The sequence below is a fragment of the Marixanthomonas spongiae genome (assembly GCF_003095375.1).
Classification (GTDB): Bacteria; Bacteroidota; Bacteroidia; order Flavobacteriales; family Flavobacteriaceae; genus Marixanthomonas; species Marixanthomonas spongiae.
The window spans coordinates 230,686-346,028 of sequence record NZ_QEHR01000002.1 but is presented as its reverse complement, the minus strand read 5'-3'; the positions used below and the strand labels follow the sequence as shown (position 1 = coordinate 346,028).

Genomic DNA, 115,343 nt, shown 5'->3' with positions numbered 1-115,343 from the left:
TCCAAAACAATGAGCGGCATCATAAATGATCTTTACGTTGTGCTTTGTAGCAATGCTTTCAATTTCTTTTACCGCACAGGGATTACCAAATACATGGGTTGCCAATATTGCTGATGTTTTAGAGGTAATTGCGGCCTCTATTTTAGTTTCATCTATAGTTAAGTATTCAGGATGTATGTCCACAAAAACAGGGGTACATCCTTCCCATACAATGCTACTAGTTGTGGCAACATAACTAAACGGAGTGGTTATAATTTCTCCCTTTAACCCTAATGCTTTGATAGCCATTTGAAGCGGTAAAGTACCATTTGTTGTAGCCAATATATTAGAAACCCCCAAAAATTTTTTTAGCTTCGACTCTAATTCATGTACTAGACTTCCTCTGTTCGTAATCCATTCTTTTTCCCAGGCTTTTTCCAGAATAATAGTGTATTCATCTTGCGATGGTAAAAATGTTTTGGTTACGTTCACAGACATATTTATAATTTTACAATTAGGGATTAATTGTTGAAGCATATAATACTTCCATATCACTGACCATCTTTTCTACGGTATGCTGCCTCTCCACTTTTCGCCTTGCAGCAAGCGTAAGGTTATTTACCCGCTCCAAAGATAGGTTTTTGAAATGGATTGCGGCATCGGCAAGGGCGTGGGGATTTCCAGTGGGGACGAGCCATCCGTCTTTTTGGTGATCTATCAACTCAGGCATCCCACCGCAATCGGTGCTTATAACGGGCAAGCCCAAAGCCATGGCCTCTACGGCCACATTAGCAATACCTTCTTCAATACTCGGGAGCAACAATACATCGGCGGCTTGCATTTTTCTATACACTTGATCTTGTGTTATTTTACCTATTAAGGTTACGTTATTCTGTAATCCCAATTCGTTTATTAAAAACAACACCTCTTCATTATCTTTGCCACCTACTACTGTGTACATAAAATCAATATTTTTATTTTTTAACTCAGCACAGGCTTTTAATGCCGTGGGATAATCTTTTTTCCAATGCGGACGGCCAACGGACAACAATTGCAGGGGCTCCCCTTTGGACTGTTTTCGCTTGTAGGCAAGTGCATCCAGCGGCAAACCGGTATAGACCACGTGATCGATTTGGGTATGGGGTTGCCCTATTTTTTTTCCAACTACCGAAATGGCCTTGCTAACCGAATGCAGCCCGTCCAATTTAGGATACCATTGTTGTAAATACATAAAGTTGCCCTCGTCCACAAACGGGCGGACGTTGGTATGGTAGCCGCGCTGGCTCAATACCACTTTAAACTGGTCATTGGGCATATAGGGCTCCATCCACGAGAGCAAGGAAGGCCATTGGAGGTGAACCACATCGGGGTTTAGTTTTTTTAGGGCCAAGCGTAGGTTTTGCTGCTGTAGATGTTCCCGGTTGCCGTTTATTATTAATTTAAAAGTGGTCGCTATGGTACCTATATTTTTTGAACGCAATGCGAGTTGTATGCTGGTTAATACCAACTTTAATTTAGAGGCATTGCTGCCCAGCGCTTGGTAGGTTACATTAGGGACGGGGTTTGGGTTGTGCTCGTTAAAGCCGATGATGCTAATCCTATGGCCATGGGCAATTAACCCTTTTACCAGCCTGTTTATAAAAGGTGTGGTTTTAAAAGAGCCATCGAAGAGCGTGATATGTAATTTTTTTGTATTCAAATTAAATCTGATTGAATTGCCCATTTTTGCCACGCATAGATATGCCATACACCCCAACCGTTATTATGTTCAGCATTAATAAAGTTGTGTACATATTTTTTAAGCAGATGCTCTTTTTCTGTATCGATACCAAAAATTCTTTTGTTTATAACCACATTTAATAAGTCTTCTTTTAACTCATTTTTAAACCAAGATTCAATCGGTATTGAAAATCCTTTTTTTTCTTGCATCAAAAGCTGCTCGGGAATTTCTTGTTGCACTAATTTTTTTAGCGGTTGTTTTAATTGTGTTAATGTATCGATGGACTGGTGTAGCGTCCAAGCATAATCAATTACGTGTTTGTCTAAAAAAGGAACCCTAACCTCCAAACTGTTTTTCATACTGGTCCTATCTACTTTCACAAGCACCCGTTGCATGTGCCCATAAAATTCATTCCACCTTAAAAAATGTTGTAGTCGTTTTTTATTGGAACCTTTGCCCATTTGATACAAATTAAGCATTTCGTTTGAAAAGGGGGTAGAAAACACTTCATTCAATAATGCTTCAGGTAATTTGATATGTTTATGAAGCCAAAATGACTCCAAACTTTTATGAAAAGGAGCATACGTATTTGATAGGCCCAATTTATTGGTAATGCGCACGATATTTTTTCTTAAAAAAAACGGCATTTTAAACCACCAAGCCTTTTTCAATACATCGAACATGCGCGGATAGCCCCAAAATAGCTCATCGCCCCCATCGCCCGACAACATAGCGGTATGAAATTTCACTGCTTTTTTTGTAACCATATAGGTGGGAATGCTTGAGTAGTCTCCAAAAGGCTCTGAAAAGGATTTAAAATGTTCGTCAACTATATCGATTAACGCATCTTTATCGACAGCTACTATTTTATGCTTTAAATTTAAATGGTTGGCATAAGCTTTGGCATAGTCACTCTCATTGAGCTTTTTATCAGTAACCTCTAGGGTGAACCCTTCTAAGTTTTCTTTGTTTTTTTTTGCATAACTGGTAACTAAGGTACTGTCTATACCCCCACTTAAAAAAGCAGCCAAAGAACGGTCGCTGTTTAATTGTATGGTAACGGCCTTTTCAATTTTCTTTTGTAAAGTTTCTAATCTGAAATTAGCTTGTACTGCCACTTCTTTTTTAAAGTGAGCGATAATGGATGTCTCAAAATTACCATTTGAGTCAATTTGCAAACACTCCCCAGGGTTGACTTGAAAAATGGACTGGAATACTGTATTTGGAGCTTGCATATAACCAAAGGCGAAATATTCCCGAACAATCTCGGGTCTTAAGATAAGGTTATGGCAAAACCATTCGTGCTTGAAAATTTGATCGAATTGTGAAGCGAACACAATTCCATTTTCATTTTTGCCATAAAACAAGGGTTTAATCCCGGCAAAATCCCTACTTAAATACAACGTATTTGAAATAGTATCAATTACGGCAATGGCAAACATGCCGTTAAGTGCCTTTAAGGTATCAATGATGCCAATAGCATCAAATAAATGCAATAATACTTCGGTATCGGCTGTTGAGCGCAATCCTTCCAGCCCGTATTCTTTGATTAATTCTTTATAGTTGTATATTTCCCCATTAAAAACAAGATGGAATCTTTTTGAAGGACTTTTTTTAGGTTGTTCGCCAGCTGGGCTTAAATCTAATAATGCCAACCTATTAAACCCTAAACGATAATTCTCTTCACATTCTTCAATTTTTGTAGCATCGGGCCCTCGGTGTTTTGAAAGTGCTAATAAGTCTGAAAACTCATTAGTATTAGACAGAATGTTTTTAAAAGTATATTCTCCCAGAAAGCCACACATAGTCTTATTCTAAAAATTTATAACCGTACCCTGTTAATTTATAGATACATCCAATAAGAAAAAAGTTTATCAACGAAACCTTCAACCGTCCTTTGTAGTGATTTGACAAAGCTTTAAATAAAAAAGAAATAGCCAAATTTAATTTTTTGTTTTTCAAAAGATTTAAATATTGATTTCTAAATTGGTTATTTAGATAATCAATTGTTTGTTCTTTTAATTTCAATTGTTTTTTTTTCTTTATTAAATAAAGATTTACAGTTAGTTTAAAGGGCGACTTTACCCTATAATCATTTAACCTTTTAGGGTGCACTCTTAAAAAAGACAAGGTTTTTTTTATAATTATAGGCTTAAGGTCTTTCTCCAATGCCTGTATATGATATAGAAAATCATCCGCAGTCATTAGATTTTCATTAAACCTCAAACCGATAGCATTAAGCGATGATCTTTTCCAAAGTGAAGCGTTGACCCCCCAACCTATCTTCATTTTAATAAAATCGTTAATCGGATCGTCGCTCCAAAGTTGTTTGTTCCAATATTTTTTTTGGGGGGTTCCTGATTCAGAAAAAAACTGAGATTGACTGATGGTAAAGTCGTACTCACCAGATTGGATGTGTTTCAAATCGGTCTCCAGTTTTTCAGGGTGCATAATGTCATCGGAATCAAACCAATTGATATAACCGCCTTTGCTTTTTTTAAAACCATAGTTTCTGGCCGCCGAAGGACCTTTTGGAAAATTATTGGGTTTTTTATAATACTGAATTCGACTATCGGCTGCGCAGTATTCTGCAATAAGGCTTTCTGTGTGGTCTGTTGAGCCATCGTCAATAATTATACATTCCCAGTTTTTGTAGGTTTGATTTTGGATGGATTCTATGGTTTCACCAATTAAATGGGCTCTATTATGTGTGGGTATAATAATGGAAATCATCCATTTAATATTGATTAAGAAAATACTTACGTATTTTTTCAGAATGAAAATTTAATTTACTCAAAACAGGAAGTAAATACAGGTTTTTAACTCTAAAATTATATTCCGCAATCAAATCTCTAAACTTAATATAAAATATATTAAACTCACTTTTCATTGAGTTTTTTATAAAATCAAATAAAGTAGAAATGATCTTTTTATAAAATCGTATTATTAATTTCTCGTCTTTCAAAATAAAACTACGTTCAAAGTTATCTATAAAAAAAATTAATCTAGATGTCAAATATGCATTCTCATCTTTATTTGACTTAGAAGTTGAATTAATTCGATATTGAAATAATACTTTCTTTAAAATAATAAAGTTAATGTTGGGATTATGAAAAAATAATCTTGCAAAAAACTCACTCTCTTGACCCCGTGCTATAGTTTCATTAAATAAAACTTTATTTTCTAAAAATGTTTTTTTAAACAAAACGCACGGTGTCAATATCTCTGAATTATAAGTAACCATCTCGTTAAACAGTGAAAAAGGTTCTTTAAATTGAAACCTTAGCTCTCTTGTTTCAAGTGTTTGATTCATTACTTCTCCGGAAGTTAATATAATATCATTATTGTTTAAGTTATCTATTTTAAATTTCAAAAAGTAAGAGTACATCAAATCATCACTATCAAACCACTGTATATACTCCCCCCTGCTCTGCTCAAACCCATAATTGCGTGCCGCATTGCCCCCGGGCAACCGATCTTTTGGTCGGTGGTAATAGCGAAACCGGGAATCCTTGGCCATATATTCTGCCATAAGTGTATCCGTATCATCCGTACTGCCATCGTCAACCACAATACACTCCCAGTTTTGGTAGGTCTGCGCCAAGACCGAATCCAGCGTCTCGCCTATCAGGTGGGCGCGGTTGTAGGTGGGAATTATGATGGATACTAAAGGATTTTCTGTGGACACAGGACTGTTTGTTTTGGGTCAAAAATAGGGAAAAACAATGGAGTGTATTACAAATTTTAAATACCAAATTATTAAACCCGAATTTCGACTGCAAAATCCCATTCCGACCATGTAGAATTGGGCTTCCAATTTTAATTAGAGTAAAGTAAGAATAAAAAAAATATTTGTCAACTTTTATTTGTTGATAACTTTTTAAGGTATCTGACAATCAGCAAATTAACAATTCACTGTTCACATTTAGGAAAATAAATTCCTAACAAACAGCCAAAATTCTTAGTAAATTAGCATTGTCCAAAGGAATAGTCCCGAGGACCACCTGAATAAAAAGGGTGTCATTAATACCATAATGCCATGATAAGTATCAAGGCCATCCCGAGAGGGAACCCGCAGGACGTAACAGCGCCTGCCAAATTTTACGCCCACGCTATTGCAGATGGGGAAGTCAATCTGGAACGGTTGGCGTATTTAGTGTCCAACCAGTGTACCGTACGCGAAAGTGACTGCTATGCAGTGCTGCTCGCCCTTATGCACAATGTAGCCGATGAGCTTAGCCAAGGTCGTGTTGTAGATCTAGGGGCTTTAGGCCGCTTTCAAGTAGGAGTTCGATCTGAAGGTAAAGACCTTCAAGAAGATGTGAACACCCACACCGTAAAAAGCGCCCACCTAAATTTTAGGCCCGCTAAGCGGCTACGGGATATGTTGGCCACGCTTAAGTACAAACTGATAGACGGATAGTACCACGGTTTGTAGTATTTAAATTCCCGGATAGTTCCAGCTGTCCGGGTTTTTTTATGAAAACTAACCGATTCAATTGTACTAACTGCTAAGCAAATTGTACAAACTGCTAAGAAGTTTTAAAAAAGTGCTTAGCAAATCCAAAAATCCAACCCTACCGCTGTTCGAATATTTTTTATCGCCTAAAAAAGCACCATACTTTCAAATTTTTCTTACAATCCTTCAATAAAGAAAAAAATAGTTGCTATTTGTTTAAGCTATACGAGGTGCGGTACATCATGATTTATTAACAATTGGTTGATAACCAAGAAAAAAAGCTCAAAAAAAATGCGACGGATAGTACCACGTGCTTATTTTTGAGCTAGTTTGAAGTATTTAAATTCCCAATTAGTTCCAGCTAATCGAAAATATATGGTTAAAGTTACAAGGAATGAGGTAAGCTACAAAATTAAGATCTCTTTTTTTCGTCAAGACAAGAAAAATTTAACGTTTGTACCTAATGAAGAAATTGCTGTTTTGCTTATCTAGCAAAGTGGTTTTGAGTTTTTGATAAATCTTAAAATGGATTTATGCAGTTCAATCGGCATGTATATTTAAGCTAATTTTTCATAAAGATCAATATACCGCTGGGTAGTATATTGATGGTCAAAATTAGCCGCATGTTTCATAGCATTTTTGGACATGCTTTCGTAAACAATAGGATTATCTATTAAATACTTTACTTTCTCCGCCATTTCAGTACTATCCCTATCGGCTACAGCAAAACCCGTTTCCCCATCTTTCAAGGTATTGGGGAAGCCACCGGAGTTAAACCCTATTACCGGAAGGCCCGTGGCCTGTGCCTCTAAGGAAACCAAACCAAAGGCTTCCCGCCTGCCCGTAACTTCGTCGTAGGTAGAGGGCATTAAAAAGATATGGCTCTCTTGTAAGGCCTGTTTTACTTCTTCTTGACTGGCCTTGCCCTTAAAAAGGATCACATCGGTTAAGCCGAGTTCAGCCACTTGTTTTTGCAATGTATCCAAGGATTCTCCCGCACCCCAAATAGTATATTCCACGGGATAGCCCCCCTCCTTTAATTTCTTTACGGTTTCGAGGGCAAAGCGATGTCCTTTTAACGGTACCAACCTGCCAACGGTTATTAGCTTTGTGGGCTGATTGGGGTTTAGTTGTTTTTCAGTCCCTTTAAAATCGGTGATGTCTATGCCTATGGGAACAATATGGATTTTGTTTTCGGCAATTCCCAAAGTAAGCAATTGCCGCTTTAAGTATTGGGAGTTTACGGTAACCGCTTTTACATGCTTCCTATAAAAAAGACCATATTTTTTTTGAAAGCTTTCCCTGTTTTCCAAGAAAGCGTCAAAACCGTGGAAAGTGACAATTATCTTTGGACGTATATACCCCACTTTTGCCAGTTTGGGCAAAGGATGTAAGGCGTTGTTGAAATGTACATGACAGACCCCGTTTTGTTTAAAATGTCGGTATTGGTAGAGTTCTAAAAGAGGTTTGGTATTGCGTTTTGACTTGTTTTTATAATATGTAAACAAATAGGACAATATCCGTGGGTGGATTGCCATATAAGCCAATTGGCACCACCTAATCACCTTCTTTTTGGAAAGCGAAAAAGGTTTTTCTATTTTTTCCCCAATGTTATACTGGCGCAGGATGTCCGCTTGGGACGAATTGCTCACCCCCATATATTTATTTACATATAAACGTACCTTACACTTGTTTTTTAGCGCATAGACAACATTCGAGACAATAAAAGTTTCCGATACGTTGGGGAAAGATTTTAATTTATATGCAACAAATGGTCTCAAATAGTTTTTTTTAGAATTGTAAAGGATAGATATAAAAATCGGTACAATAGAGGCTTGAACAGTAAAGGATTATCTTCTTTTTTGGTTTATTCGAAACGATAAGATGCCTAATTCTTTTCATTCTTTATATTATAACTTCTACAGATTTATTGAAATATTTTAGTGAGAAGTTTTAACCAGTAATTATTCATTTTTTCGGCTCTGGGCTTTCCCTCCAAATTTGACAATAGCTTAAACCTTTTGGTTTTTAACATTGTTTCATTTCTCAGCAAACGTTCTGCATCGGCTGTAAACAATGGGAAGTTAGACTGTAAGCTCCGCTTTCTTTCACTGAGCAAGAGTGCTCTATATTCAGGATTACCTGATATTCCCGTGGTATCATATACCGTTACAAATTCATCGAAATGTTCATAACTGGCATTGTGTTTACAAACCGCACATACCAAAAAATCGTAATCTCCGACAATCTTAAACTCTTCCTTAAACTTGTAAACTCGTGAAAACAGATTCCGTTTTATAAAGGTTGCAGGATGTGGAAGATGGCCCCGATAATAAAAATAGCTGAATGAGAGACTTTCTGGATATTTGGCTTCAACAAAATTACCATTGCGATCTAGTAATAGATTTCCATAATATAAGTCCTTTCCTCCAAGTAACAGTTTTGAAACTTTTTCAATTATTTCGGTTTTATATAAGTAGTCCCCCCCATTCAAAAACAACAAATACTCCCCCCTAGCCTTATCAATACCTTTGTTCATGGCATTGTAGATACCACTATCGGGCTCGCTTATCCAATAGGCCAGTTGTTCTTTATGTTGCTCAATATATTCCTTGCTGCCATCGGTGGATCCACCGTCTATCACAATATATTCAATATAGGGATAGGTCTGACCCAAAACACTGGTCATGGTTTTTTTCAAGCCAGCTACATCGTTATAGTTGATTGTTATAATGGAAATCAGCACGGCTATCAATTTTAAAATTTATCCTTGTAAACGCTTTGTATCCCTTCCTCCAAGGCTATACTATGCCGCCACCCCAAACTATGTATCAAGGATACATCCAGCAGTTTCCGGGGCGTGCCGTCGGGTTTGTTGGTGTTCCAACGTATGTCGCCTTTGTAGCCTACGATTTCTTTTATCGTATTGGCCAACTCCTTTATGGTAAGGTCCGCTCCCGTCCCGATATTGACCGATACGTTGCCCTGGTATGTATTCATCAAGTGCATACAGGCCGTTGCCAGATCGTCCACGTGCAGGAATTCCCTTTTGGGCGTGCCAGTACCCCATACCTCCACAGTATCTTGTTTGTTTATCTTGGCTTCATGGAATTTTCGCAACAGGGCGGGCAAAACGTGCGCCGTCTGCAAATCGTAATTGTCATTGGGGCCGTACAGATTGGTAGGCATAACCGATATAAAATTGCACCCATACTGCCTATTGTAATTTTCACAGAGCTTCACCCCGGCTATCTTGGCAATGGCATAAGGCTCGTTGGTGGGCTCCAAAGGCCCCGTTAGCAAATATTCTTCTTTTATGGGCTGTGGGGCCAACTTGGGATAAATGCAGGAGGATGCCAAAAACAGCAGTTTTTTCACTCCCTGTTTATAGCTTTGGTGTATCACGTTGTTTTGCAGCTGTAGGTTATCGTACAGAAAATCGGCACGGTAGGTGTTGTTGGCTTCAATACCGCCCACCTTGGCCGCTGCCATAAAGACATACTCGGGCTGTGTTTCTTTAAAAAAATCTTCTACCTGTGCCTGGTCGCGCAAATCGAGCTCTACGGAAGTGCGGGTTATTAAATTGTCGTAGCCTTGCATTTTCAAAAGCCGCATCAAGGCCGAACCTACCATGCCCCGATGTCCCGCTACGTATATTTTGGCGTTTTTATTCATGGTAATTTAAAGTATCGTGCCCCCCGTCCCGTAGGTATTTTTCTTTTTTGAACAACCGTAGATCGGCTTCCATCATATCGGTTATCAATTCGTCCAGACTGTGTTGTGGAGCCCAGTTGAGTTTTTCCTTGCATTTGGTAGCATCACCTATCAACAAATCCACTTCGGTGGGTCGGTGGTAGGTTGGGTCTATCTGTACCACCGTGGTTCCCTCTGGGATATTGTAATCCGGATTTTTACAGGCTACGACCGTTGCTGTTTCTTCCGTTCCCTTTCCCGTAAATGAAAGCTCAACCCCCACATGACCAAAAGCCTTTATTACAAAATCACGGACAGTGGTGGTGGTGCCGGTGGCTATTACGTAATCGTCCGGTTTGTCCTGCTGCAACATGAGCCACATGGCTTCCACGTAATCTTTTGCGTGCCCCCAATCGCGTTGGGCATCTAAGTTTCCTAAGTATAACGTTTCTTGCATGCCCAAAGCAATTCTAGCAGTGGCACGGGTAATTTTTCGGGTAACAAAGGTTTCGCCCCGCAGTGGGGATTCGTGGTTAAACAGGATGCCGTTACAGGCAAACATATTGTAGGCCTCGCGATAATTAACGGTAATCCAATAGGCATAGAGCTTGGCCACCCCATATGGACTGCGGGGGTAAAAAGGCGTTTTTTCGGTCTGTGGCACTTCCTGAACCAAACCATATAACTCTGAGGTGGAAGCTTGATAGATTTTTGTTTTTTCGGTTAAACCCAACAAACGAACCGCTTCCAGAATACGGAGCGTCCCCAAGCCATCGACATTGGCGGTGTATTCGGGCGTATCGAAACTTACCTTTACGTGCGACATGGCACCGAGGTTGTATATTTCGTCAGGCTGTACTTCCTGGATAATGCGGGTAAGGTTTATGGCATCGCTCAAATCGCCATAGTGCAATTTAAATCGGATGTTTTTTTCATGCGGATCTTGGTAAAGGTGGTCTACCCTATCGGTATTAAACAGCGAACTTCTGCGCTTGATGCCATGCACGGTATATCCTTTTTCCAAAAGCAGCTCGGCAAGATAAGCACCATCCTGTCCTGTTATTCCTGTTATTAGGGCTTTTTTCATACGTTTAATTTTAAAAAGCTATTATTTTAAATAGACCGATTATAAATATATTCTTATTTCAAAAACATATTTATTAAAGTTTTAATTTCGATATAATTCAATAAAATCATCAATATTAAAAAGGTATTCTTCAACTATTTTTAATTTATCAATATTAAAATCCCACCATTGTATTTTAATTAATTTATCAATTATTTCTTTTTCAAATCTGTAGTTGATAATATTAATAGGACAACCAACTGCTATTGCATAAGGCGGTATATTTTTTGAAACTACAGCTCCAGCTCCAATAACTGCTCCATCACCAATTGTAACACCGTCTAATATTGTAACATTTGCTCCTATAAAAACATCATTCCCAATTATGATAGGAAGATGTTCTTTTATTTTATTTTCAGGACTTAATGACATTCCGTTTTGTTTTAAATTAGAATAAAACATAGGGCTGGTTGAAATTCCTTTTGTAGGATGAATACCCCAGCCACAAATTAAATTTGGGCCTATTGAACAAAATTTTCCAATTATTGTATTGTTTATTGTTGAATTCTCAGCTATGTATGAATAGTTTCCAATTATAGTATTATTTAATCTTGATTTAGCATAAACCTTACAATTAAAACCTAAATAACTGTTTTTTTTTGAAACAATATTACTGGTATTTTTTTGTTTTTTTAATTCAGGAATTAACTTTAATAATACTTTTCTTAAATTATAAATGACACTTTTTTTAACACTAAATCTAGTAGATTTTCGTTTTAAACTAACATTTCTGAGGTTTTTATAAAAAGTAGTTACTATCTTTTTTGCTTCATTATTTTCAATTATATCAATCTCTTCAATAATAATTTTACTAGCTAATTCTTCATTTTTGAATTGTATAAGTTTACCATTATGCACTCCACTATTATCAAATCCGATGTTGTCTACCAACGATACAGATGGAAACAATGTAAAACCTTTTTTCAATAAAACAGAAGCATGCCATTTTATAAACCAAGTATCTAATTTACCTGAAATATTATGCGCAAGTTGACTACTCAAATAATCTCCACCAAATTTATCTAATTGATTTAATAAATCTCCTTCTTGAAGAGTTTGCCATAAGTATAGAGGATCATTATTAAATTCTTGCCATGATTCTTTCCAAGTTGCCCAACCCCAACATAAAGGAACATTAAAAAAGAACGTCTCAGGTAATATGTTTTTATGAGGATACATAAATCCTGAAATATGCATTATTTTTTCATTATTATCGTAAAAATGAAGTGCATTATTCATATAATTTAAAAATCCTGTAGAAGTTACAATATCATCTTCCAAAACGATAATGCGGCCATGTGCTTCAACGACCTCAGTTACGCCTTTAATTACAGAATTTGCAAGCCCCAGGTTATTGTCTCTTTCCTTAATTATAACTTCTTTGCACCATTGTTTTTTTCTAATAATCGTGCGTACCTCATCTATTTTGGCCAAGTTCTCGGGTGTTGCATTTTCTTTTGGCCCATCGCAGTAGATATACAGCGTACTCTGGTCAGCCAGCTCATTTTGTGAAAGGGCTTCCAAGACCTGTTGGGTATGCCAAGGACGGTTATAGGTAAATAATATGATTGGGGCTAATTTCATTAAGTTCTATCACTAAAAAAAAGAGTGTTCCATGTTTTGGCCACCAATTGATAATTTTTTGTGGTCAAGAAATCATAAACAGCACTATTGGTTATTAAATCTGCCAAACCACGTTTTTTTAAATCTTCCACCAAGACCATATTAGGGCGATATACTTCCCAGTTATTTGATTGCAATACCTGGAGGTCCAATCCTTCTACATCAATGGTCATAAAGTCTATTCCTACATCTGTTGGAAGATGTGTATCTAAGATTGCATTTAAAGGTAAGGTTTGTATTTTTTTTTCAGCAATTATTTTAAAGTTCCTTAAGCCATCTTTTTTCTTTGCTTCTTTTTCAGAAAAAGTATTAAGGGCTGGCTCATTGAACATATAATAGGTTAATTCATCTTTTTCCATAGATACGCCTGTTTCTACATTTATATCGCGCGGGCGTTGTTCATTGAATCCCTTCATGCTTCCCGGCATTGCGTCTATATTAATACCACGCCATCCTTTTAGGTAAAAAACATAGGTGTTTGAAAATCGTTTGGGATGATGTGCGCCCACATCCACATAAAACCCATTGTCTTTTCCTTCAAAAAACCGCTTTAATATTAAATCCTCGCCTTCTTGGGAGTAGGATATATTTGAAAAATTAGAGGTTTTTTTGAATTTAGAGATAGCGTCTCTTTCAATTTTTTTTCTAACCTTTGAGGGTATAGCCTTAATTATGAGTTGTTTTATCTTTTTCAATATTCCTTAAATTAATAACCGCCTCCTATTGGTATTTTAGGTTGAAACGATAGTGGTTTTAATTCAACACTTCTTCGTAAGAATAAACTAGTAGTCCACGTATATTCATTAATTGGCCCAAAACCATGAAAATCAACTTCAATAAATCCAGTTTCACGAAACATGTCCGCAATTTCCGGATGGCGGTCGCAGTTATCTAAAATAATGAAACCATTTTTACTGAGCAATCTAAGTGCAGCTTTGGCACAATCTTCCCTCTTAATACCATCTATTAGAATAACATCAAATCTTTTCTGAAACTCTTCGGCTTTCTTTACATAATCTTCATCTGCATATATCAATTCATTATTTATAGGTTTATTTGTTTTCACTAAATCATACCATTCCTTATTATGCTCAATAGAAAATAGTTTTTTCACTTTTTTTGAAAAGAAAATGGAAGAGTTTCCTGCTCCCCACTCTAACATAATCAAATCTGATAAATCTAATTGGGATAAATACTCGATAGCTGGGTAGGTAAACCAAGGCACGGGTTCTTTATTCACACCAATTGAAGTCTTAGTTTTTTTGCTCTCAAGATGACCATATTCATATTCAAGGACTTTACTAGCTTTAGTTAAGTTCAAATTATTTTTTGAAGATTTTTTTTCAATTTTAAAACCAACTGAATCAAATATTTCCTTTATTACTTTCTTAATGAAATTCATGATGTACTAATATATTTCCTTGATTCTGCTGGATTGTTCTACCTGTATTAAAAAAATCTCCATGTTCTACCTCAAACGAACCTGCATTCATTACCCAATCTAAGACATCCTCCCCTTCGCTAGCAAAAAGTGTAAAATGATAGTTTCCTGCTTGAAACGGAACTTTGGGAATTAATATTTTAATTAAATCTATTTGTCTATTACTCAATTCAATTAGTTCATTTGTTAGGTCATTCCCTAAAACAGTTATTCTTCTTGCTTGATCATCATCAATACCTACTGATATCCTAACATTATTTAAGCTAAAGTCAGATACATTATTAACTTTTATAATCATATTAAAATGTCCCCCAGTTTGCATGGCGTTTACTTTTTTTCCGTCTACGGTTTCAATCCAATAATCCAAAAATTTTAATTTTCCATTTCCTTTTCTATCTTTTCGGGAAGCCAAATCTTGACTTACTTCTTCATTTCTATATTTATGCAGGTAATGATTAATCACATCTTCTGTATTACCAATTATATCTACCATTCCGTTATTCAAAAGCATTACTCTAGTACAGAGATTTTGAATAGACGCCATATTATGGCTAACAAATAAAACGGTTCTTCCTTCACCTGTGGAAATAGCTTTCATTTTGTCTATGGCTTTTTTCTGAAACTCGGCATCGCCCACGGCCAGCACCTCATCGACCACCAAAATATCGGGCTCGAGAAAGGCGGCCACGGCAAAGCCTAGGCGTACGCGCATCCCGCTGCTGTACCGCTTTACGGGGGTATCAATATACATAGCACAACCCGAGAAGTCGATGATCTCGTCTTCCTTGGCGGCGATTTCGGCTTTGGTCATCCCCAGAATGGCGCCATTCAAATAAATGTTTTCACGGCCGGTAAGTTCTGGATGGAAACCCGTGCCCACTTCCAACAAGGAGGCGATACGGCCTTTGGTTTTTATACTGCCGGTGGTGGGGCCCGTTACCCGGGAGAGTATTTTCAATAAAGTGGATTTCCCCGCGCCGTTCTTGCCAATAATGCCCAAGACCTCGCCTTGTTGCACTTCAAAATTAATGTCGCGCAGGGCCCATACATATTCTTCCTTGGCTTGGGTACTGCGGTCGTTTACCGCGCCTACCTTGCTGTACGGGTCTTCCTTGCCCCGAATGCGGTGCCAAAACCGGTTGACATCGTGCTTGAGCGTGCCCGTGCCCACCAGCCCAAGGCGGTATTGTTTGGAGATATTTTCGGCTTTTAAGATAGTCATTAGGTAGTAGTTTTTTAGTCGGTAGCTTGATAGCCGTTCGTTTGATAGACGGTAGTCGGTAGTAGTTTTTTAGTTGGTAGTCGTTAAATGGTAGTTGATAGTGGGCTTTTATTTAAGCAATTGTTTTCTATTGGATATTAGGGTCAAACTTACAAAAAACATGGTTTTTTGAGGGGTTTTGGTCTTTAAAACTTTTTAAAAAGCCAGCCACCAACTGACCACTGACTACTGACCACTGGCTGCGAGCTATTTCTTCAAGTATTTCTGGAGGCTTCCAATCATTTTTGACAGTTCAGCCAGTTTTGCCCTATTGAATTTATCTTGTTCTTGTGTGATATAATTTTGCCTTCTGGCAATGGTGGAACACACCACACATTCTTTTACAGAGTTCTTTGCAATTTGCAGAAATCTGTTGAATTGAGCATTGCTATCCCCATGGCCTTCTGCGGTATTTAAAGCAATGGACAAAGCGGCTCTTTTATATTGGGACGTTAAAATATACAATTCACTTTTAGGAAAAAGCTGGGCAGTTTCGTAAGCGAGATCAACAAAATCCAACGCTTTTTGATATACCTGTAAGTCTTCGAATTTAAAGTGGAAGGCCATAATTTGATATTTTGTATTTTTTTAGTCATTAGTCGTTAGATGGAGCTATTCAACATCAAACATACGGGAAACAACGTTTTCTTTTACGGCATCTTGTTTTTTAAACCATTTAAAAACCCAGACACCAACACTTCTGGCTTCCAAACTCCCGACTACCAACTATCGGCTACTGACTACTTAACTAAACGGTATCGATAAAATTCTTTTCCGTGCGGTTGAAAATCACCAGTCCTATTAAAAAAATGCTCACCGAAAACACCAGCGCATATATAAATCCGCCCCAGGTAAACGTACCGTAATCCAAGGTCATAAACCGGAACCCTTCAATAATTTGGGTAATGGGGTTATACTCAAATGCCCAAGCATATTTGGGCAGTTGTTCCACGGCCTTGCTCAATGGAAAAGGCACGGCCGAAATGTACATCAACAACGAAGTGGCAAAGCCTACCAAGACGGTTAAATCGCGGTATTTGGTAGTCACGGCCGAAATGGTCATCCCCATCCCGAGCCCCATCAATGCCATCATTACCACATACACGGGCATCAACATTAAATAAGCGTTGGGGCTTACGTCATGACCCAAAAAAACAAAATACAGGTAAAACCCAATAAAGATCAGCAATTGAATGCCAAATTTCAATAAATTGGAAATGGTAATGGACAGCGGCATAATGGCCCTGGGGAAATACACTTTGCCAAAAATACCGGCATTGCCCCTAAAAATATTGGAGGTGCCCGTAAAACAGGCTTTAAAATAATTCCAAGCCGTAATCCCCGCCAAGTTGAACAAAAACGAAGGCACGCCCCCCGTGCTCACCCCTGCCACATTGTTGAACACCAAGGTAAAAATAACCGAAGTGAACAACGGCTGGATAAAATACCACAACGGCCCTAAAACCGTCTGCTTGTAAACGGTAACAATATCGCGCTTCACAAAAAGAATCAACAGATCACGGTACCGCCATATTTCCTTTAGGTTCAGCGAAATAAGCTTCTTATGCGGCGTGATTTCGTATAACCAGTCGTTGTTGGTTTTTGCGCTCAATGGGGAATGGTGTTTTAATTTCAGGCGGCTAATATACTAATTCTGTTTTTTAGATGGGTAGGTTATTGTGTTTTTAGGTGAATCCTCCCTTGAGATACTGTGCTGAGCGAAGCCAAAGCAACAAACAAATTGCCTTACACCCCTAAAGTCCCCTCAAGGCGGTGTGCTGAGCCCGCCGAAGTAGGACAATACCACGGGATTCCCCCCTTGAGGGGGGCTACGGGGGGTGTCAAGGCAAAATAAATAAACAAATTGCCGAACACCCCTAAAGTCCCCTCAAGGCGGTGTGCTGAGCCTGCCGAAGTAGGACAATACATCGGGATTCCCCCCTTGAGAGCCTGTGCTGAGCGTAGCCGAAGTAGGGGTTACGGGGGTGTCCTATGACCATGATAATAAACATTTTGCCTTACACCCTCTAATATCCAACATCAGCAAAAACACAAATTTTAAAAAAAAAGCAATACCCCAGGTGGTTGAGTGATTCCGAAAGCGAAGCGATTCGGGATTGTATCGAAACAACTGGCAATTAAAAGCAAGAACACCCCTAAAGTCCCCTCAAGGGGACAATATAGTGGCATTCCCCCCTCGAGGGGGGTTAAGAGAGGTGTCCCATGACCATGATAATAAACCTGTTGCCCTACATCCCTAAAGTCCCCTCAAGGCGGTGTGCTGAGCCTAGCCTGCCCTGAGCGGAGCCGAAGGGAAGTAGGACAATACAACGGGATTCCCCCCTTGAGGGGAGCTACGGGGGGTGTCAAGGCAAAATAAATAAACAAATTGCCGAACACCCCTAAAGTCCCCTCGAGGGGACAATACAGTAGAATTCCCCCCTTGAGGCGGTGTGCTGAGCTCGTCGAAGTAGGGGCTACGGGGGGTGTCCTTATACACCAGCAAAATTTTCACTATATTACCAATTGTGAAAAACAAAATAATACCATATAACCCCAAGTTAAAAGAATACGCCCGGTACCTGAGAAAGAACAGCACCCTTTCTGAAGTCATCCTGTGGAAACTGATTAAAAACCGCTCTTTTGGCGTACAATTTCACAGGCAAGTGCCTTTACTGGAGTTCATTGTTGACTTTTATTGCCACGAATTGAAATTGGCCATTGAAGTTGACGGCGATAGCCACGATTATAAATACACCTACGACGCTTCCCGTCAAGGACTATTGGAATCCTACAAAATTACCTTTCTACGGTTTACTGACTTAGCGGTAAAAAAAGATATGTTTTCAGTGGAGTTGGCCATAAGGGAGAAAGTAATGGAGCTAAACAAAACATTGTGACAAACATATAAAATGTTCTTTTCAATAAACATTTTGCCCTACACCCCTAAAGTCCCCTCAAGGCGGTGTGCTGAGCCCGCCGAAGTAGGACAATACAACGGGATTCCCCCCTTGAGAGCCTGTGCTGAGCGTAGCCGAAGTAGGGGCTACGGGGGGGGTGTCCTATGACCATGATAATAAACATTTTGCCTTACACTCTCTAAGATACAACATCAGCAAAAGCACAATTTCAAAAAAAAAGCAATACCTCAGGTGGTTGAGCCCGCCTGCCAATTTTCGGGCAGGTGATCCCGAAAGCGAAGCGATTCGGGATCGTATCGAAACAACCGGCAATTAAAAGCGATGATATAAATACCCTAAGATCCACTTAATCAAGGTCTCGATACACCCGTTCGTCCCTCACGGCCACTCGACCTGACATGATGTAAGCAGGCATGCCAAAGTAAAACAATACAGAACACTATTCGACGTTCGCACCTCGCACCTCGTCCTTCGTCATTCGTCATTCGTCATTCGTCATTCGTCATTCGTCATTCAAAAAATCATTTCCGTCCAAAAACCCCCAATACCCGTTTCCAAAGCGATGGTTTTTGGGCGTTTACGTGGTAGCCATTTCCGTATTTGCCGTAGCCATAGCCGCCATAGCCGTAGCCATAACCGTAGCCGTATTTTGCCTTTTGCTGAAAAAAGTTCAGTACGATGCTAATGTTGCTGATCTCGCCAGTGCGGTATTTCTCGTTTACCATATCGAACATCCCTTTTTTGGTGTAGTTTTGGCGCGCCATATAGATGGTGGCATCGGCGTATTTCACCAGTTCCAGCGCATCGGCCACCAAGCCCAATGGCGGGGTGTCCAAAATAATGTAATCGTAGGTTTCTTTCAGCTCGGCTATAAGGCGTTCCATGTTTTCGCCCAACAGCAACTCCGATGGGTTTGGCGGAATGGGGCCCGAAGTGATCACGTCTAAGTGCGCGACCTTGGTTCTTTGGATGACCTCTTCCAAAGAAGCATCCTCAATCAGGTAATTCACCACCCCTACCTTGTTGTTGATCTCAAAATCGTCGAATATCTTGGGCCGCCGTAAATCCAAGCCCAGTAGCACGGTCTTCTTTTCGCTCAGGGCAAATACCGAGGCGATGTTGATGGAGGTAAAGGTCTTCCCCTCCCCGCTTACCGAAGAGGTTATCAGTACCGTCTTGGCGCCGGTCACCCCCTGCTTTTTGTACATAAACTGCAAACTGGAACGCAACGCCCTAAAGCTTTCCGCCACGGCCGACTTGGGCGTGGAAAGCACTGCTAAGTTGCCCTCCAACCGGCTTTTGCCAATAACCCCCAAAACAGGGATGTTGGTGTTTTGCTCCACATCTTTTATGGTGGTCACCTTGGTGCTGAAAAACATACGAATGAAAATAAACGCCAAAGGCACCAACAGCCCCAGCAACAGCGCCATCACATAGTTCATTTGCGTATTGGGGCCTATTTGCCCACCGCCCGTGTCTTTGGCCTTGTCGATGACCAGCACGTCGCTCACATTGGCCGCCTTTACCAATCCGGCTTCGCTGCGCTTGGACAAAAACAAATTGTACGACCCTTGGCTCAAACTGTAGCGGCGTTCAATTTTCAACAGTTCCTGCTGCTCCTTGGGCAAGCCCCGTATTTCGGATTCGTATCGTGCAATGTTCCTGTTGATGGAGCTGAGCTCTTCGGTAATCAGTTCTTTGGAAGAGCGGATGTTCTCCAGCAACACCCGTTTTACGGCATCGATCCGGCGGTCTATGTCGGCAAAAACCGGCGCCCCTTCCTTATACGAATATTGCAGCCTGTTGCGCTCTTCGGCCAGGCTAACGATGCGCCCTACCCCACTCACGATGCTCCCTTCCTGAATGCCCGCTACCGAAGGGGCCGGCACGTTTCGGTAATCGGTACGGTTTTCCAAGTAGTCTTCTAAGGTGTTGTAATAGCTTATCTTTCGTTCCACTTCTTCTTTCCGAAGGTCCAGGGAATTTAATTTGGTATTGATCTCCTGCCCTTCAGACTCCAAGTTGAAGATTTCATTTTTACTTCGGAAGGCATTGAGCTCGTCTTCCACATCGCCCAGTTCCTGTGATTTTTGTGCCAAACTGCTATCGATGAACCGAATGGTCTTGGTGGCAAAAAGGTTTTTACGCTCCAGCATATCTTCGCTCAACACTTCCACCGAAGCATTTAGGTAATCCACCAATTCGGCTTTATTGCCGCCAGTGAGCGAGAGGTTCAATACCGAAGAACCCCGCGTTTGGGCATTGACGTTTATTCTAGAAAACCGGTTCACCACCCCGTCAAAATTTGAAAAGCTGATATAATAGGGCACCCCGGGGACCACGTCCACTTTTTCGTAGGGCAATAAGGTGACCTTAAGAAACGGTAGGGATATCTTTTCGCCCAATCGGTATTCCTTGTTCAACTCTTGCGCCTCGATATAGCGGCTTTCCTTTTCTTTGGTATGGTAATGCTGAAGGGTATGGTTTTTAGCCTGAAACGAAGCGCTTAAGCTAAAGGTAACCGAATCTTTAAAGGTAATGGTGAATTGCTTGCCCAGCAGTTGTGCCGCGCTGGTATCGACATCCACTAAAAAAGGGGTCTTTTTATAAGCGTTTACCTGTTGGTACTCCCCGTCTTTTAAATAGGTAACGTAATACTGAAGCCGCTCCACCACTTTCTCGTTGTGCGACCGCGACCGCAGGTTGATAATGGCGGTGTTTACCTTATCGGTGGTACCACCCCAGTTAAAGGTAAGGCTGGTGTTGCTGGTAAAGAAAGGGTTTTGGTCGTCCTTGATGGAAACCAAGGTGTCCATTTTATAAACGGGCAGTTTCCTTACGTTAATGTAATACGCCACCCCAAAGGCAATGGCCAACGAGATTAAAAACAACGGCCAATAGGCCACGATCTTTATCAAAAGGCTTTTGATATCAAACGTAGCGGTGATTTCTTTTATGTCAAATTCTTCAGCCATTAGAGACGGGTTGCTAATAATAGGATGGTTGAAAATGCCGTGATCACCGACAAAACAGTGGTAAAGGTCTCTAAGCCAGTGGTCCCGGTACCCAGTGATTTTTGCGGCAAAGGATTGATTAAAATAAGGTCGTTGGGCTGCACATAATAATACGGCGAGTTCATGGCGTCGATGCTGGTAAGGTCTATGTGGTGTACTTTCTGCCCTAAGGGATATTGCCTTATAATTACCACATTCTCCCTATCGCCCGTAACGGTAATGTCGCCGCTGTTGGCAATGGCTTCCATAATGCTCACCTCGTCCCGGTAAATGATGTTCGACCCCGGGCTACCAATTTCGCCATTGATGGTATAACGGATCCCTGCCAGTTTTACGGTGACAAAGATATTGGCCTCGGCTTTAAAAAATTCTTCCAACAGGCGTTTTTCTATTCTTTCCCGCACTTCCTCTACCGTAAGGCCCAATACCTGTACTTCGCCCAAATTGGGAACCCGTATATTGCCGTGCCGGTCCACCACAAACCCATCGTAATACAACCGCTCTTCGCCCGTGGCATTGGGATTGGCATCGCTTATAGGGTTAAAGATGCCCACGGTCTCTTGGTCAATGGCCTTTACGCGGATGCTCAACAGGTCGTTCACGTGCAAACGGTAAGGTTCTTGTTCTTTCTTAATGGGGATTAAACTGTCCTCCACCACCCCATCCTCTTGCAGGTAGGTCAATTGTTTGGTAGAAACACAAGATGATATACATACGGCAAGGATCAATAACAGGATCGGGTACGTAGCTTTCATAAATTGTTGGCTTGTTGCTCGACAAATATAACGCAACGATTGTAATAATAAAATATATTTCACTGTATCTGGGAGAAATGGTATTCTAAATTATATAAAATAACGCCCTAATATCCTATTCTTTTTTGCGCGTCTAAAAAATCCTTCGACAAAATTAGAATAAAAGATTCCCCCCTTGAGGGGGGCTACGGGGGGGTGTTATCAACTTACCGAAGTAGAAAAACACATTACACATTTAAGGTGGTTGAGCCTGCCTGCCGTTTTAAGGTAGGTGAATTTGTAAGCACGAGAGGGATTACAAATTTGTATCGAAACAACCGCCTGTTAAAAGCAAAGATAAGAACACCCCTAAGGTCCCCTCAAGGCGGTGTGCTGAGCCCGCCGAAGTAGGACAATACAACATGATTCCCCCCTTGAGGGGGGCTACGGGGGGTGTCCCAGCAAAATAAACAAAAAAGCCGCCAGAAAAAAGCAATACCCCAGGTGGTTGAGCCTGCCTGCCAATTTTCGGGCAGGTAATCCCGAAAGCGAAGCGATTCGGGATTGTATCGAAACAACCGGCAATTAAAAGCAATAACCAAAGTCCCCCTTTGGGGGATTTAGGGGGACTATTTTTCCAGAGATCGAAAGGACATTGACCGAACCCCTTCCGCCCGCCGGAATAAAATGAAATAACCAAGATAGAAATACCCGCCGGCGGCCACCTTCCCCTGTAAGTCTATTGCGGTTATCCATCAAAATGTTTCATAGGGGAAGGAACCAATTTAGCTAATTTTTTGTGCTCGGAAATCCCCTCAAGGCAATGCGCTGAACTTAGCCTGCCCTGAGCGGAGCCAAAGGGAAGTAGGGGCTACGGGTGGTGTATCCACCTACCGAAGTAGGACAATACAGCGGGATTCCCCCCTTGAGAGCCTGTGCTGAGCTCGTCGAAGTAGGGGCTACGGGGGGTGTTCCTTCACAAAAAAAATTATATCCCATACATAAGGAAAAGAAAACCTTCAATTAGTAAACCATCTTACTAAAATCCCTTTATTTTGCAAAAAGCTATCACGTGAATTACCTTTCAGTAGAAAACATATCAAAATCGTATGGAGAGCGGGTGCTCTTTACCGATATTTCCTTCGGAATCAACCAAGGGCAAAAAATTGGGTTTGTCGCTAAAAACGGGACCGGAAAAACCTCCTTGTTGAATATCCTTTCTGGAGATGATGCCCCAGATACAGGCGAAGTGGTGTACCGCAAAAACCTGAAAGTATCGTTTTTGTCGCAAGAACCCAACTTGGACCCAAAACGCACTGTTGAAGAAGCCATATTGGCATCGGAAAACCCAATTTTAAAAACCATTGCGGCCTACGAACGCGCCTTGGAGAACCCCGAAGACACCGAAACCTACCAAGCGGCCTTCGATGCTATGGACGCCCAGAACGCTTGGGATTTTGAAACCCGATACAAACAGACGCTCTCCAAACTGAAATTGGACGACCTCAACCAGCAAGTCGCTTCGTTGAGCGGCGGACAGAAAAAACGCTTGGCCCTTGCCATGGCCCTGCTTACCAACCCCGACCTGCTGGTGATGGACGAACCCACCAACCACTTGGACCTGGAAATGATCGAATGGCTGGAAGACCTTTTTGCCAAAGAGAATTTCACCTTGTTTATGGTCACCCACGACCGCTATTTTTTGGAACGGGTGTGCAATGAAATCATCGAACTCGATCAAGGCAACCTATATACCTACAAAGGCAATTACAGCTATTATTTGGAGAAGCGCGATGCCCGCATAGAAAATCAGGCCACCGAAACCGAAAAAGCCAAACAGCTCTACAAAAAAGAACTGGACTGGATGCGCCGCCAGCCCAAAGCCCGCACCACCAAAAGCAAATCGCGCATCGAGGATTTCCACGAAATAAAAGCGCGCGCCAGCAAACGCCGTAACGACCACGAGATACAGTTGGAACTCAACATGGAACGCCTGGGCACCAAGGTGGTGGAGCTGCACAACATTTCAAAAGCGTATGACGACAAGGAGCTGTTTACTAACTTTGAGTACAATTTCCTTCGAGGGGAACGCGTGGGCATCATTGGCAAGAACGGCACGGGAAAATCTACCTTTTTAAATGTCATCACCGGCAAACAAGCGCCCGATACGGGTAAAGTGGTGATTGGCGAAACGGTAAAATTTGGCTACTACACCCAAAAAGGGATCCATATTAAACCCGCACAAAAAGTGATTGATGTGGTACGCGAATTTGGGGATTACATCCCGCTTAAAAAAGGGCGGCAGATTTCGGCACAACAACTCTTGGAACGTTTTCTGTTTGACCGAAAAAAACAATACGATTATGTGGAAAAACTAAGTGGTGGCGAGCGCAAACGGTTGTATTTGTGTACGGTGCTCATTAAAAACCCCAACTTTCTAATACTCGACGAGCCCACCAACGATTTGGACATCGTCACGCTCAACGTACTGGAAAGTTTTCTATTGGATTTCCCCGGCTGTTTGATCGTCGTCTCGCACGACCGGTATTTCATGGACAAGATTGTGGATCACTTATTTGTTTTTAAAGGAAAAGGCGAAATACAAGATTTTCCTGGAAATTACAGTGATTATAGAACGTATGAAGACAGCAAACCCAAAAACGAACCTAAAGCTAAACCCGAAACAGCTGAAACAACACAAACTAATTCAAATAAAGAAACGAACAAAGCCAAGTTAAGTTATCACGAACAAAAAGAACATAGAAACCTAGAAAAAGAAATTGCCAAACTAGAAAAGGAAAAAGAAGCGTTACAAAATAAATTCGCCACCGAAAATTGGACCGGAGAAGAAATTGACAAACAATCCTTAAAATTACAAGAACTCATCGACACCATTGAAGAAAAAGAAATGCGCTGGTTTGAGCTGTCGGAGAAAACAGAATGATGCTTGATGTTGGGTGACAGATGTGGGATGATGGCTTCGGGCCGGTTTATCATAACGCATCCCGTCTATCGCAAAGACATTTTGGCAACTTTTATAGCAACATAGAGGTGGTTGAGCCCGCCTGCCAATTTTCGGGCAGGTAATCCCGAAAGCGAAGCGATTCGGGATTGTATCGAAATCACCTATCATCCAGCATCAAGCGTCCAGCATCCAACATCTAGCATCTAAAACAATGAAACACCAAATACTATCATATCTTTCCTTCTTACTCCGTTCTACCAACCAACACGGAGTGCACTCCCCTTTTGTGTATCATTTGCTCACCCAATGTTTTTATGACAAAAAAAAACACAACGCCTATAAAACGTTGAACAACCATCGAAAAGCAGTGTTCGCCGATTCAGAAACCATCGAAGTATCCGATTTTGGTGCGGGTTCACGGGTGTTTAAAACCAATACCCGAACTGTCGCTGCGATTGCCAAACATGCAGGGATAACCCCCAAGAGGCAACGATTGTTGTTTCGGTTGGTGCAGTACCTTCAACCTGCCAAGATATTGGAATTGGGCACTTCCCTGGGGATGGCCACCACCGCTATGGCATTGGGCAACCCCAACGCATCGATTAAAACGGTGGAGGGCTGCCCAAACACTTTACAAAAAGCAACCGGCTATTTTACGGATTTCAAAATTCAAAATATCATATCACACAACCAATCATTTAACGCGTACTTTGAAGCACACCCTTCGGAACCGTTCGATTTGGTGTATATAGACGGCAATCACGATAAAGCAAGCACGTTAAAGTACTTTGAGTTTCTTCTGAAACAGGTAAACAACGATTCGGTTTTATTGTTTGACGATATTTATTGGAACAAAGAAATGACCGAAGCTTGGCAACAAATCATAGCGCACCAAAAAGTAATGGTAAGCATAGACACCTTTCAGTGGGGATTGGTTTTTTTCAGAAAAGAACAGCGAAAACAACATTTTTCCATCCGTTTGTAACATCTGTGCTACCTTTGCGTCTTATGGTATGGAGCAAAAGAAGTAGCACAACAGGATAGTGACCGCCGTTTTTTTAATGAATTTGAGAACAGTCAGTACTACTAAGTTATTGTGCGGTTTAATTCAAACCTCAACAACTCAAAAAGCTCAAAGCTGAATAACCGAGTAGTCCAAAAAACAGTGGCACCAAAATAAAAAACCTTCAACACCCGACCTTGACCAGAACAAACAACCATGGCTTCACTCATTAAAATACGAAACATCACACGCGACTTCCCCTTGGGGCAAGAAATCGTAAAAGTTTTAAAAGGAATTGATTTGGACATCAAAAAAGGCGAATACGTTGCCCTAATGGGGCCTTCCGGCTCTGGAAAATCCACCTTGATGAACCTCTTGGGCTGTTTAGACACCCCAACCTCGGGCAGCTACGAGCTGAACGGCGTCGATGTGAGCAACCTTACCGATGACGAACTGGCCGAAATACGCAACAAGGAAATCGGCTTTGTGTTCCAAACCTTTAACCTGTTGCCGCGCACCACGGCTTTGGACAATGTCGCCTTGCCCATGATCTACGCCGGCGCTTCCAAAACCGCACGGGAAGAACGCGCCACCGAAGTACTGAAAGACGTAGGCCTGGCCGACCGAATGGACCACAAGCCCAATCAGTTGTCTGGGGGGCAACGCCAACGGGTGGCGGTAGGCCGTGCCTTGGTAAACAAACCTTCCATTATTTTGGCCGATGAGCCCACCGGGAACTTAGATTCCAAAACTTCGGTGGAAATCATGAATTTGTTCGATGCCATCCACAAAGCCGGAAACACCGTGATCTTGGTCACCCACGAAGAAGACATTGCCGAACACGCCCACCGCATCATCCGCCTTCGCGACGGCATGGTGGAAAGCGACACAAGAAAAGAAATGGCGGACAATACATAGCTCCCCTCGAGAGCCAGTGCTGAGCCTAGCCTACCCTGAGCGGAGCCGATGGGAAGTAGGACAATGCCGCGGGATTCCCCCCTTGAGAGCCTGTGCTGAGCGTAGACGAAGTAGGGGCTACGGGGGGTGTCCTATGATCATAATAATAAACATTTTGCCTTACACCCCTAAGGTCCCCTCGAGGGGACAATACATTAGGATTCCCCCCTTGAGAGCCTGTGCTGAGCGTAGACGAAGTAGGGGCTACGGGAGGTGTCCCAGCAAAATAAACAAAAAAGCCGTCAGAAAAAAGCAATATCCCAGGTGGTTGAGCCCGCCTGCCAATTTTCGGACAGGTGATCCCGAAAGCGAAGCGATTCGGGATTGTACCAAAACCACCGGCAATTAAAAGCAAGAACCAAAGTCCCCCTTTGGGGGATATAGGGGGACAAGGCAGGTAAGATGAAATAAAAAACAATCACAATGCTGTTAAAAAACCTCGCTTTTCACAAAAAGCCCTATCTCAGGTGGTTGAGTGAATTTGTAAGCACGAGAGTGATTGCAAATTTGTATCGAAACAACCGGCTGTTAAAAGCAAAGATAAGAACATCCCTAAAGTCCTCTCAAGACAATGTGCTGAGCCCGCCAAAGTAGGACATTACAGCGGGATTCCCCCCTTGAGAGCCTGTGCTGAGCGTAGACGAAGTAGGGGCTACGGGGGGGGTGTCCCAGCAAAATAAACAAAAAAGCCACCAGAAAAAAGCCCTATCCCAGGTGGTTGAGTGATTCCGAAAGCGAAGCGATTCGGGATTGTACCGAAACCACCGGTCGCAATGATTTTAAAACACCTTACCACACTCAGATACTCCATAGATACTCCATAGATAGTTCATAGATAGGCCATTGTTTAATAACTTGTCTCCCATTCGCAAATCATACCCCGAAAATCGTATTCCGTATTTCGTATTTCGTACTTTGTATTTCGTACTTTGTATTTCGTACTTTGTATTATTTCGTATTTCATAAATTTTCCTTGGAATTTGCCTCCGGCCTCTGTATCTTCACACCTTATGGACACGTCTTTTTTTTCAAACCCTGTGGTACTGGCGGTAGGCGGTATTTTGTTGCTGCTCCTGCTCTATTTTTGGAACAAACGCAACACCAACACCTTGCGGAAACGACGGCGCAGGCGCTTTAGGGATGATTATTATGAGAAGAAAAGCGAACGAAAAAAAGAAGAACTTTAGAAATTATTCTTTTATCACTTTAACAGTGTAAGCCTCCTTTCCACTTACAAGGTTTAAAAAATACACACCTGTAGGCAAGATGGAGATATCTAGTTGCTCCAAGTTTTGACTCTTTTTGAAATATACTTTTTTTCCTAGGGCATCATATATTGTTGCTTCTTGAAATGTAATATTGAGCGCATCTACTATTAGCAAACCATTTGAAGGGTTAGGATGCACTCGAACGTTTTGTAATTTGTTTTCCTTTACATTTAATATGGTCAGGTTTTCGTACCATGCGATTTTATCTAAATTTTGAGAAGCTGCAATCACATCTATGTCACCGTCATTGTCTATGTCGGCAGCTTTAATATCTCTACCAGAAACGAAATCGGTAGAAATAAGACTAAGATCGCTGAACTGTCCTTGGCCGTCTATATTCTCGAACAACGCGATCTTGCCGTCGATTGATGATATGGACAAAATATCATTGTCACCATCATTGTCAAGATCAGCGGCAAAAACAGTCCGAACAAAATCTGTTTCTAATGTGAGGGTGTTTTTAGACCCGAAAGTTCCTTGTCCATCTATATTTTCATACCAAGCTACTTCATCATCTGCAGGCGAAGCGGTTACAAGATCTAAGTCATTATCATTATCAAGATCTGCCAAAAAAACGGAAGATGTTGCCCCACTCTGAGAATTGATAATATTCGGCGGGCCAAAACCTCCTTGTCCATCAGTATTTTCAAACCACGTAACTATTTCAGTACCAGATGAAGAAGCTACTACGTCCATATCACCATCGCCATCAATATCGCCAATATCAAAATGACGCCCATTATTAGCCTCATCAGCCACAGTCTGTGCATCGCCAAAGGTACCTTGACCATCCAAGTTTCTTCGGTAATAAATAATATTGGAATTTTCTGAAGCAAACATCACATCTTGATCCCCGTCGCCATCAATATCAACTGCTTTAACAGAGAAAGCACCATCGGCCGTGTTAGATATCACTTTTGGGGCACTAAAATCGCCTAATCCATCTAAATTTTCATACCAAACCACCGTATCTATAAATGGTGCCGCAGCCAAAACGTCCATATCATTGTCCCCATCAAGATCGGCTGCATGTACATGAATGGTTTCACTTAAGAAGGCTATGGTATTTTGCGGACCATAATTGCCCAAACCATCCAGATTTTTGAACCAAGTAATAGAACTGCCGAATTTATTAGCAGATATCACATCTTTATAACCATCTCCATCTATATCTGCAATAAAGATGGATTGTGTTCCATCTGCTTCTTCTGTAATTATTTTTTGAGGATTAAATTGCGATAAACCTTTGACATTCATTAAGAATACTACCACTATAATGATATATGCTTTCATATTTAGATATAAGTAAAGCCCCCAAAATTATGGGAGCCTTTAAATTTAAATAATCAATTTAGTTACTTCCTTTTTGGATGACAGTTTCCTCTTTGGAACCATCGTAATAGTTTTCTTCAATTTCGTAAAGTCCGGTTGGCAATTCATTTATCAAATTAGGATTGTTAATGCCCATAGAGTCTTTTTGCATAACGGTAACATTAGTATTAAACACTCCATCATTAAACCGGGTCACTTTACCCGAGCTAGGTGCTAAATTACCATTGTCGTAACATCTTCTAGGCTGTGGCCAGAATGCAGGATCAATATGTTTAATACCGATTGCCGAATGATTAGGGTGGACTATCTTGCTATAATCTGTTTCGTGTTTTCCTATGCTCAATACCACGTTTTGGGTATAGGTAAAAGAAGTATCTTCATAATCGGTCGGTTCTGGACAATCGCAATCACATTCCATAAAACGGTATTCAAAACCGGGTTGAAAGGTAGGCCGCGGCAACGAGTAGGATGGGCCTGAAACATAGTATTCTCCTTTATAAGGCTCGTATAAGGATGCTATATCGGTTTGTGCGGCGGTATAATTACCATTTGGGTCATTAGCAATTCGTTGTTGCATCCGTATGCCTTGTCCCGTACTAAAGATTTCCTTGCACCAAGAATAGCCCATCACGTTGCGAACATCTTGTTCTGAAATCTGATAGGGTTCATCTATGCAATCTGTATTATCACCAGTATAAGTGCAATTTACCTTATCTATATAATAATATCCATATTGATTATCATACCTGCATTGCGACGGAGCCAAATCGTTAAAATAGCAATATTCATTTAAAAAGTCAGGCATAGCTGCTGTATCAACAACCCTATCACCATGGGTGTCAGCATTGAAATCTGGATCATTTGTGTTACGGGTTACGTGCTCACAATAATTTCCATTATATCCAGAAAAAGTGTGCAGTAAATTAAAGTTATGTCCTAACTCATGAATTATGGTAGCATTATTTAAATTAACCGTTGGCATAATAGATACGGTATCACCAGATGCCGCCCCACCAAAATCATCTAAAGCATAGGGCACATAAACATTAAAAGCATTGGGATCATAATATCCATTGCTTTTTGCATAAGTTAATAGCTGCCCTCTTTGACACCGGCTTAAAATTCCATACCCATTTGGATCTGGCAATGGATTTCCATTTGCATCTGTTTGCACTTCGCAACCATTTTCACCATAGATTACCAAAGGCACAAAAGGGGGGCTGTCAAGAGAACCAAATCCTCTATATTTAAAAAATATGTTGAGTGGATTGAATTTAATGTTTAAGTGGGCTACAGACTCTAAAACCTTTGCTTCGGTCAAGGGATCGTTGTTGTTTCCGTTAGCTTCGTTAACTTGCCAATAGTAGATGTTAAACACTACGGGAGGAAAGTTTTTCAATACGTTCTCATCAGTAGAGGCTGTGTAAACCCCAATGGGGTCTGGAGTAGTATTTTCTTCGGTTGCACAAATAAAATAATCCTGTGCGTTCATAGCTATTGCATTTAACGTAAAAATACAAAAAAGTAATAATTTCCTCATAAGTGAAAGATTTTAATTAATTAGTTGAAATATCATTATAAATATAGTGATTTATATGTCACATACAAAATTATTTTCATTTTCACCTTTATTGGGTGGACAAAGGAGCTAATAAATATTTGATAAAATTTGGTGATAACCTAAGAAAGTATAGAGTCGAGCAGTCCATATCCCAAAAACAATTGGCTTTCGAGACTGGTCTGTCCAGAGAATATATCAATAGAATTGAAAATGGACGAGTAAATATATCATTAACAAATATAATGGAACTTGTTACAGCACTAAACATTCCTGTAAACAAACTATTGAATTTCACAGGATAATTTAGACCTCAATACTCATAAAGGTTTTTACAACTTTCCTACCTTTGCACAAAACCTTTTCCATGAAAATATACACCAAAACAGGCGACAAAGGCACCACGGCCCTCTTTGGCGGGACGCGCGTACCCAAATACCACATCCGTATCGATAGTTACGGCACCGTGGACGAACTCAACTCCAATATTGGCTTGATACGCTCCCAAGACATCGATCCTCGTTCCAAAGAAATACTGGTCCACATACAGGACCGCTTGTTTACCTTGGGCGCTATGCTGGCCACCGACCCCGAAAAGGCCAAATTAAAAAGCGGTAAGGATCGCCTCAACATCCCCAAAATAAAAGAAGAAGACGTAACCCGCTTAGAAACCGAAATGGATATGATGAACGAAGCCCTCCCGCCCGTAACCCACTTTGTGCTGCCCGGCGGCCACCCTACCGTGTCATATTGTCACATATCCCGCTGTGTGTGCCGCCGTGCCGAACGTTTGGCGACGCTCTTGCATCACGAAGAACCCATTGACGAGCTGGCACTGAAATATTTAAACCGCCTATCTGACTACCTGTTCGTACTGGCACGAAAATTGACTCATGACCTGCAAGCTGAGGAGATTAAATGGATTCCCGAGAAATTATGAGGTTTTTCCATAAAATTTAATATATTATAAATCAGCGATTTAAAAACGTTCTTTAAAATATAGCATAAATAATTGCGATTTTTCTTGACTTTTTAATCGAAAAAATTATTTTTGCAGAAATTATAAAACCCTAAGTGCTATGTACTGGACTTTAGAATTGGCATCCTATTTAAGCGATGCGCCCTGGCCGGCAACCAAAGACGAATTGATCGATTACGCCATTAGAACGGGAGCCCCATTAGAAGTAGTGGAAAACCTACAAGCGATTGAAGATGAAGGTGATTCGTACGATTCCATCGAAGAAATTTGGCCGGACTACCCCACAGACGAAGATTACCTGTGGAACGAAGACGAATATTAAAAACAGCATGACCAATGCTACCTTACAACAATAACTGAAATATTAATTAAAAAGTCTCTATACCCATAGAGGCTTTTTTTTTGCTCAACACAAAAAACACCATGCGCACAAATAAAACAAACCATCCTTTTGGTTACCTTATTTTTTTGCAGTTTTTTTGTACTTGCCAACCCAAGGCATCTTGCCTGCACCTTTTTGAGCATAAAACACACCAATAACCCATGGGAATATTAGACAATATCTTAAAAGTCTTTGTTGGGGACAAATCCAAGAAAGACATTAGTGAAATCCAACCGTACGTCGATAAAATAAAAGAACACGAGGCCGCCATGGCCAAGCTCTCCTTAGATGAACTTCGGGCCAAGTCCGATGCCTTCCGTACTAAAATCAAAGAAGACCAAAAAGAAGTACAACAACAGATAGACCAACTTAAAATCGATGCCGAAGCCGAAGAAGACATCGACAAAAAAGAGGAAATCTACAACCAAATAGATGCCTTGAAAGACGACCGCTACGAAGTGGAAAAAGCAACCTTGGACGAGATACTCCCCGAAGCCTTCGCCGTGGTAAAAGAAACCGCCAGACGCTTTGTGGACAACGAAACCCTTACCGTAACCGCCACGGCTTTTGACCGTGAACTTTCAGCAACCAAAGATTATGTGAACTTAGATGACGACAAAGCCATCTGGCAAAACTCTTGGGATGCCGCCGGGAAAGAAGTAACCTGGGACATGGTGCATTACGACGTACAGCTTATAGGCGGGGTGGCCATGCACCAAGGCAAAGTCGCCGAGATGCAAACAGGGGAAGGTAAGACATTGGTCGCGACCTTGCCGGTTTATTTAAACGCCCTGGCCGGAAACGGGGTGCACTTGGTAACCGTAAACGACTACCTGGCCAAACGGGACAGTGCATGGATGGCGCCTATTTTTGAATTTCACGGGCTAAGCGTGGATTGCATCGATTACCACCGCCCCAACAGTGAAGAGCGCCGAAAAGCCTACAATGCAGACATTACCTACGGAACCAACAACGAATTCGGTTTCGATTACCTGCGCGACAACATGGCGCATGATCCCAAAGACTTGGTGCAGCGCCCACACCATTACGCCATTGTGGATGAGGTGGATTCGGTATTGATCGATGACGCCCGTACGCCTTTGATCATTTCTGGGCCCGTACCCGAAGGCGACCGCCACGAATTCAACGAACTGAAACCAAAGGTCCAGGACATCGTGAACGTACAGCGCAAGTACTTGACCGGGGTGTTGGCCGAAGCCAAAAAGCTCATTAAAGAAGGCGACACCAAAGAAGGTGGTTTCCAATTGCTGCGGGTCTATCGCGGTTTGCCAAAAAATAAGGCATTGATCAAGTTTTTATCTGAAGACGGCGTACGCCAAATCCTTCAGAAAACCGAAAACCATTACATGCAGGACAACAACCGCGAAATGCCGAAAGTTGATGAAGAACTGTATTTTGTAATTGACGAAAAGAACAACCAAATAGAATTGAGCGATAAAGGGGTGGAATACCTTTCGGGCGAAGACAACCCAGATTTCTTCGTGATGCCCGAAATGGGGACCGAAATCGCAAAGATAGAAGCGCAGGAACTTCCAAAAGAAGAAGAAGCCGAACTGAAAGAAGAGCTCTTCCGCGACTTTGGGGTTAAAAGCGAGCGTATCCATACCCTCAACCAATTGCTGAAAGCTTATGCCCTGTTTGAAAAAGACACCCAATACGTGGTGATGGACAACAAAGTGATGATCGTGGACGAGCAAACGGGCCGTATTATGGACGGGCGCCGCTACAGCGATGGCCTGCACCAAGCCATTGAAGCCAAGGAAGACGTAAAAATCGAGGCCGCCACCCAAACCTTTGCCACTATTACGCTTCAAAACTACTTCCGTATGTACCGGAAACTATCGGGAATGACGGGTACTGCCGTTACCGAAGCCGGCGAGCTATGGGAAATCTACGAACTGGACGTGGTGGAAATCCCCACCAACCGCCCCATTGCCCGTAACGACAAAGAAGACAAGATTTACAAGACCAAGCGCGAAAAATACAATGCAGTGATCGACGAAGTGACCGACCTCTCGAAAGCCGGGCGGCCGGTGTTGATTGGTACGACCTCGGTAGAGATTTCCGAATTGCTGAGCCGTATGTTGAGCATACGCAACATTCCGCATAATGTATTGAACGCCAAACTGCACAAAAAAGAAGCCGATATTGTTGCCGAAGCCGGTAAAAGCGGCATGGTGACCATCGCGACCAACATGGCTGGCCGTGGTACGGACATTAAACTGAGCAAAGAAGTTAAAGAAGCCGGCGGCCTTGCCATTATTGGTACCGAGCGCCACGACAGCCGCCGGGTGGACCGGCAGTTGCGCGGACGTAGTGGACGACAGGGTGACCCGGGAAGCTCGCAGTTTTACGTATCGCTGGAAGATAATTTAATGCGCCTTTTTGGTAGCGAGCGCATTGCCAAAATGATGGACCGTATGGGACTGGAAGAAGGCGAAGTGATCCAACATTCCATGATTTCAAAGTCCATTGAGCGGGCACAGAAAAAAGTGGAAGAAAACAACTTCGGAATCAGGAAGCGCCTGTTGGAATATGACGATGTGATGAACGCCCAACGGGAGGTGATTTACAAACGCCGCTACCACGCCTTGTTTGGCGAACGCCTTCGCGTGGATATTGCGAATATGATTTTTGAAACTTCCGAAGCTATTTCTGAAACCAACAAACTGGCGCAGGATTACAAAAACTTCGAGTTTGAACTGATCCGTTACTTCTCGATGAGCTCGCCTATTTCTGAAAAGGAGTTCGAGAAAATGAACACTTTGGAAATTGCCGGGAAAGTGTATAAGGCCGCTTACCAACATTACCACGACAAAATGTTGCGCAATGCCGAAATGGCCTACCCAGTGATCAAGAACGTGTATGAAAACCACAAGGACCAGTACAAACGTATTTTGGTACCGTTTACCGATGGCGTAAAAACCCTCAACGTAGCGACCGATCTTGAAAAAGCATACGAGACCGAAGGGAAACAACTGGTACAGGATTTTGAGAAAAACATCACCCTTGCCATTATCGACGACTCTTGGAAAACCCACTTGCGCAAAATGGACGAGTTGAAACAATCGGTACAGTTGGCCGTGCACGAACAAAAAGACCCCTTATTGATCTATAAGTTTGAAGCGTTCGAACTTTTCAAGGTTATGATAGACAAGGTAAACCGAGAGGTGATTTCCTTCCTGTTTAAAGGAGAGTTACCACAGGAAAACCAACAGCAGATTACCGAGGCCAAACAAGTGCGCAAAAAGGAAAAACTCAACGAAGAAAAAGAGGAAATCCAAAACATGGACGAGCGTGCTGCACAATCACGTGCTGCCGGCAATACCCAACAGCAACAACAACAGGTTACCGAAACCATTGTACGCGAACGTCCAAAAATAGGCCGCAACGAGAAAGTGACCATTAAAAACGTGATGAGCGGAGAAAATAAAACCTTGAAATACAAACAAGCCATCCCATTATTGGATAAAGGGGAATGGGTGCTGGTAGATTAAGAATGTTTATTATAACTATTTAATAAGGTCCCGAGGGTGTAACTTCGGGACCTTTTTTTATTCGGTTTATCCTAAACCCATAATCGATGTTGAACAATTTTATAATTTCCTTATCTTTGAATATGCCAAAACTATATGAATATTTCGGGCTGATTGTCCTATTTTATTCCAATGAACATGAACCGATTCACGTTCACGGAAAATTTCAAAATTTAGAGAGCAAAGCTGAAATTATTTTTGAGGATGGCAAATTTGTTGAAATTCGAATAAGTAAAGTAAAAGGAAAAAAACCTTTAAGCGACAAACATCAAAAACAATTAAAGATCCTTGTTGAAAAATATAGGGACGACATTGTTAATAAATGGATCGATTTTTTTGTTTACAATAAACCTGTTAAATCTGAAAAAATCACAAAAAAAATAAAATAATGGTTATTTCTATAGAAAATGCAGTGTACATAGATGGATATAAAATAGCTTTTCGATTTTCTGACGGAGTGAATAAAACCGTGGACTTCGAACCATTTTTGAAATCTTCTTCAAATCCCATGATCACTAAATTTTTAGATATAAAAAGGTTTAGGGATTTTAAAATAGTCCATGGCGATTTAATGTGGAACGATTATGAAATGTGCTTCCCGATTTGGGATTTGTACAAAGGAAATATTTAAAAAATCTTCTATAGGAAATTTTATTCGAAATCCATAAAAAACAAATAAGCCTTCTCTTTGATTGAATAAAGACGAATGATCGCTTACCGATGAGTTGGAAAATGAAAGATGGAAATTGGAGGATGGAAGTATAATTTTAAAGAAGTTTAATTTGCCAGAAACCTTGAAATAAAAATTGTTTTGGGGTTCCTTTTTTTGGGTATCTTTGGTTGCTTCAAAAACCTAAGATGAAAAAACTGTATATCGAACTCAAATGGGCTGTCATTTTTATGGTTACCCTCCTTTGTTGGATGCTGCTCGAAAAAACCTTGGGCTGGCACGGAGAAAACATTGCAGACCATTGGTGGATGACCATGCTCTTTGCTCCTTTTGCCGTTTTATTTATCTATTGGCCATACGGGAAAAAAGAAGAAGGGCGTACCAGAAAAAAATGACGTGGTTGCAAGGGTTTGTATCAGGTATTATTTTATCGCTTTTTGTGGCGTTGCTTTCCCCCATTGGTCAATACATAACCCACAACTACATTACTCCAGAATATTTTAACACGGTCATTGAATATTCGGTCACCAACGATATAATGACGCGTACCAAGGCCAACGACTATTTCAATATAAACAATTATATGTGGCAATCAGCTTTTGGCGCATTGGGCTTCGGGGTGGTTACTGCAGCCATCGTTGCTTTTTTTACAAGGAAAAAGTAATTGAGAAGTATTGTTTTATAGGTTGTTTCAATTTATTGTTAAAAATATTCTGCTTTAAAACCTTCTTATCTACACCAAAAAAAAGACGGGGCAGCTTATTAAAATAGTAACTTTGCAAAAGTCTTTAACAAGGCTGGATATCTAAATAAGTTATGCGACTTGTATTCTATTTTTGTTTGGTTTCACTCCTATTGCCCTTGGTCTTTTACGCTCAAGAACATACAGCTATAGACGATCTTTTGATGGAAGCCAAAAGCAAACGCTACTCCCAGCCCGAAGAAGCAGGTAAAATAGCTACATATATTATAAACCAAGATAAAGATCCTACCATAACTGCCCAAGCCACCTTGCTTTTGGCTACCAGCTATTATGTAAGGGGAAATTATAATGACGCGGTAATAAATGCTCTCCAAGCAAAAAAGATTGCGGATGCTTCCAATGCTATTGAAATAAAACTGAAATCCAACCTCTTTGCCATAAAACTTTTACGAGAGTTGGGGTTAGAAACCGTTGCGACAAACTATCTAGAAGAATTACATATTTTAGAAGATAACGTAACCGATAAAAAGCTGTCCATGTGGCTATCGGGAAAACTGAAACAAGATCGGGCATACACCTATTCTATAACTGGAAACACTTCTGAAGCAACAAAGCTTTTATATCAGGCACATCAAAATTTCGTAACAATAAAAGATACGCTTTCCGCAACTGGAACCACACTTCTTTTATCTGAAGTTTTTGAAAAAACCGGCCGTCTTGATTCTGCTAAAGTTCATTTAAAGAAAACCTTGGAAACCCTTCAGCAAATGGATCATACCGAAATGAAGGCATTACAGCAATTGGCGCATATTTATTTTTCTGAAAAAAATTATAGCAAATCGATACAGGTATTCAAAGAAGCTTTTACCATTTCAGAACAGATAACCAACCCCTATTTTAAAAACAAATGTGTGGAAGGGCTGGCCATGAATTACCTGGCCCTGGAAGACGCGCAAAACTTTTACGCCCTTAAACAACAAGCCAATATCCTTTCAACCGAAATGGAAACCGATACAGACAAGGCTGTAAATTCGGTTTATAATTTTATTAATGAGCGCCAAATAGAACGTTCTGAAGCAAAAATAAACGAAGCAAAAATTTGGATATATAGTTTATTAGGACTGTTCCTTTTGCTATTGGCATCGGGCATTATTATAAATTATTTCTATAATTCGAAAACAAAACAATATGCAGCCATTAGCAAATATATTTTACCAAAAGAACCCGTTAAAGTACACAAGCTTGAAAAAATAGTTCTTGAAAAAAGTGCAATCGTCCCTGAAGAAACCGAACGTTTGTTATTAAAAAAACTGGATGCTTTTGAATCTGGAAAAAAATATACCAATCAGGATATGAGCATCGCTTGGTTGGCCTCAGAATTTGAGACCAACACAAAATACATTTCCGAAGTAATCAATCGTCATAAAGGAAAAAACTTCAACAGTTACATCAACGAATTGCGAATAGACTATATTATTGAAAAGTTAAGAACCGACCCGGTTTATTTAAATTACAAAATAAGCTATCTGGCCGAAGAAAGCGGTTTTTCTTCACATAGCAGCTTTACAACGGTTTTTAAGTCGGTGACAGGTGTTTCACCCACTAAGTTTATGGAGGTTTTCAAAAAAAGTAAAGAAACGGCATGAAAGCAAAAAGCCTTATTCCGTCCATACTAATCGTGCTGTGCTCTTTATGCAGTGCAGCCGGTTTGGCACAAAAACACTTAGACAGCCTTGTTGATGTTACTACTAATAAAGTCTTTGAAGATCCCGAGGCAGCCATCAGGATTGGGGAAGATGTGTTGACCAAAGCAACCAAACCCAAAACTAAAACCTATGCATTGATGTTGATTAGCAATGCATACCTTTCTAAAAGGGAGAACACAAAATCTTTGGAATATGCCCTTAAAACACGCCAGTACTTAGACAAGATAAGCAGTGAGAAAACCCGTATAAACGTGTTGAACACTATTGGAATGCAATATCAACAATTGGGCATTTACGATAAAGCTATTGATTATTTGGATGAAGCCTTACAGCGTTCTAAAAAAATAACAGATCCAGAAAAATTACCGTCTCTTTTAGGGTTCAACTATACCATTAGGGGGTTTATTTATAGGGAGCAAATGAGTTGCCAAATAGCCTTAAATTATTTTAACAAAGCCATATTTCACTTTAAAAAAATAAGCGCCGATAACTCCATGACCGCAAACCTGAGCACTTTGTGTTATAACAAAGGCAATTGTTTTTTACAAATATCGCAAATAGATTCGGCACGCGTCAATTTTAAAAAATCAATAGCGTATGCACAATCCATTGGTGCCAATAGCCTCTATGCCTTTGCCAAAAAAGGGTTAAGCGAGGTTTATACCGTAGAAGGAAACTATAACCAAGCGATAACAGCGTTAGAAGAAGCCGAAAAAGCATCGCAACAAGTAGGCGATTTAATTTTAAACCAAGGTATTTACAAAAACTTTTCAGATAATTATTTGGCGTTGAACAACCACGACTTGTATAAAATTTACTTCGATAAATATAAAAACGTTCAAAAACAGATACATATTAAAGAAGAAAAAACGATTAATAATTCCATAAAAGACACCATAGAAGAAAACCAGTTGCACACTGAAAAAACACTTTTAAAACTGCAAACCGTTCAATGGATATTACTTGGATTAATTATCGCTCTATTTGTTATTTTGACAATTTTGACTCTAAAAAATCATAAAAAGCTTAAAAAAGCACAAGCAAAGCTGGAAAGCCTAACACAATAACAATCTTATTCTAAAACTCAGTAATAATCTCATTTTTAGTGACTTAAAAATATTTTATGCTTTTAAAATTCACGAATTTCAAAAGGTAAGTCCTTTTATTATAGTAAAAGGTTTTCTACTTTCGGCCTCATAATTACCACTAATACATTTAAATAATTTATGATGAAAAAAATTACCTTTTTAGTAAAAAGCATGGTCATGGCCTGCTTAGTAATGGGTGCTTCGCAACTGCAAGCCCAAGTAGAACTTAACGTGCTTACCCAACCCGAAACCCGCTTTAACGATATAAACGATAACGGTTTTGGCATTACCGTTTTTGAATATTACGATTTTGGCTCCAACCAATTAACGCCTTCTGAAGAAGAAGCCTTTACCTTGGCCGCTACAAACAATAATGAAGATATTGCCGGCACCATGATGTATGATGAGACCAACTTCATTCTACAAGCTGCATACCGAAAAGACGGTACGTGGAACCCTATAGGCTTTTTGCCCGAACAAGACCCACAAAACTTTGACGAAAACACCCCTTACGACATTTCGCCCAACAGTAAGTATATAACTGGACAAACAAACATAGGGAACGACTATGGCGGGTTTTTGTTCGATACCGAAACCGAAGAACTCATGGGCGTTTTTGACCCTCAAGGCGAAGCAGGTGCCTTTTACGCTGTGAACGACAACGGAATTATGGTAGGATGGGTAGATCGTCCTGATACCGGTGGTACGTTACGGGTTCCCGCTTACCGTACCTTAGACGGTGAATACCACCTTATTCCTGAAGGCCAATTGCCAACAGTAACTGGCATAAACACCATTGGCAACATCAACAACAACGATGTCATGGTAGGCGATTTTGACCTACAGCCCTTCATTTACGATCTGGCTACCGATACTTTTACACAATACGACCTCCCCGAAGGTGCCGATGCTGCTGCGTTTACAAGTATCTCTGAAAACGGTGTTGCCGTAGGCTATGCTGAAGTTGGCTTTCAAGTTCGCGATGCCATTATCTACCACCCCACCTTTGGCGAACAACCTGTATATTTAAAAGACGTGTTGCAAGCCAATGGCGTAACCATCGATACCGATGATGGCCTTTTGGGAACTGCAATAGCTATATCGCCCGACGGAAAATACGTATCGGGTTGGGTAAACGGTCCACCACCATTTGTAGAAGGATGGGCAGCGTACCTTGACGATTTGGTATTGGGCACAAACGATGTGGCACAATCCACAGTGTCTTTTTATCCTAACCCCGTTAACGACGTATTGCACTTAAACACTACAGAGACCATCGACTCGGTGGCGATCTACACCATCACCGGACAAGAAGTTTTCAATGTTGATTTTAACGACAACAACACCCAAGTGAACGTTTCAAGTTTATCAAGTGGCGTTTATTTGGTAAAAGTAAACAGCAACAACACAGTTGAAACCTTAAAGGTAGTGAAGCAATAAGCTTCTCTTTCACATAACTTAAATAAACTTTTATCGCCCCTTTCCATTGCTTTTGGAAAGGGGTTTTTTATATAGATACAAACAGGCAGGCTTATTTCAGAAGAACGCCTAGACTTTTTTAGGGTGGTTCAATTTTGCGGTAAAAAACATAGGTAACCCCTTGTTTTTAGTTTTTAAAAGAGAGGATAAAATGGTTTCGTAACCGTTCCGAAGTAATCTTATCGCCAATTTCCAATAAAGCCGGTGATTTTTTTTAAAAATTTCAATGGCTTACCGAAAGAAAGTTTTATTTTTCCGAAAGGAAACCGCTGCCCGTTGCTTCGTGATTGACCAATGTCGCATAGGGAGGCTTAAAAAACACCATTAATTAAACCGACAACACTTTATGGCTTCAGGATTTTTTGCATTGCTCGACGACATTGCCACCCTTATGGACGATGTTTCGGTAATGAGCAAAGTGGCCGCAAAAAAAACGGCCGGCATCTTGGGGGACGACCTGGCGGTAAATGCCGAGAAAGCCTCGGGGTTTATGTCCGATAGGGAACTGCCCGTGCTTTGGGCCATTACCAAGGGCTCGTTTTTAAACAAACTCATTATCCTTCCCATTGCTTTTTTGTTGAGTGCCTTTTTACCCGTGGCCATTACCGTGATCTTACTGCTTGGCGGGTTGTATTTGGCGTATGAGGGCGCAGAGAAAATCTATGAATTTATTGTGCCCCACGCCCACGGAAAAAAAGATGAACACCCACAAAACCTTTCTGAAGCAGAACGGATGAGTTTGGAAAAAGAACGTATAAAATCGGCTATACTGACTGATTTTATTCTTTCCATCGAAATTGTGATCATCGCCCTAGGCACGGTAACGAAGGAACCATTAACCAACCAAATACTGGTGGTTTCCATCATTGCCTTGATTGCTACCATAGGCGTTTACGGTATTGTTGCCTTGTTGGTACGTATGGACGAGTTTGGCCTTAAGTTGATCGATTTAAACGAGCAAGATGACAGCTTTTCAGATAAAGTAGGAAAGTTTTTGGTAGCCGCCCTTCCAAAGGTAATTAAAAGCCTGAGCGTAATCGGAACCATTGCGTTGCTGCTTGTTTCTGGAGGGATTTTTGTGCACAACATCGATTTTGTACACCACTTGGTTGCAGGATTCCCCTTTGTGCTTGGAGAGCTGGTTGTTGGCCTCGTGGTAGGAGTTGTGGTTTTGCTCGTGATTCTGGGATTAAAAAAAGGCTGGCAGGCCGTAAGGCAGCCGCAGTAGTTTCTGTAAAATTTTATAATGTTTGTGCATAGAGAGCAAAGGGTTGGCTTTATTTTAGGTTATCTTCTTCTTTTTATTAGCAACTGCATTTTAAATGATTCCGATATTTAAAAACCGCCCGTGGTTAATAGTTAAATTATTTCATTTTTTATACTTTTGAGCCTTTAATTATTTATGCCCTACTTATACGCCTTCATTTTATTTTTTTTGGTCAGTAGTTCTGTAAGTTCTCAAACAACGGAGTTGCAAAAATTGGAGCTACAAGCCAGTAAAATGCTTTTCAGAAAACCTGATTCAGCCAAGATAAGTTTATTAAAATTACTGGAGTATTCTAATCAACGTCACGATACGGCAGTAGCCAAGACCTATAGCAACCTTGGCATAACGTACAATCAGTTGGCCAAATACGATTCGGCCACGCAGTACTTCAAAAAGGCAATTGAGCTTACCAAGGATTATCCTTTACAGCAAGCCGGTATTTACTCGAACCTTGCCATTAACTATCGCATTACGAGTGACTATGAAAAATCATTAGCCAGCTTAGACACCGCAATGCAAATCTATCGTCAAGAAAACGATTTAAATGGGAAGGGGTTGGTCTATGGCGAAATGGCCTCCAACTATAGCTACATGCAAAAAAAGGAAAAAGCTATTGTGTACTTGAAAAAGGCCATCAAAATTTTTAAGGAGACCGAGGATCCCAGGCTATATATCTTGCAACAGAAATTGGCCAATGCGTATTACAATAATGAAGAATATGTTTTTGCCGTCGATTTATACGAACAAATACTTCCCACCTTTGCCAAAAAGAAAGAGGCTTCCTATTACTTTACGTTGCTTGCTTATGCCGAAAGTTTAATGCACTTGGGAAAACCCGAAGCAGCCGAAAAGCGTTTGCAAGAGGCCAAAGAAGGTTTTGAACAGATTAACAACCGAGAGTACAAGTATGTGGCAATGGGGAAACTGGGAAAGATTTATAACGCCACAGGCCGGCCGGCCCTTGGACTAAAAGCGTTACGGGAAGCTTACCAATACCTGTTAAAAGTAGATTCTACGCGTTTTTTGGAAATTGCGAGTGCCTATCTAGACGCATTGAACAACACAGAGGATTTTACCACTGCCTTGGAGGTAATACGGCAAGTAAAAGAAGAAACAAAGGACTTTAAGCATAAAATGAACGCTCAAGATGAACTGAAGTTTCTCCTTTACGCTCGTGAAACCTATAGGAAAACACAACGTTACCCACAGGCCCTCAAAGTCTATGACCGGGTTGACTTTCTAAAAGACTCTATAAGAAACGCGGTAGATGCCGTAAAAATAAAACAATTGGAAGCCGCTTACCAAAACGACATACAGCGCGAGAAGAATATCGTTTTGGAAGAAAACAACACCCTTTTGCAACAAAACAGTGAGAAACAAAAAAAACTGACCATTCTCAGCTTGGTGTTTATTATTGTATTAATAGGGCTTCTTGTCGTTATATATAGATACCATCGAAAACAACTTTCACTGCATAGGGAGTCTATGGCCAATTTAGAAAGGTCCAATGTCATATTAAAAGAAAAACAAGACTTAGAACACGCATTGTTGGCCGAAAAAGAAGAAAACCTAGGCGATAAGGAGCGCGAATTAGTAGCCATCACCCTAGAAGCAGCGGACACCCAAAATAAAATCGTAAACTTATTGGAGTCCAGTAAGACCGATGAAATCTCGAACGAACTTTCCGCTAAGATCATGGGGATTCTGAACCGTAAGAATTATTGGAAGCATTTTAAAACAAAGTTTGTGGAAGTCCATCCCGAGTTTGGCCAGAAGCTTTCCAACACCTTTCCCAATTTATCGGAAAACGACATTGCCTTCTGTTCTTTACTGAAACTTCAATTAACCAATAAAGAAATTGCATCTTTATTGGGTATCAGTCATCAAAGTGTTATTTCAAAAAAGTACCGCATCAAGAAAAAAATGAAACTTGACAAAGAAGACCAAAATTTTGAACAAATCATCCGTGATTTATAGCGCATAAAATATCATTTTATCGATGTTTTTCGCCTTACCTTATTTGCATCTCCTTTTTAAAATACATTCAGGAAAAATAGCAACTTAAAGTTGATACGCCAGCTATCTATTTTCTTTCGCAACATCCCCTTTATTTCGTAATCAAATATTAATCAGCTGTTTAGACACAAAAAGAACATTTTATGTCTATACTCTATCTATATGTATGTCTATATTTCATCTATATCTTTTTCTTCTGCATTTGGTATAGAATCATTTTATTTGTCCTAACCAAATGTTAAAAATGAATTTATTTTTAACCGAGCTTTAACCTTTAAATTTTAATTATGCAAAAAGTATTACTCGTGCTGTCCATGGCACTAATTTCGTATGGCTCCTATTCTCAAGATTCATGGAAATCTTATTATGAAGACAGTAAAGTAAAAATTGAATACCAACTTGCTGACTGTAATGATGCAGCAAACGGTTTTAATTTTAAGTATTATTTGTTGAGAGTAGCGAACAAAACACAAGAGTCTCTGGTGGTGCAGTATGTTCTTGAACCTTCAAAACATGTTTCAACTACCGCAGAACACTCCAACCGATTTATTTTGGCTCCTTCCGAAGTACGTAAAGGAAACTGTACAGCTAAAAATAAAAGCCTTACCTATTTTGCTAAAGACAATAAAGATGTAGCAAAAACACCCAAACCAATTATAATTTCTAAAATACATGCTTATGCCCTGTAAATTACCCCGCTTATTTATGTTGATAACCGTACTGTTTAGTTCGGTTTTATGCGCACAAACCACAGATTTCACTACCAATTTGGCCAGCGGATCTTGTGGAAACACCACTGTTGAATTTAACGGTACTGCCAGCAGCTCTACCACTGCTACCGCTTACACCTTTAATGGAGGGACCCTCCCCAGTGGTTGGTCGGCTTCGCCTTTTACCGTGAGCTCAAACACCTGCCCTGGACAAAATACCCCCGACAACAGCCCGTATTTCTGGGCGACCGATTTAGCCACCTCCGGCCCTAATTCCGGCAAGCGCTTTGTTCAAACAAATGCCGTAGATGTGAGTTTAGGCGGATCTATAGAGTTTTACATTCGGTATGGCAACAACGAAGGCTCAGGCTGTGAGCAACCTGATGCCGCCAATGAAGAAGTGTACTTGCAATACAGTATTGACAATGGTGCAACTTGGGTTGAAATATATGGTGGATGGGACACCACCGGTTCCGGCAACTATGCTTGGTATAACTGGTACTGGAACGATATCGCCATCCCCCCAGCAGCACAAACGTCCAACACGTTGTTTAGATGGTATCAGCCTACAAATTCTGGCACCGCTTTCGACAACTGGGGCTTGGAAGATGTTTCCATTAGTGCCACTGTAGCCGTAACGGTTACCGATTGGGATTGGGATTTTGGAGATGGCAATACTTCCACTGCTCAAAACCCTACCCATACCTTCGCTTCCACGCCTGGGACAACAGATTATACTGTATCGTTAACCGCTACTTTCAGTGATGGTACCACCAATACCGAAACAAAAACGTACACGGTATATGTAGACGACACGGCCCCTACGGCAACGTGTTCGACCACAACACAGGTTATTGCTACCGATGCCAACAATTGTACGGCAACATTACCCGATTTATCGGGATTGATTTCGGCTACCGATGATTGTTCCACTGTTACGATCGTGCAGAACCCTGTTCCCGGCACTGTTTTAGGTGCAGGCACGCAACAAGTAAACTTTACAATTACTGATGATAATGGCAATACCACCACCGTCTGCCCTATCACGGTTACCATAGAAGATACCACCAATCCCGCAGTGTCGGTACAAGACATCACTGTTCCTTTAAACAGCAGTGGTCAAGCAACTATAGCTGTTTCAGATATTGAACTAAGCAGCAGTGATAACTGTGCGATTGACACGAAAGTTTTAAGTAAAACCTCTTTTGATTGTTCAAACTTAGGAACCAACAGTATTAATTATACCGTAACCGATACGAATGGGAACAGCACCACGACCCCTGTTACCGTTACCATAATCGATGATGAGGCACCTACCGCGCGTACGCAGAACCTTGTGCTTCAATTAAATGATCCGAACGGCCTTACCATAACCCCTGCTATGGTGGACAACGGCTCTACCGATAACTGTAACCTTACTTTATCGCTAAGCCAATCCACATTTGATTGCAGCGACATAGGCACCCAAAATGTGGTACTGACCGCGACAGATAGTGATGGCAATACCCATTCAGAAAATGCAGCTATCACGATTACAGCACCCGATCCGTATGTAGTTACTTCTGCTGGGACAACTCAAGTGGCAAACCCCACCACTTTCACTACTGTTGACCCATCCATTGCGATAACGTACAATGGCAACGCCGACGGAGCGCTCATTTCTGTAGAGTCTAATTTTTCATCTGGAGATGAGTTAGCTTTGGCTTCAGGATACACTTTGCCCTCTGGAGTGAGTGCCAACTACAACGGAAATACCGGAACGTTAACCATAACGGGCACACTTACCGAAAACCAAGTAGAATCCATATTTCAAAACGTTCAGTTTAGAAGCAGCAGCTCCAATACTTCCGATCGCTCCATTCAGTTTACTGTAGGAAGCAGTCTTTCAAATCCGAATAACGATCACTATTATGAATATGTAAGCGGTAGTTTTACGTGGACGCAAGCGAAAGCCGATGCTGCCACCCGCACGTTATACGGACTCCAAGGATATTTAGCGACTGCCACTTCGGTTGAGGAAAATGACTTTATAACCACCAAATTAACAAATGATGGCTGGCTGGGAGGCTCAGACGATTTTAATCAAATCAATCAGGCAGTTGGAAGCCCAATATACGCCAATCAAAATGAGGCAGAATCCAATTGGTACTGGGTTACGGGACCTGAGGCTGGAACACAAATGTCCGTTGACAGTACTCCCTTGCCGCAACAATATGTAAATTGGAATGCTGGCGAGCCCAATAACTCCAACGGTAACGAACATTATATGCAAATTTATTTTACCAATAATGGCCGTTGGAACGATCTGAGCAACAGCAACGCATTGGGTTATATTGTTGAATATGGAGGGATTGCCGGAGATCAAGACTGTTTTTCATTTTCAAATGCAAAAACCGTAGTACTTAACCAAGCCCCGGTTATTAAAGCCATACCGGATGTTTCTGGATGCCCAAGTGCTGTTTTTACGCAACCGATAACCGTAACGGACGTAGAGGATGCTCCAGCAGATCTTACGGTAGTTGCCACCTCTAATAATCAAGCACTTGTAAGCGACAGCAACTTATCGGTTTCGTATGACGGTACTGAATTTATAGTAACCGGAACCCCAAACCCAAGTGTGCAAGGAGATGCTATTATTACGGTTACAGCAACCGATACGGCTGGGGTCTCTTCAAACGAAAGTTTTACTTTTACAGCAGAAGATATCACGGCACCCGTTGCCAATTGCGTGGCACCGTTCACCGTGCAGCTCGATGCCAATGGTGAAGCTTCTATTTCAGCTACCGATATCGACAATGGTTCTACCGACGCCTGTGGGATCGCCAGTACGACCATCGATGTTACCGAATTTGACTGCTCGAACGTAGGCGACAACACCGTTACCCTAACTGTAACCGATGTGAACGGAAACAGCAGTACGTGCACTACCGTCGTTACCGTGGAGGACAATGTGGCGCCTATTGCAAATTGCGTGGCACCGTTCACCGTGCAGCTTGATGCCAATGGTGAAGCTTCTATTTCGGCTACCGATATCGACAACGGTTCCACCGATGCCTGTGGGATCGCCAGCACGACCATAGACGTTACCGAGTTTGATTGCTCCAACGTAGGCGACAATACCGTTACTTTGACCATAACCGATGTGAACGGAAATTCCTCAACTTGTACCACTACCGTTACCGTGGAGGACAATGTGGCACCCGTTGCCAATTGCGTAGCGCCGTTCACCGTGCAGCTCGATGCTAACGGTGAAGCCACTATTTCAGCTACCGATATCGACAATGGTTCCAGCGATGCCTGTGGGATCGCCAGCACGACCATCGACGTTACCGAGTTTGATTGCTCGAACGTAGGCGACAACACCGTTACCCTCACCGTAACCGATATGAACGGAAACAGCAGTACGTGCACTACCGTCGTTACCGTAGAAGACAATGTGGCGCCTATTGCAAATTGCGTAGCGCCGTTCACCGTGCAGCTTGATGCCAACGGTGAAGCTTCTATTTCGGCTACCGACATCGACAATGGTTCCACCGATGCCTGTGGGATCGCCAGTACGACCATAGACGTAACCGAGTTCGATTGCTCGAACGTAGGCGACAACACCGTTACACTCACCGTAACCGATGTGAACGGAAATTCTTCAACTTGTACCACTACCGTTACCGTGGAGGACAACGTAGCACCCGTTGCCAATTGCGTAGCACCGTTCACCGTGCAGCTCGATGCCAATGGTGAAGCTTCTATTTCGGCTACCGATATTGACAACGGTTCTACCGATGCCTGTGGGATCGCCAGTACGACCATCGACGTAACCGAGTTCGACTGCTCGAACGTAGGCGACAATACCGTTACTTTGACCGTAACCGATGTGAACGGAAATTCCTCAACTTGTACCACTACCGTTACCGTGGAGGACAATGTGGCGCCTATTGCCAACTGCGTGGCACCGTTCACCGTGCAGCTCGATGCTAATGGTGAAGCCACTATTTCGGCTACCGATATCGACAACGGCTCTACCGATGCCTGTGGGATCGCCAGCACGACCATAGACGTAACCGAGTTTGATTGTTCGAACGTAGGCGACAATACCGTTACTCTCACCGTAACCGATGTGAACGGAAACAGCAGTACGTGTACTACCGTCGTTACCGTGGAGGACAATGTGGCGCCCGTTATTGCTTGTCCTGCTGATGTGTATGCGGAAACCGACCTTGGCGACTGTTTTGCCACGGTATATTTCCCTACAAACGTTTTGGCCATGGACAACTGTGCAATAGACACGATAACCCAAACCGGTGGTTTATCCGCTGGGAGTCAGTTCCCCGTAGGTACATCAACTATCGAGTTTACGGCAGTAGATGTCAATGGAAACAGCACCGTTTGTACTTTTGACATTATAGTTGAAGACCAAGAAGCACCACTTGCAGTATGTGAAAACATTACTGTTCAGTTGGATGAATTTGGTTCGGCTTCCATTACGGCTGCCGATATAGACGGTGGTTCTAATGACGCTTGCGGTATTGATACAATTGAAATTGATCAAGATACTTTCGATTGCAGCAACGTTGGCGATAATACGGTAACCTTATCTGTTACTGATGTAAACGGAAACGAATCTACATGTACTGCTATCGTAACCGTAGAAGATATCACCGCTCCAGAAGTGGTTTGCCAAGACATTACCGTTCAATTAGATGCTACCGGAACGGTGAGCATTACAGGAATGGATGTAGATGGCGGTTCTACCGATGCGTGTGGCATTGCCAGTTACGACTTGGATGTGGACACTTTTGATTGTTCAAATATAGGCGTTAACCCTGTGGAATTAACCGTTACCGATACCAATGGCAACACAGCTACCTGTACGGCTATGGTTACTGTTGAAGATACCATCGCTCCAGATTTAGTGTGTACTGATGTTACGCTTGAATTGGGTGAAGATGGTACCGCTACCCTATTGCCGGGAGATGTGATTGCAACCAATGACGAGGCTTGTGGCATTGATACGGTTGCCGTAGATATCACTGAGTTTGACTGTACAGATATCGGCACGCCGGTTACCGTTCAAGTATTTGTAAGCGACGTAAATGGAAACACCAGTACCTGTACCGCTTTGGTAACTGTCGTAGATGCTATGGCACCTGTAGTTAGCTGTCCGGCCGACCAAACCGTGGATCCGGGAGAAAACAACTTGTTTTACGTGGTTCCCGATTATTTTGCCTTGGGCGAGGCGTCGGCTACCGACAATTGTACGAATGCCGTAACCATTACCTCACAAGAGCCAGCTGCGGGCGTACTGCTCAGTGATGGGGTGCACACCATAACCTTAACGGCCGAAGACGACTACGGAAACATTGGTACCTGTTCCTTTGAACTGACCGTGGAAAGTGTATTGGGCGTTAACGGAATGGAGCACCTTGATAGCGTACATTTATATCCGAACCCAGCAAGCAACCACGTAATCCTTGAAAACCCTTCTGGAATTAATTTACAAGAAGCGGTGATCTACGACCTTACTGGGCGCGTAATACGCACCATTGACCTTAACGGGATGGGCGCGCAAAAAACAATTGATGTGACCAACTTGGCCAGTGCTGCTTATTTAATACGCATAAGCAGTGAAAACGGCTCTGTTACAAAACAGTTAATCAAAGAGTAAGCGTAATAGTTCTAAATTGAAATTGGTTTGTCAATTGAAGTCCGAAGTTGCTTATGCGCTTCGGACTTTTTTTTTTGGAATTCTATTTCCCACTTGGGATTGGAAGATTGTATTTCAAAATAGGTTAGGGCATTCATTGCTGTTCGGTATATGTTTTAAAGTTATCTACAATTGCTTGCCACCCATCGCGCTGCACGGCAATCGGGTTCTGGTCTTCCGCTTCAAACGTTTCAATTAGCCGCACGCTATCCCCTTCTTCTTTAAAATCTAGGGTTACTTTCCTATCATCATCCAAGGTATATGCAATTCGCTTATGCGGAATCACTTCCGTATAGACCCCTCCAAAATCGAAACCAGTACTGCCGTCTTTGGCTTCCATTCTTGAGGTAAACCTACCACCTTCCCTTAGGTCGTTTGCTGCTTTTGGGGTATGCCAATCTTTTGACCCACTGTTCCATTTAACAATGTGTTCTGGTTTGGTCCACGTATTCCAAACGGTTTCTATGTTTGCATCGATAGTGGCCTGTACGGTAATTTGTTCTTTGTTTTTCATGGTTCTTAAGTAATTAAAAGTTGTTTTTTTAAATTATTGAACCGTAGGAAAATCTTTTCTTCGGTTTTCAATAAGCTCCCAAATATTGGGATTGACTTTTACAGTCAAGCTCAAAGTCTCTTGATAGAAGGTTTCTGCTTTTCTGAAATCGTTCACTAAAAATCCGCTAAAGGCTTTGGGTTTTTGTAACGTCAGTATTCTTTTTCATTGGTGTCCTATTAAAGGTTTTTAAAATTTCAAAACTTCAACAACCACAGGTGTTTCGAACGTTTTTTCTTTGGACACCTTGCTATTTGGTTTTTTGTAGTCTATTTTAACAACGAATTAATTAACTAAAAACGGTCAACACTAATCAGGGACGTACAACGTCTCACATCTCACGTCTCACGTCTCACATCTCAAATCTCACATCTCACATCTCACATCTTACCTCTTAGTCGGTCACGACCCATTCTTTTCTAAAAGTCTTCATTATAATTCACCATCCAGCATACGCCGAACTTATCCACAAAACTCCCAAAATAATCGCCCCAAAACTGATCTTCCATAGGCATTTCAATTTCCCCTCCTTTTGATAGCCCATTGAACAGCCGGTCTGCTTCTTCCCTGCTGTCGGGATGCAGTGAGATGTAGGCATTATTACCTTGTTTAAACGGTGCGCCCATCCCTTCAATAGTGTCCGATGCCATTAAAATGGTATCCTTCCCTATCAGAAGCGAAATGTGCATGGTTCTATTTTGTATCTCTTTAGGGAATTTGTCGCTGTTTGGGGCGTCGCTCATTTTCATATTGGCAGTGAAGTCGCCTCCAAAAACCGACTTGTAAAACGTGAATGCTTCTTCGGCCTGGCCGTCAAAGTTTAAATACGGATGTACTTTCATACTATTGAATTTTAAATGTTAACTGGTTTCTTCTGATAATTCTTTTACTTTTTGAAGGGCCTGAAGAAATGCTTTTTCAAAACTGTCAAGATAGGCTTCAGCTATATCTACATGAACAGTAAGTTTAGTTTTTCCGTTTATTTCTTCTAAGGTATAATTTTCCATGGCTCCAGCCCAATCTTTTACTTCATCACTGCTGGTATCTTCTTTTCCATCTATAATAATCCCTAGATGCTCAATTGACATATACGTAGGCTCATTCCTGGTTTTAATGCGACTGATCATCCCATTTCCGTTAGGGCCCAAAAACAAGACTTTACTGCCTTCTTTCCAATCGGTTTCAGCATAAGATCCTTCTGAAAAAGGCGCCGTCCATTTGGGATAGGTTTCGTCACTCCATAGCACTAGCCATACTTTTTCTTTGGAAGCATCAATGGTCGTTTCAAATTCTTTTCGTTTCATAACTTGATTGTTTTTAAAAGCAATTCTATTGTCTTAACTTACATATTGTCATTGAATAAAAGATTAAACTTGTGTCCGTCTGGGTCGGCAAATACACAAACGTGGTATCCATTTTCATCATAAAATTGTTTCCTATCTGTATTAGAGTCGAAAAAAATTGTTCCACCTGCTTTTATTATTTCTGCTACCCAAGTATCATATTCCTCTTTACTAGCTGCGGATAGGCTAAACATAACTTCATTTCCTTCATCTAAATTTGATAGTTCCCCTTCAAGACTCGTTTTCAATTTTTTCTTTTTAAAAAAATGAATCACAAAATCATCATCGCTAAACAAGAAGCTCACTAATTCTGTAGTGGGGTTGCCATTAAGCTTAAAGCCTAATACTTGATAAAACTCTTGTGTCCTTTCAAGGTTTTCTACCCCTAAGTTTGCCCATATTTTTTTTGGCTTCATACTATTGTTAATTTTTATTTATTGCTTTGGCATTTTATCCATATCCATATACAACACGCTCCATCGGTGGCCGTCCAGGTCTTTAAAGCCCATCCCGTACATCCACCCTTCACTTTCCGAAGGTTCAACATAGAGGGTTCCGCCTGCTTTTTGTACCGTTTTGGCCAGGGCATCTACTTCCGCTTTACTTTGGGCATCGATGTTCAATAAAACTTCGGTCGCTTTTGCTGTATTGACCAAGCCGTTTTGGGTAAAGCCTGTAAACGTGGCTTCAGGAAAAAGCATCAGCACCACTTCTTTTTCCCCTATAAGAAAACTGGCCAAATGCTCCGCTCCTTCATGCATCGGGTTCGGTTTAAAACCAATCGCTTTAAAAAATGCTTTTGATTTCTGAATGTTTGCCACAGGTAAATTCAACCAAAATGATTTCATATCAAAAAATTATTAGTTTATTGACTTAAAAGGTGTTACCCAAAGATAAAGAGGATTTTTTAATTCCAGACGGTGCATATACGCCAATCGTACGGGTTGATTGCGACAGTAAATTGCAGTATATTTGGTAGGGTTAAAATAATGGAATAGCCTTAATTTAATAGTATGAAACACGTATCTATATTGGTCCCTAAAGGGCATACAAGTGTCGTAAACATTGGCGGCACCCACCAAATGTTCTCGTGGGTCAATGAGTTTTTTCAGCAAACGGGAAGGGACCCGCTGTTCACCATTCAATTGGTAGGCCTTGAAACAGAAACCACGCAAAGCCACGGCCTCTTTACGGTGAACCCGGAAGTGCTTATTGACCAGGTAACCAAAACCGACCTCATCATCATCCCGGCCATTCACGGGGACTTTCAGCAAAACTTAAAAAACAATACCGAGTTCCTTCCTTGGATTGTGAAGCAGTACAAGCAAGGGGCAGAAGTGGTTAGTCTCTGCGTGGCTTCGTTTTTTTTGGCCTCCACCGGACTGCTCGACGGAAAAAGCTGTTCTACACATTGGCAATTTGCGAACGAATTCAGGGAACAATTCCCCAAAGCCAATTTGATGGACGACCGCATTCTAACCGAAGCCGATGGCATCTACACCAGTGGTGGCGCGTATTCGTTTACCAACCTGATAATCTATTTAATTGAAAAGCATGCTGGGCGCGATACCGCGGTCATGGCCGCCAAAGGGTTTATGGTCGATATTGACCGCAGCAGCCAATCGCCCTTTATGATTTTCTCTGGGCAAAAAGCACACGACGATGCGATGGTATTAAAAGCACAAGAACAGATAGAACAACACTATCAAGATAAAATAACCGTTGATGAGCTATGCGACCAACTGGCCATAAGCCGTCGCACCTTCGAAAGGCGTTTTAAAAAAGCAACCGCCAATACCGTGGTGGAATACATGCAACGCGTAAAAGTGGAAGCCGCCAAAAAAGAACTGGAAATGGGACGAAAGACCGTAAATGAAGTCATGTACCATGTAGGCTACGCAGACCCTAAGGCCTTTCGTGATGTTTTTAGAAAAGTCACGGCCATGACCCCCGCAGCGTACCTGCACAAATACCGCAAACAGACTGCTTAAAAGGCACGACCACCCTCGATGCCCACCGCCTAAAATAAAAGCCCGCTCCACTAACGGAACAGGCTTTTATGCGACTAATTCAAATAATCGAGTTAGTTAGTACATGGTTTGCAACGCTTTTATGTCATTGCTGTTAAACTCCCCGTCTTCACTGGAACTAAAACAGGCCAGCATAATGGACGTAGGGTCGTAACCCGTTGGGGTGCCCGCAATGTGGTTGGCACCTACGCCAGCAGTACCTTCGTTGGAATTTTGCCCACAGCTCTGGCGGCTGAACCAATCGGTATGGCGGAACCCGACCGAATGCCCAATCTCATGGGTGATCACGTGTTCGTTTACGTTGGTGCTGTATCCGGACAAGCCATATATTTGCACATACTTGTACGGATAGCCACCACTTGGGAAGCCAGCGCTGCCGCCCGCCCCATACGGATTGTTTACGGTATTGTTGTACACCACCATATCTTTGTTCTGGTAGTTGGTGCCAAAGGTCAACGTAAAGCTAATGGAAACCCCGCTCAAGCGGTTGTAATTGTTCACGGCCCATCGCAGGGCAGTGCGTTCCTTGCTGGAAAGGGCTTGGCTGCCACCGGTGTACCCGATAATCGAAATATTACGGCCTTGGCTCACCAAGTTGTCGGTGCTGTACTGCCGGCCATCCCCGTCTTCGGCGGCTTCGGCCATGGCGAACAGCTGTTCTTCTGAAAGGACCAAATCCTTTTCAATATAGAGGCGTTCTTCGGTCGTGCCATCGGGAAAATGGAACGTATCGTACTTAATGTAGTCGCTGTTTAGGTTCAGTTTAATAACGGCGTCCCGCACTTCTTTGGGGATTTTCTTTTGGGAAACGGGGATCGTTAAATCGGTTTGATCTGTGGTTGGGGCTTCGTTTTCATCCTGGGTACAGGACACGAATACCAGGCTCAGGGCAAAGATGCCCACGAGACCCATTTTAAATGTTCTCATAGTTTAAGGTTTGTATTAGTGATTATGTTTGTTAGGTTAACCTGAAGTGAAATTATAAAATAATTAACAAATTAAAAAGTTAAAGTTATATTTTTTAACAAATTATATGGCTTAAAACCGCTTTTTACACATAAAATCAAGCGAGTCCTAAACCGATGGTACGGCAAGGATACCCTGTATTTACAGAAGATGGATAGTTGTATTTTCCTACAAAATTGATAGGTTAAGGGCTATTAAAAAAATGGTGTGCTTTGGAGGGGTGTTTTTGAGCTTTTGGGAATAGATCTTCAATTCTTTCTGGTTTAGGCCAGTTGAACGATGCTCAACACATTATAAAATGAAAACCTTTTTCCTTTTTACAGCACCTATTTTTTTAGTCCTGTCCATTTAGTACATCATGAAATCATGTGCTGTTTATTTAAACGTGATTCTTCATTTTGAATGATTTAAAAGGCATCATACTTATAGTTATTACATTATAAATACGCTATAAATACGCTATAAATACGCTATAAACACGCTATAGATATGTCATAACTTCGTTACATATACACTTTATAATCCCTTGTTATTTGGATATTGTGAAGATTGGAGCTATATTAGCTGTGTACAATCATCTTTTTATGGCACGACAAACGGGGATCATCAAAATATCGGGAACGATTGATGGTGTTAATTTTTACAAGACGAAGGCAGGGCATCTTTCCCGCAAAGCGGGCGGAGGATTTACGAGCCACGCTATTAAAACGAAACCCAACATGCGGCGGGTACGGGAGAACGGCACCGAATTTGGCCGTTGTTCGAAGAGCAAAAAACATTTTAACCAAGCCTTGCGGCCGTTTTTATGTATCCATAAAGATGGAACGCTCCACGGGCGGATGATGCGGCGGTTTACGGGTTTAAAAAAATTAGACACCGTGAGCGCACGAGGCGAACGGCACGTAGGACAAGGCATACAAACCGAGGAGGGCAAACGGCTTTTACGGGATTTTAACTTTACCCCGTCGTGCGCTGTTGCTTCTTTTTTGTCTGGCACTACCCATTATGATGCCTCCAACCACACGTTTACCGTTACCGATTTTGATGTAAAGCAAATTTCGTTCCCGACTGGCGCCACGCATATAGCCGTTACGTTGGGCGTATTGCATTTTGATTTTGACACCAATAGGTATGAATTACAACAGAGTCCCCCAACATACATAGACGCGCAGTTTACTGCTGACACGTTTAGTTTACAGGCACCTGCCCCTACCCTGCCCGGAACAGCCATTGCAGTTATAGGGGTGAAGTTTTACCAAGAAGTTGGTGGGCAGTTTGTTGTTTTGAGGGGGAAGGATACTGTGGGGCTATTGGTTGTTTCTGTAATGGATTGAGCTGTGTTTTATTGAAATTTAAAACCTTATTTCTTTGAACCGACTTTGTTAGGCGACAAAATACTGCCTTTGTAATTACACGCGACACCCTAAATAACCTCTGTTATACTGAGGTGAAACTCAGTGACGAAGCCGTTTTACACCGAAATTGTGTTATATGTGTTGGAGTAAGCAACTTGGAACAACTTGGCTAATATAGTTTCAGCTTTCCTTCCCGTGCACAAGGATCCAGTTAGATAGGTGGTTTATGGGCACGTCGTTTGATTCTTGTCTCTTCGCTAATCCAAATTATCAGCATTGGTAATGGCAAAAGAAGGTTATAATAGTTTGGAAGTATACTTACATTCGTTTTCTTAAAACACAAATTATTCAAAATAAATTCCAAAAATTAAATCCTCGAATTACAGAAAGCTATCTCTAAATTTTATTTTTAAAGTTCAGCAGTAATTATTTGTTGATTTTCTTTGAAAAGTTCTTTAAAAAATTTTACAAAACACCTTTCAAATATATTAAATTTGAAGTATGACGGAAATTAAACTTAAAAAGGCTGAGTTGATTATTAATGAATTAATAGATCAATATGCCTACGCAGATAAATCAGATAGACCTTGGATTATTGGTTTTAGCGGCGGTAAAGATTCTACTGTATTACTCACTTTGGTGTGGATTGCGCTTAAACGTTTTAAAGAAAAACATCCTTACCCGTTTCAGTTGAGAAGACCAGTTTATGTTGTTTGTAATGATACAATGGTCGAAAACCCTGTAATTGCTAGTTATGTCGATGAGGTTTTAGCTAAAATACAAGTTGCTGCTAGAGAACAAGATCTCCCTATATTTACAAAGAAAACAACACCCAAATTAGATGAGTCTTTCTTTGTTAATGTAATAGGAAGAGGTTATCCTGTTCCTAACAATACGTTTAGATGGTGTACTGATCGATTAAAGATTAGACCTACCTCCAGTTTCTTGCATGATCAAATTGACGAAAAAGGCGAAGCCATAGTTTTACTGGGAACCAGATATGAAGAGAGTAAAACGCGCGAACGTTCTATGAAAAAATATGAACAATCTGGCAGTAGACTATCTAAACATCCTACAAGTTCAAATACTTTTGTATTCTCTCCAATTAAAGAGTTGGTGCTTGAAGAAATCTGGTACATCATAAACGCTGTTGATTCTCCTTGGGGGTTTGACAATTCAATTTTATTTCAAATTTATTCTGACGCCAGTGCAGATGATTATGAATGTCCAACTGTCGTTACTAACAAAAAGCATAGCTCTTGTGGACAAAGTCGATTTGGTTGTTGGACTTGCACAGTTGTAAAGGAAGACAAATCTATGTCGGCCTTAATTGACAATGGAAAAGAATGGATGATTCCTCTTTTAAATTTTAGAAATGAATTAGTAAAAGATAGGAATAAGAGTGAAAACAGGTCTAGCACTAGAAGAAATGGTATGCCGGCAGTTACTGAAGATGGACATAATCAAGGTAATTATAACCATGGTTACATGACGAAGTTACTAGGAAGACTTTTAGAAGTTCAAAGAGACGTTCAAGAAATAAAGCCTGAAATTACATTGATAACTAACCAAGAACTTATTGCTATTCAAGTTATTTGGAACAGGGATGGTTTTTTTGACCAAACGGTGAGTGACATTTATAGAAAGGTATTTAACAAAGAGCTGACAACAAGCAATCTAAAGACATTAAATCAAACAGAACGAAGATTACTAAGTGATGTTTGCGAAGATGAACCAGAATATTATGAACTAATAGATAATTTGATTGCATTACAAGAGTCTAAAACACTCTTAGTTTCTAAATACGGTATTCATAATGATGTTGAAAAAAGAATTGAGGATTTTGTAAAAGTGAAATAATATGAGAATTGATCGTATTAGGTTAAACAACTTTAGAGGATATGGCTCAAGTGAAATTAAATTCACGAAAAGCCAAGACAAAAATGTATCAATAATCGCTGGTAAAAATGGATTTGGTAAAACTACTTTTTTAACCTCACTAATATGGGCAATGTATGGGCCTTTAATGCGAGAAGTTGAAAAGAAATACAAACGAGATATTCAAAATCACGGAGGTTATGAAAATTATTTAAAAGAAAGTGTAAATTACACAGCTGTAAATAAATTTGATAGGAAAGAAGTTCCAGATGTAGAAATGAGCGTTGAAGTAGAACTCGCCGATGTAATGATACCTTCTGTACCTTGTGATAAGGTTGTAATTAAAAGAACATACAGTCTAAAAATTAATAAAGAAAATCTTTCTATATTGATAGATGGCCAAGAAAGTGAATTGACAAAAGAGGTAGGGTATGATCTTTTTATCAATGATTTTATACTTCCACGTGAAATTGCTAAATTTTTCTTTTTTGATGCCGAAAAAATAGTTTCTCTGGCAGAAGCTAAAACTAAAAGTGAATTAAGGAGTTTAAGTCGGGCATATTCTGAAGTTTTAGGAATCAAAAAATATGAAGATTTAAAATATAATCTAAAAACACTTTTAACTAAGCTTAAAAGAAATGGAGTTACGGGAGTAAATAAAGAAAAGCTCAATGAGCTAATCCGGAAAGAGGAGGAATTAAAAAAGCTAATAGAATTAAAGGAAAGTAAACTTCAAGAGATAAAGCAAGATATTGAATCAGATGGAAGTAAGATTGACTTAATCGAAGAGAAGCTGATACGAGAGGGGAATTCTATTACCATGGAAGAACTTAAAGAGTTTAAAACATTACGAACTAATCTTCAAAAAGATTTAGTTGAGGCGAAAGGTCAGCTTAAAGATGTGATGGATCTTGTTCCTCTAGCGGTTGCTGAAAAACAATTTAAAAAATTAGTCGATCAATTAAAAAAAGAAGCAGAAGCTAAAAAAATTAATGCAAACAGTGATTTTGTACTGAATGAGGTTAAATCTTTTTCTGAGTTATTGAAAAAGAAACTTTCTAAACTCCCTAATTTTAAAAATAATCAAAAAGAAGTAGAACAAGCAATACTTGAGATTGAGAAAGAACGGACGAAGAGTGCTAACTCTACCAATACTTCTATCCTCTTAGACTATTCCGATGAAGAAACAAGGGGAATTATTGCAACTTATCAATATGTAACAACTTCATTCAAGCAACAATTTGAATTAATTATTAAAAATGAAAGAGATATTCGTCAGCATATTGGTAGATTAAACAGAAAAATTAAACAAGCTGTATCTAAAAAGGGAAATCCTATTGCACAACAGTTAAGAACAGATAAAGAAGAGCTTAAATCTTCTATAAAAGTAGCTGAAGAGAAAAAAGAAAAGTTGCTTCAAGAACTTGGAAAACTAAAAGCGGAATTAACCTCTAATGCAAAGGTGCTTTCAGAATACGAAAAGAAATTCAATCTAATAGAAACAGATGAAAAGAAATATAAAGCCACCCAAAATTTACTTGACAAAATAAATACCTTAACCGCAAGAATCAAAGAAGAAAAGAAGTACGCTCTCGAAAAAGCCATATTGCTAGGTTTACAAAGGTTAATGCACAAAAAAGACTTTATCTCTAAGGTAAACATCTTAATTGACGATGATATAATGGATATTGAATTAATTAAGTCAGATGGAAAAGTGCGTGATAAAGATTCTATGTCTAAAGGGGAGCAACAATTATATGCTACCGCTTTATTAAAAGCATTGGTCGATGAATCTAAAATTGAATTTCCAATATTTATTGACAGTCCGTTACAGAAATTTGATTTTGAGCATTCTGGAAATATTCTAGAGCAATTTTACCCTACTATTTCCGAACAAGTGGTATTATTCCCATTGTTAGAGAAAGAACTATCTGAAAAAGAATATACTTTCTTATTACCGAATGTGAACAATACATTTCTGATTCAGAACCATCAAGGTATTTCGCAAATTGAAAATGTTAAACCTAAAGAACTTTTTAAAAAATTTAATCTTCAGTCTCATGATTTCGCATATTAGAACGAGTAAAAAAAACAAAGAGTTAGTTACTGAACTTACCCGAAAACATAGTCTAGGAGCAGAAAATGTTATTGCACGGTTAGCCATTGCTCACTCTTTAAAAGAAGGAAAAAAATTAAATTTAAAAAATCTAGCGGATTCAGGTGGTAAAGAATATTCACGAAAAGTACTATTTGGTGAATACGAGAATATTTACCTTGGCATGATTTGTAATTTATATGGCATTCATAGAAGAGATAAAAGCTTAGGAAAGTTAGTAAAGTTGCATTTAGATGAGGGGTTGAAACAAATACATAATAAAAAGAATAATGTGGAAATAATGATATAATGGAAAAGAAAGAAGATAAATTTAGAAAAATAAACTATTCCAAAATTAAATTAGATCCTGAAAACCCAAGACTCCCAGGTTCCTTTAGAAAGGGGAGTAAAAATGAAAGAGATCTTATTAACTGGATGCTGCTAGAGGCAGCTACAGTTGAACTGATGTACGCTATTGGACAAAATGGTTACTTTGTTGGAGAACAACTTTTAGTTATTGAAGATGAGGAGAAATCTGGGAATTATATTGTAATTGAGGGAAACAGAAGATTAACGGCGGTAAAGCTACTTAACGAACCTGAATTAGCAACTGTTAAGAAAGCAGCTATTAGTGAGGTTATTAAAAACACTGACGAAAGACCGCAAGATATCCCGTGTCTTATTTTTGATGAAAAAAGTGAAATTTTAAAATATCTAGGTTTTAGACATATTACGGGGATTAAGTCTTGGAAACTTTTACAAAAAGCTAGTTATCTTAATGATGTTTATCATAATGAATTTGATGATAAAAACTTTCTTACCAAATGTAGAGATATTGCAAAAAATATTGGAAGTTCATCAAACTATGTAAGAAGATTAATAACCGCATTTAAAATTTTCAAAAAAGTAGAAGATGAAGGCTTTTATTCAATATCAGGTTTAGATGACACCAAATTTCATCTTAACTATCTGGTAGATGCACTTAATAAGAAAAACATAAAAAACTTTATCGGTGTTAATATCAATTCCAACAAACCATTAGAAGAATTAAATCAGGATAATTTAAAGGAATTAATTTTTTGGTGGTTTGAAAAAACTGAAGGAGTTCCTAGAATAATTGGAGATAGTAAAGGATTAAAAAAATTGGATTTAATTTTAGGAAGTGAAAAAGCAAAAGAAGCTTTTAGGGACGGTAAAAGTATAGATGATGCTGTTGAACTAACTAAGGATATAGATTCAATATTCAGGACGGAAATAATAAAATCACTTGAAAGACTTGAAAGTGCTGATAAGCTAACTCATAAGGTAGAAGATTTTTATTCGAATCTTTATGAAGATTTAAAAATGATAAGGAAGTTAGCACTTAAAATAAAGGAATATAAAGATCAAATTGAAGATTCAGAAGATGAGTTTTAAAGATAAAGTTAATGATGTATACTCCAACTATAAGGATATTGATAAACCAGACTACAAAAAATACGACTTAACTGCTTATGCTGATTTTTTAGAGCTTATGTCTCTTTTTTCTAATTCCGATGGCGTTACAAGAGGAGATTTTCAAGATAGATTGTTTGGAACAGATGATTACGATAAAGCCGAAAATAGAGATAAGGATGAAAATTTTGTCAATAGTATTTTTGAGAAGACTATTCAGAGATCTATATTATACTCTGATAATTACCCATTCTATATTGAAAAAAATCAATCAGAAATATTGAAGTTAAAAACAGAGTTTAATGATTCATCAAAGCTTTATCTTTTATTACTAGCCTGCTCGAACTTGAATATATTTGACTCAGTTCAACCTCTTCTTACAAGAGAGTTTGAGAAAGTATCTGCAATAACTTTAAAAGATTTCTTACCAAAGAATGCAGTTGTAAAAGAATTTGGAGAAAACTCTGACTACAAGGGCAATACAATTTCCAAAATAAAAGACCTTGCAAAGGATGCAGGGTTAAAACTAAATGAGGAAGAAATAAACGAAATTAGCCCGTATAATTCGAAAGAAAAAGGTTGTGATATTTTTTCATGGGTAAATTTTGGTGATTCTAATAAAAATAAATTGATCTTTATTGCACAATGTACCTGCCAAAAAAAATTCGAATCAAAGCTTTCGGAAGTTAATAGATTCACGGAATATTTTATATTTTACAAAAAACTGCCGATTCAATTATTTTTTATACCCTTTAGTTACATAAACCAAGAAAATAAATTTGAAAATTCTGATAAATTCATAAGCGACTATCTGTATTTCGAAAGGTTAAGAATAGTAACAACTTGTAAAAGCATGGTTTTCTCTGATTTCCAAGCTTCCGAATTGGTAGATGGACTGATTGCATATCAAGAAAATTATATTGATTAGATAGTCCCTTTATTATTCATTCATCAAATCCACAAACAAATAACTCGAATTAATCAAGTTATCATTTTCCCATTCTTCTTGAAGATATTGTAAACCGCCATTGGCGTAGCTTTCAATAAACTCAATAATATTACTAACCACTTGATTTATCTCTTTATCTTCCATATCTTCCAAGTCATTCCAATCAAAGCCAATTTCATCAGCATGACTAAAAATAATCATCAACAAAAAATCAACTAGACTAGAATCTCTTTTCCATTTTCCAATTTCCAAAAAGTCTTGTGTCAAATTTCGTGGAGGTAGAGACAGCTTTAATCCCTTTTTCAAGCCTAGTCGAAAACCGTATATATATAATTCATATAAAGGTCCAAATTGGCTGTACTCTGATTTTGACTGACCCTTATTGGCAAAAGCCTCCATTACTGGAATACGACTTTTTGCGTAACGTGGTCTTTTGGATAATATTAAACTTTTAAATTCTTGTGCGTTCATTTTAATTTTGTTTGAGAGGTTACTAACTCTATTTGCTCTGCATTTTCCGGAACATGGTTAACATACATTGTTTTTACTTTTCCGTCTTTAAGTAGTCTTTTACCAAGCTCATTAATTTTCATTTCATCCTCTCTTTTGTAAAGCTCTTTTACTAATACTATACTTTGAGGAAACACATCACTTATGGCTTCAAAAAAGCCTTCCGTAAAGCCTTCACCAAATGCTGAAATAGGAGCGTCTGCTAAAAGTGGATAATTATACACACTATTATTAGCCGAAATGATTGCCATGACAACAGAAAACTTTTTCATGCGTTGGAAACCTTCTGAACTTCCATGAACTGTATTTCCATTACTATCAATATAATTGAAATTTATGGAGCCATTCGGATTCTTTTCAAATTTTAAAATACCTCCAGTTAAATCATTATTTTTAATTAAATTTTTGAAGTGAATGTTTGCATGTTTTTCTAACAATTGAATCATAGCATCAAACACTCTGTCTTTTGCTTTTTGTGAAGCTTCTTCAAGATCATTGAGAACTTCGTAATTCTGATTATATCCAGTTGGAATATTATTTGACTTATTCAAGTCTTTGATTTCTTGTTCAATTGCTTTGATTTGCTTTTTGAAAGTATTGATTTTTGGGATAATTATGTCATTAATTTTACCATTGGCTTTTTCTCTCCTCCTGATAGCTCCGTTATAATTACTAATTATTTCTTTAGCTGAAAGCTCTGCATCATACCCAGCAATCATTATAGAATTACGATCATCCTCAATTGATTTAATTTGTTTTTTGAGTTTGTCAATACTTTCTTTAAGCTCAACTTCTTTTTCCTTCGTTTTAATAACTGAATCTCTAATACTATCAAACTTGTTGTAAAATGGTTGTGCATTGATTTGTAAATCACCAAAAAAATTATTTAGATCATTTTTCACAAATGGCTTTTCGGTTTGTTTATCCTTGGGACGATTTTTTAATTTAACAATGTTATTATGTTCAGCTGTTCCTTTTTTTGCCTCTCTATTACATACATAGCAATGCTCATCATCTATCATATTCTGCAATGAAACTGAATCTGGTGAATTCTCTGGTAAGAAATGAAAATATTCATTAGGATTCTCCTCAACATTTTGAAGCGCTCTCTTTTCATATCGCCTTTCAACAAACTGTTCCTTTAAATTACGGTATTTTTGAACTTCATCCTCAAATCCCATTGCGATCCAGGCAAAATTACCATCAAAAAATCGATTATTTATTCGATCCAGAAATGTTTCGAACTCTTCTTTTTTTTCTCGTAGTTTTTTTCTAATAGGCTTTAATTTATCATCAAGTTCTTTCCGCTTTTCAGCACTGGCATATTGCTTATCTAATTCATTCTTTTCTTCTTCAGCTGTATCGTAGGTAGCCTGCCATTCTTTTAATTTTTGGTTCTCATGATCAAGTTGTTCCTCAATATTTTCTTTTTCTTTAACGGCTTCGTCAAACCTTTCATTCTCAGCATTATTGGCTTTTAGCTGTTTCTGGAGATCTTTAAATGCTTTCTCTTTAAACTCTGATAGTAAATCATGAATCTTTTCGTACTTTTTAATATCCGTTAAATTTTCTACAGCCTCTTCAATGCTTTCTCTTTTTCCAAAGTCTATAATATCATCAACTTCTTCACCTTGAAGGAAAGAATATTTTCTGAAAGCAGGCATAATAAGATGATCAATTATTTGTCGTTTCTCAGATTCATCATATACTGGTTTATATTTATGTAAAACCAATTCAGTTTTATTGACTTCTACATCATTAATTAAAAACTGCCAACTTCTTTCATCACTTATTGAATCATTGATTTTAGTTGCGGAAAAAGATTTTATAATTTGATACTTATAACGTGTTCCACGGGTATATTCTAACATAACACCACATTCCACCCTGTCATTAATAACGGTTTCGTTTTTAGCTTTATCTGATAATATTTTGACTCCAGAATTTCTGACATTTACCCTTTGCTTAGTATCAGAATCGAGAATCTGATCATAGAACAACCATAAGAACGCATTAAAAAACTTAGATTTCCCCGCACCATTATCAGCGACGATAATATTTACCCCCTCCTCTAAGTCGTATGTATTCTCTTCATAATCACCATAATAATTAAAGAAATTCTTGAAAGCTATTTTATTTAAAATTGAAGCCATAACTATATCTTATGAATGTTTTTTAATATAGGATATATTTGTCTTGATGTTCTATTATTATCATTTTCATTGATAACCGTTGCTAAAATCTCTACCGCATTATTAAAATATGGAGGATTTGTTGTTAATTTTTCAACCTCTGAAGCCTTCAAATTATATTTTGACAATATATCAGGCTCTGAAAGTATTTCTCTTAATATTTCATCTCTTTTACTCATAATTCATCTATTATTTCATCTATATTTAATTCGTATTTTGAACACAACGATTGCAACTCATCTCGTGTATCGTAAAAATTCATGGATAAGCTCGAAAAATAAGCTACTCTTCTAAGTTCGGCTTTTACTTGACTTTTTTCCATCCTAAATGTATTAGTATTATTTGCATTCATAGACGGCACTACAACCATATCATAAATTGTTGCAAAGGATTTTTCATCGTGCTTTCGCAGTAATCGTCCACGGCGTTGAATAAATTGTCTAGGATTACCCGTACTTGAACAGAAAACACCCACTTCAGCTCTTGGAACGTCAACTCCTTCGTCTAACATTTTCATTGCAAAGAGCATCTCAATTTTACCTTCAGAAAAACCAGTTAGTATTCCTTTTAAATCATCATCTTCAGCCGTGTAAGAATTAATCTTTAAACCTGGTTTTATACCTATAGCAGCTTTCATAAAGTGATTTAGCATTCTTTCACCATCTCCTTGATCGTCATACACATAACCTTCAGGAACATAAGTGAAAACATATTTTAGTTTTTCTTGTTTCTCTAAATCAGAAATAATGTTTTTAAAACAATTAATTTTATTATGTGCTTTGTGAATAATGTTTTTCCTAATTAAAAGAAGTTTCTCTACTATAGGATCTTTTTTAAACACACCTTTATCAAAATCAAAATATCTAAGTAGTTTTTTAGATAATTCAATGTATCTCTCTAACTCTTCATCTTGAAGCTCTACAATTTTTGGAAAATATTTGTATTCTGTTAGACGTTCTTCCTTTAGCGCTCGCTCCATTGAAAACGAATAAATATAAGGAGGTGAATCATTGAAAAAGGCATCTATTGCATCAGTTCCTTCTGGGTCATAAATACGCTTAGGAGTTGCTGATAATCCAATTTTACTATTTACTTTAACAGTAGGTAATCGTTTTTTAATTTGACTTGCACCCATATTATGTGCTTCATCTGCAATAAGAAGGAAATTCTCTTGTACTTTATTGAAATATTTTTGAAACCTATCGGTCACAAAACTTCCGTAAGTCGAAATAATAATTAAGTCTTTCTTAATCCCCCATGAATAATTACTGACATAATTCGCTAAGTCTTTCTCCCAATTATTTCCACCTCCTACTTTTAATATATTTTGAAAATTAAATTCTCCAACTTCTTCTTCCCATTGGTTTAAAAGTGCAATTGAAGGTACTAATATAATAGCATTATACTTTTTTTCTTGTTTATACCCTTGAAGTAAGCAATTTAAAGAGGTAATTGTCTTCCCTGTACCTGTAGCCATTGCAAAAACACCAGAAAAATCATTTTCGTACCATCGTTCATAAGCTTCTTGTTGATAATCTCTAGGACCTTGAGGAAATGGAAAATTCGGTTCATTCTCAATTTTATCAATGATTTCCTCAAACTTTTTTTTTCGTTTCTCTTTGAGTTTTTTTACGCGGCTTATGTATTCATTATTCTCTGCATCCATATCAATTGTATCGATAAGTAGATCTTTTAATTCTTTCTCATTTCCTATTTTGTCAATAACAGCCTCTAAATCATCACTTTTTAAATAACGATACCCTTTGTGTTCTTGATTAAAAACTTTTTCAAAGTGTTCTTTTTCCTTTTTAATACGTTCACGGCTAACTTCACCATTCCAGGGTACTTCTATTTGAAAACTTTCACCATTTTTTGCGATTCCTGCTGGGGTAAAATTCATGCTACCCTGCGTTAAAATACTCATTTCTCCATCATAAAATATCATTTTCTTATGGTGAGCCATATCTTGTTTTCCGAAAAATACTGGTTGTAATTTTAATCGTTTTTGTTTTTTTAAATATTTCAGACAATCAAAAAATAACTGGCCTCTAGTATCCAATGCATTTTTTAATTTTAGCAAGTCTGTAACAATATTTTCTACCTTATTATAATTTTCAGTATTCTCTTCTTCTCTAATCAAATTATTAAAATCATCTGAGGTATAATAATGATTAGTGATAATTCTAATATTTCCTCCGTAATATATAAATTCGGCAAAAGATTCAGAAAGTACACTAAAAGTATAGGAATTAAAATAACCTAAAAACATGTCTACAGTTTTGGAAACAGGAAAAACCTCATTATAAAATTCTAAGGGAATATATTTAGAATCTGAACTATAGGAGTAAGTACTTGGGAAGTCGATGACTTTAAATCTCATGCTCTATTAAAAACATTAAAAAAGAAGTTTATAAAAAATAGCGGAAGTAATTCGCTAATATAACAAAGTTTAATAAATCCTTAAAAAAAAACACTGAGTTGTGATAGCGGATTATTAAAATCAAAAGCATCAAAAAAGCAACAACTACTGAATCTCCGCACTCAGCCCAGCTTCCAACAGTTTGGTGCAACGGGGCTCCAAATCGGCATACGAACCCGATTTCACGGTGCATTTGCCTTTGTAGTGCACAATAATAGAGCATTGCTCGGCCTGTTCCGGCGTGTGGTCGCAGGCCGCGATAAGCATATTGATTACGTGATCGAAGGTGTTCACCTCATCGTTAAACAGCACGATCTGGTTTTCTTTGGCTTCGTCCTCAGCGAGTAGAACGTCTTCTAATTGTTTTTCTTGGGTACTCATACTATGTTATTTTAGACTTGAGATTTGAGATTTGAGACTTGAGATTTGAGATTTGAGATTTTAGATTTTAGACTTGAGACTTGAGATTTGAGACATAGGACATAGGACATAGGACATAGGACGAAATTAATAAACGCTTCAAGATACTCAAAATAAGAAGTTTAGGGTTGCTTTAAATCAATTATACCTTAAATATTAACCTGTTCCCTTTTACCATTCCTGCCTGCCGGCGAGGCAGGGATGAAAAAACCTTCGGCAAACTCAGGATAAACCCAGTTAAAACCCAGGCTTAGGGTTTTCGATACCTCCCGTTGTTATTTCGGGATACGAATGCTGCTCATCCATTTTTTATACTTCCCGATATAACTTATTTTATCCTTTTGATGCTCATTATAGCCTACTAATTTACAAATTTTGCGGCAATCCAACGGTGGCGTTCTTTATTTTCAACGAAGGTAAGCCCCAATTTAGTACAACAATCCTGTATAAGTGGCAGGTCTTCTTTATAAAATCCGCTTAAATAGAGTTCTCCCTTTGGCTTCAGGCAACGGTGATAGGTGGCCATATCGTCCAGCAAGATGTTGCGGTTAATGTTGGCGATAATAGTGTCATACGTAGGTTGGGCAGGTAAGTTGCCCGCATCGCCCAGGGCCACCGAGATATGGCTACATCCATTGCGTTCCACATTTTCTTGGGAGTTCTCTACACACCAGGTATCAATATCAATGGCATCCAGTTGGGCAGCGCCCCGTTTCTCGGCCAAAATAGCCAGCACGGCCGTGCCACAGCCCATATCGAGCACGGTTTTACCGTCCCAGTCGTTTTCCAAAATAAACTGCAACATCATAAAGGTGGTTTCATGATGGCCGGTACCAAACGACATTTTGGGCTCGATAACAATCTCGTAAGGCACGCCATGGGCTTTATGAAAAGGCGCCCGCACCACACAGGTATCGCCTACGGCAATGGGCGTAAAGTTGTTTTCCCACTCGGCGTTCCAGTTGGTCTGGGCAATTTCTTTTTTGGTATAGTCAATCGCAAACAAATCGGAAGACAGAATGCCCACCGCATCCAATATAGGTTCCTGCCACTCCCCTTTTTGAATATAGGCCAGCACCCCCGTTTCGGTCTCCACAAAACTCTCAAACCCGGCCTCCCCCAGCTGCGCGATCAAAATATCCGTCCCCGGTTGTACCGGCGTAACGGTAAAAGCAAACTCTAAATAGCTATTTAGCATGTGATAATTTAATAAATAAAAATCAGTAATGTCCGATTAAAAAATTGTCCTTAAAATTAACAACAGTTATTTTCAATAAAATTTCTTTGTTCATTTTTTTCATTGACAAAAAAAGTGTGCATTACTCTCGTCGTGCCTCCTCGTCGTATGCAAGAAAAGTCTAGGCTTAACCGAACTTTGCTAAAAATTTCCCTCGTTACGGCGCAAACTAAAGGTATTCGCTGGTTTTTATAAATTTTTAAAGCTCAAAGTTTTGCTATTGTCTATTCAATTTTTTGCGGCTGGCGCTAGTTTGCTTAACCCTCCACTCACATCATTTTTTGTGCATTACTCTCGTCATTCTTCCTCGTCGTATGCAAGAACTTCGCTTAGGCCATTAAATAATAAAACCTTTAAAGCAAGGTATCATACTATAAAATCTCTCAAACCCTTTGCTATTATTGGCGTATCATTCGTTTTAATTAATTTAACCGGACACTAGTAAATAAAAATATTGGTTTATTAATAATTAAAATACGGCTTATGACTGTATACTGCTACTGCCTACTGCTACTGAAGGGAATTTGCAATCTCCATAAAGCTATCCACCTTCAGGGAAGCCCCGCCAACCAGGCCGCCGTCCACATCTTCTTGGCCAAATAGTTCCTTGGCATTGTCCGGTTTTACACTTCCGCCGTACAAGATGGACACGTTTTTGGCCGTACTATTTGAATAGGCATCGGCAATGGTTTTTCTGATAAAGGCGTGCATTTCCTGTGCTTGTTCGGGGCTTGCCGTTTCGCCCGTACCAATGGCCCAAACGGGTTCGTAGGCGATAATGATATTATTCCATTGCGCTTCGGAAAGGTGGAACAGCCCCTCTTCCAGTTGCTCAGCAATGACATTGAAATGGTCATCGGTTTCGCGTTGGCTCAATTCTTCTCCAATGCAAAAGATCACGGTCATGTTGTTCACCAAGGCGGTATTGACCTTTTCGGCCAAGAGCTCGTTGTCCTCCTTAAAAATGGAACGCCGTTCGCTATGCCCTAAAATCACGGTCTCTACTCCCACGCTTTTAAGCATGGCTGCGGAAACTTCGCCCGTAAAGGCCCCTTTGTCGCTTTGGTGCATATTCTGGGCCACCACCGTTACCGGATGCTCCCGCACCGACTGAAACGCGTGGTTTAAATTGGTAAAGGCCGGGGCGATCATTAGGGTGACCTCCTCGGGGATGACCTGCTTTTTCAATTGGACCAAAAACATCTCCGTCTCGGCCATATCGTTGTTCATTTTCCAGTTTCCTGCTACTATTTTTTTTCTCATGAGGTTGGTTGTTAGATGTTAGATGTTAGATGTTAGATGTTAGATGTTAGATGTTAGATGTTAGATGTTAGATGTTAGATGTTAGATGTTAGATGTTAGATGTTAGATGTTAGATGTTAGATGTTAGATGGAAAATAATATTCTTAAATCACATTTCCAATTAATATATTCAAATATCCCATTGAAACTCCATACTGCCTCTGTCACTGCTTACTAAATCGGTGCCTGAGTGCCCCGACGTTAGGAGGGGTGTATCGAAGGCCTGCTTACTACCTACTAAATCGGTGCCTGAGTGCCCCGACGTTAGGAGGGGTGTATCGAAGGCCTGCCTACCGCATACTGATTTTCGGGTCCAGCCAGCCGTATATGACATCGACCGCGATATTGATTATAATAAAAACAATGGCGATTACCAAAACCGCGCCCATGATCACGGGCAGGTCCAAGGTGTTCAACGCATCGACTATTTCTTTCCCCAGGCCGTTCCAGCCAAAAATATACTCCACGAACACCGCCCCCGCCAACATCGAGGCAAACCATCCTGAAATGGCGGTTACCACCGGGTTCAGGGAATTTTTCATGGCGTGTTTCCTTAAGATCCGTGCAAAGGACAACCCTTTGGCTTTGGCCGTGCGAATGTAATCTTGGTTGAGCACTTCCAACAAGGAGTTGCGCATAAGCTGCGACACCACCGCCAAGGGGCGGATGCCCAATACCACGGCTGGCAGGATCAGGTTTTTCCATTGTATGTGGCGCCCTTCGCCAAAATCGTCCACGTAGTACAGGCTTCCCGTCATATTCAAATGGGTGTATTTGTGCAAGACGAAGCCAAAGAGCCACGCAAAAAGTATAGCACTGAAAAAGGAAGGCACGCTCATGCCCAAGGTGCTTATCAATTGTATCAGTTTATCGATCCAGCCATCTTTAAACAGCACCGAGACAACGCCCAGCAAAATCCCCAAAACCAAGGCGATGGTGATGGCCGTTACCGCCAGTACCGCCGTATTGGGAAAGGTTTCGGCTATTACTTGGCTCACTTCCTTTCCGTTTTTCTGAAAAGACTCCCGAAGGTATGGGGTTTTTACCACCACGGTTGTCGTTCCTATTGTAAACAGGGGTGCTGCGTGGTACTTCCCTTCCGCAAGAAAGGTATAATCAGTCTCTTTAGTGCTGTGGAAAGACAGTGGCGACAAATCGTTTAAATAATACAGGTATTGCAGCCCCACCGGTTTATCGAACCCGTACTTTTTTTTCACGACTGCCAACTGTTCGGCACTTTCGTTTTGGCCCAGCATCATCCTAGCCGGATCGCCGGGCAGCACAGAGAACAGGAAGAAAATCACCGTCACCACGCCAAAGAGCGTCAAGAAAGCATATCCTAATTTTTGCAGTACGTACCCGGCCACTAGTCTATTGTTTTACGTCTTCCATCGTTTTTACTTCATACTCAAAGTCATCGCCAAACAACACCTTGGCATACGCTTCAATGGTTTGCTCAAAACCGGCCTCTTTACGGCGTTCGTTTACCGTTTCTGGGTCTTTAATGGGCCAGATAAAGCTGCCACGGCCATCGTTATAGGTCCTTCCCTGGGTGCCGTATAGTTGCGGTTTGTTTTGGTTCATCAAATAGCGGTCTTCCATCATGGCGACCAAATGGAACGGCAGCTCCCCTTTTTTTCCGGCTTCTTTTATAAGGGGCAAATACTGTGGAATTTTATCGGGGTTGTGCTGCAATACGTACCAAGCGGCGGTATTGGTAGGTTCGCCCACAACCGATTTACCGGGGTAGCCCCTATCGTTGAACACTTTTTCAACAAACAGCATGTTGCTGCTGTCCAATACGGTTTGCATGACCCAGAGGTCGCCATTGTATTCTTCGGGGGTGAGCCCCATTTCTTCGCCCAGTTGGGCACGTTCTTCGGCTGTTTTGGCGTGCATTAACTTGCGGTAGCGCTGGTCCAGCACGGCTATGCTGTCCAACCGTTGTTTTAAAATGAAATCCATATTGGGGGTTGCCGTTTCCAAAGCAGGCAACTGCAGTTCGTCCACGTCGTTCCAGTGCACTTTTTGTTTAATGGTGCCGTTTTGCAGGTGCAGTACGCCGGGATTGCTCCGTACAATGGTCTTTAAAGCGGTTTCATCACAAAAGTAGAATTTGAAGTTCAGTTTATACCGCTCTGCCACCGTTTCGGTGCGTTCGGTAGCCGAAGCCGACATCCCAATGACCTTATACCCTTTTTTCAGGGCTTCGTTGGTGATATCGCGTACGGGGAAGAAGCCGTCTGTTTCGGCTTTGTTCAAGTTATAGGCGACCACTACGATTAGGTTGTCTTCTTGCATAAATTCTTCAAAGTGGTTCTCACCGTCCCGTTCTATGGTAAAATCGTGTATGGGTGGCTCATAGCCCGCTTGGACCTCGGTGGTTTCCACGCCAATGAATTCGCCATCCACCTTGGGGTAATCGCCTTTAGTCAAGACTGTTTTTTCTTCTCCATTTACGTTGAATTTCCATTCGTAATCGTAAACGGGTTTTGGCGCCCCTTCGGGAATGGTCATTCCTTCTTCTATGTTGGCGCCTATCTTGTACGGCCTAAAATCGATGATGGGCAGGTGCATCAACACGTGGTAAGTGACCCATAGGCAGCCTACAAAACCTACAAATATCACCAAACTACGGATGTTTCTGGTAAAGAGCGGCGTGATGTATTTTCTTCCGAAGAACAAAATCAAAATGAGCAGCAGCAATATCACATCCTTGGTAAACGATTGCCATGGCGTTAACGGAATGGCATCGCCAAAGCAACCGCAATCGGTCACTTTATTGAAGTAAGCCGAATAAAAGGTAAGGAAGGTAAAGAAAACAATCATGAGCAACAGGCTCCATACCGTAAACTTGCGCAAGTATCCCAATAGCAACGCAAAACCCAGTAAGGTTTCAAAAATGACTACGAATATGGCAATTAGCAGTGCATACGGAACAAGGAACTCTAGGTTTAATACTTCGGGCGCAAAATAATCTTGCAGTTTAAAGGAAAACCCAATGGGGTCGTTCAATTTTACGAGGCCGCTGAAGATAAAAAGGATCCCTACCAATACTCTTGAAATGCTTACCAATATTTTCATAATGTCTGTTTTCTTTTAATCTTTTAATGAAATTAATTTCCTATTTTATAATAAATAATAACTCGCAAAATGTCAGTCTCAGTCTGTCGAAGACGTAATTATTAAGAACGCTTCGACAGACTCAGCGTGACAATTTAATATACTTTATCAGTAATGTCCGATTAAAAAAAATTGCCCTTAAAATTAACAATAGTTACTTTCAATAAAATTTGTTTGTTCATTTTTTTCATTGACAAAAAAAGTGTGCATTACTCTCGTCGTGCCTCCTCGTCGTATGCAAGTAAAGTCTAGGCTTAACCGAACTTTGCTAAAAATTTCCCTCGTTACGGCGCAAGCTAAAGGTATTCGCTGGTTTTTATAAATTTTTAAATCTCAAAGTTTTGCAATTGTCTATTTAATTTTTTGCGGCTGGCGCTAGTTTGCTTAACCCTCCACTCACATCATTTTTTGTGCATTACTCTCGTCATTCTTCCTCGTCGTATGCAAGAACTTCGCTTAGGCCATTAAAAAATAAAAAACCTTTAAAGCAAGGTGTCATACTATAAAATCTCTCAAACCCTTTGCTATTATTGGCGTGTCATTCGTTTTAATTAATTTAATCGGACACTAGTAATACTTTATAATGGTTAAACATACATCTAATGGATTTGTATTAATTTTTATGTACTTGCTCTAAATGAATCATGGCAAAGATTGAATAATTGATCATATCTTGATAATTGGCATCTATTCCTTCTGAAACCAAGGTTTTTCCTTTATTGTTTTCTATTTGCTTGACCCGCAACAGTTTTTGCAGGATCAAATCGGTCAACGATGATACCCGCATATCGCGCCACGCCTCGCCATAGTCGTGGTTTTTGTCGAGCATCAACTGGCGGGTCGTGGCCACTTGCTCGTCGTACAGTTTTTGGGCTTCGTCCAATGAAAGGTCCGGTTGCTCCACCACGCCTCTCTCCAACTGTATCAATGCCATTATGGAATAATTGATAATGCCAATGAACTCACTAACCTCATCGTCGGCCACTTTTTGTTCGGTATTTTGTTGCAAACCACGAATGCGCTGTGCCTTTATAAAAATCTGGTCGGTAAGCGAGGGCAACCGCAAAATGCGCCAAGCGCTGCCGTAATCTTTCATTTTATTGGTAAACAGTTCTTTGCACGTCGCAATTACGGCATCGTATTGTTTTAAGGTTTTGGTCATTGGGTTACTGGGATTTTCCGTAAATTTCGCTTAAATAATTCAAATTAGAAAATTGAACACGATCAATTGCAACGGAACGCTCGTCAACTTGAACAAAACCAAGGTCATGGGCATTATTAACGTCACCCCAGATTCGTTTTACGACGGCGGAAATACCATTAAAGAAGCCGATATTTTAAAACAAGCCGGACAGATGCTGGAAGAAGGCGCCACGTTTTTGGATGTGGGCGGGTACAGCTCCAGGCCGGATGCTTCGGATATTTCGGTGGACGAAGAAATAAACCGCGTGGTGCCGGCGATTGCAGTTATTTTGAAACACTACCCGCATACTTTTGTTTCCATAGACACCTTTAGGAGCGCGGTGGCCAAAAAAGCGGTACAAGCGGGAGCGTGCATGGTCAACGACATCAGCGGTGGAAACTTGGACCCCAAAATGCACCGTACGGTCGCCCAACTGAAGGTGCCCTATGTTTTGATGCATATGCGCGGTACGCCGCAGACCATGAAAAAGCTAACCGATTACAGCGACGTCACTTTTGAGGTGATTCAGTACTTTTCAAGGCAATTGGCCCTAGCACGCGAGGCTGGCATAAACGATGTGGTGATCGATCCCGGTTTCGGTTTTGCCAAAACCCGGCAACAAAGCTTTGAGCTGTTGCGGTACATGGAGCTTTTAAAACAGTTGGACGTCCCCATTTTAGCAGGCGTTTCCCGGAAATCGATGGTGTATAAAACGTTGAAAATTTCGGCCAAAGAAGCGTTGAACGGCACCACGGTGCTCCATACGGTTGCGTTGCAGAAAGGGGCTTCCATTTTGCGGGTTCATGACGTAAAAGAAGCCATGCAGTGCATTAAGTTGGTGGAAATGCTCTCGCCCTACCCATAAATTTTATATTTTTAACCATTAGACACAAAAAAGCCCACATCCTTTGGAATTTTTAGACCTGCGCATTATAGACATCATCGATATTTTACTGGTAGCCTTTTTGCTGTACTACCTCTACAAGCTGATAAAAGGGACGGTCGCCATCAATATTTTTATCGGGATTGTTATCATCATTGGTATTTCTGAATTGACCAAACTCCTGCAAATGGAACTGTTGAGCAAGATACTGGGCGGTTTTTTGGGCGTGGGGATGTTTGCCTTGATCGTGGTGTTTCAACAGGAAATACGAAAATTCCTATTGATGGTGGGCTCTACCAACCTCAACGCACGGAAACGGTTTTTTAAACAATTCAGGTTGCTATCCAAAGAAGCCGGCATCACCACCAACATACGAGCCTTGATAGACGCCTGCCGTTCTATGAGCGAAAAGAAAATGGGCGCTTTAATGGTGATACAGCGCAACAACAGCTTGGATTTTGTGAAAAACAGCGGCGACGAAATGAACATTGAAGTGAACAAACCCATCATAGAAAGTATTTTCTTTAAAAACAGCCCCTTGCATGACGGTGCCATTATCATAGAAAACAACACCATTACCGCTACCCGGGTTATTTTGCCGGTATCGAACGACCGAAACATCCCGTTGCGGTTTGGGCTGCGACACCGGGCTGCCGTGGGCATTTCGGAGAAAACCGATGCCGTTTGCTTGGTGGTTTCTGAAGAAAACGGACAGATATCCTACTTAAAAGACGGCGAGTTTGTGATGTACAATGAGCTGGAAGACCTCGCCAAGCAACTGGAAAACGATTTGACGTAGGTGTGGGGTGGTGGGTGCTGGGTGATGGATGCTCGATGCTGGGTGTGGGGTGATGGATGAAGGATGGTGGGTGATGGGTGATGGATGCTCGGTGCTGGGTGATGGGTGTTGGGTGATGGATGTTGGATGATGGGTGTGGGGTGATGGATGCGGAAAGTGCTATAGAGATAAAACGTTGTGAAAACTGCACCTTATGAAGTGTAAAAACTGTAGACAGACACTGGCTTTAGCCACTAATTATTGCAACGAATGTGGCGCCAAGGTCATCACGACCCGATTGACGCTCCGCTATCTTTTAACTGAAATGTACCGTTCTTTTTTCAGTATTGATTCCAATAAGCCTTTACGGACTTTTATTGATCTTTTTACAAAGCCAGAAGCGGTCATTGACGGGTACATCAATGGGGTACGGAAAAAGTACATTCATGCCTTCGGCTATTTTACGATTGCGGTTACGTTTTCCAGTGCATTTTATTTTATTTTCCTGAAGTTTTTCCCCGAAACGTTGGACGGCATGCTCATGTTCCAGCACAACGATGCGACCCAAATGGAACTGGGGCGCACTATTTTCCGAGGTGTTTTTGAGTACCAGACCTTCATGTTCTTTGCACTGGTACCGGTACTGGCACTGCTGTCTTGGATTGTTTTCTTAAACAAAAAGAAATACAACTATGCAGAACATTTAATTATAAACCTCTACTGCTATTCGCAAGCTTCCATTATAAGCATTGCCCTGTTTTTCCTTACATTCTGGCACCAAACGCTTTTCGGGCTGCTCTCCATGGTTTCCCTGCTTATTCAAATTGGTTACTTTGCGTATGCCCTTAAACGGATTTTTAACCTTTCAGCAGGACAGCTTTTTCTAAAAACCCTTTATTTCTTTGCCCTGTTGATTCCGCTTTATATCATTTTTTCGATCCTTGCTTTTGGCATTATGCTTGCCAGTGGAAGTTTTGACGGGGTGATAGAAGCCGAAAAAGCCCGTCAAGGCATTTCTTACACAGCCTCTTCGGCCATGAACTGGACTTCGTACAGGTTGCGGTAGTAGCCGTTTTCTTTTTTAAGCAGTTCTTCGTGGGTGCCCGTTTCCACGATTTTACCGGCGTCCATTACCAGTATTTTATCGGCTTTTTTAATGGTGGCCAAACGGTGTGCGATCACGATGGAGGTACGGCCTTTGGTAATTTTTTCGGTGGCGTTTTGAATGAGCTCTTCGGAATAGGTATCTACCGAAGACGTGGCTTCGTCCAATACCAATACCCCCGGTTTGCTCACGTAGGCCCGCAAAAAGGCGATGAGCTGCCGTTGTCCGGAAGAAAGCATCGAGCCCCGTTCCTTAACGTTGTAATGATACCCATTGGGAAGCGTTTGTATGAATTTATGCACCCCGATTTCCTTGGCAGCGGCAACGACCTCCGCTTCGGTAATGGACGGGTCGTTGAGGGTAATGTTGTTGAAAATGGTATCGGCAAACAGGAACACATCTTGCAGCACCACCGCAATTTGTTTCCGAAGCGATTCCAAGGTATATTCCTTGGCATTGACGCCATCGATTCTAATTTCGCCTTTCTGGATTTCGTAAAAACGGTTCAAGAGGTTGATGATGGTCGATTTTCCGGCACCTGTTGCCCCAACAATTGCCACCGTTTCGCCGGGCTGTACCGTAAACGAAATCCCCTTGATTACTTCTTCGTCTTCGTTATACCCAAAATGCACGTTCTTAAACACAATTTCACCTTTGCTCTGCGGCATTTGTATGGTTCCCGAGTCGTCTATATGTGACTTGGTGTCTAAAATACCGAACACCCGATTGGCCGCCACCATCCCCATTTGTAGGGTGTTGAACTTATCGGCAATTTGCCGCAAGGGACGGAACAACATCTGCGCCAATTGTATAAAGGCCGTGATTATACCCAAGGTAATTACCCCACCACCGGCTGCATTGAGTCCACCGTACCAGACAATAAGGCCAATGGCGATGGAAGAGGCCATTTCGGCTATGGGGAAAAAGATGGAGTTGTACCAAACGGTCTTGATCCATGCCTTTTTGTGTTTTTCGTTGATTTGTTTAAACCGTTTGTATTCGGTTTCTTCCCGGGTGAAGATCTGCACGATTTTCATCCCCGATATCCGTTCCTGAACAAAGGAGTTCAAGTCCGCCACTTGGTTGCGCACCTCTTCGAAGGCTACTTTCATGGCCCGTTGAAACAAGCGGGTGGCGTAGAGCAACAAGGGCAGCATAGCAAAAACAATCAAGGCCAACTGCCAGCTTTTGTAGAGCATAAACCCAGCGATGACGACCATTTTAAGCAGATCGCTCAAAATCATGAACAACCCTTGGCTAAAGATGCTGGAAATGGTTTCGATATCGTTCACAGCGCGGGTGGTCAACCGGCCTACGGCACTTTTATCGAAGTATTTCATCCGGAAGCCCATCATCAAATTAAAGAGTTTTACCCGCATATCGCGCACTACGCTTTGCCCCAGCCAATTGGCATAGAATATAAATGCAAACTGGAACAGCACTTCGACCACCAAGGCCGCGACCATCAATAAAATATAATATTGCAGTCCATCGCCGTCTTTGGGGATGATGGATTTGTCTATGGCCAGCTGTATCAACTCTGGGCGAACAATGGCCAGTAAGGACATAGCAATTGCTGCAAAGGCCACGAAGTAGAACACCAAACGGTAGCTATTGGTGAATTTCAATAACCGCTTGAAGAGTTTAAAATCGAATGCTTTTCCTGATTTTGCCATACCATTTCCCGCAACGGCGGAACTCTTTTTTTACTTTTTTTCTATCCACAAAATTACAGCCTGCTACACTACTACAATAACCTTGAACACTATTTTTTAGTTTCTTATTGTTTTGGGATAGGTCACTTTTGTCAAATACAATCCATGTGCCGGCGCCGAAGCACCCGCTTTGCTCCTGTCTTTGTCTGCTATTATTTGGTTAAATGCCTTTAGGGATGTTTTATTAAAACCGACATCCAAAAGTGTGCCCACGATGGCGCGGACCATATTGCGCAAAAAACGATCTGCCGAAATGGTAAAAACCAATTGGTCGCCCTGTTTGCGCCAAAACGCTTTTTTTATAGTGCAATAATACGTTTTTACATCTGTTTTGGTGCGCGAAAAGCATTGAAAATCGTTATGGCCCAATAGGGTTTCGGCCGCTTTGTTCATCATTTCTACATCGGGCATTTTATGTATTTGATAGGCAAACCCTTGTAGAAAGGGGTCTTTTTTCAGGGAAACCACATATTCATATTCCCGTTCCACAGCATCGAAACGGGCGTGTACCGCTTGATTCACCTTAAAGATGTCCGCCACGGCTATATCTTTTGGCAGAAACGAGTTCAACCGGAACAGCAGGGCTGGGAGGTCTTCAATTTCAGCTACATCAACATGAGCAAACAACTGTTTTGCGTGCACGCCGGCATCGGTACGGCCTGCACCGGTAAGCTTTACCGGTTCTTTGAGCAATATGGAAAGCTTGGTTTCCAGAACCTCCTGTACCGTAATGGCATTGGGCTGAATTTGCCAACCAAAATAATTGGCACCGTTATACGCTATTTCAATAAAATATCGCAATGAATCCTTTATTTTTGAAAAAACACAAAAGTACGAAGTTTAAGGAAACGAAGTAGGAATTACGAGGTACGAATTTCGAAGTGTGAAGATGCGGGGTGCTGGGTGATGGGTGCTGGGTGATGGGTGCTGGGTGAGGGATGATGGGTGACGGGTGCTGGGTGAGGGATGATGGGTGTTGGATGGAGGGTGGACTAATGACTAATGACTAATGACTAATGAAAAAAATACTACTTCTTAGCGATACGCACAGTTATATGGGCGATGATATTTTGAAGTATGCGCGACAGGCCGATGAAGTTTGGCATGCCGGGGATATTGGTGATTTAAAGGTTACCGACACCTTGCAACAAGTAAAACCCCTTCGGGCCGTTTACGGGAATATTGACGATGACGAAGCCCGCAAGGAATTTCCGTTGCACAACCGGTTCATGTGTGAGGGGGTCGATGTGTGGATAACGCATATCGGGGGCTATCCCGGCAGCTACGACAAGCGCGTGCGGGAGGAGCTGTACCGCAACCCCCCAAAACTTTTTATTTGTGGGCATTCGCACATTTTAAAAGTCATGCCCGATAAAAAAACCGGACTGTTGCACATGAACCCCGGCGCCATTGGCAAGCACGGGTTTCATACCGTACGGACGATGTTGCGGTTTGAGATTGATAACGGGGACATTCGAAATTTGGAAGTTATTGAGTTTAAGCGGTGACTTCGGCTACGCTCAGCCACCGGTTTGATAGATTAAAATCGGTGGTTTCGATACAATTTTGAGAACAACTTTGTTGTTTCAAAATCACTCAACCACCTTAAATTAATTAATACAATTTTTAGCAGAAATTAAGGTGGTTAGTGATTTTTACTACATCCTTAGTTTCATTAAAAATTATATCGGAACCACTAAATCATAAAAAAACCCCCAAAGATGGCATTCTTTGGGGGTTCGCACTAAAATATACTAAGATGTAATGGTTTATCGCAAACGGTCCACAGATTTTACAAGGTCTTCGTCCCTTTTAATGGCCTTATTGGCCAGCACTAAAAAAACGATAGAAATGATGGGAAGCAAGACCCCAATACCCTTCTCTGAAACCAATGTTTCTCCGGATATGGTTAGCGACCTGTACACGAAAACTCCCAGTAATACAAAGTTTATAAGGATGTTTAAACGGTTAAGGACAAACTGCCGTTGCCGTTTTTTAAAACTCAAAATTGAAATCACAGCAAAGGCAATCGAGCCAAAAATAAGACCAAACACCAAGGGTTCGCCACGGTGGATCACGATGGTACCCGCTTCATCTTGCACCACTGGAAACCATAGGTACAAGGCTCCCATAATGAGTGCCGAAATGATTAAATAAACGGTTTGAATGCGCTGTAACATAACTTTTTTGCTGTTAGGGGCAAAAATAGGATTTCTTTTTTAAAAAATTATAACCAAAATTTAAAATATTGTTGTATTATTGCAGTATCTATTCGTAACCACTTCAATAACGGTTACTTAATCTTCAAAAAAAATATATTCGATAATTACACCTTCTCAAAGGTCTTTGATTATTATAATTAAACACACTAAGATTTTTACATGTTTGAAATTTCAGAATTAAAAGCGAAAAAGCTACCTGAGCTTCAGGAATTGGCAAAAAAGCTGAATGTCCCCAAGTACCGCAGCTTCAAAAAACTGGATTTGGTCTATCAAATACTCGATTACCAAGCTGCCAACCCCAAAGCGGTAAAAGAAATCGCCAAAGACGATTCAAAAGACACTCCTACTTCAAAAAAGAAAGACGATAAGGGCAAAGATTCCCAGAGCAAGCCCCGTCAACCACGGAGCAAAAGCACCGATTCCCGAAACACTAAAAAAAGCCAGAACACTAAAAACGAACCTAAAAAACAGGATTCAAAGCAATCTGACGACAACGATAAACGCGGAAGAAGTTCCAACGACAACAAGAAAAGTTCGTCCAGTTCTTCAGACAACAAGAAAAGCGCTTCAAACTCTTCGGACAACCGGAAAAAACATTCCAAGTCCAAAAAGGACAACAACGGCAAAAGCCAGCAAAAAGACCACCGCAACAACGGCAATAAAGATAACCGCAACCGCTATAAGGAACCCGACTATGAGTTTGACGGGATTATAGAGAGCGAAGGCGTTTTGGACATTATGCAAGACGGCTACGGCTTTTTGCGCTCCAGCGACTACAATTACCTGTCTTCGCCCGATGATATTTATGTGTCGCAATCGCAAATCCGATTGTTTGGACTAAAAACGGGCGATACCGTTTTTGGTGAGGTACGCCCGCCAAAAGAAGGTGAAAAGTACTTCCCGCTTATTAAGATTTCAAAAATAAACGGTCTTAACCCTCATGTGGTGCGCGATCGGGTTGCTTTTGAGCACTTGACCCCGTTGTTCCCACAGGAAAAATTCAACATTGCCGAACGGCAGAGCACCATTTCCACCAGGATCATCGATATGTTTGCCCCTATCGGAAAAGGGCAGCGTGGAATGATCGTGTCGCAACCTAAAACCGGTAAGACCATGTTGTTAAAAGACATTGCCAACGCCATTGCGGCCAACCACCCGGAGGTGTACCAAATTATTTTATTGATCGATGAACGCCCCGAAGAAGTAACCGATATGCAACGGAACGTACAGGGCGAAGTTGTGGCTTCTACCTTTGACAAAGAAGCTACCGAGCACGTGCGGGTTGCCAACATTGTGATAGACAAAGCCAAGCGATTGGTAGAATGCGGCCATGACGTGGTAATCCTGTTGGATTCCATTACGCGTTTGGCCCGGGCTTACAACACCGTACAGCCCGCCAGTGGTAAAATATTGAGCGGGGGTGTAGATGCCAATGCCTTGCACAAACCAAAACGGTTTTTTGGTGCTGCCCGTAACATTGAAAATGGCGGATCGCTGAGCATCATTGCTACGGCCCTTACCGAAACCGGCTCTAAAATGGACGAGGTTATTTTTGAAGAATTTAAAGGAACCGGCAACATGGAGCTGCAACTGGATAGAAAAATATCCAACCGAAGGATTTTCCCTGCCATCGACCTTACCTCTTCCAGCACGCGTAGAGACGATTTATTGCTTGATGACAACGTGATACAACGTATGTGGGTATTGCGCAAGTACTTGGCCGACATGAACCCAATTGAAGCCATGGAATTCATTAACGATAAAGTGAAACAAACCCGAAACAACGAAGAGTTTCTAGTATCCATGAACGGATAGTTTCCCACAAACCGATACTTAACCAATATCCAAACAAAAACCGGATCTACCTACTGTGGATCCGGTTTTTTTATTGTTGCCCATTGGGTTTCGATGCGTTTTTCTCCCGACCGTTTTCACTTAAAAAAAGATGCAGTTAAGCGTTTATGATACAACGCAGTGGGCCATTCTTTTTTTGCCCGTGTTCACGTCTTTTGTTTTTTCTTTTTGGCTGCTGGGAAGAGTACGTTGTTCAAAATCAAACGGTAGCCTGGCGAATTGGGGTGCAGGGCCAGTTCGGTTTTGGCATCCCCTACCCGGTGCTGGTAATCTTCAGGATCGTGGCCGCCATAGAAGGTAAAAAACCCTTTTCCTTTAATGCCGTGAATGTAGCGGGCCTCGCCGTTGGTTTTGTTTTCGCCCATTACCAATACATTGGATTTTACTTGGTTGCGTTCATAGGCGGTGGTTTGCCCCATAAACCCTTTTACCAAAGCCGTATGGTTTTGCACCAACATGGTAGGGATTGGGTCCCACTTGGCTGAATAATCCATTAAACTGAAATAATCGGTTTCCTTTGGTATGCGGCGTTTCGAAGTCATATCGATAGATGAAAACTCATAGACCATTGGGCTTCGCTCCAAGATAAAATCGGTAAATGCGAACGTCTTGCTGTAATCAATTTTGCTTTGGTAGCCGGGTTCGCTGGGGTCGCCGTCGAACATGGGTTCGCAAATATCCACGCCTTCGGCCGACAGTGCGATATCAAAACTATCGGTGGCGCTGCACATGGCGAACATAAAACCGCCGCCCACCACATAATCGCGTATTTTCAAGGCTACGTCTCTTTTTTCTTCTGAAACTTTGTCGTAGCCCAGTTCGGCCGCCAAGGCCTCGGCTTTCCGTTTTTCTTCAATATACCACGGGGCGGCGCGGTACGCGCGGTAAAATTTTCCGTACTGGCCGGTAAAGTCTTCGTGGTGCAGGTGCAACCAATCGTACAATATAAGCTGGTCGCTCAATACTTCTTTATCGTAAACCACCTCGTAGGGTATTTCGGCATAGGTCAATACCATGGTTACTGCATCGTCCCACGGCGGGTTGCCTTTGGGGGAATACACGGCGATTTTGGGTGCTTTTTCCAGCACTACGGCTTCCATGTTTTGTGATGGACTGCTGATGGTGGTGAGGATTTCTTCGGTTTTGCTGTTGGAAATCACTTCGAAGGAGACGCCTCGAATTTGGCATTCTTTCCGTATTTCTTCGGAATCGGGCATCAAAAAAGAACCACCGCGGTAGTTGAGCAACCATTTTACCTTTACTTGTCTTTCAAGTGTCCAATACGTAATCCCGTAGGCTTTAAGGTGTTCCTTTTGGCTTTCGGCATCCATGGGGATCAATATATAGGAAGCTGAGGCGTTTAAGGAAAAGAAAAGCAACAATAAAAAAGCTATATGTTTCATTTTGATAAAATTTCGGCTGTGATTTACAAGATACCCGATTTCACGGGAATAGATAACGGCAAATTTTGAGCCATATTGGATATATGAAAGATTTTTTGGGAATTGATTATCCTTGGTTGCAACACTATTTGAACGATCCTTCTTTATTTATGGTCCCGTCTTAACATAGGTTAACTAAAAACTATCAATTACTTATGGAAACACCAAAGACGGGCACCTGCTAAAAAACACTACCCAAGTATACGTTTCGACTTGAAACTTTCGACTATTGACCAAATTGCAAACGGGCAGGTATCCGTCAACTACGCCTCAAGCAAATACAACCTATCTTGGAGCACGGTTGACTATTGAATTAAAAATTGGGTGATTTTAGCAATACAACCAAACCTGGGATACAGTGATGCCCACAGTCTTTATTTCAGTTATAATTTTTCATTTAAATCTTGTCTTCCAACAATGGCCATTATTTCAACAATATTTTCATTAATTCTGTAATAAATACTATCAACTCCACAAACACAACGTCTATATCCTTTTTTAATGTACTCAACAGATTCAAAAGAAAAAGGACGTTCAGCAATGATGTCAAAATATTCAAAAAAGGATTCGAAATAGCTATCAGCTTGATCCATTCCAAACTTTTCAACCTCAAAATGGTGAATCCGAATCAAATCATTTTTTGCTTCGTTGGTAAGTTTGTATTTAGCCATTCAACAATGACTTTGATTGCGCTAAAATACCTTCTTTACTTTCATTTGTAAATCCACTATTTTCGGCTCTTTCCAATTTAGCTCGAACCCAGTCTAATTGAACTTGTTGTTTTCGGGCTTGCCTAATCAAGTCGTTAACTAATTCACTTTTGCTTGAATATTCCTTATTATCCACTTGTGATTTCAACCATTCGTCGTTTGGTTTTGTAAACGATATACTTTGTCTTGACATAACTTACATTTTGGTGTAAATATACATCAAAAACGCATCTTTTCCGAATAGCTGCAAAATCGATATAAAAAAATCCCTAAAAAGGCACCTCATTATCATCATCCGGTGGCAGGTCGTTGTTCATGGAACTGCCGAAGGCTTCATCTGCCGAGGGCAGGCTGTCGGTCTTAAAGGTGTCGTCGTTGGCAGCGTCGTTCATACGGGAATGGATTTCGCTGGGGATATCAAACCGTTCCAGGTTTTCGAAGCGTCCTAAGTGCCCCACAAAACGCAGGCGTATTTCGTCCAGCCCACCGTTACGGTGCTTGGCCACGATAAACTCGGCCTGGCCTTCGGTTGGGGTGCGCTCCTCGTCGTCCCATTCGTCAATTTTGTAATATTCGGGGCGATAAATAAACGATACAATATCGGCATCCTGCTCAATGGCGCCCGATTCACGAAGGTCTGACAGCAAGGGACGTTTGCTTCCGCCGCGGGTTTCCACGGCACGCGATAATTGTGAGAGGGCTATTACCGGAACGTTCAGTTCTTTTGCCAATGCTTTCAGGTTTCGGGAAATGGTGGAGATTTCCTGCTCTCGGTTGCCACCTTTTTGGTTGCCACCGGCTGTCATTAATTGCAAGTAATCGACCATAATCAATTTAATGCCGTGCTGGGAGGAGAGCCGCCTGGCTTTTGCCCGCAGGTCGAAAATGGAAAGCGAAGGCGTGTCATCGATGAACAATGGTGCTTTTTCCAGGCCTTTTACCTTTACGTTCAACTGTTCCCATTCGTGTTTTTCGAGGTTTCCGGTTCGCAGTTTTTCAGAACTCAATTGTGTTTCCGAAGAAATCAAACGCGTAATCAACTGTACCGAAGACATTTCCAACGAAAAGAAGGCCACCGGAATGTTGTGATCTACTGCAATGTTTCGGGCCATAGACAAGGTAAGGGCTGTTTTCCCCATACCTGGGCGCGCCGCCACGATAATTAAATCGCTGGGTTGCCAGCCCGAAGTGAGCTTATCGATGTCCTCAAAACCAGAAGGGATACCGGACAGCCCTTCCCTATTGGCGATTTCCTCAATTTTTTTCTTTGCTTGGATGACCAATTGCTGGGCCGTTTCGGAAGACCGTTTAATATTGCCTTGGGTAATTTCGTACAGTTTTGATTCGGCGGTGTCCAAAAGGTCAAAAACATCGGTGGTTTCATCGTACGAATCTTCAATGATTTCGTTTGAAATTTTAATCAAGCTCCGCTGAATGAACTTCTGAAGGATGATGCGCGCGTGGAACTCAATGTGTGCCGAAGAAGACACCTTTTGGGTCAATTGCACCAAGTAAAACTCCCCTCCCGCGGCTTCTAAGGTGGCGTCTTTTTTTAATTGGGACGAAACGGTTAATAAGTCCACCGGTTCGCTGTTTTCAAAGAGGGTATGGATGGCGTCGAAGATGTGTTTGTGGGCATCTTTGTAAAACACATCGGCGTGTAGGATATCGATTACTTCGTCCACACCTTTTTTGTCAATCATCATGGCGCCAAGCACAACCTCCTCTAAATCAATTGCTTGTGGAGGCAGCTTTCCTTTCTCCAAGGAAATTACCTGCGAAGACTTTGATTGATATTTGGTTTGTTGTTGTACTTTTTCCATAAGGCGAATGTAAAGAAAATTGTGAGTTGAACGGCTTGGGTTTACCGTTTCGATGTTAACCAGTCATCAACATTTCAACTGTTGATAACTTAAAAATATTGTTAATAAGGTACAAAAAAATCCCGAGACGCACCTCCGGATTTTTGTAAGGGTTGTTATGGTTGAAGTTAGCCTTTAAAGACTCCCATCTCGGAATATTTTTCCATCCTTAGTTTCACCAAATCGGTTGGTGATAAGATTTTTAATTCGTCATATACTTTTACGATGGTCTTGGAAACGGTGGCAAACGTTTTTTCACGATCGCTGTGCGCACCTCCCAATGGTTCTTTTATGATGGTATCGATCACTTTCAGTTTTTTGGCATCTTTGGCCGTGAGGTTTAGGGCTTCGGCGGCCTGTTCTTTGTGGTCCCAACTTCTCCATAGGATGGACGAGCAGTTTTCTGGCGAAATTACCGAATACCAAGAGTTTTCGAGCATCATCACCCTATCGCCAACGCCTATTCCCAAAGCGCCACCACTGGCCCCTTCGCCAATAACGATCACGATGATTGGCACTTTAAGGCGGGTCATTTCCATAATGTTGCGGGCAATCGCCTCGCCTTGGCCTCGTTCTTCGGCTTCCAGGCCGGGATAGGCCCCTGGGGTATCGATAAAGGTGACCACGGGCAGCCCGAATTTTTCGGCAGATTTCATCAATCGCAAGGCTTTGCGGTACCCTTCGGGGTTTGCCATCCCGAAATTACGGAATTGCCGCGTTTTGGTATTGTAGCCTTTTTGCTGGCCAATGAACATATAACTTTGATCGCCAATTTTACCAAGCCCGCCCACCATGGCCTTATCGTCCTTAAAATTACGGTCGCCGTGCAGTTCTAAAAAAGAATCCCCACATATAGCTTTAATGTAATCCATAGTATAGGGACGGTTGGGGTGACGGGACAACTGTACGCGTTGCCATGGCGTTAGGTTTTTATATATTTCTTTTTTGGTTTCTTTCAGTTTTTTCTCAATCTGCTTGCAGGTATTGCTCACGTCCACTTCGCTGTCGGCACCAATTTGGCACGCCTTCTCGTACTGTTCCTGCAAGTCTTTTATCGGTAATTCAAATTCAAGATATTCCATAGTATCTTTAGATTGTAGTTTTTCTTAGCATGCAAAGATAAAATTTTGTTGTTAGGTATTGGGCAATCGCCTTTTTTTTCTTTTCAACCTGTTTTTAACCACGCCATTGGCGATGACGGTTGCAATGATTATTGCGGCGCCGTAATAAAATTCTGGATTCATATATTCGCTATCGCCCAGTATCAACAAGGCCAAGATGATTCCATATACCGGTTCCAGGTTTACGGTGAGCATTACGGTATAAGGGCTTATCCATTTCATGACATGCACCGAAGCCAGAAAAGCATACGCCGTGCACACCGATGCCAACAGCAACAACAGCAGCCAATCGTTTGTTGACAGCTGAAACAATCCTGAAGTGATTTCCCCCTGAAAAGCCAAATATGCGGTAATGCACAACCCACCGAAAAACAGTTCGTACAGCGAAATAACCGATGCTTTGTGTTTTATGACCAGTGCCCCGTTGATGATGGTAAAAATGGCGCCCAAGAAAGAAGCGGCCAATGCCAGGCCAATTCCCCAAACGTAATCGGTTTCCACATTAAAAATAAGGTACAGCCCTGCAATTACGGTGATTCCGAAGAACACTTCGTACCCTATTATTTTCCGTTTGAAGAAAAGCGGTTCCAGCAGCGAGGCAAAAAACGCCCCGGTGGACATAATCGCCAAGGTTACCGAAACATTCGATGCTTTTATCGCTCCAAAGAAACACAACCAATGCAAGGCAATGATAAAGCCTGCAAAGAAAAATTTTGAAAGGGTTTTAACCGAAAAACGCAATTTTTCTTTCTTCAGCAACACAAAGAGAAAGATAAACCCTGAAGCCAAGAGCATCCTGAACCACACCAACGGAATGGCATCGATGGAAATTAAAGCCCCCAGCACGGCCGTAAAGCCCCAAATAAAGACGATACCGTGCAAATGCAGGTAGTTGAACAGTTTAGCGTTTGGCATTTTTCAACAGGTAAATCGCTAAGATACCAAATACAATGTTAGGGAACCATGTGGCGATAAAGGGTGAAAAAGTACTTTGCTCTGCCATGGTACCAAAAATTTTATCGAAAAAGATAAAAACCATCCCAATGGCAATACCAATGGCAAGGTTAACCCCCATGCCGCCACGGCGTTTCACCGAAGATACTGCAACAGCAATAACGGTCAATATATAGGCAGAAACCGGCAGGCTCCACCGTTTGTACCGTACCACTTCGTACCTGTTTATATAAGAAGAGCCTTTTGCTTTCTCCCGTTGAATAAAATCGTTGAGCTCTGTAAAGTTCAAGGTTTCGGCAATGTATTCGACTGGGGTTAAATCCTCCATTTCAAAAGGAAAGACCGTGTCAAGTTTGGTTTCTTTTAAAAGCCGGTCATCGTTTTCGCCCACTATCCGTTTTTTGTAATTGTAGAGGGTGTAGGAGCTGTCTTTTTCGTTATACCTTATCCGGCTGGCCGAAAGCTTGTATTTCATTTCATTGCCTTCAAAATGTTCTAAGGTAAAATTGTTTCCGGTTTTTTCCTTTACATTGAAATAGCTCACATAAATATAATCGTTGTCGTTTATTTGCCGGTACATGTTAGATTGCGCCCGGTCCTGTTTCCCTTTCTTTAGGTATTTGTATTTAAATTCGTTAAACCCCTTGCTGGCCATGGGTGCGAGATACATGCCCAAAATCAAAGCGCCAACACATACAATGGTCGCCCCAATCATATACGGGCGTAAAAACCGATAGTAGGAAACGCCACTGCTTAAAAAGGCGATAACCTCGGTATTGTTGGCCAATTTTGAAGTAAACCAGATGACCGACAAAAACAAAAACAACGGAAACAAGAGGTTGGCAAAGTAGATGGTAAAATCTAAATAATACTTGGCCACTTCGATAAAAGGCACCTCGTTCTCCAAAATCTTATCGATTTTTTCGGCAAGGTTTACCGTGATACCGATAGGGATAAACAATAGGAGCAACAGCAAGAATGTGCCCAAGTATCGCTTCAGAATGTATTTATCGAGTATGCTTAACATTAAAGGCGTTTATCCATTTGTTTGACCATTTTGTTTTTCCACGAGGTGAAATCCCCCGCTAAGATATGTTTTCTCGCTTCACGAACCAACCATAAATAAAACCCTAAGTTATGGATGGTTGCAATTTGCATGCCCAAGAGTTCCTTTACCTTAAACAAATGGCGCACGTATGCTTTGCTATAAGCGGTATCCACCCAGGTGATATCCATCTCGTCAATGGGTGAGAAATCGGTTTCCCATTTTTTATTTTTTATGTTTATGGTGCCGTGCGCGGTAAAGAGCATGCCATTTCGGCCGTTTCGGGTGGGCATGACACAATCGAACATATCGATGCCCAAGGCAATGTTCTCCAATAGATTGATTGGGGTCCCCACACCCATTAAATAACGGGGTTTATCTTTGGGAAGTATTTCGGTGACCACCTCGGTCATGGCATACATTTCTTCGGCCGGTTCGCCAACCGAAAGTCCGCCAATGGCATTTCCTGCCGCCCCTACCGAAGCAATGTACTCTGCAGATTGCTTCCGCAGATCTTTATACGTGCTTCCTTGCACAATGGGAAAAAGTGTTTGGTTGTAGTCGTACTTTAAAGGTGTTTTCCCTAAATGCGCTACACAACGATCCAACCAACGGTGCGTCATGTGCATGGAACGTTTGGCATAGTTATAATCGCAGGGATAGGGCGTACATTCATCGAAGGCCATAATAATATCGGCGCCGATGGTCCGTTGTATTTCCATCACGTTTTCGGGCGTGAAAAAATGCATGCTCCCGTCAATATGCGACTTGAACTTCACCCCTTCTTCCTTGATTTTTCGGTTTGCCGAAAGCGAATACACTTGATAGCCCCCGCTATCGGTCAAGATATTTCGGTCCCAATTCATGAATTTATGGAGGCCACCAGCTTTTTCGAGCACTGTGGTTTGCGGCCGCAAATACAAATGGTAGGTGTTTCCCAAGATAATATCGGGATTGATGTCGTTGGAAAGTTCGCGTTGGTGTACGCCTTTAACTGAACCTACCGTCCCAACCGGCATAAAAATGGGGGTTTCAACGGGGCCATGGTCTAATGTGATGGTCCCGGCGCGGGCTTGGCTCTCGGGATCGGTGTTTTCTAATTTAAATTGCATGCATGTTTTTTTCTGAACGATGCCCAAACCGAAACTTCGGAAGGCAAACGGCTGCAAAGATAACAGGATTTGTTTAGATACTTGAGATATGAGACGTTAGATATGAGACGTTAGATATGAGATGTGAGATCTGGGATTTAAAATTCGCTTTGCTCTGGCTCGCCTTCCCCTTTAGCGAAGAAAGTAACCAAAAAAAGATCAACTCAATTTAGGGGACGTCACGATATTGTAGTTGTTCTTTTTAATAACTTCCCTTAAATCGTTGATAACTGAAGGAATTATCTTTTGCCCACGCCTTGGAAACCCGTATTTTTGATGCTGAAAAAACAAAATAACGCACATGGCAGATTTACAACACCTTGAGGATTTAGTGGTTCAGGTCCGCAGGGATATTTTAAGGCAAGTACACGCAGTAAACTCAGGGCATCCCGGAGGTTCTTTGGGCTGTACTGAATTTTTCGTCGCATTGTACCAAGAACTGATGGACCGCAAGGACGATTTTAATATGGACGGAATAGGCGAAGACCTTTTCTTCCTTTCAAACGGGCATATTTCCCCGGTTTTTTATAGCGTTTTAGCGCGGTCGGGTTATTTCCCGGTGGAGGAACTGAAAACCTTTCGCCACATCGATTCCCGTTTGCAAGGACATCCAACCACTCACGAAGGATTGCCCGGGGTTCGGGTGGCATCGGGATCGTTGGGACAGGGGATTTCGGTTTCCATTGGCGCTGCCGAAGCCAAAAAACTGAACAACGACAACCATTTAATATACACCCTCTGTGGTGATGGGGAATTACAAGAAGGCCAAAACTGGGAAGCCATTATGTATGCCGCAGGAAACCAAGTGGACAACCTCATCGTGACCATCGACTTGAACGGCCAGCAAATTGACGGTGCTACCCACAATGTACTTCCGTTAGGCAATGTAAAGGGCAAGTTTGAAGCCTTTGGCTGGGACGTATTGGAAATTGAAGAAGGCAACAAACTTTCGGCCGTATTGGAAGGCATGAAAAAAGCCAAGGCAAAAACCGGACACGGAAAGCCTGTTTGTGTGTTGTTACACACCGTGATGGGGAACGGGGTTGACTTTATGATGCACACCCACGCTTGGCACGGGAAAGCTCCCAATGATGAGCAATTGGAAAAGGCCTTGGCACAAAACCCGGAAACCCTACAAGACTATTAAGATGAACAAAACCACATATTTACTTTTAATCGCGCTTTGCTCTAGCTATTTTGCGTTTGCCCAAACCAAAAGCATTACGTTTGATTATAGTGTTACGTATGAAATTCCGAATAAACGGAAAAACACCACCGACACCATAACCGTAAGCTACAATAAGGAAGGAAGCTATATATATACCAGCGCTCCCATATTGGCCAGTCAGTTAGGTGCCCGTATGTTTAAGCAAACCCAGATGGATCTATCCTCCATGAACTCGCATATTATACTCGATACGCAGAAGGCTATCCTCTATATGGATTTGAGTTTCAATGAAAATATCTTTTTTTTCAAAATGGATATGAAGGATATGCTTCCTCCAATGAATAATCCATTAAACCAAGAGGTGGCGTTAATTTCTGAAAAAACATCGGAATCAGATGTACTGTTCGGCAAGGAACGGGATGTATATTCCATTTACCCAAGCACAGAACCCGATAAACCCATTACAGTGGTTTTTGATGCAGAGCATAAGGTGGACAACAATGCTATTTTCAAAGAATTTTTACAGCTCATGCTCTACAAAACCCAGAGCAAAGGGAGCATAGACTTTAATTTGCCACAAGGATTGCTATTAAAAGCAACCGTAAAAGATAAAGTGGTTTTAAAAGCAATTGCGATGGACACCAAACCCTTGGAAGTTAATTTCTCACATAATTTCAACATTTCAAAATGAAAAAATATACAGACAGCGGAAAAAAAGACACCCGGTCCGGTTTTGGAGCAGGATTGACCGAATTGGGAAAAACCAATAAAAACGTCGTGGCCTTGTGTGCCGACTTGACCGGTTCCTTAAAAATGGACGACTTTAAAGAGAACCATCCAGACCGCTTTTTTCAGGTGGGGATTGCCGAAGCCAACATGATGGGAATGGCCGCAGGCTTGACCATTGGCGGGAAGATCCCGTTTACCGGGACTTTTGCCAATTTTTCCACCGGGCGTGTTTATGATCAAATTCGCCAAAGCATTGCCTACAGCGGGAAAAACGTAAAAATCTGTGCTTCGCACGCCGGAGTTACTTTAGGGGAAGACGGAGCTACCCACCAAATTCTCGAAGATCTCGGCTTGATGAAAATGCTTCCGGGCATGACGGTTATCAACACCTGCGACTATAACCAGACCAAAGCCGCCACCTTGGCCATAGCCGAGCATCAAGGTCCTGTCTATCTCCGTTTTGGCCGGCCGAAGGTAGCCAATTTCACCCCTGAAGATCAAACATTTGAAATTGGGAAAGCTGTTCAGCTGCAAGAAGGAACCGATGTAACCCTTGTAGCCACAGGCCATTTGGTATGGGAAGCATTGCAGGCTGCCGAAAAACTGAACGAAGCAGGCATCAGTGCCGAAGTAATCAACATCCACACCATTAAACCTTTGGACAATAAAGCGATACTGGATAGCGTTGGTAAAACAGGGGGCATTGTCACTGCCGAAGAACACAATTATTTAGGTGGGCTTGGTGAGAGTGTCGCCCGTGTATTAGCCGAAAATGCCCCAGCGCCACAAGAGTTCGTGGCAACGCAAGATACTTTTGGCGAATCTGGAACCCCAGAACAACTCATGGAAAAATATGGCCTTAACGCCAATGCCATTGTAAAAGCTGCCAAAAAAGCGATCGCGCGAAAATAACCTTTTTTTGCTCCAGCCTGTCAAACGCAGGCTTTGATCAAAAAAGAAAGCCCCGCAAAATTTTGCGGGGCTTTCTCTTGTTCCGTACTTGCCATTAAGCCGTATCACGGGGTTGATGTTGTTCTTTTCGTTGTTTTACTTGTTGGTTTATTTCTTTTCCATCAGACTCTTTTTCCTTTTTATTAATGGCCTGTTCTTCAATGCTCTGTTTTTGCTTTTCCAATTCGCTTTTCTTGTCTTGTTCCATGGCTATTGTTTTTTATTGTTCATTTAAATATAAACAGCAAAAGCCTGAATATCAAATAAATTACAATTCATTAACATGCTTTGTTAAAGGCTTCTCAATTGGCAAAACACTAAGAAGCAACTTTAAAGATAGATTGTATTTTTAGGAGTGAATTCAAAAAACAATAAAAGCAGAAACTATGAAAACTACAAGGGAACAAGCAAAAGAAACCGTTCATAAGGACTTGGTGAACAACCTTCAAGGCCTTCTTGAAAAAAATTACGATGCCGAAAAAGGATTTACCAAGGCCATGGAAGATGCCAAGGACAGCAACTTAAAACGGTTTTTGAAAGAACAGGCACGAAAACGTAATAAATTTGCAACCGAATTGGACCGTGAAATACGATCGTTAAACGAAAAACCTAAAGAAGATGGCAGCACCACTGGCGATTTGCACCGAACTTGGATTGATGTAAAAACCGCCTTTACCGGAAAAGACGATGAAGCGGTATTGGAAGAATGCATCCGTGGCGAAAAAGCCAGTTTGGAGGAGTATGAAGAAACACTGAAAGAAAACCGATTTCCACCCAACTTGGAATCAATTTTAACCAGTCAACTCTCTGAAATAAAATCGACCGTAGCAAAAGTAAAAAACCTAGAAGACCTTGCTGAGAAGGATAATTAATGGCGAATGAAGATGTAACGCAAGAAGAAACCCTAAAGTCTCCTCCACTTTAGGGTTTTTTTTTAATAATTAGACGTAAGACTAAATCGGTAATAATTATAAATTCCTCTTTATGGTAAATTGAATTTCAGTTTATTTTTTACAAATTACTTGGTTATCTCGATTCCCGCTTCTTTTATGGCTTTAAATCCGCCGGCCACGTCGATCGCGTTGTGGATGCCGCGGCTTTTTAAAATGGAGGCCGCAATGACCGAACGGTACCCACCGGCACAATGGACATAAAAAGGTTCTTTGCTTGGATAGTCTTCTAAATGGTCATTGATCCGGCTCAAAGAGGTGTGTTTAGCAGCAAGAATATGTGCTGTTTCAAATTCACTGTCTTTTCTAACGTCGAAAACCGGTACTTGATTATTTAATTTTTCTTTTAACGTTTCCGCTGAAACGGATTGCATGCTGTCCACTCCTTTTCCAGCTTGTTGCCATGCTTGGATTCCACCTTTTAGATAGCCCAAGGTATTGTCGAACCCCACCCTGGACAACCGGGTAACGGCTTCTTCTTCCCGTCCTTCATCAACGATCAACAAAATAGGTTGTTTTACGTCGGCAATTAAATCGCCCACCCACGGAGCAAATCCGCCATCGAGACCAATAAATATTGAGTTTGGGATATGGCTTTTTATAAAATCTTTTTGGTGGCGCACATCCAACACCACCGCTGCAGTAGTATTTGCCAAGTTTTCGAATTCTCGGGGCGATAACGCTTTGGTACCGCGAGATACCACTTCGTCAATATTATCGTAGCCTTCTTTGTTCATCTTTACATTAAGGGGAAAGTAGCTTGGCGGTGGCAGCAGGCCGTCGGTTACTTCTTGTATAAACTCCTCCCGCGTCATATCATTTCGCAAGGCATAATTTATCTTCTTTTGGTTGCCCAAGGTGTCCACTGTTTCTTTCATCATATTTTTTCCGCAGGCAGAACCGGCTCCATGTGCGGGATACACCGTAACATCATCGGCTAATGGCATTATTTTTTCGCGGAGGCTGTCAAACAAAATACCGGCGAGTTCTTCTTGAGTCATACTCGCTGCTTTTTGAGCGAGATCGGGGCGGCCCACATCGCCCAAAAACAAGGTGTCGCCACTAAAAATAGCGTGGTCTTTACCGTTTTCGTCCCGAAGCAAATAGGTTGTGCTTTCCATAGTATGTCCTGGGGTGTGCAGGGCTACGATGGTCGCTTTTCCTACCTTAAACTCCTGTCCATCGGTGGCAATAACGGCATCGAAAGAAGGATCGGCATTGGGGCCATAAATGATGGGGGCGCCGGTTTTTTCGGAAAGCGAAAGGTGCCCGCTTACAAAATCGGCATGAAAATGGGTTTCAAAAATATATTTTATCTCGGCCTTGTCGCGTTTGGCGCGTTCGGTATAGGGTTGTGTTTCGCGCAATGGGTCTATAATGGCCGCTTCGCCGTCACTTTCAATGTAATAAGCCCCTTGCGACAAGCAACCCGTATATAGTTGTTCTATGTTCATTTTTAAATAATTTGCAACAAAGATACGGATTGTTGTGGTTCACATAGTATGATACTTGTAAGCGCTTTGTGTATTTTCACATAATTTTTAGAAAATAGGTGCTAACTTCAACTATCTTTATCGGCATCCAAACTATGTAATTATGAAACGATTTGCAATTTTATTATTTTCAACTTTATTGTTTGCCTGTGCAAGCGACACAGACGACACCCAGACCGTTCGTGATATGGCGGTAGCCGAAGTAAAGAAACAAATGGACCTTCCGGAAGGCACCACTTTCAACAAGGAAAACATTGAGGTTTCTAAAGAAGCTTCCAGCACCGAAAACGTGGAAACCATCTATGTGGTGAAAATCTCCATAAAATCGCAAGACCAGGACGGCAACGAAATAGTAAATACACATAGGCTAACGTATAAAAAAACAGACGAAAACACTTATGAACTCACGTCGTTTAAATAAGTGGTCCATCATCATTAATATTTAAAGCCAATTGGTTTTTGCCTTTGATCTTGATTGCTGCCCAGAAGGCTCGAACAGGCAAGGGAGACCACGATTTAAAAAATTCATTCTATCTTTTAATTTACCAATAAAACATACTTTTTAACAATCCATATTTTTTATCCATGAAATATCTTTTTCTTTCCCTGCTATCGTTACTTGTTATTTCGTGCAACACAGCACAAACAACTACTTCAACCAAAAAAACACGGGTGGATTATGCCAATGGCATTACCGCTGACGAATTAGAAACCATGCTCTATACCTTTGCCAGCGATGAGATGCAAGGCCGGATGACGGGCGAAAAAGGGCAAAAGTTGGCTGCGGAATACCTTCGGAATTTTTATCAAGACCACAACATTGCTTCTCCCATAGCACCCAACAATTATTACCAAAACATCCCCGCCGAATATTTTGACAGAATGGAAGATCCCAAATCTTCGGAAAACGTTGTCGCTTTTATTGAAGGCTCTGAGAAACCCGATGAAATATTGGTGCTTTCGGCCCATTACGACCATGTGGGCATGCGTGAAGACGGCACCATATATAACGGAGCCGATGATGACGGTAGCGGGACGGTCGCAATGCTGGAAATAGCCGAAGCGTTTCAACAAGCCGTGAAAGACGGAAACGGCCCCAAGCGCTCTATATTATTTTTACACGTTACCGGCGAAGAAATAGGGTTGTACGGCTCGCGCTACTATACCGAAAATCCGCTCTTTCCATTAAAAAACACGGTGGTCAACCTCAACACCGATATGATTGGCCGTATTGATCCCGATAAAAAGGACAACCCCAATTATGTTTATTTAATTGGTAGCGACCGGTTGAGCCAAGAACTGCACGATCTTTCGGAAAAAGTAAATGACCAATACACCAATTTGGAATTGGATTACACCTACAACGATGAAAACGATCCCAACCGTTTTTATTACCGCAGCGACCATTACAACTTTGCCAAGCACAACATCCCGATTATTTTTTACTTTAACGGCGTACACGAAGATTACCACAAACCCACCGACACACCCGATAAAATTGAATATGATTTATTGGCAAAACGAGCCCAACTCATTTTTCAGACGGCTTGGGAAATAGCCAACCGGGAAGACAGGATTATGGCTGATAAGCTTTGATGCTGGGTGATGGATGACGGGTGATGGATGCTGGATGATGGATGATGGGTGCTAGAGGCTGGATGCTGGGTGATGGATGACGGGTGATGGATGACGGGTGATGGGTGATGGATGCTGGATGATGGGTGCTAGAGGCTGGGTGATGGATGATGGGTGCTGGGTGATGGAGGCTGGGTGCTGAAAAAATAAAACCTAAAGTCTCCTCCCCTTTGGGGAGGCTGGGTGGGGACAGTTTGCCCGAAACAAAAAAAGCCCCTCGTTTCCGAGAGGCTTGGTCTTTTTGGGTGGAAGATCGGTTTCGAACCGACGACCTCCTGAACCACAATCAGGCGCTCTAACCAGCTGAGCTACAACCACCATAACATTTCGCTTTAAAAGCGAGCCCATCAATACTTGACAGGCGGGTGCAAAGATAAGGCATTTACAGCTTTTGCACAAGACAAAAATAACACAAATTTTTTATATCAAATCAAAAATAGAGTCCACGGCAACGTAACGCTCTGCCGTAAAGCCCTCGCCGTGTTCCACACCAATGAGTCTTCCCAAGTTTTGTGCCCGGTAGGTAATGCTTTCATTAAAATTCGCCGTGGCGATGGGCGTTATGGGTTCTTTGGAATTTTCATCAAAAAACTGACTTTTATATGCTGCGACCGATTCGAGTTTTTTATCCAGAAACCCGGTAATGTCCACCACAAAATCTGGTGTTAGGTCTTTCCATTGTATGTAATGGTACACGTGTTTAGGCCGCCATTCTTTTTGATGATTGTCTTCGTGAATGGTCTCTATTTTTCGTAAACCACTTAAAAAACAAGCATCACTGACCAATTTACTGCCTTTTCCGTGGTCAATATGGCGGTCGTCTATGGCGTTGCACAATACGATTTCGGGACGGTATTTCCGAATGATTTTAATGACCTCCAACTGGCTGGCAGCATTGTTCACAAAAAACCCATCGGAAAACTGTAAGTTGTGCCGTACCGCAACACCCAAAACTTCAGCCGCATCCCGTGCTTCTTTGTCCCGTATTTTGGCAGTGCCCCTTGTTCCCAGTTCGCCACGGGTTAAATCGAGGATTCCTACTTTTTTTCCGTTGGTCACTTCTTTTGCAATAGTTCCTGCGCAGCTCAATTCTACATCATCTGGGTGAGCGCCAATGGCCAATATATCTAACTTCATGCTTTATGCTTTTTGTATTTCTTTATTAGAAACCGCTTCAAATGCTTGTTCCAAATCGTATATTAAGTCGTTTTTTTCTTCAATCCCTACAGAAAAACGCAACAATCCATTGCTAATGCCCTGTCGTTCTCTTTCTTCAGAAGAAAGCAATGCGTGCGATGTTTTAGCAGGCGATAAAATGGTCGATTCCACGCCAGCCAAACTCATCGATTCTTTAATCAATTTCAGCGATTTCATAAACTTGGAAGCATCCAACTCTTCGATTAATTCAAACGAAAGCATGCCACTGTATCCCCGCATCTGTTTTTTTGCCAATTGATGGTCTGGATGGTTTTTTAAACCGGGGTAATACACTTTTTTCACCAATTCATGTGCCTCTAACCATTTGGCCAACTTCTTAGCGTTTTTATTTTGGGCCTTTACACGGAGTTTCATGGTTTTCATGCTGCGTTCCAACAGCCAAACGGTATAATCGCTCAGGCTACCGCCGAGGTTTTTGGCGATGTTCCAAATTTTGGTGATGTGCGCTTCGGAAGCGGCAACGGCTCCCGCACAAATATCGCTATGGCCGCCCATATATTTGGTTGCGCTGTGTATCATAACATCAATGCCGAAATCGGCCGGATTTTGATTAATAGGCGACGCAAAGGTGTTATCGATCATCGTAACGATATTTTGCTCTTTTGCTATTCGTGAAATCATTTCCAAATCGGTTATGAGCATCAACGGATTGGAAGGGGTTTCCACAAAAATGACTTTGGTATTTTCCTTTATTTTGGAAGTGAAATCGGCTTCAGAAAAACCATCGGTAAAATCATACTCAATCCCAAATTTATCAAATTCTTCCACCACAAAATTATAAGTCCCGCCATACAAAGCTTTTTGCAACACCACGTGATCGCCGGCGTGTAAAAAAGCCAACATTGTAGTACTGATGGCGGCCATCCCGCTTCCAAAGATCAAACCAGCTTCGGTTTTCTCGAGCATGGCAATTTTTTCGCAAAGCGCTTCTTGATTGGGAGTGTTAAAATACCGTGGATAGCGTTTTACATCCACGCCTTCATAGGCATAGGAACTTGATGGATAAATAGGGGAAACGGCTCCTTTAAACTGTTCGTCCTTTACTTCACCAACGTGTGTACAAATGGTATTTATTCCTAAATTTTTCTTTTTCATACTTCTGAAATTTTCTGAACGTCTAAGGTATAAATTCCTTGTCAAGTTTACTATCTTTATGGTATGAAATTACTACTCACAAACATAAAAACGCTGTTACAAACCCGTGAAAATCCGCCGAAGAAAGTCAGCGGAAAAGAAATGGGAAATTTACCCAAAATAGAGAATGCATGGTTACTGGTTGAAAACGGTAAGATTGCTGACTATGGCGACATGAAAAACCTTCCGGAAATTGAAGGTTTTAAACCCATAGACTGCACGGGTAAAATCGTGATGCCAGCTTGGTGCGATTCGCATACACATATTGTGTATGCCGGCAACCGCGAGCAGGAATTTGTTGACAGGATTAAAGGCTTATCGTATCAAGAAATTGCTGAAAAAGGCGGCGGAATTGTCAATAGCGCCAAGAAACTGCAAGAAACTTCAGAAAAAGAGCTCTACAGCCAATCGGCCAAACGGCTGGAAGAAGTGATGAAACTGGGAACGGCTGCCATTGAAATAAAAAGCGGCTACGGCCTCACCACCGAAGCAGAATCTAAAATGCTTCGCGTGGCCAAAAAACTGGAAAAACACTATCCAGTCACGGTGAAAACCACGTTTTTGGGTGCCCACGCCGTTCCCACGGAATACAAAGAAAACAAAACGGCGTACATTGATTTAATCTGTAACGACATGCTGCCGAAGATTGCCGCAGAAAAGCTGGCCGATTATGTAGATGTGTTTTGTGAAGTTGGGTATTTTTCGGTTGAAGAAACTGAACGAATTCTAGAAGAAGCCCAAAAACATAAGCTCATCCCTAAAATTCACGTGAACCAATTCAATGCCATAGGTGGGATCGCCACTGGGGTTAAATACAACGCATTAAGTGTAGATCACCTTGAAGTCATGACCGACAAAGACATTGAAGCTTTAAAAGGCAGCGAAACGATGCCGGTAGCGCTTCCCTCCTGCTCTTATTTTCTAAGCATTCCATACACACCGGGCCGAAAGTTAATTGATGCTGGGCTACCACTTGCCTTGGCCACCGATTACAATCCGGGTTCTACACCCAGCGGAAATATGAATTTTGTAGTCGCTACCGCCTGTATAAAGATGCGCTTAACACCAGAAGAGGCGATTAATGCAGCCACAATTAATGGAGCGTATGCCATGGGCATTAGCGACACCCACGGCAGTATTACCAAAGGGAAAACAGCGAGCCTTATCATTACGAAAGAAGTGCCATCGTATGGATATTTGCCGTATTCTTTCGGGAGCAACTTAATCGATTCGGTAATTATAAACGGGGAGCTGATATAATGGAAACAGTACGGTTTTATTCAAAAAAAGAACTTGAACAATTTATAAGCAAGCGGTTGGGCGAAGAAAAACTGGGCCAAGCAGTGACGACCGTTACCAATTGGGACGCATTGAAAAACAGCCCATCAAAATATGTCTTGCTCGGCATTCCCGAAGATATAGGCGTACGCGCCAACCACGGGAAACCCGGCGCGCGCGATGCATGGCTTACGGCTTTGCAGTCGTTTTGCAACATTCAGAACAATGCATTTACCCAAGCTGAAAATTTAATTGTTTTAGGCGAAATAGATTGTAAGACCCAAATGGAGCAAGCCGAAAATATTGGGCAAGACGATCCGCATTATTTTGAAAAACTGGGCGAATTGGTCACCCAAATTGACGATAAGGTTTCCAAAACCATCAAACAAATCGTTCAAGCAAACAAGATACCCATCATAATTGGCGGAGGTCATAATAATAGCTTCGGAAATTTAAAAGGGACCTCGCAAGCCATTGGAAAGCCTATTAATTGTGTGAATTTTGATGCCCATACCGATTTTAGGGCACTGGAACACCGCCATAGTGGCAATGGCTTTTCGTATGCTTTTGAAGATGGGTTTTTAAACAAATATTCTATATTCGGGATTCACCGCAATTATACTTCAAAAGCGGTTTTTGAAACGATGGACACCAATCCTAAACGCATTCAGTATTCTATTTTTGAAGAAATTGCCATTTCAAAAAAAATATCGTTTTCAAAAGCCCTTCAAAATGCTGAAGCATTTATAAATACTAAAACCGAATATTTTGGCGTGGAATTAGATTTAGACGCCATTGAACACATGGGCAGCAGCGCGATGACACCAAGCGGCTTTACCTTGACCGAAGCGCGGAAATTTATTCGCTATTTTTCAGAAAAAGAAAACTGCAAGTACATTCACATTTGTGAAGGCGCCCCAAGCTTTTCAGCAAACCCAAATCAATTAGGAAAAGCCATTTCATATTTAATTTCAGACTGTATCGCTTCATGAAAATAGTACCGTACGAACCACAGTATGCTCAAGACTTTTACGACCTCAACGTTGAATGGTTAGAAACCTACTTTTATGTGGAAGATTTTGACCGGGACGTGTTGAGCAATCCGGACAAGTACATTTTAAATCCTGGTGGGCATATCTTTTTTGCACTTGAAAATAACATCGTTTTAGGAACCGTTGCTCTTTTAAAGAAAGAAGAGGGTGCTTTCGAATTAACTAAAATGGCTGTTTTGCCCAACCAACGCGGCAAGAAAATAGGACAGAAATTGATGCAATATTGTATCGATTTTGCAAAACGGAATAACTTTAAGAAACTCTTTTTGTATTCCAATACCAAGCTGGAAAATGCTATTTATATTTATAGGAAATTCGGGTTTGTTGAAGTGGAGCAAGAAGCTGATGTGCCTTATGAGCGGAGTGATATAAAGATGGAGCTTAAATTTATAAAACGGTAACTTTTGTTTTAGTATATTACCAAGCTTAAATCCATACTTATGAAACAAACAATACTTTCTTTATTCATTTTTCTATCATCTTACACCATTACCTCGGCAAATGAACTTTTTAGTTTTTCATTAGGGGAAAACTATAAGTTCGAAAAAACACATTCGGTAAATATCGGCATACAGGCTACAATACATCTAGTGGTAGCAAAAAACAGGGACACCAGAAACTACGATTTGTTACCTTTTTATGTAAACGCCAACCAAGAAATAACACAATTGGAGACCACCTCTTACGATAAAATACCGGAGATTATTTCATACCATCACAACGCCAATACCGTTACGCTTTTAAATTATCAGGATGACCAATTGACCCTTGTTGATTTTGATATAGAAACAGGAAATGCGAGCAGTAAGCGAGTGGATGATTTTGAAAAACCGGAACATATTTTCCGTTTGCCCAACAAAACTATTTTCCTTGAAGTAGATCGCAGAGGAGAGCATATCACGGTCACCGAACTGGAAAGCGTCAATTCCATTCATTCTGAAAGTGTACCGATTCCTGAAGTTTCACAAAAAGAAGTGAGAAGACTTTTTAAAGAAGCTATAGAAGAAGTATTTACAGACGAATATGTAAAAAATGGTTCGATATCAGAATTTCAGGCTTATTATGAAAGTGATAAATTTATCATTGTTAAAAATGATGAAAGGAAAGACTTTATAGAAACTTTTGAAATAGACCCAAAAAACCCGAAAGTTCTTTCTATAAAAGAATTTAACCTTGACAAGCTTGATAAAGTTAAAGACAGGAATTCCTACTTAGTAAAGGACAGGCTATTTTCAGTAGTGATAGGAAAAAAGGACTTAAACCTAACTATCAACAATTTAACTACCGGTATGGAAGAAAAGAGTTTTCTTCTCAGTGAGGATTTAGGACAAGGTGGAATTTCTGATGATTATAAAGCATTTTTAAAGCAGGCCAAACGCAACAAGATTACATCCACCGTTGCAGTTAATCATACAAAAGAAGGCAACTATTCGGTAACCATAGATTATGTTGATGCGGTAAGCTACCATTACAACCACAACTGGTTTTTTATGCATCAAATGATGTGGCAACAACAGATGCTAATGCAACAGACAATGATGCCCGGTGGTTTTGGCCCCAATCCTGAATTATATAATGAAGTGGATGTTGTTTATTTTAAAGAAAAACCAGAAGCCATCACTTTTGTGCTTTCAAAGCAATTGGATGTTTTAGAAAACGTAAATCCAGAAACAACCTATACCTATGTAGATAAAGAAAAATATATGGAAGATCTGGATGAAAACAAAACCATACGAAACTACAGTGTTGGTTTTTTAGAACACGAGTACCGCTATATCTACACGGATAAAAAAGAGGAAATGATCTACATAAAAACGGAACCTATTGAATAGAAAACCTAGATGGGCAGAAAAAGCGACAGACACATCTTAGTGCGAAATGTTATAAAGATGGAGCTGTCTTTTTTATAGTTATAACGGATGACCTCACAGGTTTTTAAAACCTGCGAGGTCTAATCTAAGCCTGTTTGTTTTATCAACTTTTTCGTTAAAAACCTCAAATCAAAGGTCTTCCTCCTATGCTATAAAGCTTGTGCCTCCGCTAAAGCTTCGGCAACACGCGGACGGGGGACAAGTAGAGACGTTTGAGGTTTAGTTTTTCTGTTCTTCTCTTCAATCCATTTGGCCATAAACTTGGTGCTTTGGGCGGTGTGGTGCTGTAAAATTTGCCCAAAAAAGTGTTTGTTTCGATGTTGAAGTAGGTTACTTTTAATAGTTTCAATTCTTTCTAAAAAAGGTTTAATAAACAGCGTTTTATCAAATCGATTCACAAGGGTCTCAAAACCTTGATTTTGGTTTTCTAACCAAGCTTTTTCATCGGTATATAACGTGATGGCTGTATTTATAAAATCGCTCCAATTAGCTTCGTCGTTATTAATTTTTTCAGAAAAGTTATAAATTCCCTCCGCTCCTATTTTGGTAGTTACAAAAGGCGTCCCACATTGCATGGCATCGAACAACTTCCCTTTTAAACCAGCCCCAAACCGAATGGGCGCCAAGCATATCCTGGCCTGTTGCATCACGTCATGGCCATCTGCTGCCCAACCTTTGATTAAAAACCCTTCTTTCCCGTTGTGCAATTCCTTTATTTGTTGGGGAGCATACGCACCAAAAATATGCAGTTCAGCTTTTGGAAGTTTTACTTTAAGTTGTGGCCAGATTTCTTTTTTCAGGATTTTAACCGAATCCACATTGGGCGCATGCAACAAATTGCCAATGGTAATAAAATGCTCTCTTTCCTCAAAAACTGGGAGATTTTGACTTTCCTCTTCTGAAATGGGAGAAAGTAAAAAAGGAAGATAAAACAATATATCTTTCGGAATGGAAAAGGTCTTTTGTAACAGCGTCATTTCGGTTTCTGAAATAATGAGTGATAGATCGCAGCGCCACATACTGGCCAATTCCCGTTTGGCCGTTTCAGTGAACAAATTGGCTTGTTCAACAGGTTTGTCTTTTTTTATTGCTGTTTCGCGTGCTTTCCGAAGGAAATGCAAGTCTTCTGTATCCAAAATTTTTACAGCTTTGGGACAGGTTTCAGAAACGCTCCAGCCAAATTGCTCTTCGGTAATAAAGCGATCAAAAAGCACAATAGTTGGATTCAGCTTCAGAAGAAATTCATCAAAAGAACTGTTGTTGAGCTGGATTGTTTCCGAAGTAATTCCTAAGCTTTTTAAATCTGCAGAATTTTCACCTTGACTTGCCGTGCTGGCAAATGTTACTGCATACCCATCTTCTTGAAATAATCTAATTAGTTGCAGCATTCTTGATCCCGCGGCCGTTGTGTTAGGCTCAGGAAAGGTGTGGCCTATAATGAGCAGTTTCTTAGCCATTAATTAAAGACTAAATTATAGCTGATAAACTGCCATATAATCGAGGCCATCACGGTGGCACTTATAAAAAGGGTGGTCAAAATCACGATTTTTTTGTTCGAACGCCAGTTTATACCGTTCAAGACAAGCTGTATGACCAATGCTATTGCCTGCGTGAGTAAAAAGGCATCGCCAAACTGCCAATCGGGATTGTTTTGTTTAAGGATGAAGGTTACAATTATTAAAATGACAAGCAGCACCGTTATTGCAGTTACGGTCCATTTTGGGAATCTAAATCGATTTTTCATATCATAAAGATACGATTTGTAGATTTCCTTTCCAATTTTGAAAAGAGACTATTGCTGTAAGTTTTCGATATCCAATTTGGCTGTCTTAACTATTTTTGGACCGTTGGTTTCTGTCCAAGCAAAAAATAATTTATTGTTCATTTTTACCATCTGTGGAAATCCGCTAGCACGTTCGGCACTGATTTTTGTAACCAAAACTGGTTTTCCAGTACTACCCGAAGTACTCACTTTTCTAACTTTCACAACTTCATCTTCCCCTTGTGGTTCCATCCAAACGATAGCAGCATCTTTTTCTGAAAGCATCACCACTTCCACTCTTCCGGTGGCATTTTCAGTATCGATCCTAATAGGTTTTCCAAAATTAACTCCGTTATTTTCGGAAAATATTAGTTGTACCTTTCCTTCTCCTTTAACGGCAGTAAACCAACCTACCGCAACCGTATTTTTAATAGCAGCTATTGAAGGTCCGTTTACAGGACAACCGGGAATTTCCCAGTTATCGTCACCAATGGTTTGAGATGGCAGTGGTTTTCCGTCCTTAAAACGGATTACTGAAATATCCCTGATTTCATTTTCACTTCTATCACGATACGCAACAATAGGACCAGTATTGGTCATAGCCGACGAAGTTCCGCAGCAATCACAAACACGAGCATCCAATTCAATATCGTTTATAATTTTCCCTTCAAAATCAACTGAAGCACTTCGCAACGTCATGGCACCACTTTCCTTATGCGAATCGTGGTTCTCATGACCTGTACCAGCAGTATTTCGCCCATCAAGCCACGTTACAAAAAAACCGTTTTTGCTTGGTATCATCGAAACAAAACCGTGTTCGCTTTTTGTACCATCATTATGAAGAAGAAAATCATTCTTCCAGTTTTTTTCTTCGGAATTGTAAAGGTCTAATTTCACATCATACGTATAGGTCCCTTTTGCTGATTTTTGTAGGTGACTTGTTAAAACAACACCGTTATTTTCAGCTATTACCGGGAAATCTGCCCAATTTACAAACCAATCTGTCCCGGAGCTAACCGCAATAGGCTCCTGCCAATTTTTAGATTTATACTTTGAATAATATAAGGTTGAAAGGCTGTCCCGTTTCGTTACGTACGATAAGAAAAGAGACTCTCCATTACTGAACAATCTTGGCAATGAACTGTTTGGCCCAGTAGGATTGGATATTAATTGAACTTCTTTAGTTACTTCAGTAGAAGTGGTTTTATCCTCGTTTTTACATGAAATAAAAAGAAATAGGAATACTATAAAAGAAACTCTCATCATTTTATTAGCGTTTTACCACTTCTCCATAGAGATCAAAATCTTCAGCGGCGGTTATTTTTACGGTAAAAAACTCACCGGTCCTTAAATAACCTTCTTCTGCATTGATCAATACTTCGTTATCCACGTCTGGGCTGTCAAATTCGGTGCGGCCCACGTAATAGCTTCCTTCTTTTCTATCGATCAAAACACGGAATTCCTTACCAATTTTCTGCTGGTTCAGTTCCCATGAAATTTGTGACTGGATGGCCATTATCTCATTGGCGCGTTCCATTTTTACGTCTTCGGGCACATCGTCTTCTAAATTGAAAGCGTGTGTATTTTCTTCATGTGAATAGGTAAAACAGCCCAACCGTTCAAAGCGCATTTCTTCTACCCAGTTTTTAAGTAACTGGAAATCTTCTTCGGTTTCTCCCGGGTACCCAACAATAAGTGTGGTCCGAATGGCCATATTAGGGACGTATTTTCTGAAATCTTTTAAAAGATTGGTTGTCTTCTCATAGGTAGTTCCGCGACGCATCGATTTCAGGATATGGTCAGAAATGTGCTGCAACGGGATATCGATATAATCACAAACCTTTGGCTCTTCCCGCATGACATCCAACACATCCATTGGAAAGCCGGTGGGGAAGGCATAATGCAACCGAATCCACTCAATGCCTTCCACTTTTACTAGGTTTTTGAGCAGTTCGGCCAGGTTTCGTTTTTTATACAGGTCGAGCCCGTAATAGGTAAGGTCTTGGGCGATTAAGATTAGTTCCTTTACGCCGTTGGCGGCCAATTTTTCGGCTTCGGTCACCAAATCTTCAATGGGTGTACTCTTGTGTTTTCCGCGCATTAAGGGAATGGCGCAAAACGAACACGGGCGGTCACAACCTTCGGCGATTTTTAAATAGGCATAGTTTTTTGGCGTAGTAGTTAAGCGCTCACCAACCAATTCGTGTTTATAATCGGCACCCAATGCTTTTAATAAACCGGGCAGCTCAGTTGTTCCGAAGTATTGATCTACGTTTGGGATTTCTTTTTGCAGATCGGGTTTGTAGCGTTCAGAAAGGCAGCCGGTAACGAACACCTTATCTACAATGCCTTCTTCTTTTTTATTGACATACTCCAAAATGGTATTCACGCTTTCTTCTTTGGCATTCGCGATAAAACCACAGGTATTGATCACCACGATATTGCCTTCCTCTTCGTGAACCACCTCTTTTTTATTGGCACGCAATTGCCCCATGAGCACTTCGCTGTCGTATACATTTTTGGAGCAACCGAGGGTTACTACGTTTATTTTATTTTTCTTTAGGGTTTTGGTGCGCATTTCTTTTAATTATGAATTCAAAATTATGAATTATGAATTTTGGTTTACATTAACCTGCCAATTTTATCCTTTAAAAAGTGGGCAAAGATACCGTTAATTAATAAGAAAGCAATACGGGATGAAATCACAAATTCCAAATAAAAAAATCATAAATCACAACCTTATCTGTCTATCGGCAGATAAAAAATCACATTAGGATTGAGGGTTTACTTAAAAAACGAATCCACAAACTCGAATTTGTTGAAAACCTGCAGGTCTTCCACGCCTTCGCCTACGCCTATGTATTTTACGGGGATTTTAAATTGGTCGCTAATACCGATGACCACACCGCCTTTTGCGGTACCGTCCAGTTTGGTCACGGCCAGTGAGGTAACTTCGGTGGCATTGGTAAATTGTTTGGCTTGTTCAAAAGCATTTTGCCCGGTTGAACCGTCCAACACTAACAACACGTCGTGAGGTGCATCTGGAATTACCTTCTGCATGACGCGCTTAACCTTTGAAAGCTCATTCATTAAATTTACTTTGTTATGTAACCTTCCTGCAGTATCGATAAGAACGACATCGGCGTTTTGATTGACGGCACTTTGTAGGGTGTCAAAGGCCACGCTGGCGGGGTCGCTGCCCATGCTTTGTTTTATAATGGGCACATCGGTACGGTCTGCCCAGATTTGCAATTGGTCAATGGCCGCTGCCCTAAACGTATCGGCCGCGCCCAACACTACTTTTTTTCCGGCTTTCTTAAATTGATAGGCCAATTTGCCAATGGTCGTTGTTTTGCCTACGCCATTAACGCCCACGACCATAATTACGTGTGGTCCGGAACGTTCGGGGACTTCAAATTGGGTGGCATTGCCCGAATCAATCTCGCTTAAAAGACCAGCGATTTCTTCGCGAAGGATCTGGTTAAGCTCATCGGTACCCAAATATTTATCTTTCGCTACCCGCTGTTCAATACGTTCTATAATTTTTAGGGTAGTGTTTACGCCCACGTCACTGGTTACGAGCACTTCTTCCAAATCGTCAAGAACATCGTCATCTACTTTGCTTTTACCGGCAACGGCTTTGGATAGTTTATCGAAAAAAGAGGTTTTCGATTTTTCCAGCCCTTTATCCAGGGTTTCCTTTTTTTCTTTTGAGAATATTTTTTTAAAAAGGCTCATAGTTTTGTTAGTTAAGCTCGGTTTTGCGTGAGGCCTGCCTGCTGTTACCGCAAGGTAGGCAGGGATTGAGTACGCTATCCTGCCTGCGGCAGGCAGGCTTGTAGCGACGAAAGCCCGACCCGATTTAGGGGCACGCCCAAATATGATTTTGTAAAGATAATCGTTTAAAAATACAAAAAGCCACCTTCGTAAAAAAGTGGCTTTCTGTATATTATTTTATATTGGTTATTTTTTGTTTAACCAATCGTTTACTTGATCTGGTGCCATAATAGACTCCACAAAAGTATAGGCTCCTGTTTTTTCTGACTTCACCATTTTAATGGCTTTCGTAAGTCGCTTAGATCCTGTTTGTAATGATGCTACTGATTTCTTTGCCATAACTCAATTATTTTATCTCTTTGTGGACAGTCATCTTTTTAAGGATAGGGTTGAACTTTTTCAACTCTAACCTGTCCGGAGTGTTCTTTTTATTTTTGGTGGTAATGTACCGCGAGGTACCTGGTTTACCCGTGTTTTTGTGCTCTGTACATTCTAAGATTACCTGTACTCTGTTTCCTTTTTTAGCCATTGTTACCGACTTTATACGTTAGTGCAATTATTTGTTAAGGAAGCCTTTTGCGCGAGCTTCTTTAACAACTGCATAAATACCTTTTTTATTGATGTCTTTTAACACTGAAGTAGATACTTTAAGAGTTAACCACTTATCTTCTTCAGGAATGTAAAAGCGTTTTTTAACCAAATTCACATTAAACTTGCGCTTGGTTTTGTTCATCGCGTGGGACACGTTGTTCCCTACCATTGCTCTTTTGCCCGTAAGCTCACAAACTCTTGACATTACCTTATTGTTTATAGTTATTTTTAAACAGGGTGCAAATTTAAATAATTTTATTGGTATCCGCAATAAAAGAGATTTAGTTTTTTAAAATTTCTTTTAGAAGCAGTTCCAAGGCTTTGTTGGTTGCTTTTAGTATCACCCGTTCGCGGTGGTTGCCAAAGCTAAATTTTTGGCACTCCACCCTCATTGGTGACGCAATTGCAATGAACACCGTGCCCACTTCATCATCGCCATCACCTTTGGTAGGGCCTGCAATGCCAGTGGTTGCCACGGCATAATCGGTTTCAAAAAGTTTATTGGCCTGTTTGGCCATAGCTTGTGCCACAGGAGCACTTACCACGGTATGTTGTTCTATCAAAGTTTTATCGATGCCCAAAACCGAGACCTTTTTATGGGTTTCGTAAGGCACCACACTTCCCTTTAAATAGGCCGAAGCTCCAGGAATGGCCGTGATTTCTTTTACAATGGAACCTCCGGTGCAGCTTTCGGCCAGGCTGAGGGTTTGTTTTCGTTGCGTCAACAGTGAGGCTATGCGCTCCACAATATTTGTTTCATCTTCAAAGCCTACGGCAATATCGTCCAGCAGCTGGCGGAGTTCGTTCATTTTGGAGTTTACGGCTTCTTCCAGTTCATCTTTATCCTTGCCTGTGGATGACAGCCTCAACCGGACCCTGCCCAAAGAAGGCAGATAGGCCAGTTTTATGTTCTTTGGCAAATTGTCTTCCCATTCCTCGATGCGCTCGGCAACGGCACTTTCGCCCAAACCGTATGTCAATAGGGTTTTGTGGTAAATATAGGGACGGTTGTATTTTTTTATGATTCGTGGAAATACTTCATCGGTAAGCAGGTGTTTCATTTCATAGGGCACGCCGGGCAGGGAAACGAATACCGTATTGTCTTTTTCCATCCATATTCCGGGAGCGGTCCCGTTTGGATTCTGAAGCACCTGGGCTGTTGAAGGCACCATCGCCTGCCTTATATTGGCGGGCAAGGGTTTCTTTTTAATGTATTTTGAAAAAATGTTTTGGATGTTCTGAAGTACTTCGGGACTCTCGACCAAAGTGTCGTTAAAATACTCACAAAAGGTCTCTTTGGTGATGTCATCTTTGGTAGGGCCCAAACCGCCGGTTACAATAACGATGTCCGCGCGCTTCTTAGCATCTTCCAAAGCACGGAGTATGTGCTGGCGGTCATCTTGAATGGAGGTTATTTGATATACCTGAACCCCGATGCGGTTTAGCTCTTTACTGATGTAAGCAGAATTGGTATCTACAATTTGCCCAATGAGTATCTCATCGCCAATGGTGATTATCTCGGCTAACATTTATAAATCGAAATCTTCTTGAAGCTCTTTTAAAACAGTTTTTACGGTAGTGACCACATGCGCCAGTTTTTGTTCTATGGCACTGGGTTTTTTAGTTGTTTTGGTCCACGATTCAATGGCCAATACCTCTTTGGTAACCGCAACACCGAACATTTCGAAATTGGGCTTCATTTTATGTGCAAATTGATACGCCAACTCTTTGTTATCATTGCTCACCGCTTCTTCCAAGGCTGTTAAATCGGGCGGTATTTCTTCTAAAAAAGTTTGGGCCACCACAGCCATAAAATCCTCATCGCCACCGGCCACTTCTTTTATTTTTTCTTTGGAATAATGCTTGCTCATCTATTTAACTTTTATGGAGAATAGCTGTTTGCCTTCAATGTACCCATCCAAACGGTCTTCGGCCTGAACTTTTGCCACGCCCGAGGGGGTTCCGGTAAAGATAACATCTCCTATTTTTAATGTAAAATATTTTGAAATGTATTCTATCAGCTCGTCGATTTTCCACAACATCATTTTTGTGGACGCTTTTTGAACGGTTTCACCGTTTTTTTCTAAGCTGAAAGAAATATCATCTATATCTTTAAACGTTTCTTTTGGCAGAAAATTACCTATCACGGCGGCACCGTCAAAAGCCTTTGCTTTTTCCCAAGGCAATCCCTTTCCCTTTAGCTCAGCCTGAAGGTCCCGCGCTGTAAAATCAATGCCCAGACCTATTTCATCATAATATTTATGGGCGAATTTACGGTCTATGTGCTTTCCTATTTTATTGATCTTAACCAAAATTTCCACTTCGTGATGGACTTCTTCGGAAAAATGGGGGATAAAAAAAGGTTGTTTCTTCAACAAGATGGCCGTGTCGGGTTTTAAAAACAGGACGGGGTCTGTTGGTTTCTCGTTTTTTAATTCAGAAATATGATCGGTATAATTCCGGCCTACGCAAATTATTTTCATTATTGTCAAAGTCTCAAATACAGGAGCAAATATCTCCTTGACCCGCTTCGATTGCGCGCAATGCGGCGCTTCAAAAGGGGATTAACTACAATTTATTGTTTAATTGGC

General features: G+C 41.0%; 105 protein-coding genes and 1 tRNA gene (2 of these 106 only partly in view). 43 read left to right on the top strand and 63 right to left on the bottom strand.

The features are described 5' to 3' along the window. The 5 genes in view from DDV96_RS04135 to DDV96_RS04115 are tightly spaced (at most 16 nt apart) and all read right to left on the bottom strand, a layout consistent with a single transcriptional unit that may run on beyond the window. Nucleotides 1-477: the beginning of a DegT/DnrJ/EryC1/StrS family aminotransferase gene (locus DDV96_RS04135; protein WP_116693472.1), read on the bottom strand. It extends 603 nt beyond the left edge of the window; only the first 477 of its 1,080 coding nucleotides appear in the window; it begins with the start codon at nt 475-477; its stop codon lies off the left edge, out of view. 16 nt (nt 478-493) lie between these two features. Next, nucleotides 494-1,678, bottom strand: coding sequence for a glycosyltransferase family 4 protein (locus tag DDV96_RS04130; RefSeq protein ID WP_240607671.1), 1,185 nt, complete (start codon nt 1,676-1,678; stop codon nt 494-496). Continuing rightward, nucleotides 1,675-3,504, bottom strand: coding sequence for an asparagine synthase (glutamine-hydrolyzing) (asnB, locus tag DDV96_RS04125; protein ID WP_116693471.1), 1,830 nt, complete (start codon nt 3,502-3,504; stop codon nt 1,675-1,677). The genes DDV96_RS04130 and asnB overlap by 4 nt, the downstream gene beginning before the upstream one ends. Before the next feature lie 4 nt (nt 3,505-3,508). Further along, nucleotides 3,509-4,432 (bottom strand): glycosyltransferase family 2 protein, encoded by a 924-nt coding sequence (locus DDV96_RS04120; RefSeq protein ID WP_116693470.1) that lies wholly within the window; start codon nt 4,430-4,432, stop codon nt 3,509-3,511. 4 nt (nt 4,433-4,436) lie between these two features. After that, a complete protein-coding gene (locus DDV96_RS04115; protein ID WP_116693469.1) occupies nt 4,437-5,387 on the bottom strand; it encodes a glycosyltransferase family 2 protein in 951 nt (316 codons plus the stop codon). A gap of 351 nt (nt 5,388-5,738) precedes the next feature. Here DDV96_RS04115 and DDV96_RS04110 point away from each other — a divergent pair, with 351 nt between their 5' ends. Then, complete coding sequence (locus DDV96_RS04110; RefSeq protein WP_116693468.1) at nt 5,739-6,122, top strand: HU family DNA-binding protein; 384 nt, start codon at nt 5,739-5,741, stop codon at nt 6,120-6,122. Nucleotides 6,123-6,715: 593 nt separating this feature from the next. Here DDV96_RS04110 and DDV96_RS04105 read toward each other — a convergent pair. The 10 genes from DDV96_RS04105 to DDV96_RS04060 form a co-directional block, all read right to left on the bottom strand. Next, a complete protein-coding gene (locus tag DDV96_RS04105) occupies nt 6,716-7,939 on the bottom strand; it encodes a glycosyltransferase family 4 protein (protein WP_133240811.1) in 1,224 nt (407 codons plus the stop codon). Nucleotides 7,940-8,085: 146 nt separating this feature from the next. Then, complete coding sequence (locus tag DDV96_RS04100) at nt 8,086-8,904, bottom strand: glycosyltransferase family 2 protein (protein ID WP_165805962.1); 819 nt, start codon at nt 8,902-8,904, stop codon at nt 8,086-8,088. An 11-nt stretch (nt 8,905-8,915) separates the two neighbouring features. Continuing rightward, complete coding sequence (locus tag DDV96_RS04095) at nt 8,916-9,833, bottom strand: GDP-L-fucose synthase family protein (RefSeq protein WP_116693465.1); 918 nt, start codon at nt 9,831-9,833, stop codon at nt 8,916-8,918. Next, on the bottom strand, nt 9,826-10,938 hold the full coding sequence (gene gmd, locus DDV96_RS04090; RefSeq protein WP_116693464.1) for a GDP-mannose 4,6-dehydratase: 1,113 nt from the start codon (nt 10,936-10,938) through the stop codon (nt 9,826-9,828). The genes DDV96_RS04095 and gmd overlap by 8 nt, the downstream gene beginning before the upstream one ends. Nucleotides 10,939-11,019: 81 nt before the next feature. Next, nucleotides 11,020-12,561 carry a CatB-related O-acetyltransferase gene (locus tag DDV96_RS04085; RefSeq protein WP_206074003.1) on the bottom strand — a complete coding sequence of 514 codons (1,542 nt, stop codon included), beginning with the start codon at nt 12,559-12,561 and terminating at the stop codon, nt 11,020-11,022. Beyond that, nucleotides 12,561-13,295 (bottom strand): FkbM family methyltransferase, encoded by a 735-nt coding sequence (locus tag DDV96_RS04080; RefSeq protein ID WP_240607670.1) that lies wholly within the window; start codon nt 13,293-13,295, stop codon nt 12,561-12,563. Before DDV96_RS04080 ends, DDV96_RS04085 begins: the two co-directional genes overlap by 1 nt. Before the next feature lie 11 nt (nt 13,296-13,306). Next, nucleotides 13,307-14,002 carry an O-methyltransferase gene (locus DDV96_RS04075; RefSeq protein ID WP_116693463.1) on the bottom strand — a complete coding sequence of 232 codons (696 nt, stop codon included), beginning with the start codon at nt 14,000-14,002 and terminating at the stop codon, nt 13,307-13,309. After that, nucleotides 13,989-15,263 carry an ABC transporter ATP-binding protein gene (locus DDV96_RS04070; RefSeq protein WP_116693462.1) on the bottom strand — a complete coding sequence of 425 codons (1,275 nt, stop codon included), beginning with the start codon at nt 15,261-15,263 and terminating at the stop codon, nt 13,989-13,991. Before DDV96_RS04070 ends, DDV96_RS04075 begins: the two co-directional genes overlap by 14 nt. Nucleotides 15,264-15,509: 246 nt before the next feature. Further along, a complete protein-coding gene (locus DDV96_RS04065) occupies nt 15,510-15,869 on the bottom strand; it encodes a four helix bundle protein (RefSeq protein WP_116693461.1) in 360 nt (119 codons plus the stop codon). Between the two features lie 181 nt (nt 15,870-16,050). After that, entirely contained in the window at nt 16,051-16,914 is an 864-nt protein-coding gene (locus DDV96_RS04060; protein WP_116693460.1) for an ABC transporter permease, read from the bottom strand. A gap of 916 nt (nt 16,915-17,830) precedes the next feature. On the opposite strand from DDV96_RS04060, the gene DDV96_RS04055 reads away from it, so the two are divergent. Beyond that, nucleotides 17,831-18,202: an endonuclease domain-containing protein gene (locus DDV96_RS04055; RefSeq protein WP_116693459.1), complete on the top strand. Its 372-nt coding sequence runs from the start codon at nt 17,831-17,833 to the stop codon at nt 18,200-18,202. Nucleotides 18,203-18,744: 542 nt separating this feature from the next. Here the strand turns inward: DDV96_RS04055 and DDV96_RS04050 are convergent. Next, nucleotides 18,745-21,198 carry a polysaccharide biosynthesis tyrosine autokinase gene (locus tag DDV96_RS04050; protein WP_116693458.1) on the bottom strand — a complete coding sequence of 818 codons (2,454 nt, stop codon included), beginning with the start codon at nt 21,196-21,198 and terminating at the stop codon, nt 18,745-18,747. Beyond that, nucleotides 21,198-21,992, bottom strand: a complete 795-nt coding sequence (locus DDV96_RS04045; protein ID WP_116693457.1) for a polysaccharide biosynthesis/export family protein — start codon at nt 21,990-21,992, stop codon at nt 21,198-21,200. The genes DDV96_RS04050 and DDV96_RS04045 overlap by 1 nt, the downstream gene beginning before the upstream one ends. A 1,051-nt stretch (nt 21,993-23,043) precedes the next feature. Between DDV96_RS04045 and DDV96_RS04040 the strand changes: the two genes are divergently transcribed. The 4 genes from DDV96_RS04040 (at nt 23,044) to DDV96_RS15810 (ending at nt 28,083) form a co-directional block, all read left to right on the top strand. Continuing rightward, the gene (locus DDV96_RS04040; RefSeq protein WP_116693456.1) at nt 23,044-24,915 is read left to right on the top strand and encodes an ABC-F family ATP-binding cassette domain-containing protein; all 1,872 of its coding nucleotides are present in this window, start codon (nt 23,044-23,046) and stop codon (nt 24,913-24,915) included. Nucleotides 24,916-25,147: 232 nt separating this feature from the next. Beyond that, nucleotides 25,148-25,921, top strand: coding sequence for an O-methyltransferase (locus tag DDV96_RS04035; RefSeq protein WP_116693455.1), 774 nt, complete (start codon nt 25,148-25,150; stop codon nt 25,919-25,921). Between the two features lie 234 nt (nt 25,922-26,155). After that, nucleotides 26,156-26,857, top strand: a complete 702-nt coding sequence (locus DDV96_RS04030) for an ABC transporter ATP-binding protein (RefSeq protein WP_116693454.1) — start codon at nt 26,156-26,158, stop codon at nt 26,855-26,857. Between the two features lie 1,049 nt (nt 26,858-27,906). Beyond that, on the top strand, nt 27,907-28,083 hold the full coding sequence (locus DDV96_RS15810; protein ID WP_165805961.1) for a hypothetical protein: 177 nt from the start codon (nt 27,907-27,909) through the stop codon (nt 28,081-28,083). A gap of 3 nt (nt 28,084-28,086) precedes the next feature. On the opposite strand, the gene DDV96_RS04025 is transcribed toward DDV96_RS15810, so the two are convergent. Together DDV96_RS04025 and DDV96_RS04020 are read right to left on the bottom strand one after the other, a co-directional pair. Continuing rightward, nucleotides 28,087-29,457, bottom strand: coding sequence for a T9SS type A sorting domain-containing protein (locus DDV96_RS04025; protein WP_116693453.1), 1,371 nt, complete (start codon nt 29,455-29,457; stop codon nt 28,087-28,089). A 58-nt stretch (nt 29,458-29,515) separates the two neighbouring features. Continuing rightward, nucleotides 29,516-31,036, bottom strand: a complete 1,521-nt coding sequence (locus DDV96_RS04020; RefSeq protein ID WP_116693452.1) for a hypothetical protein — start codon at nt 31,034-31,036, stop codon at nt 29,516-29,518. Between the two features lie 95 nt (nt 31,037-31,131). Between DDV96_RS04020 and DDV96_RS16195 the strand changes: the two genes are divergently transcribed. The 15 genes from DDV96_RS16195 to DDV96_RS03950 all read left to right on the top strand — a co-directional run bounded on the left by DDV96_RS16195 (nt 31,132) and on the right by DDV96_RS03950 (nt 51,273). Beyond that, nucleotides 31,132-31,359, top strand: coding sequence for a helix-turn-helix domain-containing protein (locus DDV96_RS16195; RefSeq protein ID WP_165805959.1), 228 nt, complete (start codon nt 31,132-31,134; stop codon nt 31,357-31,359). A 62-nt stretch (nt 31,360-31,421) separates the two neighbouring features. Continuing rightward, nucleotides 31,422-31,994 carry a cob(I)yrinic acid a,c-diamide adenosyltransferase gene (locus DDV96_RS04010; protein ID WP_116693450.1) on the top strand — a complete coding sequence of 191 codons (573 nt, stop codon included), beginning with the start codon at nt 31,422-31,424 and terminating at the stop codon, nt 31,992-31,994. A gap of 139 nt (nt 31,995-32,133) precedes the next feature. Beyond that, nucleotides 32,134-32,355, top strand: a complete 222-nt coding sequence (locus DDV96_RS04005) for a DUF2795 domain-containing protein (RefSeq protein ID WP_008272287.1) — start codon at nt 32,134-32,136, stop codon at nt 32,353-32,355. A 221-nt stretch (nt 32,356-32,576) separates the two neighbouring features. Then, a complete protein-coding gene (secA, locus tag DDV96_RS04000) occupies nt 32,577-35,933 on the top strand; it encodes a preprotein translocase subunit SecA (protein ID WP_116693449.1) in 3,357 nt (1,118 codons plus the stop codon). A gap of 86 nt (nt 35,934-36,019) precedes the next feature. Beyond that, nucleotides 36,020-36,361: a DUF4160 domain-containing protein gene (locus DDV96_RS03995; protein WP_206074002.1), complete on the top strand. Its 342-nt coding sequence runs from the start codon at nt 36,020-36,022 to the stop codon at nt 36,359-36,361. Beyond that, nucleotides 36,361-36,603 carry a DUF2442 domain-containing protein gene (locus tag DDV96_RS03990; protein WP_116693448.1) on the top strand — a complete coding sequence of 81 codons (243 nt, stop codon included), beginning with the start codon at nt 36,361-36,363 and terminating at the stop codon, nt 36,601-36,603. Before DDV96_RS03995 ends, DDV96_RS03990 begins: the two co-directional genes overlap by 1 nt. Nucleotides 36,604-36,830: 227 nt before the next feature. Beyond that, the gene (locus tag DDV96_RS15980; RefSeq protein ID WP_240607669.1) at nt 36,831-37,037 is read left to right on the top strand and encodes a hypothetical protein; all 207 of its coding nucleotides are present in this window, start codon (nt 36,831-36,833) and stop codon (nt 37,035-37,037) included. Next, entirely contained in the window at nt 36,947-37,306 is a 360-nt protein-coding gene (locus DDV96_RS03985) for a DUF4199 domain-containing protein (protein ID WP_240607668.1), read from the top strand. The genes DDV96_RS15980 and DDV96_RS03985 overlap by 91 nt, the downstream gene beginning before the upstream one ends. A gap of 152 nt (nt 37,307-37,458) precedes the next feature. Then, nucleotides 37,459-38,991 carry a helix-turn-helix transcriptional regulator gene (locus DDV96_RS03980; RefSeq protein ID WP_116693447.1) on the top strand — a complete coding sequence of 511 codons (1,533 nt, stop codon included), beginning with the start codon at nt 37,459-37,461 and terminating at the stop codon, nt 38,989-38,991. Further along, entirely contained in the window at nt 38,988-40,118 is a 1,131-nt protein-coding gene (locus tag DDV96_RS03975) for a tetratricopeptide repeat protein (RefSeq protein ID WP_116693446.1), read from the top strand. Before DDV96_RS03980 ends, DDV96_RS03975 begins: the two co-directional genes overlap by 4 nt. A 159-nt stretch (nt 40,119-40,277) precedes the next feature. After that, entirely contained in the window at nt 40,278-41,579 is a 1,302-nt protein-coding gene (locus tag DDV96_RS03970; protein ID WP_116693445.1) for a T9SS type A sorting domain-containing protein, read from the top strand. A gap of 385 nt (nt 41,580-41,964) precedes the next feature. Beyond that, entirely contained in the window at nt 41,965-42,846 is an 882-nt protein-coding gene (locus DDV96_RS03965) for a DUF808 domain-containing protein (protein WP_116693444.1), read from the top strand. A 243-nt stretch (nt 42,847-43,089) separates the two neighbouring features. Beyond that, nucleotides 43,090-44,862 (top strand): tetratricopeptide repeat protein, encoded by a 1,773-nt coding sequence (locus DDV96_RS03960; protein ID WP_165805958.1) that lies wholly within the window; start codon nt 43,090-43,092, stop codon nt 44,860-44,862. 326 nt (nt 44,863-45,188) lie between these two features. Beyond that, nucleotides 45,189-45,590, top strand: a complete 402-nt coding sequence (locus DDV96_RS03955) for a hypothetical protein (protein WP_116693442.1) — start codon at nt 45,189-45,191, stop codon at nt 45,588-45,590. 16 nt (nt 45,591-45,606) lie between these two features. Next, entirely contained in the window at nt 45,607-51,273 is a 5,667-nt protein-coding gene (locus tag DDV96_RS03950) for an HYR domain-containing protein (RefSeq protein ID WP_206074001.1), read from the top strand. A 133-nt stretch (nt 51,274-51,406) separates the two neighbouring features. Here DDV96_RS03950 and DDV96_RS03945 read toward each other — a convergent pair whose 3' ends face one another. From DDV96_RS03945 to DDV96_RS03925, 5 genes are all read right to left on the bottom strand, one after another. Beyond that, nucleotides 51,407-51,826, bottom strand: a complete 420-nt coding sequence (locus DDV96_RS03945; RefSeq protein ID WP_116693440.1) for an SRPBCC family protein — start codon at nt 51,824-51,826, stop codon at nt 51,407-51,409. A 458-nt stretch (nt 51,827-52,284) separates the two neighbouring features. Then, nucleotides 52,285-52,707: a VOC family protein gene (locus tag DDV96_RS03940; RefSeq protein ID WP_116693439.1), complete on the bottom strand. Its 423-nt coding sequence runs from the start codon at nt 52,705-52,707 to the stop codon at nt 52,285-52,287. Nucleotides 52,708-52,725: 18 nt separating this feature from the next. Further along, nucleotides 52,726-53,169, bottom strand: a complete 444-nt coding sequence (locus DDV96_RS03935; protein WP_116693438.1) for an SRPBCC family protein — start codon at nt 53,167-53,169, stop codon at nt 52,726-52,728. 38 nt (nt 53,170-53,207) lie between these two features. Next, nucleotides 53,208-53,624, bottom strand: coding sequence for a VOC family protein (locus DDV96_RS03930; RefSeq protein ID WP_116693437.1), 417 nt, complete (start codon nt 53,622-53,624; stop codon nt 53,208-53,210). A gap of 18 nt (nt 53,625-53,642) precedes the next feature. Next, nucleotides 53,643-54,056, bottom strand: coding sequence for a VOC family protein (locus DDV96_RS03925; RefSeq protein ID WP_116693436.1), 414 nt, complete (start codon nt 54,054-54,056; stop codon nt 53,643-53,645). A 165-nt stretch (nt 54,057-54,221) separates the two neighbouring features. Between DDV96_RS03925 and DDV96_RS03920 the strand changes: the two genes are divergently transcribed. Then, nucleotides 54,222-55,199, top strand: coding sequence for a GlxA family transcriptional regulator (locus DDV96_RS03920; RefSeq protein WP_116693435.1), 978 nt, complete (start codon nt 54,222-54,224; stop codon nt 55,197-55,199). A 96-nt stretch (nt 55,200-55,295) separates the two neighbouring features. Here DDV96_RS03920 and DDV96_RS03915 read toward each other — a convergent pair whose 3' ends face one another. Next, the gene (locus DDV96_RS03915) at nt 55,296-56,165 is read right to left on the bottom strand and encodes a zinc-dependent metalloprotease (protein ID WP_116693434.1); all 870 of its coding nucleotides are present in this window, start codon (nt 56,163-56,165) and stop codon (nt 55,296-55,298) included. A 623-nt stretch (nt 56,166-56,788) separates the two neighbouring features. On the opposite strand from DDV96_RS03915, the gene DDV96_RS03910 reads away from it, so the two are divergent. The 6 genes from DDV96_RS03910 (at nt 56,789) to DDV96_RS03885 (ending at nt 63,894) form a co-directional block, all read left to right on the top strand. Beyond that, nucleotides 56,789-57,538 carry a hypothetical protein gene (locus DDV96_RS03910; RefSeq protein ID WP_133240810.1) on the top strand — a complete coding sequence of 250 codons (750 nt, stop codon included), beginning with the start codon at nt 56,789-56,791 and terminating at the stop codon, nt 57,536-57,538. Nucleotides 57,539-58,060: 522 nt separating this feature from the next. Next, nucleotides 58,061-59,419, top strand: a complete 1,359-nt coding sequence (gene dndC, locus DDV96_RS03905) for a DNA phosphorothioation system sulfurtransferase DndC (protein ID WP_206074000.1) — start codon at nt 58,061-58,063, stop codon at nt 59,417-59,419. A gap of 1 nt (nt 59,420) precedes the next feature. Next, nucleotides 59,421-61,514 (top strand): AAA family ATPase, encoded by a 2,094-nt coding sequence (locus DDV96_RS03900; RefSeq protein ID WP_116693432.1) that lies wholly within the window; start codon nt 59,421-59,423, stop codon nt 61,512-61,514. Continuing rightward, nucleotides 61,498-61,842, top strand: a complete 345-nt coding sequence (locus DDV96_RS03895) for a DndE family protein (RefSeq protein WP_165805956.1) — start codon at nt 61,498-61,500, stop codon at nt 61,840-61,842. Before DDV96_RS03900 ends, DDV96_RS03895 begins: the two co-directional genes overlap by 17 nt. Further along, complete coding sequence (locus tag DDV96_RS03890; RefSeq protein ID WP_116693430.1) at nt 61,842-62,948, top strand: hypothetical protein; 1,107 nt, start codon at nt 61,842-61,844, stop codon at nt 62,946-62,948. The genes DDV96_RS03895 and DDV96_RS03890 overlap by 1 nt, the downstream gene beginning before the upstream one ends. Beyond that, the gene (locus tag DDV96_RS03885) at nt 62,938-63,894 is read left to right on the top strand and encodes a hypothetical protein (protein ID WP_133240809.1); all 957 of its coding nucleotides are present in this window, start codon (nt 62,938-62,940) and stop codon (nt 63,892-63,894) included. Before DDV96_RS03890 ends, DDV96_RS03885 begins: the two co-directional genes overlap by 11 nt. Nucleotides 63,895-63,906: 12 nt before the next feature. On the opposite strand, the gene DDV96_RS03880 is transcribed toward DDV96_RS03885, so the two are convergent. From DDV96_RS03880 to DDV96_RS03835, 10 genes are all read right to left on the bottom strand, one after another. Next, nucleotides 63,907-64,386, bottom strand: coding sequence for a hypothetical protein (locus DDV96_RS03880; RefSeq protein ID WP_116693428.1), 480 nt, complete (start codon nt 64,384-64,386; stop codon nt 63,907-63,909). Then, complete coding sequence (locus DDV96_RS03875) at nt 64,383-66,578, bottom strand: AAA family ATPase (protein ID WP_116693427.1); 2,196 nt, start codon at nt 66,576-66,578, stop codon at nt 64,383-64,385. The genes DDV96_RS03880 and DDV96_RS03875 overlap by 4 nt, the downstream gene beginning before the upstream one ends. A gap of 2 nt (nt 66,579-66,580) precedes the next feature. After that, nucleotides 66,581-66,796 (bottom strand): hypothetical protein, encoded by a 216-nt coding sequence (locus tag DDV96_RS03870; RefSeq protein WP_116693426.1) that lies wholly within the window; start codon nt 66,794-66,796, stop codon nt 66,581-66,583. Then, on the bottom strand, nt 66,793-68,997 hold the full coding sequence (locus tag DDV96_RS03865; RefSeq protein ID WP_116693425.1) for a DEAD/DEAH box helicase family protein: 2,205 nt from the start codon (nt 68,995-68,997) through the stop codon (nt 66,793-66,795). Before DDV96_RS03865 ends, DDV96_RS03870 begins: the two co-directional genes overlap by 4 nt. 144 nt (nt 68,998-69,141) lie before the next feature. Continuing rightward, nucleotides 69,142-69,417, bottom strand: coding sequence for an ATP-dependent Clp protease adaptor ClpS (locus DDV96_RS03860; RefSeq protein WP_116693424.1), 276 nt, complete (start codon nt 69,415-69,417; stop codon nt 69,142-69,144). Between the two features lie 400 nt (nt 69,418-69,817). Further along, a complete protein-coding gene (gene prmA / locus DDV96_RS03855) occupies nt 69,818-70,654 on the bottom strand; it encodes a 50S ribosomal protein L11 methyltransferase (RefSeq protein WP_116693423.1) in 837 nt (278 codons plus the stop codon). Nucleotides 70,655-71,203: 549 nt separating this feature from the next. Further along, nucleotides 71,204-71,956, bottom strand: coding sequence for a triose-phosphate isomerase (tpiA, locus tag DDV96_RS03850; protein ID WP_116693422.1), 753 nt, complete (start codon nt 71,954-71,956; stop codon nt 71,204-71,206). A gap of 329 nt (nt 71,957-72,285) precedes the next feature. Next, a complete protein-coding gene (locus DDV96_RS03845) occupies nt 72,286-73,362 on the bottom strand; it encodes an ABC transporter permease (protein ID WP_116693421.1) in 1,077 nt (358 codons plus the stop codon). 4 nt (nt 73,363-73,366) lie between these two features. Next, nucleotides 73,367-75,079, bottom strand: coding sequence for a BT_3928 family protein (locus DDV96_RS03840; RefSeq protein ID WP_116693420.1), 1,713 nt, complete (start codon nt 75,077-75,079; stop codon nt 73,367-73,369). Nucleotides 75,080-75,731: 652 nt separating this feature from the next. Then, complete coding sequence (locus DDV96_RS03835; RefSeq protein WP_116693419.1) at nt 75,732-76,280, bottom strand: DUF1599 domain-containing protein; 549 nt, start codon at nt 76,278-76,280, stop codon at nt 75,732-75,734. Between the two features lie 52 nt (nt 76,281-76,332). On the opposite strand from DDV96_RS03835, the gene folP reads away from it, so the two are divergent. The 3 genes from folP to DDV96_RS03820 all read left to right on the top strand — a co-directional run bounded on the left by folP (nt 76,333) and on the right by DDV96_RS03820 (nt 79,028). Further along, a complete protein-coding gene (folP, locus tag DDV96_RS03830; RefSeq protein ID WP_240607667.1) occupies nt 76,333-77,166 on the top strand; it encodes a dihydropteroate synthase in 834 nt (277 codons plus the stop codon). A gap of 43 nt (nt 77,167-77,209) precedes the next feature. Next, nucleotides 77,210-77,983: a diadenylate cyclase CdaA gene (gene cdaA, locus DDV96_RS03825; protein ID WP_116693417.1), complete on the top strand. Its 774-nt coding sequence runs from the start codon at nt 77,210-77,212 to the stop codon at nt 77,981-77,983. 193 nt (nt 77,984-78,176) lie between these two features. Beyond that, nucleotides 78,177-79,028: a DUF3667 domain-containing protein gene (locus DDV96_RS03820; protein WP_116693416.1), complete on the top strand. Its 852-nt coding sequence runs from the start codon at nt 78,177-78,179 to the stop codon at nt 79,026-79,028. Here the strand turns inward: DDV96_RS03820 and DDV96_RS03815 are convergent. Both DDV96_RS03815 and truA read right to left on the bottom strand, forming a co-directional pair. Further along, complete coding sequence (locus tag DDV96_RS03815) at nt 78,980-80,743, bottom strand: ABC transporter ATP-binding protein (RefSeq protein WP_116693415.1); 1,764 nt, start codon at nt 80,741-80,743, stop codon at nt 78,980-78,982. The genes DDV96_RS03820 and DDV96_RS03815 overlap by 49 nt on opposite strands. A 96-nt stretch (nt 80,744-80,839) precedes the next feature. Continuing rightward, nucleotides 80,840-81,583, bottom strand: coding sequence for a tRNA pseudouridine(38-40) synthase TruA (gene truA / locus DDV96_RS03810; RefSeq protein ID WP_116693414.1), 744 nt, complete (start codon nt 81,581-81,583; stop codon nt 80,840-80,842). Nucleotides 81,584-81,798: 215 nt separating this feature from the next. Between truA and DDV96_RS03805 the strand changes: the two genes are divergently transcribed. Continuing rightward, complete coding sequence (locus DDV96_RS03805; RefSeq protein ID WP_116693413.1) at nt 81,799-82,290, top strand: metallophosphoesterase family protein; 492 nt, start codon at nt 81,799-81,801, stop codon at nt 82,288-82,290. A 261-nt stretch (nt 82,291-82,551) separates the two neighbouring features. Here the strand turns inward: DDV96_RS03805 and DDV96_RS03800 are convergent, their stop codons facing one another. Further along, nucleotides 82,552-82,962 carry a DUF4293 domain-containing protein gene (locus DDV96_RS03800; protein ID WP_116693412.1) on the bottom strand — a complete coding sequence of 137 codons (411 nt, stop codon included), beginning with the start codon at nt 82,960-82,962 and terminating at the stop codon, nt 82,552-82,554. Nucleotides 82,963-83,163: 201 nt separating this feature from the next. Between DDV96_RS03800 and rho the strand changes: the two genes are divergently transcribed. Then, the gene (gene rho, locus DDV96_RS03795; RefSeq protein WP_116693411.1) at nt 83,164-84,819 is read left to right on the top strand and encodes a transcription termination factor Rho; all 1,656 of its coding nucleotides are present in this window, start codon (nt 83,164-83,166) and stop codon (nt 84,817-84,819) included. Nucleotides 84,820-85,004: 185 nt separating this feature from the next. On the opposite strand, the gene DDV96_RS03790 is transcribed toward rho, so the two are convergent. The 8 genes from DDV96_RS03790 to tgt form a co-directional block, all read right to left on the bottom strand. Continuing rightward, nucleotides 85,005-86,261: an asparagine synthetase B gene (locus DDV96_RS03790; protein WP_206073999.1), complete on the bottom strand. Its 1,257-nt coding sequence runs from the start codon at nt 86,259-86,261 to the stop codon at nt 85,005-85,007. A 422-nt stretch (nt 86,262-86,683) separates the two neighbouring features. Continuing rightward, nucleotides 86,684-86,971 (bottom strand): type II toxin-antitoxin system RelE/ParE family toxin, encoded by a 288-nt coding sequence (locus DDV96_RS03785; RefSeq protein ID WP_116693410.1) that lies wholly within the window; start codon nt 86,969-86,971, stop codon nt 86,684-86,686. Further along, nucleotides 86,964-87,203: a ribbon-helix-helix domain-containing protein gene (locus DDV96_RS03780; RefSeq protein WP_116693409.1), complete on the bottom strand. Its 240-nt coding sequence runs from the start codon at nt 87,201-87,203 to the stop codon at nt 86,964-86,966. Before DDV96_RS03780 ends, DDV96_RS03785 begins: the two co-directional genes overlap by 8 nt. Nucleotides 87,204-87,279: 76 nt before the next feature. Continuing rightward, on the bottom strand, nt 87,280-88,833 hold the full coding sequence (gene dnaB, locus DDV96_RS03775; RefSeq protein ID WP_116693408.1) for a replicative DNA helicase: 1,554 nt from the start codon (nt 88,831-88,833) through the stop codon (nt 87,280-87,282). A gap of 167 nt (nt 88,834-89,000) precedes the next feature. Further along, nucleotides 89,001-89,954: an acetyl-CoA carboxylase carboxyltransferase subunit alpha gene (locus DDV96_RS03770; protein WP_116693407.1), complete on the bottom strand. Its 954-nt coding sequence runs from the start codon at nt 89,952-89,954 to the stop codon at nt 89,001-89,003. Nucleotides 89,955-90,005: 51 nt separating this feature from the next. Then, nucleotides 90,006-90,908, bottom strand: coding sequence for a DMT family transporter (locus tag DDV96_RS03765; RefSeq protein ID WP_116693406.1), 903 nt, complete (start codon nt 90,906-90,908; stop codon nt 90,006-90,008). After that, nucleotides 90,895-91,974 (bottom strand): LptF/LptG family permease, encoded by a 1,080-nt coding sequence (locus tag DDV96_RS03760; RefSeq protein ID WP_116693405.1) that lies wholly within the window; start codon nt 91,972-91,974, stop codon nt 90,895-90,897. Before DDV96_RS03760 ends, DDV96_RS03765 begins: the two co-directional genes overlap by 14 nt. Continuing rightward, on the bottom strand, nt 91,974-93,104 hold the full coding sequence (gene tgt, locus DDV96_RS03755) for a tRNA guanosine(34) transglycosylase Tgt (protein WP_116693404.1): 1,131 nt from the start codon (nt 93,102-93,104) through the stop codon (nt 91,974-91,976). The genes DDV96_RS03760 and tgt overlap by 1 nt, the downstream gene beginning before the upstream one ends. 340 nt (nt 93,105-93,444) lie before the next feature. On the opposite strand from tgt, the gene DDV96_RS03750 reads away from it, so the two are divergent. Genes DDV96_RS03750 through DDV96_RS03740 form a run of 3 tightly spaced genes read left to right on the top strand, consistent with a single transcriptional unit; the run spans nt 93,445 to nt 95,952 of the window. Next, complete coding sequence (locus DDV96_RS03750) at nt 93,445-94,290, top strand: transketolase (protein WP_116693403.1); 846 nt, start codon at nt 93,445-93,447, stop codon at nt 94,288-94,290. A 1-nt stretch (nt 94,291) separates the two neighbouring features. Then, entirely contained in the window at nt 94,292-95,002 is a 711-nt protein-coding gene (locus DDV96_RS03745; RefSeq protein WP_116693402.1) for a hypothetical protein, read from the top strand. After that, nucleotides 94,999-95,952 (top strand): transketolase family protein, encoded by a 954-nt coding sequence (locus tag DDV96_RS03740; protein WP_116693401.1) that lies wholly within the window; start codon nt 94,999-95,001, stop codon nt 95,950-95,952. The genes DDV96_RS03745 and DDV96_RS03740 overlap by 4 nt, the downstream gene beginning before the upstream one ends. 94 nt (nt 95,953-96,046) lie before the next feature. Here the strand turns inward: DDV96_RS03740 and DDV96_RS15805 are convergent, their stop codons facing one another. Further along, nucleotides 96,047-96,199: a hypothetical protein gene (locus DDV96_RS15805; RefSeq protein ID WP_165805955.1), complete on the bottom strand. Its 153-nt coding sequence runs from the start codon at nt 96,197-96,199 to the stop codon at nt 96,047-96,049. A gap of 178 nt (nt 96,200-96,377) precedes the next feature. On the opposite strand from DDV96_RS15805, the gene DDV96_RS03735 reads away from it, so the two are divergent. Further along, complete coding sequence (locus tag DDV96_RS03735; protein WP_116693400.1) at nt 96,378-96,863, top strand: ferritin-like domain-containing protein; 486 nt, start codon at nt 96,378-96,380, stop codon at nt 96,861-96,863. Between the two features lie 146 nt (nt 96,864-97,009). Here the strand turns inward: DDV96_RS03735 and DDV96_RS03730 are convergent, their stop codons facing one another. Further along, the gene (locus tag DDV96_RS03730) at nt 97,010-98,395 is read right to left on the bottom strand and encodes an MBL fold metallo-hydrolase (RefSeq protein ID WP_116693399.1); all 1,386 of its coding nucleotides are present in this window, start codon (nt 98,393-98,395) and stop codon (nt 97,010-97,012) included. A 142-nt stretch (nt 98,396-98,537) separates the two neighbouring features. Between DDV96_RS03730 and DDV96_RS03725 the strand changes: the two genes are divergently transcribed. Then, nucleotides 98,538-98,855, top strand: a complete 318-nt coding sequence (locus DDV96_RS03725) for a hypothetical protein (protein WP_116693398.1) — start codon at nt 98,538-98,540, stop codon at nt 98,853-98,855. A gap of 164 nt (nt 98,856-99,019) precedes the next feature. Then, nucleotides 99,020-100,030, top strand: coding sequence for a M28 family metallopeptidase (locus DDV96_RS03720; protein ID WP_116693397.1), 1,011 nt, complete (start codon nt 99,020-99,022; stop codon nt 100,028-100,030). Between the two features lie 282 nt (nt 100,031-100,312). On the opposite strand, the gene DDV96_RS03715 is transcribed toward DDV96_RS03720, so the two are convergent. The 3 genes from DDV96_RS03715 to DDV96_RS03705 form a co-directional block, all read right to left on the bottom strand. Beyond that, a tRNA-His gene (locus DDV96_RS03715) sits at nt 100,313-100,388 on the bottom strand. 101 nt (nt 100,389-100,489) lie between these two features. Continuing rightward, on the bottom strand, nt 100,490-101,206 hold the full coding sequence (bshB1, locus tag DDV96_RS03710) for a bacillithiol biosynthesis deacetylase BshB1 (protein ID WP_116693396.1): 717 nt from the start codon (nt 101,204-101,206) through the stop codon (nt 100,490-100,492). A gap of 3 nt (nt 101,207-101,209) precedes the next feature. Next, nucleotides 101,210-102,382, bottom strand: a complete 1,173-nt coding sequence (locus DDV96_RS03705; RefSeq protein ID WP_116693395.1) for a trans-sulfuration enzyme family protein — start codon at nt 102,380-102,382, stop codon at nt 101,210-101,212. Between the two features lie 63 nt (nt 102,383-102,445). Between DDV96_RS03705 and hutI the strand changes: the two genes are divergently transcribed. Genes hutI through DDV96_RS03685 form a run of 4 tightly spaced genes read left to right on the top strand, consistent with a single transcriptional unit; the run spans nt 102,446 to nt 106,583 of the window. Continuing rightward, the gene (gene hutI / locus DDV96_RS03700) at nt 102,446-103,681 is read left to right on the top strand and encodes an imidazolonepropionase (protein WP_116693394.1); all 1,236 of its coding nucleotides are present in this window, start codon (nt 102,446-102,448) and stop codon (nt 103,679-103,681) included. Beyond that, entirely contained in the window at nt 103,681-104,691 is a 1,011-nt protein-coding gene (locus DDV96_RS03695; RefSeq protein WP_116693393.1) for a formimidoylglutamase, read from the top strand. Before hutI ends, DDV96_RS03695 begins: the two co-directional genes overlap by 1 nt. Further along, entirely contained in the window at nt 104,688-105,152 is a 465-nt protein-coding gene (locus tag DDV96_RS03690; protein ID WP_116693392.1) for a GNAT family N-acetyltransferase, read from the top strand. The genes DDV96_RS03695 and DDV96_RS03690 overlap by 4 nt, the downstream gene beginning before the upstream one ends. A 39-nt stretch (nt 105,153-105,191) precedes the next feature. Further along, nucleotides 105,192-106,583 carry a hypothetical protein gene (locus DDV96_RS03685; RefSeq protein ID WP_116693391.1) on the top strand — a complete coding sequence of 464 codons (1,392 nt, stop codon included), beginning with the start codon at nt 105,192-105,194 and terminating at the stop codon, nt 106,581-106,583. Between the two features lie 188 nt (nt 106,584-106,771). On the opposite strand, the gene DDV96_RS03680 is transcribed toward DDV96_RS03685, so the two are convergent. The 12 genes from DDV96_RS03680 to DDV96_RS03625 all read right to left on the bottom strand — a co-directional run. After that, on the bottom strand, nt 106,772-108,079 hold the full coding sequence (locus DDV96_RS03680; protein ID WP_116693390.1) for a glycosyltransferase: 1,308 nt from the start codon (nt 108,077-108,079) through the stop codon (nt 106,772-106,774). After that, on the bottom strand, nt 108,079-108,366 hold the full coding sequence (locus DDV96_RS03675) for a hypothetical protein (RefSeq protein ID WP_116693389.1): 288 nt from the start codon (nt 108,364-108,366) through the stop codon (nt 108,079-108,081). Before DDV96_RS03675 ends, DDV96_RS03680 begins: the two co-directional genes overlap by 1 nt. Before the next feature lie 48 nt (nt 108,367-108,414). Then, nucleotides 108,415-109,650: a hypothetical protein gene (locus tag DDV96_RS03670; RefSeq protein WP_116693388.1), complete on the bottom strand. Its 1,236-nt coding sequence runs from the start codon at nt 109,648-109,650 to the stop codon at nt 108,415-108,417. 4 nt (nt 109,651-109,654) lie between these two features. Further along, nucleotides 109,655-110,962 (bottom strand): 30S ribosomal protein S12 methylthiotransferase RimO, encoded by a 1,308-nt coding sequence (gene rimO, locus DDV96_RS03665; protein WP_116693387.1) that lies wholly within the window; start codon nt 110,960-110,962, stop codon nt 109,655-109,657. A gap of 206 nt (nt 110,963-111,168) precedes the next feature. Continuing rightward, complete coding sequence (gene ftsY / locus DDV96_RS03660; protein WP_116693386.1) at nt 111,169-112,122, bottom strand: signal recognition particle-docking protein FtsY; 954 nt, start codon at nt 112,120-112,122, stop codon at nt 111,169-111,171. A 225-nt stretch (nt 112,123-112,347) separates the two neighbouring features. Next, nucleotides 112,348-112,500: a DUF4295 domain-containing protein gene (locus DDV96_RS03655; RefSeq protein WP_116693385.1), complete on the bottom strand. Its 153-nt coding sequence runs from the start codon at nt 112,498-112,500 to the stop codon at nt 112,348-112,350. 7 nt (nt 112,501-112,507) lie between these two features. Next, nucleotides 112,508-112,690, bottom strand: a complete 183-nt coding sequence (gene rpmG / locus DDV96_RS03650; protein ID WP_116693384.1) for a 50S ribosomal protein L33 — start codon at nt 112,688-112,690, stop codon at nt 112,508-112,510. 27 nt (nt 112,691-112,717) lie between these two features. Beyond that, a complete protein-coding gene (rpmB, locus tag DDV96_RS03645) occupies nt 112,718-112,957 on the bottom strand; it encodes a 50S ribosomal protein L28 (protein WP_116693383.1) in 240 nt (79 codons plus the stop codon). Between the two features lie 76 nt (nt 112,958-113,033). Then, complete coding sequence (locus DDV96_RS03640) at nt 113,034-114,281, bottom strand: competence/damage-inducible protein A (protein WP_116693382.1); 1,248 nt, start codon at nt 114,279-114,281, stop codon at nt 113,034-113,036. Continuing rightward, complete coding sequence (locus DDV96_RS03635) at nt 114,282-114,623, bottom strand: Hpt domain-containing protein (RefSeq protein ID WP_116693381.1); 342 nt, start codon at nt 114,621-114,623, stop codon at nt 114,282-114,284. Next, nucleotides 114,624-115,235 carry a fumarylacetoacetate hydrolase family protein gene (locus DDV96_RS03630; protein ID WP_116693380.1) on the bottom strand — a complete coding sequence of 204 codons (612 nt, stop codon included), beginning with the start codon at nt 115,233-115,235 and terminating at the stop codon, nt 114,624-114,626. A gap of 85 nt (nt 115,236-115,320) precedes the next feature. After that, a protein-coding gene (locus DDV96_RS03625; RefSeq protein WP_116693379.1) for a 3'-5' exonuclease crosses the window boundary here: on the bottom strand, nt 115,321-115,343 show its end. 751 nt of this gene lie beyond the right edge of the window; the window shows 23 of its 774 coding nt (coding positions 752-774); its start codon lies off the right edge, out of view — the gene reads right to left on this strand; it ends in the stop codon at nt 115,321-115,323.

Bases quoted from the DNA above. Each gene is read 5' to 3' on its own strand.
- rho (WP_116693411.1), top strand. From the start codon at position 83,164: ATGTTTGAAATTTCAGAATTAAAAGCGAAAAAGCTACCTGAGCTTCAG.
- DDV96_RS03725 (WP_116693398.1), top strand. From the start codon at position 98,538: ATGAAACGATTTGCAATTTTATTATTTTCAACTTTATTGTTTGCCTGT.
- DDV96_RS03805 (WP_116693413.1), top strand. From the start codon at position 81,799: ATGAAAAAAATACTACTTCTTAGCGATACGCACAGTTATATGGGCGAT.
- asnB (WP_116693471.1), bottom strand. From the start codon at position 3,504: ATGTGTGGCTTTCTGGGAGAATATACTTTTAAAAACATTCTGTCTAAT.
- DDV96_RS15805 (WP_165805955.1), bottom strand. From the start codon at position 96,199: ATGGAACAAGACAAGAAAAGCGAATTGGAAAAGCAAAAACAGAGCATT.
- DDV96_RS03920 (WP_116693435.1), top strand. From the start codon at position 54,222: ATGAAACACGTATCTATATTGGTCCCTAAAGGGCATACAAGTGTCGTA.
- DDV96_RS03995 (WP_206074002.1), top strand. From the start codon at position 36,020: ATGTTGAACAATTTTATAATTTCCTTATCTTTGAATATGCCAAAACTA.
- DDV96_RS03740 (WP_116693401.1), top strand. From the start codon at position 94,999: ATGAAAAAATATACAGACAGCGGAAAAAAAGACACCCGGTCCGGTTTT.
- DDV96_RS03690 (WP_116693392.1), top strand. From the start codon at position 104,688: ATGAAAATAGTACCGTACGAACCACAGTATGCTCAAGACTTTTACGAC.
- DDV96_RS15810 (WP_165805961.1), top strand. From the start codon at position 27,907: ATGGACACGTCTTTTTTTTCAAACCCTGTGGTACTGGCGGTAGGCGGT.
- DDV96_RS03940 (WP_116693439.1), bottom strand. From the start codon at position 52,707: ATGAAAGTACATCCGTATTTAAACTTTGACGGCCAGGCCGAAGAAGCA.
- DDV96_RS03860 (WP_116693424.1), bottom strand. From the start codon at position 69,417: ATGAGTACCCAAGAAAAACAATTAGAAGACGTTCTACTCGCTGAGGAC.
- DDV96_RS04005 (WP_008272287.1), top strand. From the start codon at position 32,134: ATGTACTGGACTTTAGAATTGGCATCCTATTTAAGCGATGCGCCCTGG.
- DDV96_RS03895 (WP_165805956.1), top strand. From the start codon at position 61,498: ATGATTTCGCATATTAGAACGAGTAAAAAAAACAAAGAGTTAGTTACT.
- DDV96_RS04110 (WP_116693468.1), top strand. From the start codon at position 5,739: ATGATAAGTATCAAGGCCATCCCGAGAGGGAACCCGCAGGACGTAACA.
- DDV96_RS03695 (WP_116693393.1), top strand. From the start codon at position 103,681: ATGGAAACAGTACGGTTTTATTCAAAAAAAGAACTTGAACAATTTATA.
- DDV96_RS03720 (WP_116693397.1), top strand. From the start codon at position 99,020: ATGAAATATCTTTTTCTTTCCCTGCTATCGTTACTTGTTATTTCGTGC.
- DDV96_RS03630 (WP_116693380.1), bottom strand. From the start codon at position 115,235: ATGAAAATAATTTGCGTAGGCCGGAATTATACCGATCATATTTCTGAA.
- DDV96_RS03975 (WP_116693446.1), top strand. From the start codon at position 38,988: ATGAAAGCAAAAAGCCTTATTCCGTCCATACTAATCGTGCTGTGCTCT.
- DDV96_RS04010 (WP_116693450.1), top strand. From the start codon at position 31,422: ATGAAAATATACACCAAAACAGGCGACAAAGGCACCACGGCCCTCTTT.
- DDV96_RS04095 (WP_116693465.1), bottom strand. From the start codon at position 9,833: ATGAATAAAAACGCCAAAATATACGTAGCGGGACATCGGGGCATGGTA.
- DDV96_RS03945 (WP_116693440.1), bottom strand. From the start codon at position 51,826: ATGAAAAACAAAGAACAAATTACCGTACAGGCCACTATCGATGCAAAC.
- DDV96_RS03680 (WP_116693390.1), bottom strand. From the start codon at position 108,079: ATGGCTAAGAAACTGCTCATTATAGGCCACACCTTTCCTGAGCCTAAC.
- hutI (WP_116693394.1), top strand. From the start codon at position 102,446: ATGAAATTACTACTCACAAACATAAAAACGCTGTTACAAACCCGTGAA.
- rpmG (WP_116693384.1), bottom strand. From the start codon at position 112,690: ATGGCTAAAAAAGGAAACAGAGTACAGGTAATCTTAGAATGTACAGAG.
- DDV96_RS03685 (WP_116693391.1), top strand. From the start codon at position 105,192: ATGAAACAAACAATACTTTCTTTATTCATTTTTCTATCATCTTACACC.
- dnaB (WP_116693408.1), bottom strand. From the start codon at position 88,833: ATGGAAAAAGTACAACAACAAACCAAATATCAATCAAAGTCTTCGCAG.
- DDV96_RS03835 (WP_116693419.1), bottom strand. From the start codon at position 76,280: ATGACCAAAACCTTAAAACAATACGATGCCGTAATTGCGACGTGCAAA.
- DDV96_RS03785 (WP_116693410.1), bottom strand. From the start codon at position 86,971: ATGGCTAAATACAAACTTACCAACGAAGCAAAAAATGATTTGATTCGG.
- DDV96_RS04120 (WP_116693470.1), bottom strand. From the start codon at position 4,432: ATGATTTCCATTATTATACCCACACATAATAGAGCCCATTTAATTGGT.
- DDV96_RS03880 (WP_116693428.1), bottom strand. From the start codon at position 64,386: ATGAACGCACAAGAATTTAAAAGTTTAATATTATCCAAAAGACCACGT.
- DDV96_RS03875 (WP_116693427.1), bottom strand. From the start codon at position 66,578: ATGGCTTCAATTTTAAATAAAATAGCTTTCAAGAATTTCTTTAATTAT.
- tpiA (WP_116693422.1), bottom strand. From the start codon at position 71,956: ATGAGAAAAAAAATAGTAGCAGGAAACTGGAAAATGAACAACGATATG.
- DDV96_RS03640 (WP_116693382.1), bottom strand. From the start codon at position 114,281: ATGTTAGCCGAGATAATCACCATTGGCGATGAGATACTCATTGGGCAA.
- DDV96_RS03655 (WP_116693385.1), bottom strand. From the start codon at position 112,500: ATGGCAAAGAAATCAGTAGCATCATTACAAACAGGATCTAAGCGACTT.
- DDV96_RS03915 (WP_116693434.1), bottom strand. From the start codon at position 56,165: ATGAGAACATTTAAAATGGGTCTCGTGGGCATCTTTGCCCTGAGCCTG.
- bshB1 (WP_116693396.1), bottom strand. From the start codon at position 101,206: ATGAAGTTAGATATATTGGCCATTGGCGCTCACCCAGATGATGTAGAA.
- ftsY (WP_116693386.1), bottom strand. From the start codon at position 112,122: ATGAGCCTTTTTAAAAAAATATTCTCAAAAGAAAAAAAGGAAACCCTG.
- DDV96_RS04030 (WP_116693454.1), top strand. From the start codon at position 26,156: ATGGCTTCACTCATTAAAATACGAAACATCACACGCGACTTCCCCTTG.
- DDV96_RS04025 (WP_116693453.1), bottom strand. From the start codon at position 29,457: ATGAAAGCATATATCATTATAGTGGTAGTATTCTTAATGAATGTCAAA.
- DDV96_RS03675 (WP_116693389.1), bottom strand. From the start codon at position 108,366: ATGAAAAATCGATTTAGATTCCCAAAATGGACCGTAACTGCAATAACG.
- DDV96_RS03910 (WP_133240810.1), top strand. From the start codon at position 56,789: ATGGCACGACAAACGGGGATCATCAAAATATCGGGAACGATTGATGGT.
- DDV96_RS03950 (WP_206074001.1), top strand. From the start codon at position 45,607: ATGTTGATAACCGTACTGTTTAGTTCGGTTTTATGCGCACAAACCACA.
- DDV96_RS04085 (WP_206074003.1), bottom strand. From the start codon at position 12,561: ATGAAATTAGCCCCAATCATATTATTTACCTATAACCGTCCTTGGCAT.
- DDV96_RS03900 (WP_116693432.1), top strand. From the start codon at position 59,421: ATGAGAATTGATCGTATTAGGTTAAACAACTTTAGAGGATATGGCTCA.
- DDV96_RS03970 (WP_116693445.1), top strand. From the start codon at position 40,278: ATGATGAAAAAAATTACCTTTTTAGTAAAAAGCATGGTCATGGCCTGC.
- DDV96_RS04020 (WP_116693452.1), bottom strand. From the start codon at position 31,036: ATGAGGAAATTATTACTTTTTTGTATTTTTACGTTAAATGCAATAGCT.
- DDV96_RS03965 (WP_116693444.1), top strand. From the start codon at position 41,965: ATGGCTTCAGGATTTTTTGCATTGCTCGACGACATTGCCACCCTTATG.
- DDV96_RS03865 (WP_116693425.1), bottom strand. From the start codon at position 68,997: ATGAGATTTAAAGTCATCGACTTCCCAAGTACTTACTCCTATAGTTCA.
- rpmB (WP_116693383.1), bottom strand. From the start codon at position 112,957: ATGTCAAGAGTTTGTGAGCTTACGGGCAAAAGAGCAATGGTAGGGAAC.
- DDV96_RS04065 (WP_116693461.1), bottom strand. From the start codon at position 15,869: ATGGCCTTCCACTTTAAATTCGAAGACTTACAGGTATATCAAAAAGCG.
- DDV96_RS04070 (WP_116693462.1), bottom strand. From the start codon at position 15,263: ATGACTATCTTAAAAGCCGAAAATATCTCCAAACAATACCGCCTTGGG.
- DDV96_RS03815 (WP_116693415.1), bottom strand. From the start codon at position 80,743: ATGGCAAAATCAGGAAAAGCATTCGATTTTAAACTCTTCAAGCGGTTA.
- DDV96_RS03955 (WP_116693442.1), top strand. From the start codon at position 45,189: ATGCAAAAAGTATTACTCGTGCTGTCCATGGCACTAATTTCGTATGGC.
- DDV96_RS04050 (WP_116693458.1), bottom strand. From the start codon at position 21,198: ATGGCTGAAGAATTTGACATAAAAGAAATCACCGCTACGTTTGATATC.
- tgt (WP_116693404.1), bottom strand. From the start codon at position 93,104: ATGCAATTTAAATTAGAAAACACCGATCCCGAGAGCCAAGCCCGCGCC.
- DDV96_RS03980 (WP_116693447.1), top strand. From the start codon at position 37,459: ATGCGACTTGTATTCTATTTTTGTTTGGTTTCACTCCTATTGCCCTTG.
- DDV96_RS03745 (WP_116693402.1), top strand. From the start codon at position 94,292: ATGAACAAAACCACATATTTACTTTTAATCGCGCTTTGCTCTAGCTAT.
- DDV96_RS03925 (WP_116693436.1), bottom strand. From the start codon at position 54,056: ATGAAATCATTTTGGTTGAATTTACCTGTGGCAAACATTCAGAAATCA.
- DDV96_RS03730 (WP_116693399.1), bottom strand. From the start codon at position 98,395: ATGAACATAGAACAACTATATACGGGTTGCTTGTCGCAAGGGGCTTAT.
- DDV96_RS04045 (WP_116693457.1), bottom strand. From the start codon at position 21,992: ATGAAAGCTACGTACCCGATCCTGTTATTGATCCTTGCCGTATGTATA.
- DDV96_RS04035 (WP_116693455.1), top strand. From the start codon at position 25,148: ATGAAACACCAAATACTATCATATCTTTCCTTCTTACTCCGTTCTACC.
- DDV96_RS03885 (WP_133240809.1), top strand. From the start codon at position 62,938: ATGAGTTTTAAAGATAAAGTTAATGATGTATACTCCAACTATAAGGAT.
- DDV96_RS03750 (WP_116693403.1), top strand. From the start codon at position 93,445: ATGGCAGATTTACAACACCTTGAGGATTTAGTGGTTCAGGTCCGCAGG.
- gmd (WP_116693464.1), bottom strand. From the start codon at position 10,938: ATGAAAAAAGCCCTAATAACAGGAATAACAGGACAGGATGGTGCTTAT.
- DDV96_RS03790 (WP_206073999.1), bottom strand. From the start codon at position 86,261: ATGAAACATATAGCTTTTTTATTGTTGCTTTTCTTTTCCTTAAACGCC.
- DDV96_RS03890 (WP_116693430.1), top strand. From the start codon at position 61,842: ATGGAAAAGAAAGAAGATAAATTTAGAAAAATAAACTATTCCAAAATT.
- dndC (WP_206074000.1), top strand. From the start codon at position 58,061: ATGACGGAAATTAAACTTAAAAAGGCTGAGTTGATTATTAATGAATTA.
- rimO (WP_116693387.1), bottom strand. From the start codon at position 110,962: ATGCGCACCAAAACCCTAAAGAAAAATAAAATAAACGTAGTAACCCTC.
- DDV96_RS03990 (WP_116693448.1), top strand. From the start codon at position 36,361: ATGGTTATTTCTATAGAAAATGCAGTGTACATAGATGGATATAAAATA.
- DDV96_RS03765 (WP_116693406.1), bottom strand. From the start codon at position 90,908: ATGCCAAACGCTAAACTGTTCAACTACCTGCATTTGCACGGTATCGTC.
- DDV96_RS03670 (WP_116693388.1), bottom strand. From the start codon at position 109,650: ATGATGAGAGTTTCTTTTATAGTATTCCTATTTCTTTTTATTTCATGT.
- DDV96_RS04075 (WP_116693463.1), bottom strand. From the start codon at position 14,002: ATGAATTTCATTAAGAAAGTAATAAAGGAAATATTTGATTCAGTTGGT.
- DDV96_RS03760 (WP_116693405.1), bottom strand. From the start codon at position 91,974: ATGTTAAGCATACTCGATAAATACATTCTGAAGCGATACTTGGGCACA.
- DDV96_RS03705 (WP_116693395.1), bottom strand. From the start codon at position 102,382: ATGAAAAAGAAAAATTTAGGAATAAATACCATTTGTACACACGTTGGT.
- DDV96_RS03930 (WP_116693437.1), bottom strand. From the start codon at position 53,624: ATGAAGCCAAAAAAAATATGGGCAAACTTAGGGGTAGAAAACCTTGAA.
- DDV96_RS03780 (WP_116693409.1), bottom strand. From the start codon at position 87,203: ATGTCAAGACAAAGTATATCGTTTACAAAACCAAACGACGAATGGTTG.
- DDV96_RS03770 (WP_116693407.1), bottom strand. From the start codon at position 89,954: ATGGAATATCTTGAATTTGAATTACCGATAAAAGACTTGCAGGAACAG.
- DDV96_RS15980 (WP_240607669.1), top strand. From the start codon at position 36,831: ATGAAAAAACTGTATATCGAACTCAAATGGGCTGTCATTTTTATGGTT.
- DDV96_RS03800 (WP_116693412.1), bottom strand. From the start codon at position 82,962: ATGTTACAGCGCATTCAAACCGTTTATTTAATCATTTCGGCACTCATT.
- DDV96_RS03935 (WP_116693438.1), bottom strand. From the start codon at position 53,169: ATGAAACGAAAAGAATTTGAAACGACCATTGATGCTTCCAAAGAAAAA.
- DDV96_RS03870 (WP_116693426.1), bottom strand. From the start codon at position 66,796: ATGAGTAAAAGAGATGAAATATTAAGAGAAATACTTTCAGAGCCTGAT.
- prmA (WP_116693423.1), bottom strand. From the start codon at position 70,654: ATGCTAAATAGCTATTTAGAGTTTGCTTTTACCGTTACGCCGGTACAA.
- DDV96_RS03840 (WP_116693420.1), bottom strand. From the start codon at position 75,079: ATGAAAATATTGGTAAGCATTTCAAGAGTATTGGTAGGGATCCTTTTT.
- DDV96_RS03635 (WP_116693381.1), bottom strand. From the start codon at position 114,623: ATGAGCAAGCATTATTCCAAAGAAAAAATAAAAGAAGTGGCCGGTGGC.
- DDV96_RS03820 (WP_116693416.1), top strand. From the start codon at position 78,177: ATGAAGTGTAAAAACTGTAGACAGACACTGGCTTTAGCCACTAATTAT.
- secA (WP_116693449.1), top strand. From the start codon at position 32,577: ATGGGAATATTAGACAATATCTTAAAAGTCTTTGTTGGGGACAAATCC.
- DDV96_RS03735 (WP_116693400.1), top strand. From the start codon at position 96,378: ATGAAAACTACAAGGGAACAAGCAAAAGAAACCGTTCATAAGGACTTG.